The following is a 115,343-nucleotide window of genomic DNA, read 5'->3' on the forward strand; positions in this document are numbered from 1 at the left end:
CCCATGAGTAGCATTACTGGCAGAGCCAAAAAGCCGATAACCACGTCCATAGGACGTGGTATTCAGTTAGAAATAAATAAGGCGGCCAATTGGCCGCCTCGGTAACGTTTATCGCTGAAGGGTTATTTGCATTCGGCCTGCGCGATACCGTCGAGATAGCGTTCGGCATCCAGTGCGGCCATACAGCCTGTTCCGGCTGAGGTGATTGCCTGGCGGTAAATATGATCCATGACGTCGCCTGCGGCAAATACGCCGGGGATGGAAGTCTGGGTCGCGTTACCGTGAATACCGGACTGCACCTTGATGTAGCCGTTTTCCAGCTCAAGCTGCCCGCCAAAGATCGCGGTGTTCGGGCTGTGACCGATCGCGATAAAGACGCCAGCGAGTTCTAACACTTTGGTCTGCTCAGCGTCTTTGGTGCTACGCAAACGCATCCCGGTGACGCCCATCTGATCGCCCAACACTTCGTCCAGCGTGCTGTCTGTATGCAGGATGATGTTGCCGTTTTTCACTTTTTCCATCAGGCGATTGATCAGGATCTTTTCGCTGCGGAAAGTGTCACGGCGGTGCACCAGGTGAACTTCAGAGGCGATGTTCGACAGATACAGTGCTTCTTCCACGGCGGTGTTACCACCACCGACCACTGCGACCTTCTGGTTGCGATAGAAGAAGCCATCACAGGTGGCACAGGCTGAAACCCCTTTGCCTTTGAACGCTTCTTCCGATGGCAGGCCTAAATAACGGGCCGATGCGCCGGTAGCGATAATCAAGGCATCGCAGGTATATTCCCCGCTATCACCGAACAGGCGGAAAGGGCGGTTCTGCAGATCGACGCTGTTGATATGATCAAACACGATCTTGGTGTCGAACTTTTCTGCGTGCTCACGCATCCGCTCCATCAGCGCCGGGCCGGTCAAGCCTTCGGCATCGCCTGGCCAGTTCTCGACTTCAGTAGTGGTGGTCAGCTGACCACCTTGCTCCATACCGGTGATCAATACCGGATTCAGGTTCGCGCGTGCTGCATAAACCGCTGCGGTGTAGCCAGCCGGGCCAGAGCCCAGGATCAATAATTTGCTATGTTTAGCCGTGCCCATGAATAACCTCGTTTCCCACAATGGCGGACAATAGAACCGATTGTAGGGAAAATGCGGCAGTAAAAAAAGCGCCAGGGGATGTTGTTACCGATTTGTTTGATAACCAGCACCTATTAGCCGATATTTTATCAACGGGGAGGGGGGGTAACGACAGCAATAATTTTGTACAGCAATAGGTTAAAAATGCGGTTCTTGTCGGGTTTATGTGGGTAACTGCCCGGTTTTGAATGGGGGGAATTCCTAACAAAAAATCAGGTACTCACTTTTGCTGGCGGTACGTTCTACTGATTTTACTTCTTTTACTTTGACAATCCGCTGCGCATTTGCGAAAACATCATAGGAAGAAGAAATTAACCCCGTGCCAGTAGCAAACTGTAGGCATTTTCGCCACCGAGGCAGAGCATTGTCGGGTCGCGATGGGTGAGGGAGAGTTTGCCCTGGCGGTGGTTGATGGATTTCTGAACGTAAATCATTTGAATTCGTTGCCCTGAGGTGACAGACAGGCTGGGCAACGGCGGAAGATGGTAGGGACGAATAGTGACGAAGCACAAGGGCGGTGGGTATTACGTATCTTGTTCCCCTCTGGGGAGTGAACCGCTTAACATAGGCATCGAGTCTTCGCTTGGAACAAATCCTTGCACATTGACGTTGGCTAGGGTGTGGCAAGTGCAGGGAAGAACATAAGAGAGACAATAATAATGGTAGATACTAAAAAACGCCCGGGTAAAGATCTCGACCGTATTGATCGCAACATCCTTAATGAGTTGCAGAAGGATGGGCGCATTTCGAACGTCGAACTTTCGAAGCGCGTGGGGTTATCCCCAACTCCTTGTTTGGAGCGTGTACGTCGTCTTGAGCGTCAAGGCTTTATTCATGGGTACACCGCATTGCTTAACCCGCATTATCTGGATGCTTCCCTGCTGGTCTTCGTGGAAATCACGTTGAACCGCGGTGCGCCGGATGTGTTTGAGCAATTCAACTCTGCGGTGCAAAAACTTGAAGAAATTCAGGAGTGTCATCTGGTTTCCGGTGATTTCGACTATCTGTTGAAAACCCGTGTGCCAGATATGTCAGCTTACCGTAAGCTGTTGGGCGAAACTCTGTTGCGTTTACCGGGGGTTAATGACACCCGTACTTACGTCGTGATGGAAGAAGTCAAACAGAGTAACCGTCTGGTTATCAAAACACGGTAAGGTGCAGGTGCAAAACCTGATTAAATTCGTTACACTCCTGTTTATTCATACAGTTTTGGCGCCGAGGAAACTTCTCGGCGCTGTTACTCTATCCGTCAACAGGAACCTGGAGTGCCTTTCTTGAGCCAGGAATACACAGAAGATAAAGAAGTTACCCTGAAAAAACTCAGCAGTGGGCGGCGTTTGCTCGAGGCTGTGTTGATCGTGGTGGCAATTTTTGCCGTTTACCTCATGGCTGCGTTGGTCAGTTTCAATCCTTCTGATCCTAGTTGGTCGCAAACAGCCTGGCATGAGCCTATCCACAATCTGGGCGGCGGAGTAGGCGCATGGTTGGCCGATACGTTGTTCTTCACCTTTGGGGTCCTTGCCTATGCGATCCCACCGATTATGCTGGTGTTGTGCCTGTCGGGTTACCGTCGGCGCGATAACGGCGATTACGTCGATTTCTTTGGACTCTCGTTGCGTTTGATCGGCACATTGGCGCTGGTGCTTACCTCGTGTGGCCTGGCGGCGCTTAACGTTGACGACCTCTATTACTTCGCTTCTGGCGGGGTGATTGGCAGCCTGTTAAGCAATGCCATGTTGCCGTGGTTTAACGGTATTGGTGCCACTTTGGCGCTGCTCGGCATTTGGGCGGTGGGGCTGACCCTGTTCACCGGTTGGTCGTGGCTGGTCATTGCGGAAAAAATTGGTGGTGTGGTGCTGGGAGCCGCTACCTTTATGACTAACCGTTCACGCCGTGAAGACCGCTATCACGACGATGACGATGTCGTGTTCGATGAGCGCGAGGAAAGCGGTCAAAATGTGGCCCCGACTGCCGCCATGGCAGATGAGGATGACGTGTTGTTCTCTGCGCCTTCCGTGACCGAAACCGCGGAAGAAGAAGCGCAAGATGCCGCCGATCCTTTATTGAGTGGTTTGCGCGCCAGCGATGATGACCTCGTACCTGCCGAGCCAGCGCTGGTCGTTACCGATATCCCGGTAATGCCAAACGCGGCAGTTCAGGCTCCGGTCACCGTAGCCCCGGTAGCGCCCGCTACTGTTAGTCAGCATTCATTAACCCCTGCGCAGCCACAAGACACGCCGCCGCTGTATTCGTTTGAATTGCCTGAAGAGACACCGGCACCGAGAACGACGCGCGTAGCGGAGCCTTATCGTGAAGAATATGAGCCGCGCCTAGGTGACTGGCAGGCCCCAGTTACGCCAAAACCAGAGCCGTCACCGTTTGATTTCTCTGCGGCCCAGCGGGATAGCGACGATGTCATTGGCTCAACGGGCTTCAGCGTCAGAGAAGTAGCGAAGCCAGCGGCAGTTGCCGCAGCGACAGCGACTGCTAGCGCGGTGAATAATACCTTCATGCCTGCGTTTACTGCTACCAGCGATGCGAGCTCGCAGGTCAAGCAGGGCATCGGCCCGGAACTGCCGCGGCCAAATCCAGTGCGTATTCCAACCCGGCGTGAGCTGGCCTCCTACGGCATTAAGCTGCCTTCGCAGCGGATAGCGGAGCAGGAGCAGCGCAACCGAGGGGATGAGCCTCAGCCAGAGCCGGTCAGCAATCCGCAGGAAGAAGACGAAGTCTTGCAGGAGGCTGCATTGCGTCAGGCCTTTGCCGAACAGCAAAGCCAGCGCTATGGCGAAGAGTATTCGCAAGAAGAGCACCAACAAGATGACGAAGATGCGTTGCGTGAGGCTGAACTTGGCCAGGCATTTGCCGCGCAGCAACAGGCACGCTATGGCGTAGAAGAACCGCAGCCAGAATCAGTACCGGCCCCGGTGACTCGCCCGGTGGATACTCGCCAGGCCTATAGCTTCTCACCGATGGCGGATCTGGTGGATGACGGCCCAACCGAGCCGCTGTTCACCCTCTCGCCACAGCTTGAGGACAGCATCGAGCTGGAAAGCGAACTGGAAGATGACGTGCCTTTCGGTCAGTTTGAGCCTGAGGTGCCCGCTTATCAGGCACCGCGTCCGCAAACTTCCCCTGCGCCTGGTTACCAGCCGCAACAGGCTTATCAGCCACCCGCTCAACAGCAACCGTCAGCGCCTGCGATGGACAGCCTGATCCATCCGTTCCTGATGCGTAATGATATGCCGCTGCAGAAGCCGACTACGCCACTACCAACGCTGGATCTGTTGACCGAGGCCCCGAAAGAGGTCGAACCGGTCGATACCTTTGCGCTGGAACAGAAAGCGCGGCTGGTGGAAGCCAGCCTGGCGGATTATCGCGTCAAGGCCGACGTGGTCGATATTCTGCCTGGCCCGGTCATTACCCGCTTCGAACTGGATTTGGCTCCTGGCGTCAAAGCTGCGCGCATCTCCAACCTGTCGCGCGATCTGGCACGTTCATTGTCAACTTCCGCCGTGCGTGTGGTAGAGGTGATCCCGGGTAAGCCTTACGTCGGGCTGGAACTGCCGAACGTCAAACGGCAAACCGTGTATCTGCGTGAAGTGCTGGATTGCCCAGCTTTCCGCGACAATCCATCACCTCTGGCGATCGTATTGGGTAAAGATATCGCGGGGCAGCCGGTGGTCGCCGATCTGGGTAAAATGCCGCATCTGCTGGTGGCTGGTACCACCGGTTCCGGTAAGTCGGTCGGGGTCAACGCCATGATCCTCAGTATCCTGTATAAGGCCACGCCGAAAGAGGTGCGCTTTATCATGATCGACCCGAAAATGCTGGAACTGTCGGTCTATGAAGGCATCCCACACCTGCTGACCGATGTGGTTACCGATATGAAAGACGCCGCCAATGCCTTGCGTTGGTGCGTGGCCGAGATGGAGCGCCGCTATAAGCTGATGTCTGCCTTGGGGGTTCGTAACCTGGCAGGCTACAACGAGCGGGTCGATCAGGCTGAGGCAATGGGGCGGCCAATCCCGGATCCATTCTGGAAGCCAAGCGACAGCATGGATATCACGCCGCCGGTGTTGGAAAAAGAGCCGTACATCGTGGTGATGGTGGATGAATTTGCCGATCTGATCATGACGGTGGGTAAAAAGGTTGAAGAGCTGATCGCTCGCCTGGCACAGAAAGCGCGTGCTGCGGGGATCCACTTGGTGCTGGCAACTCAGCGGCCTTCGGTGGACGTGATCACCGGCCTGATCAAGGCCAACATCCCGACGCGTATTGCCTTTACCGTATCCAGCAAGATCGACTCCCGCACCATTCTCGACCAGGGGGGAGCGGAATCCTTGCTGGGGATGGGTGACATGCTGTATCTGGCACCGAACTCCTCAATACCGGTGCGTGTGCACGGCGCGTTTGTCCGCGATCAGGAAGTTCATGCCGTGGTCAAAGACTGGAAAGCGCGTGAGCGGCCGCAGTATAAAGAGGGCATTCTCAGCGCCAGTGAAGACGGTGAGGGGGGGGCAGGCGGTGGTCTGGATGGTGATGAAGAGCTGGATCCGTTGTTCGATCAGGCGGTCGAGTTTGTGGTGGATAAACGCCGCGCCTCGATTTCTGGCGTACAGCGTCAGTTCCGCATCGGCTACAACCGTGCCGCGCGGATCATCGAACAGATGGAAGCGCAGGGCATTGTCAGCGAGCAGGGGCATAATGGTAACCGTGAGGTACTCGCTCCGCCACGGCATGATTGATTGCCACCAGGCACTGTAACCATAATAAAAGGGCCGCTTTGCGGCCCTTGTGCAAAGAAGCGTAAACCCCTGCTTTATCGGAATAGTGCTCTGGCTGTCGGCCGAGTGCTTCGGGTAGAGTGGAGGTGTTCAGGGTTATATTGACCCAGCTTGCGGTAAACGCATTTCATAAGGTATCTGGAATAATGAAAAAACTGTTGATTGCCTGTTGTCTGCTTTCGGGATTCGCGTCTACTTCCGTGTTGGCGGATGCGGCGCAAGATTTGCAAAGTCGTCTGGCGAAAGTAAACAGTTTCCATGCCAGCTTCTCCCAATCTGTCACCAGTAGTGACGGCGCTGCTGTGCAGCAAGGGGAAGGCGAATTATGGGTAAAACGCCCCAATCTGTTTAACTGGCACATGACCTCGCCTGATGAAAGCATACTGGTTTCGGACGGTGAGACCCTGTGGTTCTACAACCCGTTCGTTGAGCAGGTGACGGCTACCTGGTTGAAAAATGCCACCGGCAATACGCCTTTTATGCTGATCACTCGTAACGATGCTAACGACTGGAAACAGTACAACGTGAAGCAGAAAGGCGATGATTTCGAACTGACGCCAAAGGCCAGCAGCGGTAATTTGAAGCAGTTTGCCATCACCGTGACCAATAGCGGCACCATCAAGAGCTTTGCCGCGGTTGAGCAGGATGGCCAGCGCAGCGCTTATCAGTTGAAGAGCCAGCAGAGCAGCAGCGTTGATGCGGCCAAATTCAAATTTACCCCACCGAAGGGGGTGACGCTGGACGACCAGCGCCAGTGAGGTCTACGTGAGCAACATGTCACTCGATTTTTCCCACAATGAGTTCCAGCCACTGGCCGCGCGTATGCGGCCAACCACGTTGGCGCAATACATTGGCCAGCAGCATTTGCTGGCCCCGGGCAAGCCGTTGCCACGCGCCATCGAGGCGGGGCAGTTGCACTCGATGATCCTGTGGGGGCCACCGGGAACCGGGAAAACGACGCTGGCAGAGTTGATTGGCCGCTATGGCCGGGCCGATGTTGAGCGTATCTCAGCGGTGACCTCCGGCATTAAGGAGATCCGTGAAGCCATCGAGCGCGCCCGGCAAAATCGCGATGCTGGCCGTCGCACCATCCTGTTTGTTGACGAAGTCCACCGCTTCAATAAAAGCCAGCAGGATGCTTTCCTACCACACATTGAAGACGGCACCATTACCTTCATCGGTGCCACTACGGAAAACCCTTCCTTTGAACTGAACTCGGCGTTGCTGTCCCGTGCGCGGGTGTATCTGCTCAAAGCGCTGACGGCGGACGACATCGGCCAGGTGCTGGATCAGGCTATGGAAGACCGGGCGCGTGGTTTTGGCGATCAAAACATCGAGCTGCCGCCAGAAACCAGACGTATGCTGTCGGAACTGGTAGGTGGCGATGCCCGCCGCGCTTTGAACAGCCTGGAGATGATGGCCGATATGGCTGAAATCGACGGCAAAGGCATGCGGGTATTAACCCCGGAGTTGCTCAAAGAGGTTTCCGGTGAACGCAGTGCGCGCTTCGATAACAAAGGCGATCGCTATTACGATCTGATTTCTGCGCTGCATAAATCCGTGCGTGGTTCGGCACCGGATGCCGCCTTGTACTGGTATGCGCGTATTATTACCGCCGGTGGCGATCCGCTGTATGTGGCGCGCCGCCTGCTGGCCATTGCCTCTGAGGACGTTGGCAATGCCGATCCACGTGGAATGCAAGTGGCCATTGCTGCCTGGGATTGCTTCACTCGCGTGGGCCCTGCGGAAGGCGAACGCGCTATTGCTCAGGCGATCGTCTATCTGGCCTGCGCGCCAAAAAGTAACGCCGTCTATACGGCCTTTAAAGCGGCTATGCGTGATGCCAAGGAGATGGCGGACTATGACGTGCCAGAGCATCTGCGTAACGCACCGACCAAGCTGATGAAAGAAATGGGGCTGGGCGCAGAATACCGCTATGCCCATGACGAACCCAACGCCTACGCGGCCGGAGAGAGCTATTTCCCGGCGGAAATGGCCACGACGCGCTACTATCATCCAACCTCGCGTGGGCTGGAAGGTAAAATCGGTGAAAAGTTGGCATGGCTGGCTGAGCAGGATCAAAATAGCCAGACAAAACGCTACCGCTAGCGTTGCCGTTGCGGTAAGGTTAGCGGGTATCACACTTCTTTTATGCGGCTATACCATTGCGGCATAAAACACAATTTCTCTTTCAATAACAACAAGCACAGGATTAGCATGCTCGATCCCAATCTGCTGCGTAATGAGCTAGACGCAGTCGCCGTAAAACTGGCTCGCAGAGGCTTTAAACTCGATCTGGATCTGCTGCGTTCGCAAGAAGAGCGCCGTAAGGTTCTGCAGGTAGAAACTGAAACACTGCAGGCAGAACGTAACTCCCGATCGAAATCCATCGGCGCGGCCAAAGCGCGCGGTGAAGATATCGAGCCACTGCGTCGCGAAGTGAACGAACTGGGTGACAAGCTGGATGCTGCCAAGGCCGCACTGGATAAGCTACAGAACGAGATCCGTGATTATGCGCTGGTGATGCCGAACGTACCGGACGATGCGGTGCCGGATGGCAAAGACGATAGTGAAAACCTGGAAATCTGCCGCTGGGGCGAACCGCGTCAGTACGATTTCCCGGTGCGCGATCACGTTGAGCTGGGCGAAATGGCCGGTGGGCTGGATTTCGCCGCTGCGGTGAAACTGACCGGTGCGCGCTTTGTGGTGATGAAAGGCCAAATTGCCCGTATGCACCGTGCGCTGGCCCAGTTCATGCTGGATCTGCACACAGAACAGCACGGCTATCTGGAAACCTATGTGCCTTATCTGGTAAACCATGCCACGTTATACGGCACAGGTCAGTTGCCAAAGTTTGGTGAAGATCTGTTCCACACCAAACCGCTGGAAGAAGAATCTGAAAGCAGCAACTATGCGCTGATCCCGACGGCAGAAGTGCCTGTTACCAATCTGGTGCGTGACGAGATCCTCAATGAAGAAGATCTGCCGCTGAAAATGACCGCGCATACGCCATGCTTCCGTTCAGAAGCGGGTTCTTATGGTCGTGACACCCGTGGTTTGATCCGTATGCACCAGTTCGATAAGGTTGAAATGGTGCAGATAGTACGCCCGGAAGACTCGATGGATGCGCTGGAAGAATTGACCGGCCATGCGGAGAAAGTGCTGCAACTGCTTAACCTGCCGTACCGTAAAGTGCTGCTGTGTACCGGTGATATCGGCTTTGGTGCTTGCAAAACCTACGATCTGGAAGTGTGGCTGCCTGCGCAGAACACCTATCGCGAGATCTCTTCCTGCTCCAACATGGGAGATTTCCAGGCGCGCCGTATGCAGGCTCGTTGCCGCAGCAAGATCGAGAAGAAGCCACGTCTGGTACACACGCTGAACGGTTCTGGTTTGGCCGTAGGCCGTACTTTGGTCGCAGTGTTGGAAAACTACCAGCAGGCCGATGGTCGTATTCAGGTGCCAGAAGCATTGCTTCCTTACATGGGCGGCCTGGAATATATCGGTTAATCCGTTTCACTGTGGTAGCAAAATAGTGTATCGAAAGCGCCTACGGGCGCTTTTTTCGTATGAATAATTTTCATTTACGAATGAAAGCCATATTTATTGATAGCAGACAAAGTTTACTACCCCCTAATGAGTAATATCCTCACTTATGGAGGGGTATTATTTTCCACATCAAATCACCCAGCGCTAATTCAGCTCCCTCCTGTCTCTGCCTACCAAGGCATGACTTTTCCCGTTATTGGGGCAAAACCAGGAGTGAGCTATGTCGAAGCAAAAATCCGCAACATCATCATCCACTGGTATCAGCCGCCGTACGCTGATGAAATCTGGCACGGTAGCGGGGTTGACCCTGGCCGCTGGCGGTTTTTCGTTGCCTTTTAGCCGCCATGCAGTAGCAGAAACGGTCGGCACCGCAGTGCAACCTGTGCCGCAGGACAAAGTGGTGTGGGGCGCTTGCTCGGTTAACTGTGGCAGCCGCTGCGCCTTGCGGCTACACGTGCGCGATGACGAAGTTTACTGGGTTGAAACCGACAATACGGGCGACGATGTCTATGGCAACCATCAGGTGCGCGCCTGCCTGCGTGGCCGCTCCATGCGCCGGCGAATGAACCACCCGGAACGTCTGAATTACCCAATGAAGCGCGTCGGCAAACGTGGCGAAGGTAAATTCAAACGCATCAGTTGGGAAGAGGCTTACAGCGAAATTGCCGCCAGCCTGCAACGTATCGTCGCCAAGTACGGCAATGAAGCGGTTTACATCAACTATACCTCCGGCATTGTCGGCGGCAATATCACCCGCTCTTCGCCTTATGCCTCGTTGGTTGCCCGCCTGATGAACTGTTACGGCGGTTTTCTCAGCCACTATGGCACTTACAGCACTGCTCAGATCGCCTGCGCCATGCCTTATACCTACGGCAGCAATGAGGGCAATAGCACCTCTGATATCGAAAACAGCAAACTGGTCGTACTGTTCGGCAACAATCCGGCAGAAACCCGCATGAGTGGCGGTGGCATCACCTACTTCCTGGAGCAGGCGCGGGAACGTTCAAACGCGCGCATGATTGTCATCGATCCGCGTTATACGGATACGGCAGCCGGGCGAGAAGATGAGTGGATCCCGATCCGGCCAGGTACCGATGCGGCATTGGTCGCTGGCTTGGCACACGTGCTGATCAGCGAGAACCTGGTCGACCAACCGTTCCTGGATAACTACTGCGTGGGTTACGATGAGAAAACCTTACCCGCAGGTGCGCCTGCTAATGGCCACTACAAGGCCTATATCTTGGGGCAGGGGCCGGACGGCGTTGAAAAGACCCCTCTGTGGGCATCACAGATCACCGGCATTCCGGCCGACCGTATCATCAAGCTGGCGCGTGAAATCGGCAGTGCCAAACCTGCTTATATTTCGCAAGGTTGGGGGCCACAGCGCCAGGCGAATGGTGAGCTGACTTCGCGGGCCATTGCCATGCTACCGATCCTGACCGGCAATGTTGGGATCAGCGGCGGTAACAGCGGCGCGCGTGAGTCAACCTACACCATCACCATTGAACGGATGCCGGTGCTGGAAAACCCGGTAAAAACGCAGATTTCCTGCTTCAGCTGGACCGATGCCATCGCTCGTGGCCCGGAAATGACCGCCAAACGTGATGGAGTACGCGGTAAAGACAAGCTGGACGTGCCGATCAAGTTCATCTGGAACTATGCCGGTAACACCATCACCAACCAGCACTCCGATATCAACAAAACCCACGACATTCTGCAGGATGACTCGCAGTGTGAAATGATCGTGGTGCTGGAAAACTTTATGACCTCCTCGGCGAAATATGCCGATATTCTGCTGCCGGATCTGATGACGGTCGAACAGGAGGACATCATCCCGAATGACTATGCCGGCAATATGGGCTACCTGATCTTTATCCAGCCGGCCACCTCTGCCAAGTTTGAGCGCAAACCCATCTATGAAGTGATGAGCGAGGTAGCGCGTCGCCTTGGGCCTGAGGTACACCAAAAATTCACCGAAGGGCGCACTCAGGAGCAGTGGCTGCAATACCTTTACGCCAAGATGCTGGAGAAGGACCCGCAGTTGCCGTCGTATGAAGCCTTGCGCAGCATGGGTATTTACAAGCGTAAAGATCCCAATGGGCACTTTGTGGCCTATAAAAAATTCCGTGACGATCCCACGGCCAACCCGCTGAAAACCCCCTCGGGCAAGATCGAAATCTATTCCGCCAAGCTGGCAGAGATCACCAGCAGTTGGGAGCTGGAGAAAGACGAAACCATCAGCCCGCTGCCGGTCTATGCCTCAACCTTTGAAGGTTGGGATGACCCGTTGCGTAACACCTATCCGCTGCAAATGTTCGGTTTCCACTATAAGGCCCGGACTCACTCCAGCTACGGCAATATTGACGTATTGCAGGCGGCTTGCCCGCAGGAAGTGTGGATCAACCCGCTTGATGCCAGCCAACGCGGCATTGCCAGTGGTGAAACGGTGCGGGTATTCAATGGCCGTGGCGAAGTTCGCGTGGCCGCCAAGGTGACGCCGCGCATCATGCCGGGCGTGGTAGCAATGGGGCAGGGAGCCTGGCATCAGGCCAACATGAACGGCGATCGTATCGATTACGGAGCCTGCATGAATACGCTCACCACCCACCGGCCATCGCCGTTGGCGAAAGGTAACCCGCAGCATACCAATCTGATCGAGATCGAAAAGATATGAAATAACAATCATTATCAATAAATGCCGAAATATCAGCGATTTATTGATTGTGAACAAGGTGGGGCTACCTCTTTTGGAGGATAGTTTCACCTAACGCGGGTCAAAATAAAAAAACCATTACCTGCCATTTTAAAACCGATCTGCGTAGTTGATTGCAGATTTTTGTAGCCATACCCCTGGCTGATTGAAGCAACCCAGAGCGAAAATATTATGAGCGAGTCCCCCAAAAAACCTCTAGCTGGTTTCGCCTGCTCCAGGCGAAAGCTGGTTAAAAACAGTGCTATTGGCGGGCTTGCGCTCGCCGTTGGTGGCGTTTCCTTACCTTTTAGCCGTCGTGCCAGCGCCGAAAGTTCTCCCGCACCAGCCCTTGCCAAACCCGAAGAAAAAGTGGTGTGGAGTGCCTGTACCGTCAACTGCGGTAGCCGTTGCCCGCTGCGGATGCATGTGGTCGACGGTATGATCAAATATGTCGAAACTGATAATACTGGCAACGACGAGTACCAAGAGTTGCATCAGGTTCGTGCCTGCCTGCGTGGGCGCTCAATGCGCCGCCGCGTGTATAACCCGGACCGCCTGAAGTACCCCATGCTGCGCGTGGGCAAGCGGGGCGAAGGAAAATTCAAGCAGATAAGCTGGGATGAAGCCTACACGCTGATCGCCGACAACATGAAGCGCATCATCAAAGACTATGGCAATGAAGCCATCTATTTGAACTACGGCACCGGCACCTTGGGGGGCACGGTCACCCGTTCCTGGCCACCGGGGTCTACGCTGATCGCTCGCCTGATGAACTGCTGCGGTGGCTATCTGAACCACTACGGTGACTACAGCACTGCGCAGATCGCCATGGGGCTGAATTATACCTACGGTGGTTGGGCCGACGGTAACAGCCCGACGGATATTGAAAACAGCAAGCTGGTGGTGCTGTTCGGCAATAACCCAGGTGAAACCCGCATGAGCGGCGGTGGGGTAACTTACCTGCTGGAGCAGGCACGTGAGCGTTCGAATGCGCGCATGATTGTGATCGATCCGCGCTATACCGATACCGCCGCGGGCAGAGAAGACGAGTGGATCCCAATCCGTCCTGGCACCGATGCGGCACTGGTTGCCGGGTTGGCGCATGTGTTGATCCGCGAGAATTTGGTCGACCAGCCGTTCCTGGATAAATACTGCGTCGGTTATGACGAGAAAACGTTACCTACCGGGGCACCGGCCAATGGGCACTATAAAGCCTACATCCTGGGCCTGGGTGATGATGGCATTGAGAAAACGCCTGCCTGGGCCTCAAAAATTACCGGCATCCCGGTCGAACGCATCGTTAAACTGGCACGCGAAATTGGCAGTACCAAACCGGCATTTATTTCCCAAGGCTGGGGGCCGCAGCGCCATGCCAACGGTGAGTTGACCTCACGCGCCATCGCCATGTTGCCGATCCTCACCGGTAATGTCGGGATCCATGGCGGTAACACGGGGGCGCGTGAAGGATCCTACAGCCTGCCGTTTGTTCGGATGCCGACGTTGGAGAATCCGGTTAAAACCAGCATCTCCATGTTCATGTGGACTGATGCCATTCTGCGCGGGCCGGAAATGACCGCCAAGCGTGATGGTGTGCAGGGCAAGGACAAGCTGGACGTGCCGATCAAGTTTATCTGGAACTACGCCAGTAACTGCCTGATTAACCAGCACTCAGAAATCAACCGTACCCATGACATTCTGCAAGACGAGAAGAAGTGCGAGATGATTGTGGTGATTGATAATCACATGACCTCGTCGGCGAAATATGCCGATCTGGTGTTGCCAGATTGCACCGCCTCTGAGCAGATGGATTTTTGTCTGGATGCCTCCAGCGGCAATATGGGCTACGTCATCTTCGCCGATCAGGCGATCAAACCGCAGTTTGAATGTAAGAACATTTATGACATGACCAGCGAGATTGCCCGGCGTATGGGGGTTGAGCAGGCTTTCACCGAGGGGCGGACTCAGGAAGAGTGGCTGCGTCACCTTTATCAGCAATCCCGGGAAGCCATTCCGGCGCTACCGGAGTTTGAACAGTTCCTCAAGCAAGGCATTTTCAAGCAGCGCGATCCTGATGGCCACCATGTGGCTTACAAAGCATTCCGGGCCGATCCGCTGTCTAATCCGCTGAAAACGCCTTCAGGCAAGATCGAGATTTATTCTGCCCAACTGGCGGAGCTGGCAGCGACTTGGGAATTATCTAAGGATGACGTTATCGATCCGTTGCCAGTGTATGCGGCCGGTTTTGAAAGCCTGGACGATCCATTGAGTAGCAAGTACCCGTTACAGATGACCGGATTCCACTACAAAGCTAGAACCCACTCCACTTACGGTAACGTCGACGTGCTGAAGGCCGCTTGCCGCCAGGAGATGTGGATCAACCCGATCGATGCACAATCTCGCGGGATAGCCAACGGCGACCTGATCCGCATTTATAACGAGCGGGGTGAGGTACGCATCAATGCCAAGGTGACGCCGCGTATGTTGCCGGGCGTGGTAGCTATGGGCGAAGGAGCCTGGTATGCGCCAGACGGTAGCCGCATCGATCATGCTGGCAGTATCAACGTGCTGACTACCCAGCGTCCGTCGCCGCTGGCCAAGGGCAATCCTTCTCACACTAATCTGGTCCAGGTCGCCAAACTTTAAGGAGTAGCTGATGACTACGCAATATGGATTCTACATTGATTCAAGTCGTTGCACCGGCTGCAAAACCTGCGAGTTGGCCTGCAAAGACTATAAAAACCTGACGCCGGACGTCAGTTTCCGTCGCATCTATGAGTATGCCGGGGGCGATTGGCAGCAGGACGGCGATAGCTGGCACCAGAATGTATTTGCCTATTACCTGTCTATCGCCTGTAACCATTGCGAAGATCCCGCCTGCACCAAAGTGTGCCCAAGCGGTGCCATGCATAAGCGGGAAGACGGCTTTGTGGTGGTGAACGAAGAGGTGTGTATCGGCTGCCGTTACTGCCATATGGCTTGTCCATACGGCGCACCGCAGTACAACGAAGCGAAGGGGCATATGACCAAGTGCGATGGTTGTTATGAGCGCGTCGCCGTTGGCCAAAAGCCGATTTGTGTCGAATCCTGCCCGCTGCGAGCCCTGGATTTTGGCCCGATAGACGAACTGCGTAAACAACATGGCACCCTGGCGCAAGTGGCACCGTTACCGGCCGCGCATTTCACCAAACCGTGCATTGTACTGAAACCTAACGCCAACAGCCGCCCGAGTGGTGACACTACCGGCCATCTGGCTAATCCGAAGGAGGTTTAAAATGGGAACGGGATGGCATGAATGGCCGCTGATGGTATTCACCGTATTAGGGCAGTTTGTGGTGGGTGGCATCATCGTAATGGGGTTGGCGTTGATCGCCGGTAATCTGACCGATCGCCAGAGCAAGGCGGTACACGGTTCTATGTTTTTCCTGTGGTTGCTGATGGGGATCGCCTTTATCGCCTCCGTGATGCACCTGGGGACGCCGATCAGGGCCTTTAACTCGCTCAATCGCATCGGTGAGTCGGCGTTGAGTAACGAGATCGCCAGCGGTTCGGTATTTTTTGCGGTAGGTGGCCTCTATTGGCTGCTGGCCATGTTGAAAAAAATGCCGCAGGCGCTGGGTAAAGTCTGGCTGGTGGTCACCATGGTGCTGGGCCTGCTGTTTGTCTACGCCATGACGCGTGTCTATCAGATCGATACCGTACCGACCTGGCATAACGGTTACACCACACTGAACTTCTTCCTGTCGGTGTTTATCGGCGGCCCGTTGTTGGGTGTATTGCTGCTGCGGGCGGCCGGTTTGCAAGTGGCTGGCCGTGGTCAACTGATGATGATCAGCGTGCTGGCGCTGCTGCTTAGCCTGTGTTCGGCGCTGTTGCAGGGCAGTGAGTTGGCCACCATCAGCAGCTCGGTACAGCAGGCGTCGGCGCTGATCCCGGAATATGGCCAGCTTATGGTATGGCGGCTGGTATTGCTGGTTCTCGGCCTGGGTTGCTGGATTTGCCCGCAGTTGCGCCGTGGTAACGCCAGTGTGATGGGGTTGACCTTGGGCTTTGTGTTAGTCTTTGCCGGTGAGTTGATTGGCCGTGGCGTATTCTACGGCCTGCATATGACCGTTGGCATGGCCGTGGCTGGCTAACGTTAATCTGGGCGCGGCCTGGCTGCGCCCCTGGAGAAGCCCCAAGTTATGATGCTTGAAAAAATTGCCCTGACTGGCCGTGTGCTAGGTGTTTTATTGTATGCCCCACCGGAGAGCAAAGAGTGCCAGCCTTTACTGGATTCTCTGGCCGATCCGCAGTGGCTGACCGAATGGCCTTATGAAGGCGCTCAAGAGGCCGCAGCCCTGATTGCTGAGGGTTTGGCTGGAAACCAGTCGGAAACGCTGTCAGAGGCTTATCAACGCCTGTTTGTTGGCCCTCATACGCTAGTTGCTCCTCCTTGGGGGTCAGTCTATCTGGATAGAGAAAGCGTGCTGTTTGGTGATTCGACGCTGCGCCTGCGCCAATGGCTGCGGGTGAACGGTATCGAAGCCCAGCGCGACCAGAATGAACCAGAAGACCATATTGGCACCTTGCTGATGATGGTGGCTTGGCTGGCCGAAGAGAAGCAGCACAAAATGATTTCCGGGCTGATTGCGCTGCACATTCTTCCGTGGGCACCGCGTTATCTGGAGCTGCTGCAGCAACATGCTGGACATCCGTTCTACCAAGGCGTGGCGCAGTTGGCACAAATCACGCTGGCAGCCTGGGCGGAAGAGTGCCCGACACCGGTGCCGAGCCTGGAACTGTATTTCTGATGAACAACGACCAGCAGTTATCTGCGCAAGGCAATAGCCGACGCCGGTTGCTGACTGGTTGGCTTGATCGTAATAAAGCCTTGCCGGAGCGGGGGGCGTCCTCTGTGACATTGCCTGTGGTGGCTCGTCCACCTCAGGCTTTGCCGGAGGCGTTGTTCAGTACGTTGTGCAACGGCTGCGGCAGCTGCGTAAGCAGCTGCCCGTACGGTTTATTGAGCATCGATCAAGGCAAGGCGGTATTGAGCATCGATTTCACCGAGTGTGATGTCTGCCGCAAATGCACCACCGCCTGCCAAACAGGGGCGCTGCGTGACAAAATGCCCTGCGACACGCTGCTGCGCCCGCAAATCAGCCATAGCTGCCTGGGGCGGCAAGACAGCTGCCGGATGTGTACCATCAACTGCCCACAACAGGCTTTATCCTTCCAGCTTTCTGAAAGTGGTGCCCGCCAATTACAGTGTGACGATATGCTGTGCAATGGCTGCGGGTTGTGCAAGCTATCCTGCTTTCATGGACATATTTCCTTGGCTGCCTCGGGTGAAAAATCGTTGCCGGAACAGCTATAAAACCCGTTTTACCCCATTGCTAAACATATTGTGCGATCGCCCATTAACCGCCGATTGACTTTTTTATCGCCAGTGGCATGATGCGCGCACTCTAGTCTGTCTGTTCGGTTTCAATTTCACTATGTCCGCATATTCTCGCCCAGTGCTAATGTTGCTCTGCGGCCTATTGCTGCTTACGGTTTCCATCGCCGTTTTGAACACTTTGGTTCCTCTCTGGTTAACGCATGCCCAATTGCCAACCTGGCAAGTAGGGATTGTCAGTTCGTCTTACTTTACCGGTAACCTGCTGGGAACGCTGGTGGCGGGCAAACTGATCAAGCGGATTGGTTTTACCCGCAGCTATCATCTTGCCTGTCTGGTCTTTGCCCTCGCAACCGTGGGGATGGTGCTGTCGCTGGATTTCTGGAGCTGGGTCGGCTGGCGCTTTTTTGCCGGGGTAGGGTGTGCCTGGATTTGGGTGATCGTCGAAAGCGCGCTGTTGCGCAGCGGTAATTTGAGTAACCGTGGCCAACTGCTGGCGGCGTATATGATGGTTTACTATCTCGGTACGGTTGCGGGGCAGTTGTTACTAAGCAGTGTTTCAACCCAGTTGTTGGATGTGGTGCCATGGGTGACCGCTGTTGTAATGGCTGCCATGCTGCCGATGCTGTTTGCTCGGGTGAATCACCAGGATGACGAGCCGCAGCAGGCCTCTATCTGGCAGATGTTTAAACGTCGTGATGCTCGGTTGGGCATTAACGGCTGTATTATCTCGGGGATAGTGCTGGGCTCGCTGTACGGCCTGATGCCGTTGTATTTAAACCATCAGGGGATGAGTGATGCCAGCGTGGGGTACTGGATGGCGCTGTTGGTCAGTTCCGGCATCGTGGGTCAGTGGCCAATAGGGCGCTTGGCCGATCGCTATGGTCGCCTGCTGGTGCTGCGCATTCAGGTGTTCGTGGTGATCCTTGCCAGTATCGCGATGCTGGGTAACTATGCGATGGCTCCTGCGTTGTTTATTCTGGGGTGCTCGGGCTTTACCCTGTACCCGGTGGCGATGTCCTGGGCCTGCGAAAAGGTGCTGCCGCATCAGTTGGTGGCGATGAACCAGACATTGTTAATGAGCTATACCGTCGGCAGCTTGCTAGGCCCATCGATGACGTCGATGCTGATGCAGAGCTACTCCGATCGGCTGCTGTTTGTGATGATTGCGGTGGTGGCGCTGGTTTATCTGGTGATGCTGCTGAAGAAACCCGGCCATCATCACACTCCGTTGGCCGCAGCGTGAAATACAAAACCCGGCAGATGCGCCGGGTTTTTTGTGCGAGCCGGGAGAGGCTTAATAGATCACTTTGTGGCCGTAGCTTTCCAGGATCCCCTTAACGCGATCCATCGTGTCGGCCTTCGGCGGATGAACGCCGTCCAGCTTGTACTCTTCACCCATCGCGATCCATTTGTGTTTACCTAGCTCGTGGTAAGGCAACAGCTCAATCTTCTCGATATTGGTCATATCCTTGGTGAATTCACCGAGCAGATGCGTCGATTTATCATCATCAGACCAGCCCGGCACCACTACGTAGCGGATCCAGGTACGTTGATTACGTTTGGCCAGATAACGAGCAAACTCCAGCGTGCGATGGTTGGAAACTCCCACCAGATTCTGGTGAATATCGTCATTCATCTGTTTCAGATCGAGCATCACCAGGTCGGTGGTATCCAGCAGCTCATCGATCACCGGGTCGTAACGGCGGACAAAACCGTTGGTGTCCAGACAGGTGCTGATCCCTTCCTTGTGACAGGCGCGGAACCAGTCGCGGACAAATTCGGCCTGCAGGATCGCTTCACCACCGGACGCCGTTACGCCGCCGCCGGAAGCGTTCATAAAGTGGCGGTAGGCTACGGTATCGGTCATTAGCTCTTCAACCGTGACCTCTTTACCTCCGTGAGTGTCCCAGGTATCACGGTTATGGCAGTACAGGCAGCGCATCAGGCAACCCTGGAAGAACACGATAAAGCGGATACCAGGGCCATCAACGGTGCCACAGGATTCGAAAGAGTGGATGCGGCCTTTCAAGGACATTGCGGGTTTCTCCAAAATTGACTGTCAAACGCAGTCTAAAATAGGCTGGTAACCGCCAGGCAGGGATCAACGATGTGGCGAAAAAAAGCGCCAGGTAAAACGATTCCTGTTGGCCGGTTACTTACCGGATCACTGTTTTGCCAGCTATCCATGCATTATATACCCTTCGCAGAGTAAGCAGCAGCGTAGATATCTGGCAAAACAGACTCAAGACCAGAGTCAGGGATTACTTAGTAAAAAGGCCGGAATATCCGGCCTTGGTAAGACTTGTTTTGCGGGGCAGAGCGATCCGCCCCGGCGAAACATTGATTAGATTGACTGGGTGAAAGTACGAGTAATCACGTCTTGTTGCTGTTCTTTAGTCAACGAGTTGAAACGTACTGCGTAACCCGATACGCGGATGGTCAGCTGAGGATATTTCTCAGGGTTTTCCATCGCGTCCAGCAGCATTTCACGGTTCATCACGTTCACGTTCAGGTGTTGACCACCTTCGATTGACGCTTCGTGATGGAAGTAACCATCCATCAGACCTGCCAGGTTGGCTTTACGCACGTCGTCGTCTTTACCCAACGCGTTAGGCACGATAGAGAAGGTGTAAGAGATACCATCTTTCGCATAGGCAAACGGCAGTTTGGCTACGGAGGTCAGAGAGGCTACAGCACCTTTCTGATCGCGGCCGTGCATTGGGTTGGCACCAGGACCAAATGGAGCGCCAGCACGACGGCCATCTGGGGTGTTACCGGTTTTCTTACCATAAACCACGTTAGAGGTGATGGTCAGCACGGACTGAGTTGGTACCGCATTACGGTAGGTACGCAGTTTCTGAATTTTCTTCATGAAACGTTCTACCAGGTCACAAGCGATGTCATCTACGCGCGAATCGTTGTTACCGAACTGCGGATATTCACCTTCGACTTTGAAGTCGATAGCCAGGCCGTCTTCGTCACGGATGGTGGATACTTTGGCGTACTTGATGGCAGACAGGGAGTCGGCTGCTACGGACAGACCCGCGATACCACAAGCCATAGTGCGATAAACATCACGGTCATGCAGAGCCATCAGTGCAGCTTCATAGCTGTACTTGTCGTGCATGTAGTGGATGATGTTCAACGAGGTCACATACTGCTTGGCCAGCCAGTCCATGAAGTGGTCCATACGTTCCATGACTTTGTCATAGTCCAGTACGGTGTCCATCATTGGTGCTTCTTTCGGGCCAACCTGCATTTTCAGTTTTTCATCAACGCCGCCGTTGATAGCGTACAACATGGTTTTCGCCAGGTTGGCACGCGCACCGAAGAACTGCATTTGCTTACCGACAATCATCGGGCTGACGCAACAGGCGATGGCATAGTCATCGTTGTTGAAGTCTGGGCGCATCAGATCGTCGTTTTCATACTGTACGGAGGAGGTGTCGATAGACACTTTCGCGGCGTATTTTTTGAAGTTCAACGGCAGTTTTTCAGACCACAGGATGGTCATGTTTGGCTCTGGAGATGGCCCCATGGTGTACAGCGTGTTCAGGAAGCGGAAGCTGTTTTTGGTTACCAGCGTACGACCATCAACACCCATACCTGCCAGGGATTCAGTTGCCCAGATTGGGTCACCAGAGAACAGCTCATCATATTCAGGAGTACGCAGGAAGCGAACCATACGCAGTTTCATGACCAGATGGTCGATCAGTTCTTGCGCCTGCAGTTCGGTCAGTTTACCGGCCTTGATATCGCGCTCAATGAACACGTCCAGGAAGGTAGATACGCGGCCAAAGGACATGGCTGCACCGTTCTGGGATTTCACTGCGGCCAGGTAGCCGAAGTAGGTCCACTGTACGGCTTCTTGAGCAGTGATAGCTGGGCCAGAAATATCGTAGCCGTATTTGGCGGCCATTTCTTTAATCTGACCTAGGGCACGGTGCTGTTCAGCAATTTCTTCACGCAGCTGGATGGTCATTTCCAAGTCTTCGCCGTTTTCCAGGCGGGTCTGCAGAGATTTGAACTGGTTCAGCTTGTCGGCCATCAGGAAGTCGATACCGTACAAGGCAACGCGACGGTAGTCACCGATGATACGGCCACGGCCATACGCATCTGGCAGACCGGTCAGTACGCCAGATTTACGGCAGTTCAGGATGTCTTTGGTGTAAACGTCGAATACGCCCTGGTTGTGGGTTTTACGGTATTCGGTGAACACTTTCTTCACTTGTGGATCCAGTTCACGGCCATAAACCTTGCATGAACCTTCAACCATCTTGATGCCGCCGAATGGGATCAGCGCGCGTTTCAGAGGAGCATCGGTCTGCAAACCAACGATAGTTTCCAGATCTTTGTTGATATAGCCCGCATCATGAGAAGTCACGGTAGAAACGACGTTGGTATCGAAATCAACTGGCGCATGGGTGCGGTTTTCCAGTTTGATCCCTTCCATAACCTTATCCCACAGAGTGGTAGTGGCTTGACTTGCGCCAGCCAGGAAGGATTCATCACCCTCGTAAGGAGTGTAGTTTTTCTGGATGAAGTCACGTACGTTGACTTCTTTCTGCCAGTCACCTTCGCTGAAACCTTGCCAAGCGGTCGCTAACTTCTCGTTAAGTTCGGTCATTATACACCTACCTTCTAATGTGGATTTCTTTGTAAACCCGGCGCCGTGCCAGCCAACAGATTAGTGCTTCTGTTCGCCGCCACGCAGATAAATTACCCAGTAAGTCAACCCAACCAGCAAACCACCACCAATAATGTTGCCAATGGTGACGGGGATCAGGTTGTCGATGATAAAGTTGCTTACGGTCAGATGAGCGAATTGCTCGGGTGCTGCCCCCACGGCTTGCCAAAACTCTGGCGTGGCAAAGTGTTTAACCACAATACCCATAGGGATCATAAACATATTGGCGATACTGTGCTCAAAGCCACTGGCAACAAACATGGCCACCGGCAGGATCATGGCGAACATCTTGTCCATCAGGCTGCGGCCGGAGTAACTCATCCATACGGCCAGGCAAACCATCAGGTTAGCCAGGATACCCAGACAGACGGCTTCGATGAAGGTGTGATGCAGTTTATGGTTGGCGGTTTGCAATACATTCAAACCCCACTGGCCATTAGCCGCCATATACTCACCAGAGAACCAGATCAGAGCGACGAAGAACAGGGCGCCAATCAGGTTGCCGATATAGACGTTTAACCAGTTAAGAGCCAGTTGCCCCCAGGTAATACGCCCGCTGGCTTTGGCAATCACGGTCAGTACGGTGGAGGTAAACAGGTCCGCCCCGCAGACGACGACCAGCATTAACCCCATGGAGAAGCAGATACCACCCACCAGTTTGGCGAGGCCGAAAGGAATGGCGGCGGTGCCGGTGGTCGCTGTGATATAAAAAACAAAGGCGATAGAAATGAACACACCTGCAGTGATCGCTAAATAAAAAGTCGTTAGCGGACGCTTGGTGGCTTTATAAACCCCCGCATCTTCGGCAACTTTCGCCATCGCGGCAGGTAACAGCATATCGAAGGGGTTGTCAGCTCTCACACTAACTCTCGCTCTTAAGGGTTATTACAACACACCGAGATACTAGCAAAGCAGTATAGGGTAAAAATTGACTTGGATCATAACGCGCAGAAGTAAAACGGCTTAAAACCGCAAAATAAGTAAGGGGAATTGACTTATCTTATTGATTTTTGTGCAAAAAATATTTTTTAATGTTTGCAAAAAATTTTGAAGTCAGTGCCGTTTTGGACTGGGAAGGGTTAAATTTTTGTACTTATTGTCGCTTTTTGATGAATAAGCATTAATTGATGGTTAATTAATATTTCACGCCGGCGTAACAATTGGTGATTTAATTACCCTGTTGGCCGATAAGTGCGCTTTTTTAAAAAAACTTCTACGCCATGATTAGCCCGTTTTATGATCTGCGACCGACTCAAGACTGCTTCTTTGGGAGTAACGCCGGTAAAATTCTACCGGCGTATCAATCAGGCTTATGCCTGCGCCCAATGACGGCGTTTGGCGGTTTGCAGTTTTTCGTAAGCCGCCAACAGCGCTTGATGCGCTGGCAGGGCTTTCAATTCACTGTCGATGGCAAACAGGCCGTTGAAGCGCTCTTCGCCGCTCATGGCCGCAGAGGCCGCGTCAACCGCATCCTGACCATACATCTTCACGAAGGCCGTGTGATATTGGGTTGGGTCGCGTTCTGGCTCCAACGCCAACAGCAGCAGCGTCTGCAAGCAACGGTAGTAGTTGCTGCGCTCCGGGGTAAACAGCGAGGCGTTGAACTCCTGCGTCCACTCGGCCCAGATCAGTGCCTGCTCGAGATCGCCGCCGGCCAATGCCAGCATGGATTTCAGTTCGCCAACGCGCAGGGTGTACCAGGCGTTGTCTTTACCAGAGGCAATGCCCAGTAATTCACGTACGCGGGTGAAATCGTCCAGCCCTTCATCATCCAACTGCTGGATCAGCGCCAGATACTCTTCTGGTTCCCATTCGCTGCCCGGCAATTGCAGCAGGGTTTCACGCAGGTGTGCGCCCATGCTGTTGTTTGCCAGCAGCAGATCCTCTGCCGGATAGATGTCGGACATCCCCGGTACGATGATGCGGCAGGCGTAAACGTCCAGGTGCTCGTAATCGGCGATATACACTTCGGCATCTTCTTTATTAAAGATGCTCATCAGGGTGGCGAACTCTTCCTGCGTGCTGCCGCTGAAACGCCAGTCGACAAACGGATAGTCGGCATCCTGTTTGAACAGATCCCAGGAGATCAAACCGCTGGAATCGATGAAGTGAGTTTCCAGGTTGGCGTGCTCGGCTACTTCTTCGTCATCGAAGGTCGGGGCGGTGAACACATCCAGATCTTTCAAGCCGCGGCCTTGCAACAGCTCGGTAACGGTACGCTCCAGTGCGACACCGAAATCGGGGTGAGCACCAAAGGAGGCAAAGCAGGTGCCGTTGGCGGGGTTAAACAACACCACGCAGATCACCGGGTAGTTGCCGCCTAATGAGGCATCATAAGAGAGGATCGGGAAGCCTTCGGCCTCCAGCTTGGCGATCGCCTCAACCACGTCAGGATAGCGGTTCAGCACTTCGCTCGGGATTTCCGGCAGGCTGATGGACTCGGCGATGATGCGGTTTTTTACATAGCGCTCGAACACCTCGGAGAGGCCCTGAACCCGCGCTTCGTTGGCGGTATTGCCAGCGGACATGCCGTTGGACACATACAGGTTGCCGATGATGTTCATCGGAATATAGACGGTCTGCTGATCCGACTGCCGGGTGAAAGGCAGGGCGCAGATGCCACGATCGCTATTGCCAGACTGCAGATCGATCAGATCGCTGGCAGTCAGTTCCTGCTCCGGATCGTAGAAGGCGTGAGTGCGCTCATCCAGGATGCCTTGTGGCAGCGAGTTGTCGGCCGGAACCGGGAACCATTTTTCATTGGGATAGTGAACAAAATCGCCTTCGGCAATCTGTTGGCCCAAATAGAAATCGGCGAAGAAATAGTTGGTCGACAGGCGTTCGAAGTACTCGCCCAGCGCGGAAGCTAGTGCGGCCTTTTTGCTGGCACCCTTACCGTTGGTGAAGCACAGCGGGCAATCGCGATCGCGGATATGCACTGACCAGACGTGTGGCACCGGATTCAGCCAGGAGGCTTCTTCGATATTGAAACCCAGATCGGTTAGTTTCTGCTGAAAACGGGCGATGGAGTCTTCTAGCGCAGCGTCTTTGCCAGGAATAAAAGTTTGCGTCATTGTGTTCACTTATATGGCGTACTAAAAACGCGCAATGATACGAGGTTTTGTTCCCAAGCTCCACGTATTCCGAAAGCCGATCAGAAGTCACAGTTTTTATGGGGATAAAGACGATAATTCAGCGGGTTAACAATAATGGAGAAACGTAATGAAATCAGTGAAACTCAGCGTATTGGCACTGCTGTTGGCCGGGGCTTGCGGCTCGGCACTGGCGTTACCTAATATCACCTTGCTGGCCACTGGCGGCACTATCGCTGGCGGCGGTGACTCTGCCACCAAGTCCAATTACACTGCGGGTAAACTAGGTGTTGAGGCGTTAGTGGATGCCGTGCCGGAGTTGAAAAAGGTGGCCAACGTGCAGGGTGAGCAGGTGGTTAATATCGGTTCCCAGGATATGAATGACGAGGTCTGGCTCAAGCTGGTCAAGAAGATTAACGCGGACTGCGCCAAAACCGATGGCTTCGTGATCACTCACGGTACCGACACGCTGGAGGAGACCGCCTATTTCCTGGATCTCACCGTCAAGTGCGAAAAACCGGTGGTCATTGTCGGGGCGATGCGTCCGGCAACGGCCATGAGTGCCGATGGCCCATTTAACCTGTATAACGCGGTTGTCACGGCTGCCGACCCTCAATCGGCCAAGCGGGGCGTGCTGGTGGTGATGAATGATACGGTGCTTGATGGCCGCGACGTGACCAAAACCAATACCACCGGCGTACAGACTTTCCAATCGCCTAATTTTGGCCCGCTGGGGTACATCCACAACGGCAAAATCGACTACCAACGTTCGCCACAGCGCAAGCACACCAGCGAAACGCCGTTTAACGTCGACCAGATGAGTACGCTGCCGAAGGTCGGTATTATCTATAATTATGCCAACGCGTCCGATGCTCCGGCCAAGGCGCTGATCGCCGAAGGTTATCAAGGGATCGTCAGCGCCGGGGTGGGGAATGGCAACCTGTATAAAACCGTGTTTGATACGCTGGCCACCGCGGCCCATAACGGCGTGGCGGTCGTGCGTTCTTCCCGTGTGCCTACCGGTTCCACCACCGAAGATGCGGAAGTGGATGATACCAAACTCGGTTTTGTGGCTGCTGGCACGCTGAATCCGCAAAAAGCGAGAATTCTGCTGCAGCTGGCATTGACCCAGACCAAAGACGCCAAACAGATCCAGGCGATGTTTAATCAGTATTGATTCCTGACTCAAGTGGGGGCGTAATGTCCCCATTTTCCCCGTCCCGACTAAGCTGTAGGAAATCCCCATTACGCAGGAACGATTTCATGCAGGCATTTGATATCCAAAGAATGGCATTCGACGAGACCACGCCAGAGTTCTTGGCCGAGGTGGCGTTACGCTGCCTGTTCACTTTTTTGCTGGTATTTATCTTTTTAAAAATGACCGGGCGGCGTGGGGTACGCCAAATGTCGCTGTTTGAGGTACTAATCATCCTGACTCTGGGTTCCGCAGCCGGTGACGTCGCGTTTTATCACGATGTTCCTTTGCTACCGGTGCTGATGGTGTTTGTTTCTATCATGGTGATGTATCGCTTTTCCACCTGGCTGATGGATCGTTTTCAAAAACTCCAGACCTGGATGGAGGGCGAGCCGTTGATTCTGGTCAGTGAAGGGCTGTTCGATTGGGACATTCTGTGCCGGGAAAATATCACCCACGATGAGTTCTTTATGGAACTCCGTCAGGCCGGTGTTGAGCACTTAGGGCAGGTGAGATTGGCCATCCTTGAGGTGAACGGCACCATATCGGTGTATTTCTACCCGGATGAGCAGGTACGGCCCGGGTTACCGGTATTACCGGCAAAATGCGTTAAAAGCGTGGTTGAGATTGATGTGGAGGGTGATTATGCCTGCGGGATGTGTAGCCTGATCTCCACCTTGACGCCATCACCGGAACACGACTGCCCACGCTGTGGCAACCGTAAATGGATCGCAGCCCTGTCCCATAGCCGGGTAAGCTGAATACAGCACAAAAAACCGCGTTAACCCGCTGAATACGCCAGTGTCACAGCGTTTTATGGCACAAATAAACCCTGAGGCCGCAGAGCCTGTTATTTGCGGTCTCGTCAGTTTCCCACCCTTGGAACAATAAGCATTGCAGCCGGGTTACGTGAGTGATAAAACCGATAGAGTTGGTTAACATCAGCGTTAACTTCGGGCATATGTCGAAAGCCGGTTTTTACGGCGCACAGTGAATGTGGTGAGGGGAAATGACTCAGGTTTATAATTTTAGCTCAGGCCCGGCGATGCTGCCGGTTGAAGTGTTGCGTCGTGCGGAACAAGAGCTGTGCAACTGGCACGGTCTTGGCACTTCGGTGATGGAAATCAGCCATCGCAGTAAAGAATTCATCGCCGTCGCCGAACAGTCCGAACAGGATCTACGCGATCTGCTGAAAGTCCCCGCCAACTATAAAGTGCTGTTCTGCCACGGTGGTGCCCGCGCGCAATTCGCCGCGTTACCACTGAACCTGTTGGGCGATAACACCACTGCCGACTATATCGATGGCGGCTACTGGGCGCACAGTGCGATCACTGAAGCGGAAAAATACTGCCAGCCGAAGGTGATTGACGTTAAAACCACCGTTGATGGCTTAAGCGGCATCAAGCCGATGAAAGAGTGGCAACTGAGCGATAACGCGGCTTACGTGCACTATTGCCCGAACGAAACCATCGACGGCGTGGCGATTGATGAAACGCCAGACTTTGGCGATAAAGTGGTGATTGGCGATTACTCTTCGACCATCCTTTCCCGTCCGTTGGACGTCAGCCGTTTCGGTGTTATCTATGCGGGCGCACAGAAAAACATTGGTCCTGCTGGCCTGACGCTGGTGATCGTGCGTGAAGATCTACTGGGTAAAGCGCGCCGCGAAGTCCCATCGATCCTGGACTACACCGTGCTGGCAGAAAACGACTCGATGTTCAACACGCCGCCAACCTTCGCCTGGTATCTGTCTGGCCTGGTGTTCAAATGGCTGAAAGAGCAGGGCGGCCTGGTGGAAATGCAAAAGCGCAACCAAGCCAAGGCCGAGTTGCTGTATAGCACCATCGATCAGTCGGACTTCTATCGTAGCCGCGTGGCTGTTGCCAACCGCTCCTGGATGAACGTGCCGTTCCAGCTTGCCGATCCCGCACTGGACAAAGTGTTCCTGAGCGAAGCAGAAGCCATTGGCCTGCAGGCACTGAAGGGCCACCGCGTAGTAGGCGGCATGCGTGCTTCCATCTATAATGCGATGCCGTTGGCGGGCGTGAAGACCCTGACTGACTTTATGGTCGACTTCGAACGCCGCCATGGTTGATGGCCACCGCCCGTACTGAACGGGCGGTCGTACCGCTGTTGTCCTTTTGCATTAAAGCGGCTCCGGCATTATCCCGGGGCCGTTTCGTTTATCAGATTCTGGAGAGTTTTGTTCACATGGTGGATTCCCTGACGTTACAACCGGTTGCTTTGGTCGATGGCACCGTCAACTTACCCGGCTCCAAGAGCGTATCCAATCGGGCTTTGCTACTGGCTGCGCTGGCGCGGGGAACGACCCGGCTGACCAACCTGCTGGACAGTGACGATGTGCGTCATATGCTGAATGCCTTGCAGACACTAGGGGTGAGTTACCAGCTCTCTGACGATCGCACCACCTGTTCCGTTGAGGGCAACGCGGGTCCGTTGGTTGCCACGCAGCCGTTGGAGCTGTTTCTCGGTAATGCCGGTACGGCAATGCGTCCGTTAGCGGCGGCACTGTGCCTGGGAGAGGGCGATGTGGTGTTGACCGGCGAACCACGCATGAAAGAGCGCCCGATTGGCCATCTGGTGGATGCACTACGCCAGGGCGGGGCGCAAATCGATTACCTTGAACAAACCGATTACCCACCTGTGCGCCTGCGTGGTGGCTTCCGCGGCGGTGACGTCAGCGTTGATGGCAGTGTTTCCAGCCAGTTCCTGACCGCCTTGCTGATGATGGCACCGTTGGCGGCCCAAGACACCGCTATCCATATCAAAGGTGAGTTAGTTTCCAAACCTTATATCGATATTACCCTGCACCTGATGAGTACTTTCGGCGTTGAAGTCACGCACGACAACTATCGCGTGTTCCATATCCGTGGGCAGCAGATTTACCGTTCGCCAGGCGACTATCTGGTGGAAGGCGATGCCTCTTCGGCATCCTATTTCCTGGCCGCGGCGGCGATTAAGGGCGGCACCGTGCGCGTTACCGGTATCGGTAAGAAAAGCGTGCAAGGCGATACCAAATTTGCCGACGTGCTGGAAAAAATGGGCGCGCGCATCACCTGGGGCGATGATTTTATCGAGTGCAGCCGCGGCGAGCTAAAAGGCATCGATATGGATATGAACCATATTCCAGATGCGGCGATGACCATTGCCACTACCGCACTGTTCGCGACTGGGCCGACCACCATCCGCAATATCTACAACTGGCGGGTAAAGGAAACCGACCGTCTGGCGGCGATGGCAACAGAACTGCGCAAAGTCGGTGCAGAGGTCGATGAAGGCGAGGATTACATTCATGTCGTACCGCCAAGCCAGCTGCAGTTTGCCGAGATTGGTACCTACAACGATCACCGTATGGCGATGTGTTTCTCGCTGGTGGCACTCTCCGATACGCCAGTGACCATTCTTGATCCGAAGTGCACCGCCAAGACCTTCCCGGACTATTTTGAGCAGCTGGCGCGTATCAGCCAGTTGGCCTAATCTTCTCGATATCCGTTATCAATGGGCCTCGTTTGAGGCCTTTTTTGCGCATTGGTGCCCATCTTTTCGGCAATCAGACAGTTCGCGGTAACAGTAAACTCCACAGGCGCGTATAATACGCCCCCGAATCTGCTCCTACTTGGGCAGACAGCAGGCGTGTTCCTGTGAGGTTTCTACCTGAAGGAGAGAGAAATGACGGCTACAGTTCCGGTGATAACCGTTGATGGGCCAAGTGGTGCAGGCAAAGGCACGCTGTGCAAAGCGCTGGCAGAATCCCTTGGTTGGCGTTTGCTGGATTCCGGCGCGATTTATCGCGTCCTGGCCCTGGCAGCGTTGCACCATCAGGTGGATATCACCTCTGAAGAGGCGTTAGTCCCCTTGGCCGCCCATCTCGACGTCCGCTTTGTTGCTCAGGACGGCAAGCTGCAGGTTATTTTGGAAGGTGAGGACGTCAGTAATGAGATCCGCACCGAAACCGTTGGCAATACGGCTTCGCAAACGGCCGCATTCCCACGAGTTCGTGAGGCGCTGCTGCGCCGCCAACGCGCATTTCGCGAGGCACCGGGCCTGATCGCCGATGGCCGTGACATGGGCACGGTGGTGTTCCCGGATGCGCCGGTTAAAATTTTCCTTGACGCCAGTTCCGAAGAGCGTGCGCATCGTCGCATGCTACAGTTGCAGGAAAAGGGCTTTAATGTTAACTTTGAACGTCTTTTAGCCGAGATAAAGGAACGGGATGACCGTGACCGTAATCGGGCTATTGCGCCACTGGTGCCGGCTCTCGATGCCCTCGTGTTGGATTCTACCAGCATGTCGATCGAGGAAGTGATCCAGCGGGCGTTGGCATATGCACATGAAGTTTTGGCGTTGCCGCAGCAATAAGCGCGGCGGCGTTTTTAGCTTTTTGTTATATTTGTCATCGTACTGCATAGCAGTAACTGAATATATCGGGTAAAATTTTACCCCTGTAACCTAAACCTTGTCGGCAGGAAGCCAATGGCGAGGTATGTGAAACAACCCCATTCGGCGGGATGCTAAATGGACGTTAAACTATAGAACCCTGAAGATTAAACATGACTGAATCTTTCGCTCAACTCTTTGAAGAATCCCTGAAAACAATCGAAACCCGTCCGGGTTCCATCGTTCGTGGTGTTGTTGTTGCTATCGATAAAGATGTCGTACTGGTTGATGCCGGTCTGAAATCTGAATCTGCCATCCCGGCTGAGCAATTCAAAAACGCCCAGGGCGAGCTGGAAATCCAGGTTGGTGACGAAGTTGACGTTGCGCTGGACGCTGTTGAAGATGGCTTCGGTGAAACTCTGCTGTCCCGTGAGAAAGCTAAGCGTCACGAAGCTTGGATCACGCTGGAAAAAGCTTACGAAGAAGCTGAAACTGTCGTCGGTGTTATCAACGGCAAAGTTAAGGGTGGCTTCACTGTAGAGCTGAACGGTATTCGTGCGTTCCTGCCAGGTTCCCTGGTTGACGTGCGTCCAGTTCGCGACACTCTGCACCTGGAAGGCAAAGAGCTTGAGTTCAAAGTCATCAAGCTGGATCAGAAGCGCAACAACGTTGTTGTTTCTCGTCGTGCAGTAATCGAATCCGAAAACAGCGCAGAGCGCGATCAACTGCTGGAAAACCTGCAGGAAGGCATGGAAGTTAAAGGTATCGTTAAGAACCTCACTGACTACGGTGCATTCGTGGATCTGGGCGGCGTTGACGGCCTGCTGCACATCACTGACATGGCTTGGAAACGCGTTAAGCACCCAAGCGAAATTGTCAACGTGGGCGACGAAATCACTGTTAAGGTGCTGAAGTTCGACCGCGAGCGTACTCGTGTATCTCTGGGCCTGAAGCAACTGGGCGAAGATCCATGGGTTGCTATCGCTAAACGCTACCCAGAAGGCACCAAGCTGACTGGTCGTGTAACCAACCTGACTGATTACGGCTGCTTCGTGGAAATCGAAGAAGGCGTTGAAGGTCTGGTACACGTTTCTGAAATGGATTGGACCAACAAAAACATCCATCCGTCCAAAGTTGTTAACGTGGGCGATGTAGTGGAAGTGATGGTTCTGGACATCGATGAAGAGCGTCGTCGTATCTCCCTGGGCCTGAAGCAGTGCAAAAACAACCCATGGCAGCAGTTTGCAGAAACCCACAACAAGGGCGACCGTGTTGAAGGTAAAATCAAGTCTATCACTGACTTCGGTATCTTCATCGGCCTGGACGGCGGCATCGACGGCCTGGTTCACCTGTCTGACATCTCCTGGAACGTTGCAGGCGAAGAAGCAGTTCGTGAATACAAGAAAGGCGACGAAATCGCAGCTGTGGTTCTGCAAGTTGACGCAGAGCGCGAGCGTATCTCCCTGGGCGTGAAGCAACTGGCTGAAGATCCGTTCAATAACTACCTGTCTATGAACAAGAAAGGTACTATTGTTACTGGTAAAGTCACTGCAGTTGACGCCAAAGGTGCTACAGTTGAATTAGCAGGCGGCGTAGAAGGTTACCTGCGTGCTTCTGAAGCCTCTCGCGACCGTATTGAAGACGCAACTCTGGTTCTGAACGTTGGTGACGAAGTTGAAGCTAAATTCACTGGCGTTGACCGTAAGAACCGCGTTGTAAGCCTGTCCGTCCGTGCGAAGGACGAAGCTGACGAGAAAGATGCAATTGCTACGGTTAACAACAGCAAACCGGAAGAAAGCAACTTCTCTAACGCTATGGCTGAAGCCTTCAAAGCGGCTAAAGGCGAGTAATGACGGGGGGCGGTTTCTGACCGCCCCGATACGGTAGTTTAGCTGCAAAGCTTGGAGGAACTATGACCAAGTCTGAACTTATTGAAAGACTTGCTGGCCAGCAATCTCATATTCCGGCGAAGGCCGTTGAGGATGCAGTGAAAGAGATGCTCGAACACATGGCAGCTACGCTAGCCGAGGGTGAGCGCATTGAGATCCGCGGATTCGGCAGTTTTTCTCTTCACTACCGTGCTCCGCGCGTCGGCCGTAACCCTAAAACGGGTGATAAAGTTGAGTTGGACGGCAAGTACGTTCCTCACTTCAAGCCAGGTAAAGAGTTGCGTGACCGTGCCAATATCTATGGCTAGTCGCTGACCACCCATAGTGTTGTTGCTTGTAAAGAATATAAAACGGTGCCTTAGGGTGCCGTTTTTTTTCGGCTGTAAAATCGTCCATACCTGCCAAAATTTGCGATCCAGTACGCAACCTTTCCTGCAAATACCAAATAGCCAACCGATTGTTTTCGAGATACTTTCCTGGATAGCAAACTGCAACTGGCAGTTACCCGCCTGAGAAGTAACATTGGTTGCAGGATAAACTTGGCAAGGAGCGCGGAAATCAGGATTTCGCTGGATAGGGCCGCCATCGCTTTGGTGATGGGGATGCTGCCAATACTGTTTTTGCCCCAATTACCGCCGTGGCCTTTATTGTTGGGGCTAACCGTTGTGGCTCTGCGGTTGTGGCGACATAAACCTAACCCATGGAGTCAGGCATTGTGCTGCTGCCTGCTGGGTTTTATCTACGCCACTGGCAGTGCCAGCCTAGTGATGCAGCAAGTCGCAACGTTGACGACCAGCGGTGATAAAGCCGTGATTGCTTCCGTGCGTAGCATTTTGCTGGACGGGGGGGAAACGCCACAGGTTCAACTGCGTATTGAGCAGGTTAGCGGGCGCTGGCTGGTTCCTGCGTTGTCCTTTTCGGCAAACTGGCGCGGCGGAAAGCCCTGTGCCGGGCAACGTTGGGCAATGAAGGTTCGTTTCCGCCCGGTACACAGCAGCCTGAATGAAGGGGGTTTCGACGGGCAGCGTTGGGCTATTGCTAATCGGCAACCGCTGCGTGGCTTTATACGTTCCGCCACGGTACTGGATAAGGGTTGTAACTGGCGCCAGCAGATCGTCACGCAGATGGATCAATCGCTCATGCCGCTGACGCAACGCCCAGTGTTGCTGGCGCTGGCGTTTGGTGAGCGGGCTCTGATGGCTAATGATCTGCGTGGGCAACTGATGAAAACCGGCGTGGCTCACCTGATGGCCATTTCTGGCCTGCATATTTCCCTTGCCGCCGCCTTTGCCTGGGGGTTGGCGCGTGGCATACAGTATTTATTGCCCGCGCGTTACATCGGCTACCGTTTGCCGCTGGTCGTCAGTTGGTTGATGGCGCTATGCTATGTGTGGCTGGCGGGTGGGCAACCTCCAGCAATGCGAGCCTTTATTGCCTTGTCGCTGTGGTTCTGGTTGCGCCTCAACGGCGTTTCCTGCACTTCCTGGCAAATCTGGTTGTGGTGTATCAGCCTGCTGTTGCTTTGCGATCCGATGTCGGTGCTTTCGGACAGTTTTTGGCTCTCCGCCCTGGCGGTTGCGGCCTTAATCTTTTGGTTTGAATGGGCACCGTTGCCAAGGCGTTTTAGCGCAGCTTGGGGCTGGGCCCCTTTGCGTTGGCTACACATTCAACTGGGGATGACGCTGTTGTTGATGCCGTTACAATTTGGTCTGTTTCAAGGAGTAAGTTGGACATCGCTACCCGCCAACCTTTGGGCGGTACCCATCGTTTCTCTGCTGTCGGTTCCGTTGATATTGTTGGCATTGATGTTGTTTTTTGTTCCGCCGGTAAGCTATTGGTGTTGGCAATTGGCCGATCTTACCGTTAGTTGGGCCCTATGGCCGCTACCCTGGCTGGAACAAGGGTGGCTACAGGTTGGGGCTGCCTTGCTGCAATTTAGCGCCCTTGGCTGGTTAGCCGTGGTCTGCTGGCGGTTTCGTTGGTGGTTTCACTTTCCCGTTGGCTGCGCCGTAGTGGTGTTAGGTTGCCTGCTTTGGCGGGAAAGGTCGCCAGATTATCGCTGGCGGGTCGATATGATCGATGTGGGGCACGGCCTGGCGGTGGTAATAGAGCGGCAAGGCAAGGCCGTTATCTTTGATACGGGCAACCGCTGGCAGACCTCCAGCGCGGCAGAGCGGATGATTTTGCCCTTATTACGCTGGCGGCAGATCTCGCTGGAGCAAATCGTCATCAGCCATAGCCATCTGGATCATATCGGCGGGTTACAAGTGCTAACAGCGGCGTTTCCACAGGCCAGCGTGCGTACGCCGATCGTCAACGTAGGTCACCTGCCTTGCGTACAAGGGCAACGGTGGGTTTGGCAAGAGCTAAACTTTCAGGTGCTGTGGCCGCCGGAGCGGAAAGAACAAGCGGGTAACGATGATTCCTGCGTAGTGCGCGTCGATGATGGCAGGTTCAGCCTGTTGCTGACGGGTGATATTGAACGTCGGGCCGAGCAGGCTTTGCTGAAACAACGTGCGAATTTACCCAGCACTATCCTTCAAGTACCTCATCACGGCAGCAAGACCTCTTCAACGCCGCCATTTTTGCGTGCCGTTGCCCCTGAACTGGCATTGGCTTCAGCTTCTCGCTACAACGTCTGGCGATTACCGGCAGCAAAAGTAGTCAAACGCTATCGGGAAAACGCGATTAGCTGGCGTGATACGGCCCGCTCAGGGCAGCTCAGCGTGTTTTTTTATCGCAATGATTGGCAAGTTAAAGGCTTTCGCGAACAACTAAATCCGCGTTGGTATCATCAGTGGTTTGGCGTTGAGGGGGATAATGAGTAGAATGGGCCGCTATTTCTTCCGATGCTGGTATTTGCATGATGAATGATAAAGATCTCTCCACCTGGCAGACATTCCGTCGCCTCTGGCCGATGATCACTCCTTTTAAAACCGGTTTGGTGGTAGCTGCCGTAGCGCTGGTTTTAAACGCCGCGGGTGACACGTTAATGCTGTCCCTGCTCAAACCGTTATTAGATGACTTTGGTAAAGTCGATAGCCGAGTCTTGCATTGGATGCCGCTGGTCGTAATTGGCCTGATGCTGATGCGTGGCATCACCAGCTATGTCTCCAGCTATTGTATTTCCTGGGTATCAGGCATGGTAGTGATGCAGATGCGCCGTCGTCTGTTCGGCCATATGATGAGAATGCCGGTCGCCTTTTTTGACCAGCAATCAACAGGAACCCTGCTTTCACGTATTACCTACGACTCTGAACAGGTAGCTTCATCCTCTTCCAGCGCGTTGGTTACCGTAGTGCGTGAAGGGGCCTCGATCATCGGCCTGTTCATCATGATGTTTTATTACAGCTGGCAGCTTTCGCTGATCCTGATCGTGTTGGCACCTATTGTCTCCTTCGCGATCCGCCTGGTCTCCAAGCGTTTCCGCAATATCAGTAAAAATATGCAAAACACCATGGGGCAGGTGACGACCAGTGCAGAGCAGATGCTGAAAGGGCATAAAGAAGTGCTGATTTTTGGTGGCCAACAGGTGGAAACCGATCGCTTCAACACCGTCAGTAACCGCATGCGTCAGCAGGGGATGAAGCTGGTTTCGGCTTCTTCTATTGCCGATCCGATTATTCAGTTGATCGCCTCATTGGCATTGGCGTTTGTGCTGTTTGCAGCAAGCTTCCCTAGCGTTATGGATACGCTGACAGCCGGTACCATTACCGTGGTGTTCTCCTCCATGATTGCCTTGATGCGCCCACTGAAATCCTTGACCAACGTGAATGCCCAGTTCCAGCGTGGGATGGCGGCCTGCCAGACGTTGTTCTCTATCCTGGATCTGGAACAGGAAAAGGATACCGGTACCCGTCAGGTTGAGCGTGCCAAAGGAGATATTGAATTCCGTCATGTGACCTTTGCTTATCCTGGGCGTGAGATCCCGGCGCTGCGTGATATCAATCTGAGCATTTCAGAAGGTAAAACGGTGGCGTTGGTTGGCCGTTCTGGTTCGGGCAAATCGACGATTGCTAACCTGTTGACGCGCTTCTACGACGTGCAGGAAGGGCAGATCCTGATGGATGGCCACGATCTGCGGGAATATACCCTGGCCTCGCTGCGCGATCAGGTTGCCCTGGTTTCACAGAACGTACACCTGTTCAATGACACCATTGCCAACAACATTGCCTATGCTCGTGAAGAGCGCTACAGCCGTGAAGAGATTGAGAAAGCGGCGCGTATGGCCTATGCCACCGACTTCATTGATAAAATGGAGCATGGTCTGGATACGGTGATAGGCGAAAACGGCGTGATGCTTTCCGGTGGGCAGCGTCAGCGTATTGCCATCGCTCGTGCCTTGCTGCGAGATTGCCCAATCCTGATCCTGGATGAGGCCACCTCCGCGCTGGATACCGAATCCGAACGTGCGATCCAGGCAGCTTTGGACGAACTGCAAAAAAACCGTACCTCATTGGTGATTGCCCACCGCCTGTCGACCATCGAGAAAGCTGATGAGATCCTGGTGGTTGAAGATGGGCGTATCGTTGAACGTGGCCAGCATGCCGAGTTGATCGAGCATAAAGGGGCCTACGCACAACTTCACCGCATGCAGTTTGGTCAGTAATGATAGAGCGCATCTGGTCCGGTAGTTCACTGGTTTACCTGCTGCTGTTGCCGCTCTCCTGGCTGTATGGCCTGGTGAGCGGCCTGATCCGCCTTAGCTACCGCTGTGGTCTGCGCAAGAGTTGGCGTGCGCCAGTGCCGGTGGTTATCGTGGGGAATCTCACGGCGGGTGGCAACGGTAAAACACCGATGGTGATCTGGCTGGTTGAGCAACTGCAACAGCGTGGCTACCGGGTCGGCGTGGTTTCCAGAGGCTATGGCGGCAAGTCGGCAGTCTATCCGCTAGTGCTGGATGCTCAGACTACGACCCGGCAGGCCGGTGATGAACCCGTGCTGATTTATCAACGCACCGGGGCGCCGGTGGCTATTTCGCCAAAGCGTGCCGAAGCGGTGCAAGCCTTATTGAACCAAGGTGAGCTGGATTTGATCATCACCGACGATGGCCTTCAGCACTATGCTTTACAGCGTGATTTTGAGCTGGTGGTGATCGATGGCGTTCGTCGCTTCGGCAATGGCTGGTGGCTACCTGCTGGCCCGATGCGTGAGCGTGTGGCCCGCTTAAAAACGGTGGATGCCTGTGTGGCAAATGGCGGTGTTGCCCAGCCGGGGGAGATCGCCATGAAACTCCAGGCACAGGATGCGGTAAATATCGCCAGCGGTGAACGCCGCCCGGCGATCGCATTGCCCCATGTAGTGGCGATGGCAGGGATCGGTCATCCCCCAAGGTTTTTCGCCACGCTAGAAAAGTTGGGGGTTGAGGCCGATCGTGAGATTGCCTTTGCCGATCACCAGGAATACAACCACGGGCAGTTAGCCGCACTGGTGAGTCAGGGCCAAACGCTGCTGATGACCGAGAAGGATGCGGTGAAATGCCGTGCCTTTGCCCAGCCTGATTGGTGGTATCTGCCGGTTGAAGCGGTACTTCCCACCGAGCAGGCCGAGCAACTGTTGCAAGGGATCCAGAAGTTAATCAAATAACCTAAGCTTCCAAAGCGCGCAACCCCAAGGCTTGCGCACAAGCTTGCAGTGAGCGCTGCTGCGTTTGCTGATAAAGCTTCAATTCATCAATGACGTCTGCCCCTAATGCCTGTTCAAACACCGCACGGCTTGATGCCGTCGCGTATTGCACATGGCGGCTATCCCCCAGATTAGACTGAAAAATGCCGGCGGCGCTGACCGGCAGGAAATCCTCATACACCAGCGGCTGGAAGCGGATGTAGTCCAGAGCGATGAGCTGTTCGAGCGTACTGTGCTGCTCAACGGTGTCTTTAGCCGCCAGCCCGCATTCGGTAGGGAAATAGCGGAACCAGGCTAGTTGTTGCACGCGTAGTGCGTTGTAATCATCCGGGAAGGCCCGGAAATGTTCTGCCAGCAGTTGGTAATAACGCGGAGCGTTATCTTCCGTGGCCGGAACTTGTAATGCATCCTGGGTGGTCTGCAGCAGGCGATCGTAAAGCGCTCGCCCTTTGGCGGTCAGGGCTACGCCCCGTTGCTCAATCTCACCGAAACGCGCGGTGTGATGCCCCACAACCTGATGACCGTCAGGTTCAATAAACAGGACTTGTTCCTCTAACGCTTTGAAACTGGTCTGGCGTAACAGAATTGGGCAGTGGCGCGTAGGCGGGCCTTCGATCACCGCTTTGGGCGGGATCCCGCGTTCCGGCATTGCCGCCTGTACCCGATCAATATCCAGCGTTCTTGGTGTCAAGTGGTTGATATGTGGCCCTTTGAAGGCGACGATATCGGCGATCAGGCGATGTTGATTGTGCAACTGTTGATACTCGCTGGCGCTGACGGTGGACAAACGGTGCCAACGGAAGGTTTCGAGCGCCTGGGCAACGAATTCTTGCGCTTGCTCGGTATCCAGCCCGCCCTGAGCTTCATGTAACGCCATTAGTTCCAAAGCCCGCTTGGTAAAAATGCAGCGGCGATCCAGTAGCCGTTGTACCAGCTCGCGCAGCGCCACATTCTCAATCAGTTCCAGTCGTAGCAACGAGGTGAAGATGCGAAATGGGCTGACTTGCAGATCGGCTTCATGTACGGCACGAAAGGCGGTGGAATGGACAGGGACGCCGGCAGCGGTCAGATCGTAATAACCCACCGGCGACATCCCCATTACGGCAAACAGCCGCCGTAAAGTTTGCAATTCGGCCGCCGTACCGACACGGATAGCGCCGTGGCGCTCCATCGATAATCGACCGATTTCGCCGGTAATCTGTAACCCATGGGCCAAGGTTGAGTCTTCACTTAGCACCTGCCGGTTGGTTTCTGCGACCAGGTCGATTAATTCACCGTAAAGTGGCACCTCTTGTTGATACATGGCCGACATTGCCAGGGAAAATTTGGCGCGAATTTCATTCGGCGAGACGAAGTGCTGGTCGATCATACTGCTAGCTCCTTAGCTCAATAAAACTGAAAAGTGTGGTTTAGGCCGCCAATAGTGCTGGCTAGATGACCACTCACCGTGTTTTTGACTCAAGTCTAGTCAGTTGGTTCGTGATTTGTTATCGATTGACTAACGATATTAGTGTTTTATGCGTTAGCTCTCATTTGCAGGCATAACCCCAAGTGGTGAGTGATGAGCGAAATACTCCATCAATGAGTTTAAAATAAGAGAAATTTAAATTATTAAAATCAGCAAGATGGGAATCTTCTGGGCGGATGTAGTTAAAAAGTGTGATAAACCTCTTGTCTTGATGATGAGTTTATGAGTAAATGCATATCGGCCTGTGATGCAGAGCTATTTATGTACGAGTATAGAGTAAGTAGTTTCTCCCAAGACGTTATCATCTGATTCCGCTTCAAAGACGAACCTCCTAAGTACCTCCCATAAGTAATGATTCTGAAAAACGGCCACATTGCCATAGGGCAGGTTTTGTAAATATTTAAAAGGTAATAGTAATGTCTAAGAAGACTGGTCAGGTTAAGTGGTTCAACGAAAGTAAAGGTTTTGGTTTCATTGAACAACAAGATGGCGGCAAAGATGTATTCGTACACTTCTCTGCAATCATGACCGAAGGTTTCAAGACTCTGGCAGAAGGCCAGCGTGTTGAGTATACCATTCAGGACAGCCCGCGCGGGCCGGCTGCCGCCAACGTTGTTGCTCTGTAAGTTTACAGGGAATAGCGTATAGAGAGCTTAATACAACCATAATGACGCGTTTATGCTGAGTTATGCGGAAGATATTGAGTTCAACCAGCCCGCCGTAGTGCGGGTTTTTTAATTTTTGCTCACGAGAGGTTTGTTACGAAAAACTTTAGGATGGGCTGGTAGCGTCCCAACAATAACAAAAATAACGTTGTTAAGGATGCTCAAGTGAAAGGATATAAAAATATGTTTAAGAATACAGTACTAAAAATGGGCCACGTGAAATGGTTTGATCAGGCTCAAGGCTATGGTTTTATTTCACCGGTCGATGGTAGTGACGAAATTTATGTTAGCCGCCGTGCTATCGCCAATACCAAGAACAAGTCATTAAACGAAGGTCAGAACGTCGAGTTCTCGATCTATCGTAGCTCTCACGGGCTGTCAGCGGCAGACGTTATCGCGTTCTGACCCAAACTTTCCTCGCCAGTGCCGGTGCCGCCACCCCACGCACTGGCGAAGAAAACTTCCCCAGGATCCTCTATCATCAGGCCATTGCTCAATGACCTTGGATATCAGGATGCCAATCCCCGTTATTTCGCTTTCCTCTGCCCGCGCGCTTCATCTTGCCGCTCAAGGGCTGCTATCCCCAATCAAACGCCAGGCTCGCCCCGATGATATGGTTACCGCCATCGATCGTATGGGGTTGCTGCAAATTGACACCATCAGTGTGGTGGCCCGCAGTCCTTACCTGGTGCTATTCAGCCGCCTGGGCGATTATCGGCCAGAATGGCTGGAACAGGCTTTGGCTAGCCGCAAACTGTTCGAGTACTGGGCGCACGAAGCCTGTTTTCTCCCCATCGATGACTTTGGTTTGTTACGCCACCGCATGCTGCAACCGCAGGGGATGGGGTGGAAATACTCGCAGGAATGGGTGCAACAGCACCAGCAGGCTATCGATGAACTGCTACAGCATATCGCGGTGCAGGGGCCGGTGCGTTCGGCCGATTTCAGCGCCGAAAAGAAAGGCGCTAACGGCTGGTGGGATTGGAAGCCGGAAAAGCGTCATCTGGAAATTCTGTTTACCTCTGGCAAGTTGATGGTGGCTGAACGCCGTAATTTTCACCGTGTCTACGATCTTACCGAACGTTTATTGCCGCAGTGGGATGATGATGTGCATGCCTTATCTCAGGCGACAGCGCAGCTACAGATGCTCACCCGCAGTTGCCGCTATCTCGGCGTGTTTAAAGCCGAATGGCTGGCGGATTATTACCGCTTAAAACGTGTTGCCCCCAAACCGTTGCTGGCAACGTTATTACAGCAGGGGGAGATCTCCCAGGTTGCTATCAACGGATTGGCAGGCGAATTTTATGTCCACCGGTCGCTGGCGGTCGAGTTGGCGCTGGCGGAACAAGGGAAGTTGAAATCCACGGTAACCTGTCTGCTGTCTCCTTTTGATCCGGTGGTGTGGGATCGGCGGCGTGCGCTGGAACTGTTCAACTTTGACTATCGGCTGGAATGCTACACGCCAAAAGAAAAACGCCAGTACGGCTATTTCACCTTGCCGCTGTTGCAGCGGGGCGAACTGATTGGCCGGGTGGATGCGAAAATGCACCGCAAGCTGGGCGTGTTTGAAGTAATCAGTTTCCATCTTGAATCTGGGGTCAAGCTGGGCAAGCAGCGTTGTCAGGATATTCGTCAGGCAATCACCCGTACGGCGAAATGGCACGGGGCGCAGCAGATTTCGCTGGGCGATGTTCCGGCGCTGCTGGCCTCAGAGTGGGGGCAGGGCTGGGAAGTAGAATAACTAACGCCCCTCGCCCTAAGCTTTGTTAGTTGCTGTAGTTGGCAAACAGCGCGATGATTTTATGAAGACGTTTGATCATTTGCATATTCTCATTTTTTTGTGATGTAAATCACAAAAAATTCTACGCTGGCTGATAGGTCGATTCAACCCCCGCAGAAAAATTTACCGCTCGGCAACCGTCTGAGCAAATCAGGCGGTGATTAACCGGCCTCATGGCGTTATGCTATCCTCACGCACTTTCCCTGTTAGCATATCTTCCCCTGGAGGAAGCATGGATCACCGTTTACTCGAAATCATTGCCTGCCCTGTTTGCAACGGTAAGCTCTATTTCAACAAAGAACATCAGGAATTGGTCTGCAAACTGGACGGCCTGGCCTACCCACTGCGTGATGGCATTCCGGTATTGCTGGAAAACGAAGCGCGCACCATCCCATTGGACGAGAAACACGCATGAGTTTTATCGCTATCATCCCGGCGCGTTACGCGTCCACCCGCTTGCCGGGTAAACCGTTGGCGGATATCCACGGTAAGCCGATGGTGGTACATGTGATGGAACGCGCCCGTGAATCAGGGGCTTCCCGCGTGATTGTCGCCACCGACCACCCTGAAGTGGCCAAAGCGGTCGAGGCTGCCGGCGGAGAAGTTTGCATGACCAGCCCGGATCACCATTCCGGCACCGAACGCCTGGCGGAAGTGATCGAGAAATGTGGCTTTGCCGATGATGAAATCATTGTCAATGTGCAAGGTGATGAGCCGATGATCCCGCCGGTTATCGTACGTCAGGTGGCAGAAAACCTGGCGGCCAGCAGTGCAGGAATGGCCACGCTGGCGGTGCCGATCGAAACCGCAGAAGAAGCCTTCAACCCGAATGCGGTCAAGGTGGTGATGGATGCGCAAGGCTATGCGCTCTATTTCTCACGCGCTACCATCCCTTGGGATCGTGAGCGTTTTGCTCAGTCAAAAGAGAGTATTGGCAATAGTCTGCTGCGGCATATCGGGATTTATGCCTACCGTGCCGGTTTTGTCCGCCGCTACGTCAGTTGGCAGCCAAGCCAGCTGGAACAGATTGAACTGCTGGAGCAGCTGCGTGTGCTGTGGTACGGCGAAAAGATCCACGTCGCGGTGGCGCAGGCCATTCCGAGCGTCGGTGTTGATACCCCAGAAGACCTGCAACGAGTGCGGGACAGCATCAAGCGTTGAGTCATCTATTGGCCGGAGACTCCGGCCATCTCAATTCCTGATTTACCCCCTTTTATTGATCTGCATTGAAGAATTTCTCCGCTCACCGTTCAATGATGACAGGTGCTTTTCCTTAATCTGGAGGGTTTCGTCCCATGGAGCAGCTGCGCGCCGAATTGAGTATTGTGCTGGGGGAGTCCGTCGGTCGTCTGGAACGCGTCAGCGAACAACCTTATGCCCATCTGTATTCACTGTACGATCACCAGGATCATGCGATCCCGTTGATGGCGAAAAGCTTTGTCTGTGAGGGCATTGCCCAGCAGGAAGCTTACAAGCTATCCATGCTGGCGCGTGAAGGGGATATTCGTCTGCCAACGGTATTTGGCGTGGTCTACACCCGGCAAGCGCCATACAAAGAGATTTTGCTGATCGAACGCCTGCGTGGAGTGTCGGTAGAGGCTCCAACGCGGACTTTGGCCCGTTGGGAAGCTTTGATGGACCAGATTGTCGACGGCATACTGGCCTGGCACCGTATCGACAGCCACGGCTGCGTGGGCTCGGTAGACAGCACGCAGGAGAATGATTGGTTCAGCTGGTATCAGCAGCGTATCGAGGTGCTTTGGTCAACTCTGAATAATCTTAACTCGCCGCTGTTAAGCATGGCAGATCGTCGTCTGCTGTACCGCACGCGCGAAATGCGGGTCGGCTTTTTTGCCGGTTTTGACGACCCTTGCGTGCTGGTTCACGGTAATTTGGGTTTATGCAGCATGCTGAAAGATGCCAAAACCGACCAGTTGCTGGCGGTGTTAAACCCAGGCATGATACTGTGGGCGCCTCGGGAATATGAGCTGTTCAGACTCTGCGAGGCGGGTATGCCGGATCAGTTGCTGTTCCACTATCTACAGCGTGCGCCGGTGGCGGAGTCCTTCCTGGCTCGCCGTTGGCTCTATGTGGTGTGGGAAGCGGTGGCCAGGATGATCCATACCGGCAAGCTGGATCGCCCGGCGTTTGATCAGGCCGCGCAACAGCTACGGCCCTGGCTGGCTCACTAATCGCCGCTGGTCTCACCGTCCCCTTTTAGCCGTTGCCACAGGCTGCCCAGCGTTTCGTATGCCGCCCGTTCGCTGTGTCCAAGGAACATGGCAGAAGGCATCACCCGATCCCAGATATTCAGCGGTGAAGTAATAGCCAGTTGATTGGCCGGAGCCGGCATTGGGTGCAGGCCCTGGGCCTCAAAGAAGCGCATGGCACGCGGCAAGTGATTGGCGGATGTCACCAGCACAAACGGCTGTTGCCCCACCAATTTGGCGACCTCTGCGGCTTCCTGCTCGGTATCTCGCGGGCGATCTACCAGTACGATGTCGCTGGCAGGCACGCCCAGGCTTTCCGCCACCAGTGCTGCGGTGGCCGCGCTGCTTCGCGTTTTCGCGCCTTTTCCACCGGTAAAGACCATCTTGCTACCTGGGTGTGACAGGTACAACCTGACGCCTTCTGTCACCCGTGGCAGGCTGTTGTTGAGCAGATTAGAGCTGGGTGCCCAGTCCGGGTTATAGGTGTAACCGCCACCCAGCACCACGATATAGTCAATCGGGCCGTTACCCCTATAGGTCGGGTAGTTGGACTCAAGCGGCCGCAACAGGCGATCGGCGACCGGTTGCAGGCTGAGCAACAGCAACAGCAGCCAGCTCAGGCTTAATATGACTTTGCCGCTTTTCTGCCAACGGGTAAACCACAGCAGCAATAATGCCAGCCCCATTAACAACAGCAGGGCAGGTAGCGGCATCATCAGGCCGCCAATAAACTTTTTTAAGTGAAATAACATCAAAAATCAGGTCCTTTTGGGCGAAAAAACGGCATCTGGCCGCATTCATGCTGCAAGAAGATCTATTCTAATCCAGTCTGTGCCAAAATAGCAGGTTTGAATGGGCAGGCGCTTTGCCGTCGGCCAAGATAAAATCAGCGGAGCCGTTGTCCATGCAGGATCGCAATTTTGACGATATTGCCGAGAAGTTTGCGCGTAATATTTACGGCACCACCAAGGGGAAAATCCGTCAGGCGGTGGTCTGGCAGGATTTGACCACGTTGCTGGCCCAGTTGCCACAGCGGCCGCTGCGCATTCTGGATGCCGGAGGAGGCGAAGGCCATATGGCCTGCCAACTGGCAGAATTAGGACATCAGGTCTTGTTGTGCGATCTTTCTGGTGAGATGATCCAACGCGCTGCGCTGCTGGCCGAGCAGAAAGGTGTGAGCCAGAACATGCAATTTATACAAAGTTCGGCGCAAGAGATTGGCCAGCATTTGGCACAACCGGTCGATCTGATATTGTTCCATGCTGTTTTGGAGTGGATCGCCGAACCGCAGGCGGCCTTACAGGCGTTATTTGACTGCCTGGTGCCCGGCGGCGCACTGTCACTGATGTTCTTTAATGCCAACGGGTTGTTGATGCGCAATGTGGTGTTGGGCAATTTCCAACTGGTGGATCCCGAAGTCAGGCGGCGGCGCAAGCGTTCGCTGTCGCCGCAGTATCCCCACAGCCCACCGCTGGTCTACGGCTGGTTGGAGCAGATGGGCATGCAGATTTCAGGGAAAACCGGCGTGAGGGTTTTCCATGATTATCTGCAAAGCAGGCAGCTACAGACCCAAAAATTTGAAGAGTTACTGGCGCTTGAACAGCTCTATTGTCGGCAAGAGCCGTACGTGAGTTTGGGGCGCTATATTCACGTCTCGGCGCATAAACCGAACCTGAAGGACGAACTATGAGTGAATTTTCCCAGACAGTACCCGAACTGGTCGCCTGGGCACGGAAAAATGATTTCTCTATTTCGCTCCCCACCGAGCGTCTTGCATTTTTGCTGGCTATCGCCACGTTAAATGGTGAGCGGTTGGACGGCGAGATGAGCGAAGGTGAGCTGGTTGATGCATTTCGCCATGTCAGCAAAGGGTTTGAACAGACGCATGAAACGGTGGCGATGCGCGCCAATAATGCGATTAACGACATGGTGCGCCAGCGCCTGTTGAACCGTTTTACCAGCGAGTTGGCCGATGGTAATGCCATCTATCGTCTGACGCCGCTGGGCATTGGGATTACCGATTACTACATCCGCCAGCGTGAGTTTTCGACTCTGCGCCTTTCCATGCAGCTGTCGATCGTGGCGGAAGAATTGAAGCGTGCTGCAGACGCTGCCGAAGAGGGCGGCGATGATTTCCATTGGCACCGCAACGTCTTTGCTCCGCTGAAATACTCGGTAGCGGAGATTTTCGACAGTATCGACCTGACCCAGCGCCTGATGGATGAACAGCAGCAGAGCGTGAAAGAAGATATCGCGGCGCTGCTCAACCAGGATTGGCGTGCGGCGATCTCTAGCTGTGAGATGCTGTTGTCGGAAACTTCTGGTACCTTGCGTGAACTACAGGATACGTTGGAGGCCGCAGGTGATAAACTCCAGGCCAACCTGCTGCGTATTCAGGACGCCACGTTGGGTGAGATGGAGCTGGGCTTTGTCGATAAGCTGGTGTTTGATTTGCAAAGCAAGCTGGATCGCATCATCAGTTGGGGCCAACAGGCGATTGACCTGTGGATCGGCTATGACCGCCACGTGCACAAATTTATCCGTACCGCGATTGATATGGATAAAAACCGCGTGTTCGCCCAACGCCTGCGCCAATCGGTACAAAACTACTTCGATAACCCTTGGACGCTGACCCATGCCTCAGCCTCTCGTCTGCTCGATATGCGAGACGAAGAGCTGGCGTTACGCAGTGAAGAGGTCACCGGGGAGCTGCCGCCAGATCTGGAATATGAAGAGTTCAGCGAAATTCGCGAACAGCTGGCAGCGATGATCGAACAGGCACTGAAGGTTTACCAGGAACAAAAAATGCCGCTCGATTTAGGGGCAGTGATGCGCGATTATCTGGCGCAATATCCGCGTGTGCGTCACTTTGACGTTGCCCGCATAGTGGTCGACCAGGCAGTGCGCCTTGGTGTGGCTGAAGCTGATTTTTCAGGGTTGCCCGCGCAGTGGCAGGCAATCAATGATTACGGAGCCAAGGTACAGGCCCATGTCATCGACAAATATTGAACAAGTAATGCCAGTCAAGCTGGCCAAGGCATTGTCTAATACGCTGTTTCCGGCGTTGGACAGCCAATTGCGCGCAGGGCGTCACATCGGTATCGATGAGTTGGACAACCACGCATTCCTCATGGATTTTCAAGACGAGCTGGAAGAGTTTTATACCCGTTACAGCGTCGAGCTGATCCGGGCGCCGGAAGGGTTCTTCTATTTGCGCCCGCGCTCGACCACGCTCATTCCACGTTCGGTGCTTTCCGAGTTGGACATGATGGTCGGCAAGATCCTGTGCTACCTCTACCTGAGCCCCGAACGCCTGGCGCATGAAGGTATTTTCAGCCAACAGGAGCTGTACGATGAGCTGCTGAGCCTGGCGGATGAGAGCAAGCTGCTGAAGTTCGTCAACCAGCGCTCCACCGGTTCGGATCTTGATCGTCAGAAGCTGCATGAAAAAGTGCGCTCTTCGCTCAATCGCCTGCGCCGTTTAGGCATGGTGTATTTCATGGGCAATGACAACAGCAAATTCCGCATTACCGAGGCGGTGTTCCGCTTTGGTGCCGATGTGCGTAGCGGTGACGACCCGCGCGAAGCCCAGTTGCGGATGATCCGCGACGGTGAGGCAATGCCGGTTGAAAACAGCCTGTCACTGAACGATGAAATTGATGCGGAAGATGCGCAGGCAGAGACCACCCCGGACAGTGCAGAGGATGAACAGGAATGATTGAACGCGGTAAATTTCGCTCACTGACGCTGGTTAACTGGAACGGTTTCTTTGCCCGAACCTTTGATCTCGATGAGCTGGTCACCACGCTTTCGGGCGGTAACGGGGCCGGTAAGTCCACCACCATGGCGGCGTTTGTCACGGCGCTGATCCCGGATCTGACGCTGCTGCACTTTCGTAACACTACCGAAGCCGGTGCCACCAGCGGTTCACGCGATAAAGGCCTGCACGGTAAATTGCGTGCCGGTGTCTGCTACTCAACGCTGGACGTAGTCAACTCACGCCACCAGCGTGTGGTGGTCGGGGTTCGTCTGCAACAGGTTGCGGGGCGCGATCGTAAGGTCGATATCAAACCTTTCACCATTCAGGGCCTGCCAACGGCGGTGCAACCGACTGAACTGCTGACCGAGACCGTGGGTGAGCGTCAGGCGCGAGTCCTTTCGTTGCAGGAACTGAAAGAGCGTGTTGAAGAGATGGAAGGGGTGCAGTTCAAGCAGTTCAACTCTATCACCGATTATCATGCCCTGATGTTTGATCTGGGGGTGCTGCCCAAGCGCCTACGCACTTCTTCCGACCGTAGCAAGTTCTATCGCCTGATCGAAGCCTCGCTGTATGGCGGGATTTCCAGTGCCATCACCCGTTCTCTGCGTGATTACCTGCTGCCGGAAAACGGCGGCGTGCGTAAAGCGTTCCAGGATATGGAAGCCGCACTGCGCGAGAACCGCATGACGCTGGAAGCGATCCGCGTCACCCAGTCGGACCGCGATCTGTTCAAGCATCTGATCTCTGAAGCGACCTCGTATGTTGCCGCAGACTACATGCGCCACGCCAATGAACGGCGTATCCATCTGGATGGGGCACTGGCATTACGCAACGAGTTGCTGAGTAGCCGCAAACAGCTGGCTGCCGAGCAGTTCCGCCACGTTGAAATGGCGCGTGAGTTGGCAGAGCAAAGCGGTGCCGAATCCGATCTGGAAACCGATTATCAGGCCGCCAGCGATCACCTCAATCTGGTGCAGACCGCGATGCGCCAGCAGGAAAAGATCGAACGCTATGAAGGCGATCTGGAAGAGCTGACCTACCGTCTGGAAGAGCAGAATGAGGTTGTCGCCGAAGCGAGCGAGCAGCAGGCGGAAAACGAAGCGCGTGCCGAAGCCGCAGAACTGGAAGTGGATGAGCTGAAAAGCCAGCTCGCCGATTACCAGCAGGCGCTGGATGTGCAGCAAACCCGTGCCATTCAATATCAACAGGCACTCCAGGCGCTTGAGCGTGCCCGAGCGCTGTGCCAGGTGCCGGAACTCACCGCCGAAAATGCGGAAGAGTGGTTGGATACCTTCCAGGCGCGTGAGCAAGAAGCGACCGAATCCCTGTTGCAGCTGGAACAAAAGTTAAGCGTTGCGGATGCCGCTCACAGCCAGTTCGAGCAGGCCTACCAGTTGGTGGGTAAAATTGCGGGCGAAGTCAGCCGCAGTGAAGCCTGGCAAACTGCACGTGAGCTATTGCGTGACTGGCCTTCGCAGCAGCATCAGGCCGAGCGTGTGCAACCGTTGCGGATGCGTTTGAGCGAACTGGAGCAACGTCTGCGCTCGCAGCAGGATGCTGAACGTCTGTTGCAGGAGTTCTGTAAACGCCACGGGCAGAGTTATCAACCGGATGAGCTCGATGCCTTGCAGCAAGAGCTGGAAGAGCGTTTGGAATCGCTGTCGCAAAGCGTCAGCGAAGCCGGTGAGCGCCGGATGGAAATGCGCCAGGAGCTGGAGCAGATCCAGCAGCGCATCAAAGAGCTGACCGCCAGGGCACCGATTTGGCTGGCCGCACAGGATTCACTGACCCAACTCAGCGAGCAGAGTGGTGAAGCCTTCGAAGATAGCCAGCAAGTTACCGAATACATGCAGCAACTGCTGGAGCGCGAACGTGAAACTACCGTTGAGCGCGACGAAGTAGCCAGCCGCAAACGTGAAATCGAAGCGCAGGTTGAACGTCTCAGCCAGCCGAGCGGGGCAGAAGATCAGCGTCTGGTGACGCTGGCGGAGCGCTTTGGCGGCGTGCTGTTGTCAGAAATCTATGACGATGTCACCATTGACGATGCCCCGTACTTCTCCGCGCTGTATGGCCCATCGCGCCACGCCATTGTGGTGCCGGATCTGTCGCTGGTGCGTGAGATGTTGGAAGGGTTGGAAGATTGCCCGGAAGATCTCTACCTGATCGAAGGGGATCCGCAGTCGTTTGACGACAGCGTATTTGCCGTCGAAGAACAAGAAAAAGCGGTGGTGGTGAAAATCGCCGATCGCCAGTGGCGTTACTCGCGCTACCCTGAGGTGCCGCTGTTTGGCCGTGCTGCCCGGGAAAATCGCCTGGAAGTGTTGTACGCGGAACGTGACTCATTGGCCGAGCGCTACGCCACCTTGTCATTTGACGTACAGAAAACCCAGCGTTCTCATCAAGCGTTCAGCCGCTTTATCGGTTCGCACCTTGCCGTGGCGTTTGACGCAGATCCTGAAGCGGATATCCGTGCTCTGAACAGCCGCCGTGGTGAAATTGAGCGTGCGCTCAATAACCACGAAACGCAGAACCAACAGCAGCGTCAGCAACACGATCAGGCCAAAGAGGGCATTTCCGCACTCAACCGCCTGATGCCGCTGGTCTCACTGCTGAATGATGAAACCTTGCAGGATCGTGTCGAAGAGATCCGCGAGGAAATGGAAGAGGCGCAGGATGCTGCGCGCTATATCCAACAGCACGGCATCTCCTTGGCCAAGCTCGAGCCGATGTTGTCGGTGCTGCAAAGCGATCCGGAGCAGCATGAGCAGTTGCAGCAGGACTATACACAGGCCCAGGCCACCCAACGCCAGGCCAAGCAGCAAGCCTTTTCCCTGACGGAAGTGGTGCAGCGCCGCGCACACTTCAGCTATACCGACTCTGCCGGTATGCAGAATGCTGATAACGATCTCAACGATAAACTGCGTCAACGCCTGGAACATGCTGAAGCGGAACGTACACGGGCCCGCGAGCAACTGCGCCAGTACCAGACTCAGTTTACGCAATACAGCCAGGTGTTGGCCTCGCTGAAAAGCTCTTATGACGCCAAACGCGACATGCTTAAAGAGCTGAGCCAGGAGCTGGTGGACATTGGCGTGCAGGCTGATTCCAATGCCGAAGCCCGTGCGCGGCAGCGTCGGGATGAACTACATACCTCGCTGAGTAATAATCGTAACCGCCGCAACCAGTTGGAGAAACAGCTGACCTTCTGCGAAGCGGAAATGGACAGCCTGCAAAAGAAACTGCGCAAGCTGGAGCGTGATTATTACCAACTGCGTGAGCAGGTGGTGACCGCTAAGGCGGGCTGGTGTGCCGTGATGCGTTTGGTGAAAGACAATGGGGTTGAACGCCGTCTGCACCGTCGTGAACTGGCCTATATGGACGGTGACGAGCTGCGTTCGATGTCGGATAAGGCACTGGGTGCGCTGCGTCTGGCGGTGGCGGATAACGAACATTTACGTGACGTGCTGCGCCTGTCAGAAGATCCGAAACGCCCTGAGCGCAAGATCCAGTTCTTTATCGCGGTCTATCAGCATCTGCGCGAGCGTATCCGCCAGGATATTATCCGCACCGACGATCCGGTCGAAGCTATCGAACAGATGGAGATCGAACTGGGCCGTCTGACCGAAGAATTGACCGCGCGCGAACAGAAACTGGCGATCAGCTCGAAGAGTGTGGCGAACATTATCCGCAAGACTATTCAACGCGAACAGAACCGTATTCGGATGCTCAACCAGGGGCTGCAAGCGGTTTCCTTCGGTCAGGTGAAGAGCGTGCGCCTGAACGTCAATGTACGGGAAGCACATGCCACCTTGCTGGATGTGCTCTCCGAGCAGCAGGAACAGCATCAGGATCTGTTCAACAGCAACCGTCTGACCTTCTCTGAAGCGTTGGCCAAGCTGTATCAGCGCCTGAACCCGCAGATCGATATGGGCCAGCGCACGCCGCAAACCATCGGTGAAGAGCTGCTGGATTACCGTAACTACCTGGAGCTGGAAGTTGAAGTCTTCCGTGGTTCTGACGGCTGGCTGCGTGCGGAAAGTGGTGCACTGTCTACCGGGGAAGCGATCGGTACCGGTATGTCAATTCTGGTCATGGTGGTGCAGAGCTGGGAAGAGGAATCACGTCGCCTGCGGGGTAAAGATATTTCACCTTGCCGCCTGTTGTTCCTTGATGAAGCCGCGCGTCTGGATGCCAAATCCATCGCTACGCTGTTTGAGCTGTGCGATCGTCTGGAGATGCAGTTGATTATCGCTGCGCCAGAAAACATCAGCCCGGAAAAAGGCACCACTTATAAACTGGTGCGTAAGGTGTTCCAGAACCATGAGCATGTGCACGTGGTTGGCCTGCGCGGGTTTGCCAGCGAACAACCGGCTTTAAGCTCGGTGGCGGAAGAATCGCCACAAAGCTAAAATAAATGCCCTATAAATCTGAAAATAGCCGCCTGAAGGTGGCTATTTTTTTGCATGACGAGGATGATAGGTCTGTTTTTTTTGCCAGTGGTAAACTGGGATGAAACAGTAAATTACGGTGCTGAGAGCAAAAGCGCGGTTCTGTTTGTATACTGAAACTAATAATAGTCTGTGCGGTATTTTTGTGAGCCTACAGGGGGCAAGGGATGTTGCTTAAAAATGGAAACTCAGTACGACGTCTGGCATTGAGTTGCGCAATCGCGTGTGGTTTTGCCGTGTCGTTTTCCGCATGGGCAACTGTACCGGCGTTACCGGTGACGTCATCGTCGGCGGGGATGTCCGTGGCACAAAGTCGTGCCGAGCTGCTTGCGGCGCTGCCGAAAAGCGTTGTGCCGTATTATCTTTCCACCTTGGCGCCGTTGTATGCAGCCAACCAGATGCAGCCTATGTGGCAAGATCGGGAAGCGGTATTGCAATTTCAACAGCAACTGGCTGAGTTGGCTATTTCTGGCGTACAGCCGCAGTTTACCCAATGGGTAAAACTGCTGACCGATCCGGTCATCACCGATATGGCGCGTGATATTGTGCTGTCGGATGCAATGCTGGGTTATTTGCAGTTTGTCTCCTCGATCGGGGCCAACGGCAACAACTGGCTTTACAGCAATGTTCCTTACAAGTTGAAGGTGCCAGCGAATACGGTGATCAACCAGTGGCAACTCTCGATGCATCAGGGCGAAACGCTGGCTTATATTAATTCGTTGGCCCCGCAGCATCCTCAGTACGCAAAAATGCATTTGGCGCTGCGCGGGATGCTGGCGGATGGGCGCCCGTGGCCCCAAATGACCAATGGTTCAAGCCTGAGACCAGGTCAGCTCAGCGACGATATTCCTGCGCTGCGCGATATCTTGGCGCGTACCGGAATGCTCATTGCCACTCCGGCGGTAGCACCTGCTTCACCTGAGCTTGAAGTCACCAACGCCAGCGCGACGATCCCGGCGGCGGATGATGACCTGTCGGTAGATGAAGAGAAAACTCGTAATACCACAGCGGCTGTCGTTAGCCCTGGAGCGGCATCGATCAAAGATCTTGCTCCCTCTCCAGAGGCGACCTCGCAGGTACAACCTGCCAGTACAGTTTCGGTAACGGATAATCGTTATACAGAAGATCTGGTGGAAGGGGTCAAACGTTTCCAGACCTGGCAAGGGCTGACGCCTGATGGCGTTATTGGTGTCCGAACGCGTGAATGGCTGAACGTTTCACCGCAAACTCGTGCTTCACTGTTGGCGCTGAACATCCAGCGCCTGCGCATTCTGCCAGGACACGTTGATACCGGCATTATGGTCAACATCCCGAACTACTCGCTCACCTACTATCTGAATGGTAATGAAGTGTTATCTTCGCGGGTGATTGTCGGCCGCCCGAGCCGCAAGACACCGTTGATGAGCAGCGCGTTGAATAACGTGGTGGTCAACCCGCCGTGGAACGTGCCTACCAAGCTGATCCGTGAAGATATCGTGCCCAAGGCCATGCATGATGCCAGCTACTTCCAAAAACACGGCTACCGGGTGTTCTCTGGTTGGAGTAACGATGCGGAAGTGATCGATCCGGCCATGATTGACTGGACCGTGGTTTCCCCACGCAATTTCCCGTACCGCATCCAGCAGGCACCGGGGACCAGCAACTCGTTAGGGCGTTTCAAATTCAACATGCCAAGCTCGGATGCTATCTATCTGCATGACACCCCGAACCACGGCCTGTTCCAGAAAGATATCCGGGCGTTAAGCTCTGGCTGTGTGCGCGTCAACAAGGCCTCCGATCTGGCCAACATGCTGTTGCAGGATGCCGGTTGGAACAACACCCGCGTTTCTTCAACGCTGAAACAGGGCAACACTACGTATGTGAACATCCGCCAGCATATTCCAGTTCAGCTGTATTACCTGACGGCCTGGATCTCGGATGACGGCAAGCCACAGTTCCGCACAGATATTTACAATTATGATGCGACAGTGAGATCGGGTGCACAAATTTTGGCTCAGGCCGAAAAATTGATGCAATAAATGCAGTAATTCTAGATAAATAACGGTCTGAATGTCTGGCCAGTAACGGGCACTGTTTTTTGTGAGTGCAGGTAAACCACAGCGTATCGCGGGTTGACTCCGCATACGCTGGCGGTTATGGTTCGGGCAGTGCGCAGTTTTGTGCATATATTTTGACATTCTTGCCGGGTTTAAAGAGTCATGGACAAAATTGATCATCATCGCCGTAAATGGCTGGCGTTAGGTAGCGCCGCCGTGGGTATCGCGCTGCTTCCAGGGCAGGCGTTTGCCAGTATTTCTACCTCTCGCCCACGTATTTTGTTGTTGAACAACCTCAATACCGGCGAATCCATCAAGGCCGAGTTCTTCAACGGTAAAGGTTACAATAAAGAAGAGTTGGCACGTCTGAACCATATCTTTCGTGATTATCGGGCCAATAAGGTCAAGAGCATCGATCCGGCTCTGTTTGATCATCTCTATCGCCTACAGGTGATGCTGGGTACCAGCAAACCGGTACAGCTGATTTCTGGCTACCGTTCAATGGCGACCAACACCGAAATGCGTGCGCACAGCCGTGGCGTGGCTAAGCAGAGCTACCACACCAAAGGGCAGGCGATGGATTTCCATATCGAAGGGATCCAACTGAGTAATATCCGTAAGGCCGCGTTAAAAATGCGTGCCGGTGGGGTAGGCTATTATCCACGTAGTAACTTTGTGCACATCGATACCGGCCCGGTGCGGACCTGGTAATCATTGTGCATCATGATCGGTGAATGACACCCGCCCCCTGGGCGTGGTGCTGTTGTCGTTGGAGTTTTATGAAATACCATATTATCCCCGTAACGGCGTTCAGCCAGAACTGTACGCTCATCTGGTGCGACGTGACCAAACAGGCGGCGCTGGTCGATCCTGGCGGTGATCCGGAAAAACTGAAGGCGGCCATTGCCGAAAAGGGTGTGCAGGTCAGCCAGATCCTGCTGACGCACGGCCATCTCGATCACGTAGGCGCGGCGGCAGAAATGGCTGAGCATTATCAAGTGCCAATCTATGGGCCGGATAAGGAAGATGCTTTCTGGCTTGAAGGTTTGCCAGCTCAGAGTCGCATGTTTGGCCTGGATGAATGCGCCGCTCTGACACCGACCAAATGGTTGGAAGAGGGGGATAAAGTTCAGATAGGTGAGATGTCACTGAACGTACTGCATTGCCCTGGGCATACGCCCGGCCATATCGTTTTTATCAACGAACAGGCGCGCCTGGCATTGGTGGGTGACGTGTTGTTCAACGGTGGCGTTGGCCGCAGCGATTTCCCACGCGGTGATCATCAGGCGCTGATTGCGTCGATCCGCAACAAGTTACTGCCTCAGGGCGACGACATGGCGTTTATTCCAGGACATGGCCCAATGTCTACCTTTGGCCAAGAACGTCAAACCAACCCCTTCCTGCGCGAAGAACCTGCCATCTGGTAAGGGCCTTCCTGCAAAATAACAAAGGGGCGCAAATGCGCCCCTTTTCAATGCTAAATCTGCTTACAGCACGGCAACGATGGCTTCGCACAGCGGCGCCATATTGTCCGGCGTCATACCTGCCACGTTAACGCGGCCGGAGTTAACGGCATACACGCCAAATTCATCACGCAGACGCAGAACCTGCTCTTTGGTCAGGCCACTGAAAGAGAACATACCGTTCTGGTTGATGATGAAGCTGAAATCTTGCTCCGCCCCTTTCTCCTGTAGGGTATTGACGAACAGTTGGCGCATACGGTGAATGCGCTGGCGCATGTCGGTCAGCTCTTGTTCCCAAATAGCGCGTAGCGCTGGGTTGCCCAAGATGGTGGCAACGACGGCTGCACCATGGGACGGCGGGTTCGAGTAGTTGGCACGGATCGCGGCTTTCACCTGGCTGAAGGCACGCTCGGCGGTTTCTGCATCGCCAGCCACCACGGTGCAGGCACCGACACGCTCGTTATACAGGCCAAAGTTCTTCGAGTAGGAGCTGGCAACGATCAGTTCCTGATGTTTGGCAGCAAAGATACGCAGACCCTGTGCATCTTCTTCCAGGCCCTTGGCGAAGCCCTGGTAAGCAAAGTCGAACAGCGGCAACCAACCTTTGGACACGGACAGTTCAGCCAACTGAGTCCATTGCGCTTCGGTTGGATCGATGCCGGTCGGGTTATGGCAGCAGCCGTGGAACAGCACCACGTCACCGGACTGAGCCTGGTTAAGACTGGTGAGCAGGCCGTCGAAGTCCAGCGCATGGTTGGTTGCGTCGTAATAGTTATATTCCAATACTTCCAAGCCAACGGCACCAAAGACGTTTTTATGGTTTGGCCAGCTTGGGTTGCTGACCCAGATACGCTTGGCGCTGGTCTGGTTGGCAATAAAGTCGGCCGCGACACGCAGGGCACCGGTGCCACCAGGCGTTTGTGCGGTACGGGCACGCTTGTCGGCAATGATTGGGCTCTGCTTGCCGAACAGCAACTCTTGCGTGCAGCTGGCAAATTCAGGAATACCTTCAATACCCAGGTAGTTTTTGGTGGTCTCATTTTCCAGCAGATACTGTTCAGCTTTTTTAACGCTGGTCAGCACCGGCGTTTTGCCAGTTTCGTCTTTATAGACGCCAATGCCCAGATTGATTTTATTCGGGCGAGCGTCGGCGCGGAAAATGTCAGTCAGACCCAGAATTGGATCGGCAGGTGCAGCGGTGATTTTTTCAAACATGTCAGATGCTTCCATGGCCTAGAGTTAAGCAGACAGAAACATCAGGGTAGCGCCAGTTATCGCCTTTGCCAACCGTTTGCGAGAAAAACACCTCGATCTTGTGACGGCGGTAGGTTCAGCACAAAAAATGACGGGGAAGGGCGGATTGGCAGAATAAAAAATGGTACAAAGCGCTACAAACAAAAACAGGGCCGAAGCCCTGTTTTTAACTTAGCTGACGGCGAGCCGTCATCAAGTGCAATAACTTAGAACTGGTAAACCAGACCAACAGCAACGGTGTCGTCAGTGTTCAGACCCAGTGCGTTGTTGTCATCCAACTGGTTGATCTGATAGTCAACATAGGTAGACATGTTTTTGTTGAAGTAGTAAGTCGCACCCACTTCTACATATTTGATCAGATCAACGTCACCGATACCATCGATTTTCTTGCCTTTAGACTGTACATAAGCAATAGAAGGACGCAGGCCGAAATCGAATTGATACTGGGCTACCAATTCAATGTTCTGTGCTTTGTTAGCAAAACCGGTGGTGCCATTCTGTGGGCTGTTAGTATTTTGGTTTTCAATGTAGGTGGCGTTACGGGTTTCACCGTACATTGCTGCCAGATAGACGTTGTTCGCGTCATATTTCAGAGCAGTTGCCCATTGCTCGGCACGAGAATCACCTTTGCTAGAGTGGCCATAAGTTGCGGCATCCTGACGATCGGTACGGTCAGAAGAAGCATACGCGGCAGACACGCCAACGCCGATTGCTGATTCATAGGTGCTGGAGATACCCCAACCGTCGCCATTCGCGCGGCTGATATCGCTACGTTCGTTTTTACCTTGGTACTGCAGACCAAAGTTCAGGCCGTCAACCAAGCCAAAGAAGTCTTTGTTACGATAGGTCAGCAGACCGGTAGAACGACCAACCATAAAGTTGTCATTGTAAGCTGAGTCGCCGCCGAATTCTGGCAACATATCTGTCCAGGACATTGGGTCATAAACGATACCGTAGTTACGACCATAATCCAGTGAGCCGTAGTCAGCAAACTTCAGACCGGCGAAGCCCAGACGGGTTTTGGTGCCGTCAGTAGCATCGCTGCCACCTTCGGTTTTGTTGGCTTGAACGTTGTATTCCCACTGGCCGTAACCGGTCAGTTGGTCAGCGATCTGAGTTTCACCTTTGAAGCCGAAACGAACGTAAGATTTATCACCATCATTACCGTCGTTGTCAGAGAAGTAGTGCAGGCCGTCAACTTTACCGTACAGATCCAGTTTGTTGCCGTCTTTGTTGTAGATCTCAGCTGCGTTGGCTGCACCAGCTGCTAACAGAGCTGGGATCACTACTGCAAGAATGTTGCGCTTCATCATCATTATTACCCTCATTGGTTTTATTCGGACACCTTGCCACTGCCGCCAATAATTCTTTTGGAACTATTGTAGATAGATTGGTGTCGTCCTGTGTCTGCACGCAGTGTTCCATTCACGGGCAGGTTTATCTAGAACGAAAATGCTACCAATGTCGCAATCTGGTTTCAGAAAGCAACGATGTGTAACATTTTGTGTATTTTAGGGAACTTTGTGATGCAGGTCAATAATCAAAAATGCGAAAGGCCAGCTAAGCTGGCCTTTATTATGTAAGGAAATAGTTTAAATTATGTTTGGTTTTATGATTTAGAAGCTTGCGTTACGCGGTGTTCTCGGGAACGGAATCACGTCGCGGACGTTCTGCACCCCGGTTACATAGGCGATTAAACGCTCAAAACCTAAACCAAAACCTGAATGTGGCACGGTACCATAGCGGCGCAGGTCACGGTACCACCAATAATCTTCCTTATTGAGGCCCATCTCTGCCAGGCGCTGATCCAGCACATCCAGACGCTCTTCACGCTGTGAACCACCGATGATTTCACCAATGCCCGGCGCTAATACGTCCATCGCCGCTACGGTTTTGCCATCTTCGTTCATGCGCATATAGAAGGCTTTGATATCTTTCGGGTAGTTTTTCACCACTACCGGAGCTTTGAAGTGTTGCTCTGCCAGATAGCGTTCGTGTTCAGACGACAGATCGATACCCCAGGAAACCGGGTTCTCAAAGGTCTGGCCGGAAGCGATCAGGATCTCTACCGCTTCGGTGTAATCCACTTGGGCGAAATCGGAAGAGACAAAGCGCTTCAGACGGTCGATGGCGTCTTTATCTACCCGCTCAGCAAAGAATTGCAGATCGTCGGCACGTTCATCCAGCACCGCCTGGAAGACATACTTCAGCATGCTTTCGGCCAGCCCGGCAACGTCGTCGAGGGTGGCAAAGGCGACTTCCGGTTCGATCATCCAGAATTCCGCCAGATGACGGCTGGTGTTCGAGTTCTCGGCACGGAAGGTGGGGCCAAAGGTGTACACTTTTGACAGTGCACAGGCGTAGGTTTCGCCGTTCAACTGGCCGGATACGGTCAGGAAGGCCTCTTTACCGAAGAAATCCTGGTTGAAATCGACAGCGCCTTTATCGGTGCGCGGCAGGTTTTCCATATCCAGTGTGGAAACGCGGAACATTTCACCGGCGCCTTCGGTGTCTGAAGCGGTGATCAGCGGGGTGGAAACCCAGAAATAACCGTTCTCGTGGAAGTAGCGGTGGATCGCCTGTGCCAATGTGTGGCGAACGCGAGCAACAGCGCCAATCAGATTGGTGCGTGGGCGCAGGTGGGCAACTTCGCGCAAGTATTCAATGCTGTGGCGTTTGGCAGCCATTGGGTACGTGTCTGGATCGTCAACCCAACCTACCACCTTGATGGCCGTGGCTTGCAGCTCGAAGCTCTGGCCTTCACCCGGCGATGGTACCACGGTACCGGTCACTTCAACGGAACAGCCGGTGGTCAGGTGTAACACTTCGTCCTGATAATTCGGCAGAGAATCATTAACAACGGCCTGTAACGGATTAAAGCAGGAGCCGTCATAAACGGCGAGGAAGGAGATACCAGCTTTAGAATCTCTCCGGGTACGTACCCAACCGCGCACGGTGACTTCACTGTCAACCGCAGCACGACCTTGCAGTACGTCGACTACAGGCACTACGCTCATAGATTTCTCTCTTATAAGTTTTGTTTCAGAAATAGGCTAACAACCCAAGAATTTGGGGATATTGCTATGTTACTTGCCGCGTTGCAGAGCACAAGTAGAAATCATCAGAATGGGACAACATTTATTGAAGTGGGGTAAAAAACAGGAGGTATATAAAGGAAGAAAGGAACAGCCGACGAGAAATGCCCACACGGTTTGTATCACCGGTTGGCTCCTGTACCTCACCCCTGCACCGTAACAGCCCTTCTCCTTTTTGGGGAGAGGGCTGGGGGAAGGGAGCCTTAACTGGCTTTTTTAACCAGCGGCAGATCGAAGGCTTTGCGCAGCGCTTTGACGAATGCGGGGTCCTGGCAGATGGTTTTGCCAGGGCTATCGGACAGTTTGGCCACTGGTTTGCCTTTGCACTCGACCAGCTTGATCACGATATTTAACGGTTTGACGCCGGGGATATTACAGGTCAGACGCGTGCCGATGCCGAACACCAGGTTGATGCGCCGATCAAAGTGGCGATACAGCGCCAATGCCTTATCCAGATCCAGATTGTCTGAAAACACCAGCGTCTTGCTCATGGGATCGATACCTAATTGCTGGTAATGGGCAATGGCTTTTTCACCCCATTCGATCGGATCGCCAGAGTCGTGGCGCAGCCCTTGATAACGTTGGGCAAACTGCTTACCGAAATCACGCAGGAACGCATCCATAGTGATGCAGTCGGTAAGTGCAATACCGAGATGATCGGGATATTCATCCAGCCAGGCCTGCAAGGCGGCACGTTGGCTGTTGGCCAGCACCGGGCTAATCTGTTGATGTGCCTGGAACCATTCATGGGCTTGCGTGCCGACCGGTGCCAGATCCAGCCGATGCGCCAAATCATAGTTACTGGTGCCGACCAGATAGGGGAATTCGTTTTTCAACGTGCTGACAATGGCCTGTTGCACATCGTGGGAAAAACGGCGACGGCTGCCAAAGTCCATCAGCTTGAAGCGTGAGATATCAATATCCCCGCTCAGTTGCTTGAACTGCGCCAGGTTCTGGCGCAACTGGCTTATTGCCATCTCTGGTGTAGCCTGTGGCGAACGGTGGCGGTGCACCACTTCGCTGATCACCGCCAACAATGGCACTTCCCACATAATCACTTCGCGCCAGGGGCCAGCGATACGGATATGCAATTTGCCGTCGTGATTGTCAATGGTGACCTGCTGCGGATCGTAGCGAAACTCCCGCAGCCAGCTCAGGTAATCCTGATGGAAGAATGGCAGGCTGGAGAGATAGCGGTATTCGGCTTCGGTTAGCGCCAACTCGCTCATCATGGCAACCTGCGCGCGGATCTCATCGGCATATTCGCCCAGCAGCTCGTCGCCACGGCAACGAAACTCCGCCGCAACGGTAATTGCGGGGTAGCGATGGAACACTGCTTGCTGCATATGAAGCTTGTAGGCATCAGTATCAAGCAGTGAAGTCAAAATCGGGGAAGCGTATAGAGTCATATCGCGTTACAGCATCCTCGTCAGGCGCGTGTCCAAATCCGGATAATCATAAAAGTGGGGGGAGTATACCCGGATTATCCTGTTATTGAAGCCTCATCACACCACAAATGGCCGGAATGGGTCGAGGATTAAACGTGCCTTTATTTTACCGGAGGCGCAACGTCAGACGGAAAATGCCAGATAATCCAATAAACTGAATAACTTAGTCGATTTACTGATAAAAATTATGAGGTTAATTATTTTAAACACAGATTCAGATAAAGCCGGTTGGGGTATAAATACTGACCCGATTGCGCCCGCTCTTCTTACAAAAATAGAGCGCTTCGTCGGCCTGTTTGATGGCCGGATGCAGTCCTGCCAGATCGCCTACGGCGGCGATGCCACAGCTGATGGTAAAGCGCACCCGTTTACCGTTGAGTAACTCCAGGCACATCTGTTGGGTTTGTTCACGCAGCACATCCATCATGCTGCGTGCATTTTCCAGGGAACAGTGACCGAGCAGCAGGGCAAATTCCTCACCGCCATAGCGACAAAAGATATCGCTGGAACGAAAGGAGTTACTTAACGACTGTGCGAACATCACCAGTACTCGGTCGCCGATATCGTGGCCATAGGTATCATTGAGACGTTTGAAGTTATCGATATCGATCAAACAGAACGCCTGCGGGTAGTTACTCTGGGTGAGCATTTCGCACTCGAGGAAAAATTTGCGGCGGTTATAAATGTTGGTCAACGGATCGAAGAACGACGAGACTTCCAGTTCTTTGATGAGCTGCTGCTTTTCGTTTTCCAGTGCGAGCTTGACCTGATTGTATTGTTTGAGCTGGGTGATGGCATCACTGATGGCGATCAGCTCTTTGCTGTAAAAAGGTTCGTTGTCATCAATTTTCATATCGCCTTTTGACAGGCGCAGAATATTGTTATGCGTCTTGGTCAGCCAGCGGCTGATGTTGGAACAGAAGATCAGAGACGGCAACAAAATGAACAGGGTAATAAGCCCGCCCAGGGAGATCATGGAGTAGATGGCCGTCTGGCTATCATACATTTTGGCTTGGGATGCGGCTATTTCCAGCTCAAAACTGCGTTCATAAAGCTTCTGGAAAAGCCGGTCCATCTCCTCAATATAGCCAGCGATCAAGTCGATGTCGTAGACGTTATTATGGTTGATGGCTTGATATAACTCGTCGGAAATGTTGATGATCCGATCGTTTGAGATACTATGCAGTATCTTATCCACCAATTCGGAAATCTGTGGGTCGGTATAAGCCTGTTTCATAAAGCCTAAGCGGTCACCGAGCATGTTGATAACGCCAGTCAACTGAATAGCCTTCAGGTAAGCATTCTTACGTTCCTGGCTGTTGAGGTTGACGTCGATAATCTGATCGATCAACTCGGTCAGGGACATATTCAGGCGGTTATTCAGGCGGATGCCTTCCAAAAACATGAAGGAGTCTGCTTTGATCAGCCGGGTGTCGTAGGTATAGCGGTAGAAGGCTTTGGAAGTCTGGGCGATATAGTAGGCACTGTTGATATTGAACAGATTGCTGTTGGTGCCGTTGATGTGGGAAACCTGACGCGAATCGTTATCCAGCAGCCTTTCCATCCAATCGAGCATAGAAAGTATGGCAACCTTTTGCCGAATGCCCAAGCGCAGGGTAAGCTCGCCGTCGATATGGGATTTAGCCACCGCGATTTTTTCACGCGCCTGTTTATCGGCCTGTTGCCATTGAGCCTTGGTCACAGATTGATCAACCAGGCCTAATCTTTTTAACCGATGTGTCATCAGCGTAGCCTGAAAAGCTTCGGCAACTTCTTTGGTTCTGCTGATTTTATACAGGTTATCCAGACTTTGGTCATAACTGGCTTGAGCCTTTATCAGCCCATTGGCAATAAAAACCGCAAAGGACAGCATGATGGTTAAGGTGAAGAAATAGATCAGGTATTTTACTTTCATGCCAATCCGTTTCTCCTGTTGGCTCTAAGATAATTATATCATTGCCACCGCTGGCTTTCCTCCGCAATTCGGTTGCCAAGGGTACGATACTGCGCTTGTTTAAGAATAAAATGCTGATTTTTACGTTAAGCAAAGCGCTATGGTAGCAGGAGCATAGCAAACAACAGCGAATGTCTGCGTTAGTCATGTGATTTCTTGGTGCGACTTGCTGCCATCTCTGGGTTTTTTTTATAGCTGTGATACAGTTTATTCACAATCAGGCCATTGAGGTACGGCGTCGTCCTGTGCGGCGGTACGCTCCGAGCCTGGAACTTGTAACTCACTGAGACGTCAAAGGGTTTTTATGACACAACAGCCACAGGCGAAGTATCGCCACGATTACCGCGCCCCAGATTATACCATCACCGATATCGACCTGGATTTTGAACTGGATGCAGATACCACGCGCGTTACCGCCGTCAGCCAGATCAAACGGCAGGGTGCCGCCGGTGCCGCGCTAACGCTGAATGGCGAAGATCTGACGCTGGTGAGTATTCAGGTGGATGGGCAACCGTGGAGCGCCTATCGCCAGCAGGAAAACCAACTGGTGATTGAACAGTTACCGGCCCAGTTTACCCTGACCATCGTGAACGACATCCATCCGGCCAAAAATAGCGCGCTGGAAGGGTTATACCTGTCTGGCGAAGCGCTGTGCACCCAATGCGAGGCCGAGGGCTTCCGTCATATCACCTTCTATCTGGATCGCCCAGATGTACTGGCCCGTTTCACCACCCGCATCGTTGCCGATAAAGCACGTTATCCGTTCCTGTTGTCGAACGGCAACCGGGTGGCTGAAGGTGACCTGGCAGACGGCCGTCACTGGGTGCAATGGCAGGATCCGTTCCCGAAACCTAGCTATCTGTTTGCGCTGGTCGCGGGTGATTTCGACGTGCTGCGCGATAGCTTCACCACTCGCTCAGGTCGTAATGTGGCATTAGAGCTGTTTGTCGATCGTGGCAACCTGGATCGTGCCGATTGGGCCATGACCTCACTGAAAAATTCGATGAAGTGGGACGAAACCCGCTTTGGCCTGGAATACGATCTGGATATCTACATGATCGTCGCCGTGGATTTCTTCAACATGGGGGCGATGGAGAACAAAGGGTTAAATATCTTTAACTCGAAGTATGTGTTGGCAAAAGCCGAAACCGCCACGGACAAGGATTACCTGAATATTGAAGCGGTGATTGGCCACGAATATTTCCATAACTGGACCGGCAACCGAGTGACCTGCCGCGACTGGTTCCAGCTTAGCCTGAAAGAAGGGCTGACGGTGTTCCGCGATCAAGAGTTCAGTTCAGACCTGGGTTCCCGTTCGGTCAACCGCATCGATAACGTGCGGGTGATGCGTGGGGCGCAGTTCGCCGAAGATGCCAGCCCGATGGCGCACGCGATCCGGCCAGATAAAGTGATCGAGATGAACAACTTCTACACTCTGACGGTGTATGAGAAAGGTTCCGAAGTGATCCGCATGTTGCACACGCTGCTGGGGGAACAACAGTTCCAGGTGGGGATGCAGCTCTATTTCGAACGTCACGACGGCAGTGCGGCCACCTGCGATGATTTTGTGCAGGCCATGGAAGACGCTTCCAACGTTGATCTGTCGCTGTTCCGCCGCTGGTACAGCCAGTCTGGCACGCCGCTGCTGACGGTGCGTGATGACTATAGCGCCGAGCATCAGCAGTACCGCCTGCACGTCAGTCAGAAAACCGCGCCAACGGCCGATCAGCCAGAAAAACTGCCGTTGCATATCCCGCTGGATATTGAGCTTTACGACAGCGAAGGCAATGTCGTTGCCTTGCAGAAAGACGGCTCCCCGGTCAATAACGTGTTGAACGTCACCGCCGCCGAACAGACTTTTGTGTTTGATGGCGTTGCACATAAACCGGTTCCTTCGCTGTTGCGTGAGTTCTCGGCACCGGTCAAGCTGGATTATCCGTATAGCGATCAGCAACTGACTTTCCTGATGCAACATGCACGCAATGAGTTTGCTCGCTGGGATGCTGCGCAGAGCCTGCTGGCCATCTATATCAAACTGAACGTCGCCAAATATCAGCAGAAGCAGCCATTGTCGCTGCCGCTGCATGTGGCCGATGCCTTCCGTGCGGTGCTGCTGGATGAGAAGCTGGATCCGGCCTTGGCAGCGCAGATCCTCACGCTGCCATCGGAAAACGAAATTGCCGAGCTGTTCGCTACCATCGATCCGGAAGCGATCTCTGCGGTGCATGAAGCGATCACCCGTTGCCTGGCTAAAGAGTTGGCCGATGAGTGGCTGGCGGTATATCACGCTAACAAAACCGAAGGGTACCGGGTTGAACACGGCGATATTGCCAAGCGTTCGCTGCGTAATACCTGCCTGCATTATCTGGCTTTCGGCGATGCAGAGCAGGCAGACAAGCTGGTGGTGCAACAGTTCCAGCAGGCCGACAACATGACCGATTCGCTGGCGGCACTGGCTGCGGCGATGGGGGCGCAGTTGCCTTGCCGCGATGCACTGATGGCCGAGTTTGATGAGCGCTGGCATCAGGACGGTCTGGTGATGGACAAGTGGTTCATACTCCAGGCCACCAGCCCGGCGGCAGACGTGCTCAGTAAGGTGCGTTCGCTGCTGCAGCACCGTTCATTCAGCCTGAGTAATCCAAACCGCACCCGCTCGCTGATTGGTGGGTTCGCCTCGGCCAACCCGGCGGCATTCCATGCGGCAGATGGCAGCGGCTATCAGTTCCTGGTGGAGATCCTCAGCGATCTGAATAAGCGTAACCCACAGGTTGCCGCGCGGCTGATTGAACCACTGATCCGCCTGAAGCGTTACGATGCCTCTCGTCAGGCATTGATGCGTCAGGCGTTGGAGCAGTTGAAAGGGTTGGAAAACTTGTCTGGCGATCTGTTTGAGAAGATCACCAAGGCGTTGGACGCGTAAAATAGCAGGGGGCGGCATTTGCCGTCCCCTGATGGCGCGAAGTCTCAATGGCTTGCGGTAGTATCAACACTCTCGCCAATATCTCTGCACCACTCAGCAGTGTCCCGCTGTTGGCGATTTCCAGCCCTGCAAACAGACGTAATAAGGTGCTTTTACCACAGCCGCTGCGGCCAACCACGGCCACAAACTGGTCTGTGGTAATGCGTAGTTGCAAATAGCCGTGCGCTGGCATCGGCCAGTTTGCCAAGCAGGGCATACAGAATGATGGCGACCACGACCACGTTGGTTTGCAGGAATTCGCGGGCGTTCATCGCCAGATAAGCGATGCCAGAGTTGGCTGACATGGTTTCGGCGACGATCAGCGTCAGCCACATAAACCCAAGGGCAAAACCCACGCCGACCATGATCGAAGGCAGCGCGCCGGGTAGCACCACCTGCGTGAACAGGCTAAAGCCGTAGCTGTGCGCCATTTCCAGCAGACCACGATCGATATTCTTGACGCTGGTGTATCGTACCAAGAGCCACCAGGAAGAAAGGTTGATTTTGCTAAATTAATGTTCGCAAAGTGTTTTAAAACTAACAGCAAAAGGAGGCGATTTTTAAATCTCATTTTTTGATTTTGGTATGCGTAATGGGGAAAAACGGGGAAATGGCGGCGAGTAAGGAAAACGATTGCGCTAAACGCGTTTTTTTTGCCTTTAATCAATTCCAATTGAGGAGGGGATACCGGATAATACGCCCCCGGTCGACAGACCTACCCAAATTCGTTGAAGTTGCTGCAGGTGATGCTGTTACAGATGGGCATTATGCAGCTTAACCGACCGTTGAGCGCATGAATGCGCGATTCGAGCCCCCAGGGATGGGTTTACGGCGTGTCGGTGTTCTGCAAAATGCCCACCAGTCTTAGGCTCCAGTGGTGCGGTATGAAGTGCATTAGCACCGTAGCGACTTCAAGTAAATAGGGTATAACCGGGAAATCAGGAGAGTACATGTACTACCCCATCGTCAGGAAAGCCTTGTTCCAGCTCGATCCCGAGCGCGCACACGAGTTGACCTTCAGTCAACTGCGCCGTATTACCGGCACCCCGCTAGAGTTTCTTATCCGTCAGTCGGTACCGAGCAAGCCGGTGAGCTGCATGGGGCTCTCTTTTAACAACCCGTTAGGCTTGGCTGCCGGTCTGGACAAAGACGGCGAGTGTATTGATGCCTTTGGCGCGATGGGCTTTGGCTTTGTTGAGGTCGGTACCGTTACTCCGCGTCCGCAAGCGGGCAATGATAAACCGCGTCTGTTCCGCCTGGTCCCAGCCGAAGGGCTGATCAACCGCATGGGGTTCAATAACCGCGGCGTAGACAATCTGGTTGAAAACGTTAAGAAATCCCATTTTGGCGGCGTGCTGGGGATTAATATCGGCAAGAATAAAGACACGCCGGTCGAGCAGGGCAAAGACGATTATCTGATCTGTATGGATAAGGTTTATCCGTATGCTGGCTATATCGCGATTAATATCTCATCACCTAATACCCCAGGATTACGATCTCTACAGTATGGTGAAGCACTGGACGATCTGCTAGCGGCGATAAAAAATAAGCAGGCCCAATTACAGGCTCGCCATCACAAATATGTGCCGGTTGCAGTAAAGATCGCACCGGATCTTTCAGAGGAAGAACTGATCCAAATAGCGGACAGTTTGGTGCGTCATAATATAGATGGGGTTATTGCCACCAATACCACCCTCGATCGTAAACTGGTTCAGGGACTGAATTACTGCGATCAGGCCGGGGGATTAAGTGGTCGCCCGGTACAGTTACGCAGCACCGAAGTGATCCGTCGTCTATCGCAAGAGTTGCAAGGGCGCTTGCCAATTATCGGCGTTGGCGGAATTGATTCCCTGACGGCGGCGCGGGAAAAAATGGAGGCCGGGGCAACTTTGGTACAAATTTATTCCGGATTTATCTTCCACGGGCCGCGTTTGATTAAAGATATCGTTACCCATATCTAATATTTTGCCTTTCATTTTCGACCGGGGGTTTATTTCTGCCCCCGGCTCGACTATATTTTGTTCGGTAGCGGAATTATCCGATGTTTAAGCAACTTTTCTGGTGATAAAATCGCCTTTTGCGTAATACTGCGTTGGCATGTGGTGAGAAGGATAAACGATGAAGATAAAACCTGACGACAATTGGCGTTGGTATTTTGACGCTGAGCACGATCGACTGATGCTCGATTTAGCCAATGGTATGATCTTCCGTTCGCGCTTCCCGGCAAAAATGCTAACGCCGGACGCCTTCGCTGAATGTGCGTTTTGCGTCGATGATGCGGCGCTTTATTTTGATTATGAAGAACAGTGCAAACAGATAAAACTCAGCCATGAACAACGTGCCGAGCTGGTATTAAATGCGCTGGTGGCCTTTCGTTTTCTCAAGCCCCTGATGCCCAAGAGCTGGCATTTTGCTCAGCAGCACTACCCGCTACGCCCTAAAAATGGCGAGTTGGCGGCGGTAAAGGTGATGGAGAGCGGAGATGAGGCGCGTCTGTTGGTGGTAGAGGCAGGGGATAATGCCAGCCTGTGCCTGCTGGCACAAAATCAGCTGGTGCTGGCTGGGCGCACCATGGTGCTGGGGGATGCGATCAAAGTGATGCACGATCGTCTGAAACCTTGCGTGCCGGATGAACAGTCTGCCCCGGCTTACGACAGGGCAGTGTAATCAGCACTACATCAACTTCACATCGCTTTTAGGAATACAGCTGCAACAGAGGATGGTGCCGTTGGCGGCCACTGCGCTTTTCTTTAGCGGTGCAACTTCGCCCTCGACCAACGTTATCTTGCAACTACCGCATAGGCCAGCCCGGCAGGAGTAAGGGATACGAATGCCTTGCTGCTCCAACTGTTCCAACAAAATCTGCTGGTTATTACCGGCAAACACCTTTCCTTGATACTCAATGGTCACGCTGGTGGTGCCATCCTGCGGTGCCTGCAAACTTTCGACGACCTTGCCTGCCCCATAAGGCCGCGGCGGTTTGGTTGCCAGCACTTCAACGCTATCGCCGACGCGGATAATACCGCTGTTACGGGCAATCATGTTTTGACCAAAGTCGACGTCGCCATTATCGGCAGTGCGGAACTGTTGCAGCGTACTCAACGGTTCGCCGCTCGGGTGTTTGCGACCACGCTCGATGCTGACCGTGGTCAATACGCAGCGGCTGCAAGGTTTTACCAGATCGAACATCACGTCGCCGACGCGGATCACCTGCCAACCATCTTCTGCCCAGGCTGAAACGCCAGTCACCACAAGATTCGGGCGGAATTGCTCTAGCCTGATACTGCTTGGGCAGCGTTGCTGCAGATCCTGAAACGAGGCTTCATTAATCAGCAGATAAGGGTAACCGTCGGCAAAGGAGAGTGGAATTTCCGGGTGCTTTTTTACCCGACGGGTTAATTCAGACCCAACCCAGCGCAGCTGCACCTCACGCTGAAAATAGCCGCTCAGCCAGCTGTTGATTTCCACTGGTGCAATCAACGCAGTGAAATGGTTGCCCCACACCTCGGTTGGCTGCGCATCGGGTGCGAAGTCAATGAAGCGGATCGCCGCGCTTTCTCCATCCGGAGCGGTCAGAAACAGGCCATCGGCCAACAACGCCGGTGTAAACAACACCATCTGCGGGTATTGGCGTGCGGTGATGAAAGTACCGTTTGGCTCGGTGATCATAAAAGAGCGATCAAAAGCCAGGCCGTTGCTGGCCACCTGGGCGTGAGAAAGCTGCAAACCCCGTAGTGATTTGACCGGATGAACGTAAAGTCGGGAGAGCGTGATCACCCCTGCCTCCGTGCGATAAATGAAATAGAAGGGAGCAACTTTATGACAAGCGGTCTGGATTAGCTATAATGCGCAACAATTTTCTTTTTGGTGATAAGCACGATATGAACACTCTGTTTGCCAGCACGGCGCGTGGACTGGAAGAACTGTTAAAAAGCGAACTGGAGCGGCTTGGCGCTCACTCCTGCAAAGTGGTGCAGGGGGGAGTACATTTTCAGGGTGACGATCGTCTTCTGTACCAAAGCCTGCTCTGGAGCCGCCTGGCTTCGCGTATTCTGTTGCCGCTGAATGAATTTCGCGTGCACAGTGATTTGGATCTGTACCTCGGTGTGCAGGCCATTGACTGGCCATCGATATTTGGCCTGGATAAAACCTTTGCCGTGCACTTCAGCGGCCTCAATGAAGAGATCCGCAATAGCCAATATGGCGCGTTGAAGGTCAAAGACGCCATTGTGGACAGCTTTACCCGCAAGCTCAACGATCGGCCAATGGTAGAGAAACAGCAGCCGGACATTCGCGTGAACGTTTTCCTACAGCGTGATATGGCCAGCGTAGCGCTCGATCTGAGCGGCGAAGGTTTGCACCAGCGTGGTTATCGCGATCTTACCGGCCAGGCTCCGCTGAAGGAAAACCTGGCGGCGGCGATTGTCCAACGTTCCGGTTGGCAACCAGGGGCGCCGATGTTAGACCCGATGTGCGGCTCCGGCACGCTGTTGATCGAGGCGGCGATGATTGCCTCTGATCGTGCGCCAGGCCTGCATCGTCAACATTGGGGCTTTACCGCCTGGAGTGGCCACAATGCCGAACTGTGGCGTGAAGTGATCACCGAAGCGCAGGTGCGGGCGAAACGTGGTCTGCAAGAAACCCCGTCACGCTTCTTCGGTTCGGATATTGATCGTCGCGTCATCGAAATGGCGAAGGGCAACGCCCGCCGCGCTGGCGTGGCCGAATTGATCACCTTTAACGTTAATGACGTCAGCAAACTGACCAACCCGCTGCCGGAAGGCCCGGTAGGCACGGTGGTCAGCAACCCGCCATACGGTGAACGCCTTGAGAGCGAACCGGCCCTGATTGCGCTGCACAATATGTTGGGGCGCATCATGAAGAGCCACTTTGGTGGCTGGCAGCTTTCGTTGTTCAGCGCTTCACCGGAATTGCTCAGTTGCCTGCAACTGCGCGCCGAGCGCCAGTTCAAAGCGAAAAACGGCCCGTTGGACTGCGTACAGAAAAACTACCAGCTGGCAGAAAATCCGCAGGGTGCGGGTGGCGTGCAGGTGGCGGAAGACTTTGCCAACCGCCTGCGCAAGAATCTGAAGAAGTTGGACAAATGGGCGAAGCAGCAGGGGATCGAATGCTATCGCCTGTATGATGCCGATCTGCCAGACTATAATGTGGCGGTGGATCGCTATGGCAGTAAGGTGGTGGTGCAGGAATACGCGCCGCCGAAAACCATCGACGCGCAGAAAGCCCGCCAGCGTCTGTTTGACGTGATTAACGCCACGTTGGCGGTGTTGGAGCTGCCTTCGAATCAGCTGATCCTGAAAACCCGCGAGCGCCAGAAGGGCAAGAATCAGTATGAGAAACTGGCACAGAAGGGCGAGTTCCTGCTGGTAGAAGAGTTCAATGCCAAGCTGTGGGTCAACCTGACGGATTATCTCGATACCGGGTTGTTCCTCGATCACCGCATCGCTCGCCGTATGCTGGGTGAGATGAGCAAAGGTAAAGACTTCCTCAACCTGTTTGCCTACACCGGCACCGCAAGCGTACATGCCGGATTGGGGGGCGCACGTAGCACCACTACGGTGGATATGTCGCGCACCTATCTGGAATGGGCAGAGAAGAACCTGCGGGTTAACGGCCTGACCGGTAGACAGCACCGTTTGATCCAGGCAGATTGCCTGTCCTGGCTGCACAATGCCGACGAACAGTTCGATGTGATCTTTATCGATCCGCCGACGTTCTCCAACTCCAAGCGGATGGAGAACACCTTTGACGTACAGCGCGACCATCTGGCGCTGATGAAAGATTTACAACGGATACTGCGCCGTAACGGGACCATCATGTTCTCCAACAACAAACGCGGTTTCCAGATGGATCTGGCAGGTCTGAACGCACTGGGTCTGGAGGCGAAAGAAATTACCGCCAAGACGCAGTCAGAAGACTTTGCCCGTAACCGTCAGATCCACAACTGCTGGCTGGTCACCCACGCCGGCGAAGGAAAATAATTACTATGTCGTTAATCAGCATGTCCGGTGCTTGGCTCTCTTTCAGCGATGCACCTTTGTTAGACAACACCGAAATTCATATTGAAGATAATGAACGCGTCTGCCTGGTTGGGCGCAACGGGGCCGGAAAATCGACCCTGCTGAAGATCCTCGGTAAAGAGATCCCATTGGACGATGGGCGCATCATTTACGAGCAGGATCTGATTGTGGCGCGTTTGCAGCAGGATCCTCCGCGCAATATCGGCGGTACGGTGTTCGACTTTGTGGCCGAAGGCGTGGCCGAGCAGGCGGAACACCTGAAGGCGTATCACGCCATCTCGCATCTGGTGGAGCTGGATCCAAGTGAAAAGAACCTGACGCGTATGGCGCAGGTCATGGAGATCCTCGATCACCAGGGTCTGTGGCAGCTGGACAGCCGTATCAGTGAAGTCCTGTTGCAACTGGGGCTGAACGGTGATGCGGAACTTTCCTCCCTATCCGGTGGGTGGCTGCGCAAAGCGGCACTGGGCCGGGCGTTGGTCAGTTCACCGCGCGTGTTGCTACTTGATGAACCTACCAACCACCTGGATATCACCACCATCGACTGGCTGGAAGGGTTCCTGAAAGAGTTCCAGGGCAGCATTGTCTTCATCTCGCACGACCGTTCGTTTATCCGCAATATGGCCACGCGCATTGTCGATCTCGATCGCGGCAAGCTGGTGTCATGGCCAGGCAACTACGAGCTGTATCTGGAAAGTAAAGAAGAAGCGCTGCGGGTCGAAGAACTGCAAAACGCCGAATTTGACCGCAAACTGGCACAGGAAGAGGTTTGGATCCGTCAGGGCATCAAGGCACGTCGTACGCGTAACGAAGGCCGGGTGCGCGCTTTGAAAGCGTTACGTAACGAGCGTTCACAGCGTCGTGAAGTGATGGGCACCGCCAAGATGCAAGTGGAAGAGGCCGTGCGTTCGGGCAAAATTGTGTTCGAAATGGAAGACGTCAATTATCAGGTCGCCGACAAAGTGCTGGTGCAGGGCTTCAGCGCCCAGGTGCAGCGCGGTGACAAAATCGCGCTGGTGGGGCCAAACGGCTGTGGTAAAACTACCTTGCTGAAATTGATGCTCGGTCAACTGAAAGCCGACAGCGGGCGAGTGCACTGCGGCACCAAGCTTGAAGTGGCTTACTTTGACCAGCACCGCGCTGAGCTGGATCCAGAACGCACGGTGATGGACAATCTGGCGGAAGGTAAGCAGGAAGTGATGGTCAATGGCCGTTCGCGCCATGTACTGGGTTATTTGCAGGACTTCCTGTTCCATCCTAAACGGGCAATGACACCGGTCAAAGCGTTGTCGGGCGGGGAGCGTAACCGCCTACTGCTGGCTAAATTATTCCTTAAACCGAGTAATTTGCTGATCCTCGATGAACCAACCAACGATCTGGACGTCGAAACGTTGGAACTGTTGGAAGAGATGATCGATAACTATCAGGGCACTGTATTGCTGGTGAGTCACGATCGTCAGTTTGTTGATAACTCCGTGACCGAATGCTGGATTTTTGAAGGCAATGGCGTGATAGATACGTACGTCGGGGGCTACTACGATGCGCACCATCAACGTGCTACCGCCAAGCCGATCCGCACGGTAGCCACCAGCCAAACCAAGGCGGCGGTGGAGAAAAAAAACGAGCAGCCTAAGAAATCAGCGGCCAAACTGAGTTATAACCTGCTGCGTGAACTGGAGCAGTTGCCGCAGCGCCTTGAACAGCTGGAAATGGATATTGAAGCCTTGCAGGCACAGGTGAGCGACGCAGGGTTCTTCTCCCGCCCGCATAGCGAAACCCAGCAGGTGTTGGCCGATCTTGCCACTACAGAGCAGGCGTTGGAACAAGCTTTTGCTCGTTGGGAAGAGCTGGAAGCAATGAAAAACGGCTGATCGATAATGCGTTGCCCGTACGCTGCTGCGGGCAACTCACGCAGTACCGATCTGCGACGCGCTTAAGGAGGAAAATGGTGTGTTCTCACGAAAGTCATAAGCAGCAGAGTCATGCAATGCATGGCGAGCGTCAACAGGATAACCTGATACTGTGCCCACAATGCGATATGCTGGTGGCGCTGCCGCCTTTGCAATCAGGTTCCAAAGCCGTTTGTCCCCGTTGTAAAACGACACTCAGCGCCCGCTGGTCAGAACCGCGTAAACAGCCGATTGGCTTTGCCCTCAGCGCGTTATTCATGCTGGTGTTAGCCAATATCTTCCCGTTTATCAATATGCGCGTTGCCGGTCTGGGTAATGAAATCAAACTGATCCAAATTCCTCAGGTGATGGTGGCAGAAGACTATGCCAGCATGGCCACCCTGTTTATGGTGTTTGTGCAACTGATCCCGGCGTTTTGCATGTTGGCGATCATTCTGTTGTGTGCCAGGGTGCGGTTGCCACGAGAATGGAAGGTCTGGATGGCCAAGGTGCTGTTCCAGTTGAAGACTTGGTGCATGGTCGAGATCTTCCTGGCTGGCGTGCTGGTCAGCTTCGTCAAGCTGATGGCTTATGGTGATATCGGCATTGGTGCCAGTTTCATCCCTTACTGTCTGTTTTGCCTGTTGCAGGTGCGAGCCTTTCAATGTGTTGATCGTCGCTGGTTGTGGCAGGATATTGAACCGGCCCCCGTGATTGAACAACCGTTGCAGACTGGGCGTACCGGCTTGCTTCAAGGAGTACGTTCCTGCTCTTGCTGTACGGCCATCCTGCCCGCCCAGGAGTCCAAATGTCCACGTTGTCACACAGTGGGCTATGTACGCCGACGTCACAGCCTGCAATGGACTATGGCGCTATTGGTCACCTCGATCATATTGTATATTCCGGCGATGTCGATGCCGATTATGATCACCGAGGCGTTGGGAAATAAAATGCCATCAACGGTCATGGCCGGGGTGGTGTTGCTATGGGGCGAAGGATCCTATCCGGTGGCGATGGTGATTTTCATTGCCAGTATTATGGTGCCGTCGCTCAAAATGTTGGCGATTGGCTGGTTATGCCTGGATGCCAATGGCAAAGGTAAGGCCAACGCCGATAGCGAACGTATGCATCTGATTTATGAAGTGGTGGAGTTTGTTGGCCGTTGGTCAATGATCGACGTATTTGTTATCGCCGTGCTTTCGGCGCTGGTACGTATGGGACAGCTGATGAGTATTTATCCAGACATTGGTGCACTACTGTTTGCCATGGTGGTTATTCTCACCATGTTTGCTGCTATGGCGTTTGATCCCCGTCTAACCTGGGATCGCGCAAATGAAACAATAAAGAAGGAGCCGCAAGGTGATGGAAAGTAATCATGGCGTCGCGGATGTTGAGAAGATCAAGCGCTGGTCGCCGGTGTGGATCATTCCCATTGTCACGGCGTTGATTGGTGCGTGGATCCTGTTTTATCACTTCAGCCACCAAGGGCCGCAGGTGACGTTGGTCACGACCTCCGCCGAAGGGTTGGAGGCAGGAAAAACCAAGATAAAAAGCCGCAGTGTGGATGTTGGCACGGTGGAAAGCGTCACCTTAAGTAATGACTTGAGTAAAGTGCTGGTGCAGGCTCGCCTGAATTCCGGAATGGGAAAGCTGCTGCGCGATGATTCCGCCTTTTGGGTCGTGAAACCGCAGATTGGCCGTGAGGGCGTCTCCGGGCTGGGAACCTTGTTCTCCGGTGCCTATATTGAATTGCAGCCGGGTAGCAAGGGCAAGGTAGGGAAAGAAGATTATCAACTGCTGGATTCTCCGCCGCTTGCCTCTCCTGATGCCAAAGGGTTACGCGTCATACTCGACAGTGACAAGTCCGGTCAGTTGAACTCTGGCGATCCGGTGCTGTTCCGTGGTTACCGCGTCGGTTCGGTGGAAACCAGCTATTTCGATCCCAAGCTGCGATCCATGCGCTATCAGCTGTTTATTACCGCGCCTTACGATCAGTTGATCACTAGCAACGTCCGGTTCTGGAAAGACAGCGGTGTTACCTTCGATATGTCCGCACAAGGTATGCGTCTGGAAATGGGATCCTTGGCGACGCTGTTTAGCGGTGGCGTGAGCTTTGACGTGCCAGAAGGTTGGGAGCGTGGCCCAGCGGTGAGAGAAAAGGCCGAGTTTGCCCTGTTCGATAACCAGCGTAATATTCAGGATTCGCTGTATACCGAGCATGTCGATTATCTGGTGTTCTTCTCCGAATCGATCCGTGGCTTGCAGCCGGGGGCGCCAGTCGAGTTCCGTGGTATTCGCCTGGGTACCGTGGGGCAAGTGCCGTTCTACAAAGAAGGCATGCGCCAGCAACTGGATAATGACTATCGCATACCGGTACTGATCCGTATTGAGCCAGAGCGCTTTAACCAAGAGATAGGCAAGGGTTTCGATGTAGCACAGCATTTGAAAGAGGCAGAAGCACGGGGTATACGCGCCTCGCTGAAGTCCGCTAACCTGCTGACCGGAGCGTTATATATCGATCTGGACTTCTATCCAAATGAGAAGCCGTGGAAGGGGCCGCGCGAGCTGTTCGGTTATCCGCTGTTGCCAACTACCGGCAGTGGCCTGGCGCAGATCCAGCATAAACTGGTACAGACGCTGGATAAGATCAATTCGATGCCGATCAATCCAATGATCAACGAAGCGACCAAAACGCTGGCCGAAAGCCAGAAGACCATGAAAGAAACGCAGAAAACCATGCAGTCGCTCAATGACATCATCAGCAGTAAAGAGATGAAGGCATTACCGGAAGATATGCAGAAGACCCTGCAAGAACTCAATCGCAGCATGAAAGGGTTCCAGCCAGGTTCTCCGGCCTACAACAAAATGGTTGGCGATATGCAACGCCTCGATCAGGTGCTGCGTGAGCTGCAACCGGTGCTGCGAACCCTGAACGATAAGAGCAACGCCCTGGTATTTGAAGCCGCGGGCAGTAATGACCCTCAGCCGAAGAAGGCCAAAAAATGAAAAAATGGATCCCGGTAGTTCTGGCGCTGTTGCTGAGTGCCTGTAGCAGTACGCCGAGCAAGACTTACTATCAGTTACCGGCGTTGGGTACGCCGGTTCAGGTGACTGGCACCCCGGCATCACGCCAGCTGTGGCTGGAGCATGTCAGTGTGGCGGATTTCCTGGCCCAGAGTGGGGTGGTGTATCAGACCAACGATGTGCAGTTTGTGATCGGGCAAAACAACCTGTGGGCCAGCCCGTTGGATCAGCAGCTGCAACAAACGCTGGTGACCAACCTGGGCAGCGCCTTGCCGGGTTGGGTGGTGTCATCACAGCCGATGAGCAGCGAACAGGATGTGCTCAATGTCACCATTAGCGGCTTTCATGGCCGCTACGATGGCAAAGCGATCATTCGTGGTGAATGGGTACTGAGTCATCAAGGTAGGCTTATCAAGCGGCCATTCAACCTGGAATTGAAACAGGGTGAAGATGGCTATGACGCCTTAGTCCGCACCTTGGCCCAGGGCTGGTTGCAGCAAGCTCAGGAGATTGCCGCACAGGCGGCTCGTCTTTAATCATCGTTTGTAATAATACGGTCTAAAGCAATCCCGGAGAGGCAAACTCAAAGCCTTTCCGGGATTTTTTCTTTTATTATCATGTGAATATATCGAGATTAGCAATATCAGCCACTTAGCATTTTCGCCGTGCATAGCTCACAAATATGGCAGCCGTATGAAATTTGAACATTGATCTTCCCGCCATTTAGCGCTATCTCTTAAAGGTGGCTGTATTTCGTGCGGCCATTGTTTTCTTTCCACCAAAGTAACAATGAGGGAAACGAGGCATGAAGAGACAGAAAAGAGATCGTTTGGAACGGGCTGAATCACGTGGTTACCAAGCAGGTATTGCTGGGCGTTCAAGGGAACTTTGTCCCTACCAATCTTTAGACGCCCGGGCTAACTGGCTGGGAGGTTGGCGACAAGCCATGGAGGACAGGGCTGTGACCGCTTAAGCGGCTCTCTGTCATGAATTAAGGAACGACCTCCGCCAAACAAGCGGAGGTTTTTTGTGCACAATAAACGGCGACCGAGAATGGCCGCCGCAGTAGGGCATTAGAACGCCGCGGCGTCCTTGAACAGGCCTACTTTCAGATCGCTGGCAGTATAGATAACTTTACCATCGCACAGCACTTCACCATCGGCAACGCCCATTATCAGCTTGCGGATGATCACGCGTTTGAAGTTGATGCGGTAGGTAACCTTCTTGGCTGTTGGCAACACCTGACCAGTGAACTTCACCTCGCCAACGCCCAACGCGCGGCCTTTGCCTTCGCCGCCCATCCAGCCGAGGTAGAACCCTACCAACTGCCACATGGCATCCAGACCCAGGCAGCCTGGCATCACCGGATCGCCAATAAAGTGGCAATCGAAGAACCACAGGTCCGGATTGATATCGAGCTCAGCTTCTACGTAGCCTTTATTGTGGCTACCACCGTCTTCGGTCATTTTGACCACGCGGTCCATCATTAACATGTTACCTGATGGCAACGGAGGGCCACCGGCGCCAAACAGTTCGCCACGGCCCGATGCTTCGAGATCTTGTTTTGTATAGGATTCGCGTTTATCTACCATGTTCTCAGTAAACCTTTTTTTGATGAAGGACGCAGCTTAACTTACACGTGTACGCTGAACAAGTCCGATCAGCCACGGCTGAACCAGTTAAGCCAGCGCAATGGCCACGGCAACGGACGCCGTTCTGGCAACATGGCCTGCGCAATCCGCTCCTGGATGGCGGTCAGCAAGCTAGGCTGCTGCTCATCGGCGTACGGATAACCGGTCAATAACGGCAAGGCTTCCGCAACGCTATCCACCGCCCACAAATGGAATTGCCCTTCACGTACCGCTTCGACGACGTCTGGGCGCAGGCAAAGGTGCCGCACGTTGCTTGCTGGCAGGATCACGCCCTGTTTGCCCGTTAGGCCACGGCGCAGACAGACTTCGAAGAAACCTTCGATTTTTTCGTTTGCGCCGCCGATCGGTTGCACATTACCAAACTGGTCAACGGAACCGGTCACGGCGATCTGCTGGGTGATCGGCTGCTGTGACAATGCGCTGATCAAGGCGCAGAGTTCGGCCAGCGAGGCGCTGTCCCCGTCAACTTCGCCGTAGGATTGCTCAAAGACGATCGAGGCGGAGAAGGGGAGTTGCTGATCGAGATCCAGTTCGGAGATCAGGAACGCTTGCATGATCATCATTCCTTTGGCGTGCAGATTGCCTCCCAGCTCGGCTTTACGCTCCACATCGGTGAATTCGCCATCGCCCAGGTGGACCACACAGCTGATGCGTGAAGGTTCGCCAAAGCTGCGCGGATGCCCTGGATAATCCAGCACCGACAGGCCGTTAATCTGACCAATCACCTCACCTTCGGTTTCGATCATGATCTGGCCCAGCTCAATCTCGTCCTGCATGCGTTCTGCAAGATAGCTTTCACGCCATTCACGGGCATTCAGCGCCGCTTCTAACGCTTTAGCGGTGATCTGCTCCTCTTCGGCATACAGAGCGGCCTCAGAAAGCTGCTGGCTGACCCACAGTGGCGATAGCGGTAGGTTACCCTGGTCACCGGTATGGCGCACAGCCTGAACCATCAGAGGCTGCCAGGCGTCGGCTGCCAGCGGCGGTAATTGCTGCTCGGCGACCACGCTATTGATATAGCCACACCATTGCACCATATTGTCTGGCTCGGTGAGCTGCAGGTCGTCTTCATATTCACCGTAGACGGCCTGCCCGCAGACTTCCGGCTCCATATCGTGGAAATCAGCCAGGCCATGGCGATCTCCCACTACAATCAGGCGTAACTCCAGCGGCATTGGGGGGATGGAAAGCGGCAGTGGCCGGGTTTCATCTGGCGTCAACCACTGGAATTGGCGCTGGGTAATCATCTGCTTGAGACGCAGCCACAGTAGCGGCTGTGCCAATAGGGCACGCGCCGATAGGATCAGCACGCCGCCGTTAGCCTGATGGACCAGACCCGGCTGCAAGGTGATAGCACCATTGTGCATTCTGACACAGCCAAATAACTGTTCTGGCTCAACCCATTCCTGGTAAACGCAAGCACCGCCGGCGGCAAAAGGTTCATCGCCGTGAATGGCATCTTTAATGCTGATGATGTCGCCTTCAATCACATAGTGACTGCCTTTAACGGTATTACGCGGTTGCAACTCTTCTGCCGCTCGGGCGATCAACGCCAGATACTCACGTGTTTCCTGTGCTTTCAACAGCATAAAACGTGGCAGAGACAGCGGATGCAAAAACAGCGTCAGCGCATTCTCCAAACGGGGCTGGATTGCAGAAAAGGCCACGGGTGCCAATTGAGCAGCGGAATCGAAAATCGCCTGATAAGGCGTAGCAGCAGGCAACAGAGATTGCCATTCAAGTCGGTTATTGGTCAAAGTGTTAGATGCAATCGTCAAAAAGGGAAAGCGCGATTATACAAGAATAACGCCAGCTTGATAGATCCAGAGTCATTGTTGAGCATTGGAGTTTGACATAGCCCGATCTTTGTGCAAAAAACAGTCAAAAACGGCAGGTAATTGGCGAGGAAAAGTTGGCTAAAGCTGTTATGATTATTAAAGTTACACGGTCACAGCAGAGTTCACGATGAAATATCAGCAACTGGAAAATCTGGAGAGCGGTTGGAAATGGAAGTACCTGGTCAAAAAGCACCGGGAAGGTGAGGCCATCACCCGCTACATTGAAAACAGCCTTGCTCAGGAGGTCATTGACGAACTGCTGAAGCTGGAAAATGAACCGGTAAAAGTGCTGGCGTGGGTCGATGAGCATATGAATCCGACGTTGGATAACCGGATGAAGCAAACCATACGCGCCCGGCGTAAGCGTCATTTTAACTCAGAACATCAGCATACGCGCAAGAAATCGATCGATCTGGAGTTCCTGGTCTGGCAACGTTTGGCTGCGCTGGCGCATCGCCGTGGCGTCACTCTGTCGGAAACCGTCGTGCAACTGATCGAAGATGCCGAGCGCAAAGAGAAGTATGCCACCCAGATGTCGTCGCTGAAACAGGATCTACAGGCGATCCTGGGTAAGAATGATAAATAGCTTACCGAATGTTTAGGTCGAAAAAAAACCCCGCAATGCGGGGTTTTTTACTAAGAAGCGCTTACTTAGCCCTGAGGCTGAGAAACAACTTCTTTGATACCTTTAACTTCGATCTCTACGCGACGATCTGGAGCCAGACATGCGATCTGAGCTGCAGTTGCGCGGCCTGAACGGTAGCCACAGGTGTCACCAGTGATTGGGTTAGCTTCGCCCATGCCACGTGCAGAAATCTTGTCTGAAGGGATACCTTTAGACACGAGGTAATCTACAACGCTTTGTGCGCGGCGCTCAGACAGACGTTGGTTAGATTCAGCTGAACCTACTGCGTCGGTGAAGCCCAGAACTACAACAGAACCGTCTTTCGGATCCAGTGAGCTCAGTTGGGTGTACAGCTGATCCAGAGCTTGTTGGCCTTCTGGTTTCAGGGTTGCTTTACCGAATGAGAACAGAACGTCAGAAGTCAGAGTGAACTTCTTGGTCTCAACAACTGGAGCTGGTGCCGGAGCTGGAGCAACGACTGGAGCTGCGTCTTCCTGACCAAAGCGGTAGGAAACACCTACGCTCAGCATGCCGTTGTCTGGACGTGCGCCAACGGTACCTGCGTCACCGATGTTGTTAACCCACTGGTAGTCCAGGCGGGTAGCCCAGTCACGAGTCAGTGCGTATTCAACACCCACTGCTGCCAATGGAGAAACGCCAGTGTCATGGTTGCCACCGTTAGAGCCAGCACCATCACTGTCTGCACGCCATACCATGCCGCCCAGACGGGTGTAGATGTCCAGATCGTCAACGATTGGGTAGCTCAGTTTAGCTGCCAGTTGAACGCCTTGAGCTTTGAAAGAACCGGTGTTAGCGCCGGTATATTTCATACGACCTAACCAGTCGTAGCCCATTTCGAAGCCCAGGTATTGGTTTGCCTGATAGCCAACGAACGCACCAGCACCAAGCTGGTCTTTGCGTGCGTCGTTATCAACGGTGTAACCGTTACCGTAGAAACCGGTGTCATGGAACTGGGACCAACCCAGTTTAGCACCAGTGTACCAAGTGTCGTCTTTTGGTGCGGCTTGCGCTACTGTAGCGAAACCTGCCAGTGCCACTGCTAATGCGATAGCTGTCTTTTTCATTTTGCGCCTCGTTATCATCCAAATAGGCAATGAGCTTTAAAGCTGCTTTAAGCCCTTGGTTTAAATTCCTTCGCCAAGGTTTGAGCCCTCGTTTGTTACTCTGCCAGTTTTTCTGGCGTTATAGAGCAACCTTGGCGATGTAAAGTCTACAACGTGGCGCGAAAGTTACAAGTGTGATGTGATAAAGCTCTAAAAAAAAACATGGAATTAGACATATCCTCTAACATATCGGGGGGGTAAACGAGGTATTTTCTTTCCATGGAAAATGGCGCTGAACCGCAGCCAACCTCGCTTTTCGCTTGATCCCTCTGGAGTTGCCAGACCAACCGATAAAATTGATGGGAAAAGTCCTAAATTTACTTAATGATACAAAGGAGAGTGAATTTTTAAGGTTGAACAGTGTCTGTCGGCAGCAACGATGTCACGTTGTGGCCGCATAATGAACCCATAGGCATTGCCTAACTCAGCCGCTCGACTTAGCCTTAAACGATCCTCTTGCGTCAATTCTGGTAACCAGCCTAGTACTACACTGTAATTTCCTGTCAGTAAAGCCTTCTCCATGGCGTCTACGGTAGCCAGTGGATTGATCTGATTAAGCTGTATGACCTTATCAACCGGTAGCTTGGCCTGTTGCAGCCAGGTTTTGCTCAGTTTCTGCTGCGGGGTCAACCACAGTAACCAACGTGATTGCCTGCCCAACTGCTGTAACAGAGGCACCAATAACTGGGCTACGGCGGGTTGCCGCTCATTGTAAACAAGCTCACTGATTAGGCCATTTTCGTTGCCCTCTTGCGCAGGGATCATTGCTTGCTCCGCAGGCATTGAGGATTGGCTAAAATGAGGTTGATAAAGTGATTGAGTACGCATGTCGTCTCCCGCCCGTAGTGTTACTGTATGTATATACAGTATAGCCATCGAAACAGAAGATCAACCCAAATTTTCGTAACGCTTCGCATAATTGAGATTATCTTTTGTACGTCCTAAATTTATGATTGGCACGGCTGGGCATAATGCGTATTTTTTTTAATTAGTTGTTCCGGTTACGTTTATTTCAACCAAAAATGCCCGATGGCTGTGATTTATATAAGGAGATATAAATGAATGGAGGTTCGCTAATGAGGATCGAACAGGCAAAGGCCTGCTTTGCCGCCCTGGGAAATATTGCCATACGCTCGCAGTTTGGTGGCTATGGCCTGCTGGCTGACGGCACAATGTTTGCGGTCATTGCCGAAGGTGAGTTGTATTTACGTGCAACAGAAAGCCTGGAGACCGCGTTCCGTGAGCTTGGTATGGTGAATATGACCTATTTAAAGCGGGGGGTCCCTATGGTCATGCGCTATTACTGGGTAAATGACGGGCTGTGGCGGCGGCGTCGTGAACTGTGTGAGCTTGCCAGGCAGTCTCTCTGTGAGACGCGTAAAGAGATTAAGGTGAAAAAACGCTGTAATGGCAGATTGAAAGATTTACCGAATATAGATGCCTCATTAGAGCGGCAGTTGTGGCGAGCAGGCATATGCAATATTTATGATTTTCGCCTGTTGGGTGCCAGAGATAGCTATCTGAAACTGCTGCAACAGCAAAAAAATCTGGGCATGAAAGTGCTGATATCACTGGCGGGTGCCATGGCGGGCTATCATCATGCCGCTCTACCGAACCTTCAAAGGGAAGCGTTGGCTGAATGGTTCGAAAACAACGCGCTACTTCCCTGTTTTGAGGGGCGGTCGGAAGACCGCGCCTGCGGCCCACCCCCTTAAACTATCAACCCGCTTTGGCAATTTGTGTGTTAAGTGCCGTCAGCTCTGGTAGCAACTCGAGCACCAGACCAATTTGCTGCAACACCAGCTGTTCTTTACTTTCCGGCTCCGGAACTAGCGCAGTAATACGCTCGGAGAGGGCCTCCAGTGCCTGCGTGAAACGTTGATAGTCATGAGCGTCGTGGTGTAATGCGTCATCAACATAGCAAACCGCATCGTTGAGCAAGTCAAGCACGGCAGCATTTTCCAGGCGCTCACGGTGGGCACCCAGAGCGGAAATATAACTCAGCAAGGTATGGTTAAGGCACAGCAGGCGGAATGCCGCTTCCTGAATGGTTTTATCAGCCTTGGGGTCGACAGACATGTTAGAGATCACCGACGCCAATTCGGCATCGCTATTGTGGGCATCGCGGCGGGCAATACGATAAGGCAGGCCGTTATCCTTGCCCTGATGGTACTGCACCATAATGGCATCCAGATAGCGGCAGTCGGCATTCAGTGTCTTACGCACCATGGCCGGTAACTGACGGAACTTCCAGTCCGGCCAGATAAAACTCACCGCTGCCCAGGCAATGGCACAACCCAGAAGGGTATCGTAGACGCGCGGGGCAGCCACTTCGAACCCTTCGCCCAACAGGTTAAAGCATAGCAAGACCAACAGGGTGATAAACATCGTGGCTTGGGCATATTGCACGGTTCGGAAGGCGAAGAACAACACTCCAGAGATAACGATCAGGATCAACTGCCCTTCCATTGAGGGCACAAAATACAGTATTGGCAGGCCGATCAAAATGCCTGCCAGAGTGCCGATGATCCGTAATGCCAGACGCCTGCGGGTGGCATTGTAATTGGGCTGGCAGACAAACAGGCTGGTCAGCAGGATCCAATAACCGTGCTGCATTCCGGTCAGTTGAATAAACGCATAGCCCGCGCACAACACAACGGACATACGGATGGCGTGGCGGAATAGGGCGGATTGTGGCGTCAGGTGGCGGCTGATACGCAAGCGAATATCGCTCCAACCAGTGAGTCGATCGTCTGACAGACTGTTTTCCTCGGTCTGGTCACTCGCCAAGGACTGTTCAGACTCGATATTGGCCAACTGGGCGTCAATCGCCCGTAAATTCTTCAGCAGGTGGGATAGCGCTCTGGTCAGCTCGCGATTTTCTGGGGTAACGGTAATCCGGGTTAGCGCCTCTTCCAGGCGCGAAAAAGCGGGTTCAAAACGCGGGTTATGCAGATATTTTTGCCGAAGTAGTATCGACTGTGCCAGTTGCTGACAGGCACGAGCCTGCTTGGTCAGCAGCCGCTGGAAGCGGAACAGAATATCGCTGTGGCGAAACTGTTGGCTTAGGGCCTGATACTGTACGTGAGAAGAACTGGCACGTTCATGGATATCCTGTGCAACAAAATAGTAGTGCAGCGTTCTGCGAGTGCCGCGTTGGCCGCGGTCGCCTTTCAAGCGGGTCAGCAGTGAAGTCTTGGTCAGATTTAGCGTGGTCACCAGCGTGCTGTTGGCCATTGCCACGTCCACCCACGGCAGATCGGCGTCCGATTCGGCATCCGGATCGAACAGGTTGGCCTTGGCATCCAGATAGTTGGCCAACTGTTCATAGCAGCGGGCCAGGTTTTCCTGCAGGGGCTTGATAGGAAATAGCAGATGACCGATCAGCGTCAGCAGGTTATACCAAACGGCACCGATAATCAGCAGGGCAGGTTGCTGGTACCAGGCGTCGTACATGGAGGTGCCAAGCATGGTGTAGACGGCGATCAGCAAGGCACCAAAGGCGATGGTGGCGTAACGCTGACCCAATGCTCCCAGCAGGATAAAGCCGCAGGTTGAGGTCGTTAGACCGACGGCAAACAGCCAAGGGTAAGGAAACAGGAGTTCAATTGATGCCGAGGCCACAAAAAAGCACACTAGCGTAATGAGCAGGTTACGCAACCTTCCTGCTAGCCGGTCGTCCAGATCCGTTAGCGCGGCAGCAACGACCCCCAGCGTTAACGGAATGGTCAGTTTAGGGATATCCAACCACCATGGCACCGCAGAAGCCCCGGCCAGAGCGATAAAAATACGCAGGTTATAAAGCAGGTTGCTGTTATAGGTATAACGCCGAATTTTGGGTGCAAAAGAGAGCACGACAAGCTCCTAAATGGGCGAAAAGTTAACGCGATTAAAATCGGCGGCGGGCGTTCTCGATCCGCGCCTGTTGGGCCACCTCAACGGGAACGACGCGGCGGCCGACTGGCCACAGGGCGATAGCGGCTATCTTGAAATTGGCAATGCCTACCGGAATACCAATAATAGTGATGCACTGGGCGATACCCGCAACAATATGTGACAGGCACAGCCACCAGCCGAACAGGATCAGCCAGACGATATTCAGCAAAGAACCGCCGGCAGCCAGCAGGGCATTGCTTTTCTCTGGGTATAATTCATCGATATGGATCGCTTCGTTGCCAAATGGCAGCAGGGATATTTTGGTAATTTCCCAGCAGGAGCGGGTCAATGGCAGGGTGAAAATCAGCACGACGCTGAAGAAGGTGGCAATCAACCAGCCAAGCGTGGTGAAAAAACCACCCAACACGAAATTAAGAACGTTCAATACAGTACGCATAGTCGTCATTCTGCTCTAATGATGGCCAAACGGCACGGGGAAGTATTCACAAGCTTAACGCAAAAACTATTCTACCCTTTTTTTAACGCTAGAGTGCCATTGCTTAACGCGGGTAAACTGATAGCAATTCTACCCTATGGATTTCAAGCAGCTTGAAAAACGACGGGTATATCTCAACATGATTATGGCGTGGGTATATGGAACTAAAGGCGACATCGCTGGGGAAGCACCTGGCACAGCATCCTTACAACCGCGTACGGTTATTGCATGCCGGCGTTGAGGTGAGCGGCGAAAAGCATGAATACCTTATTCCTTTCAACCAGTTGATCCAGGTGCGTTGTAAACGTGGGATCGTCTGGGGGGAGCTCGAGTTCGAACTGCCGGATGAAAAAGTCGTGCGCCTGCACGGTACCGAATGGCAGGAAACACAGCGCTTTTACCACTATCTGCAGCAGTCATGGCAGCAGTGGAGCAGCGAGATGAGTGAAGTGAGCGCCGAGGTACTGCAACAGCAGGTTGATCGTATCCGCCAAATCGAGCAACAGGACAAGTGGTTCAAGCGTGCTGAATTGAGCAATTTGCAGCAGCAGATCCGTCAGTCGTTTAGCGCATTGCCAATGCCGGTGGCACGGATGGATGAGTTTGAAAACTGCCGCGAAAGTTATCACTTGTGTCTGCAGTGGCTCAAGTCTGGTCTGCGCAGCGTGGCGCAACGCAATCAACGGTGGTGCGACCGGATGTTGGAAACCCATCAGGATTTCTTCCAGACCGTTGAAACTTCACCGTTGAATGAATCGCAAAGCAGGGCCGTGGTAAACGGCGAGGATGCCGTGCTGGTACTTGCGGGAGCTGGCAGTGGCAAAACCTCGGTGCTGGTAGCGCGAGCGGGCTGGTTACTGCTGCGTCAAGAGGCCGAACCTGAGCAGATCCTGTTGTTGGCATTCGGGCGTAAAGCCGCCGAAGAGATGAACGAACGTATTCAGGAACGCTTGGGCAGCGTGGCGATCCAAGCTAAAACGTTCCATGCGCTGGCGCTGCAGATTATCCAGCAGGGTAGCCGCAAGGCACCGGCGATCAGCAAGCTGGAAACCGATAGCAAAGCGCGCCGGGCGTTGCTGATCACCCACTGGCAAAAACAGTGCAGCGAGAAAAAGGCGCAGGCCAAAGGCTGGCGGCAATGGTTAACGGAAGAGCTGGAGTGGGAATTACCCGATGGCGACTTCTGGCATGACTTGCGTCTGGCGGAGCGTTTGAGCGGGCGCCTGGAGCGCTGGCTTGGCTTGATGCGCACCCACGGAAGTAGTCAGGCAGAAATGATAGAGCAGGCCGACGAAGAGATCCGCGATCTGTTCAGCAAACGCATTCGCCTGATGGCCCCGCTGCTGAAAGCCTGGAAAACCGCCTTGAAGGACGAAGGGGCAGTCGATTTTGCCGGGCTGATACATCAAGCCGTCAATCTGTTGGAAAAGGGGCGCTTTATTAGCCCGTGGAAGCATATTCTGGTGGATGAATTCCAGGATATCTCACCGCAGCGTGCGCAGTTGCTGGCGGCACTGCGTAAGCAGAACAAGCAGACCAGCCTGTTTGCCGTTGGTGATGATTGGCAGGCTATTTACCGTTTCAGTGGGGCAGAGCTGTCGCTGACCACTGCTTTTGCCGAGAATTTTGGCGCAGGCGATCAGTGTGCGCTTGATACTACCTACCGCTTTAACGATCGGATCGGTGAAGTGGCCAACGGTTTTGTGCAGCAGAACCCGCATCAGTTGAAAAAGCCGCTCAATAGCTTGACCAAGGGCAACAAGAAGTCGGTGGTTATCCTGCCGCAGGAACAGTTGGAGGCGTTGTTGGACAAGCTGAGTGGCTATGCGAAGCCGCAGGAACGTATCCTGGTGCTGGCGCGCTACCATCATCTCAAGCCGGAGGTGCTGCAAAAGGCGGCAACGCGTTGGCCAAAGCTGAACATCGAGTTTATGACGATCCATGCCAGCAAAGGCCAACAGGCAGACTACGTGATCATTGCTGGGCTGTATGAAGGCAAGGATGGATTCCCGGCGGAAGTCCGTGAATCCGTACTCGAAGAGGTGTTGTTGCCTCAGCCAGAGGATTTCCCGGATGCGGAGGAGCGGCGTTTGCTCTATGTCGCCCTCACTCGGGCCAGGCATCAGGTTTGGTTATTACAAGATCGTGAACGGCCGTCGGTATTTATCGAGCAGTTGCAAGAGATTGGCGTGCCGTCGCAGAGAAAGCCGTAAATCACAGGCCTGGCACTACACCAGGCCTTGGGCATTATTTCAAGCGTTCGGCAAGGTACTTTTCGTAATCAGGAATAGCAATCACCACTTCGCTCTTGAACAGCGATGAGTCGATCAGGAAATCGGCGGTGGAGCGGTTGGTCGCTACTGGGATGTTCCAGACCGTGGCTAGGCGCAGCAAGGCTTTGACATCGGGATCGTGGGGTACGGCGTTTAGCGGATCCCAGAAGAAGATCAGCATATCAATCTTGCCTTCGGCGATCAGTGCACCCACTTGCTGATCGCCGCCCATTGGGCCACTCAGCATGCTCTGCACCGGAATACCGCTGGCCCGCTGGATCAAATTGCCGGTGGTACCCGTGGCATACAGCTGATGCTGGGCAAGTATCTCTTTATTGTCTTCAACCCATTTCAGCAAGGCCTGCTTGCGGTGGTCGTGAGCAACGAGCGCAATATGCTTGCGTGCTGCGATGGTGCGGGTGGTTTGTTCCATGTCGCTATCCTTGGAAAATCGAATGATTCGCCACAGATTACTGAAACTGTATTTCACTGCCTAGTCTTAACGCGGGAAATTGCGAACAAAACACGCCTTTACGGGATAAAAGCGTGGTTGGCAGTATTTAACGGTTGCGGGATTGGCCAGCCCAGGCGATAAACCGTTTTTGCGTCTTGTGATCGGTGTACAGGAACCCGTATTGCAGCATTTTCTCGGTAACGTTGTCACCGCTCAGGGGGTAACCGTTGGGCTACCCGGCGCCGCTGCGATTACACTGGCACGCAGATGTGCTAACGCCGGGACGGAGGCCTGGTGATTTTGAACGTTATAATCGGCAACGATCTTTTCCAGGTTATGCTCATTGGGTGAAGTTGCTAGCGGTAATACATCGTGTTTGATCGCCAACGGCTTACCGTGGTTACCCAGAATTTTATAATTCGGTGCTTTATCAAACCGCTGGGCATCCTGCTCATTCTCGATACGCGGTAGCTCAATGGTAACGGCGCTGACGTTTTGACTGTTAAACACCACAATCTGTACGGATGAAGTGTAAAGTACCTGAGAGCGTTGTTCTTTAGGTATGGATTTGGTGACTTTGAACAGCAGTTGATGCTGCCCGTCATTCAATTCCAGACTATCGGCCCCTTTTAACAACGAGCCCGTCATTTGCTTGCCGTCGACCACCATAAGCTCGATGTCCGGGGAAAGCTTCAGGGTCGTAGCTGCGGCCGAAACGCTCAGCGATATTCCAAGCAGCCCCGCAACCACCAGACCAAATTTCATCGTTACTTCCTTTTCGTGGAACAGGATGACTAGTGTTGGATACGCCACTAGTTATGTCAAATCTTTTCAAAACGTCGTTTAATTTACATTTATACATACTTGGATAATATTTGAAATAATGCGCTGGACCAAACCAGCCTGCGAACAGTATAGCCGCGAACTGATAACAAGTTTTAACCGATATTGGCGTTTCGGTTACACTGATGAAAGGGCATTTCTGGCAAAATATCAGGAGCAAAAAATGCAAGACCTAGCAATTGCAGAGGTATTGAAACAAGTCAAGACCATTGCGCTGGTGGGCGCCAGTGATAAACCGGCTCGAGCCAGCTATGGCGTCATGGCTTATTTATTGGCGCAAGGCTATCAGGTCATTCCGGTGAGCCCGAAGCTGGCCGGGCAGACGCTGCTTGGGCAGGAGGTTTATGCCACATTGGAGGCTATTCCTCACCCTGTTGATATGGTGGATGTGTTCCGTAACTCGGAGGCGGCCTACGGGGTGGCGCAGGAGGCCATTGCGATAGGTGCCAAGGTGCTGTGGTTACAAATCGGGGTGATCAACGAACAGGCGGAAGCATTGGCCAAACAGGCCGGGTTAACGGTGATTATGGATCGTTGCCCGAAGATTGAGATCCCGCGCCTGGGGCTGGCAAGCTGATTGAGCGAAAACGCCAGGGTTGGCCCTGGCGTTTTGATAGACTTAAACCCGTTATGCTAAGTGGGGCGCTACACGCCGCGCCCGCTCGGTGTTGGTTTCTCAGGCTTGACGCTTAGTTACGCAGCCGGGGGGCCTGCAACTGGCTGCGAATGGATTCTGCCAGCTCATCCAGAGAAGGCTGTTCTGGGTGCGCATCCTGTGCTTCCCCCGCCAATTGCGCTTCGGCCAGATAAGTGTGAACCGGCTGGCCTTCATCGTCTTCCATCACCACGTGATACCACGGGGCGAGGCGCAACTCGTCGTTGGCTGCAATCTCGTCTGCTTTTGGGTGCTCCAGAGAGTATTCTGGATCGACATCAATCACCACCCCCAAATACCCCAGCAGCCGGTGACGAACCTGCTGACCGATACCGAATTTGCTGGCTATCATATGACCTCCTGAGAAACAGTGCATTGAACTCTATATGAGGACAAAAACAGCGCATTTCAAGTTACATCACCCGGCAGGCAAACCCTTTCAGATACAGGCCTTCAGGGTAAGTCGCAATCACCGGGTGATCGGCAGCCTGTCGGAACTGCTCTATAAATTGTACATCACGCCCGGCATCTATAGCAGCATCGGCCAAAATTTTCTGGAACAGATCGGTCGGCATCAGGCCAGAGCAGGAGAAGCTGAGCAGAATACCGCCTGGGTTCAGCAACTGGAAGGCTAACATATTGATGTCTTTATAACCGCGACAGGCGCTGGCCAACTGATTTTTGTTTTCGACAAACTTCGGTGGATCCATGATGATCAGATCGAATTTCTCACCCTGCGTGCGGTAGTTGCGCAGCAGTTGGAATACGTCATCACGCACAAACTCGGCCTTGCTCAAATCCAGCTGGTTCAGCTCGACGTTCTGCTTGGCGATGTCCAGCGCGGCCTGCGATGTATCTACGCTAATGACCTGTTCACACCCACCCATCAAGGCAGACACCGCGAAAGCACCGGTGTACGAGAAGCAGTTGAGCACGCGACAGCCTGCGGAATAGTTACGCGCTGCCAGGCGGCTGTCACGCTGATCGAGATAAAAACCGGTCTTGTGGCCCTGTTGAATGTCCACCAGCAGTTTCATACCATGCTCGGTGATCGGTAGCAGGGCCGGAGGAAGATCGCCCAGCACCGGGCCTTGGGTGAGCGGTAAACCCTCTTTTTTACGTACGGCAACGTCTGAACGATCGTAGATCGCGCAATCTGGATAGCAGTGCTGGAGAGCAGAAAGCAGCGGGGCGCGCTGATATTCGGCACCGGCGGAAAGTAACTGTAAAACCAGGAAGTTCTGGAAGCGATCGATGGTGATCCCCGGCATACCGTCAGACTCACCGGCGATCAGGCGATAACCGTCCAGCCCATCACGTTTTGCGACCCAATCACGCCAGCTTTGTGCCTGCTGCAATCGGCTGATAAAGAAAGCGATATCAATTTCTTCATCCTGCTTGAAGGTCCAGACGCGTGCGCGAATTTGCGATTCTGGTGAATAGGCACCGCGTGCCAGCCATTTACCGTGGCTGTCATGGATATCGACGGTTTCGCCGGACTGGGCTTTACCTTCGACACGGAGAACAGCGCCAGAGAAAATCCACGGATGGCGACGGAGTAAGGACTTTTCACGTCCTTTTGCAAGGATCAAGCGTGCGGTCATAATTAAGTATGCTGCCAGATAGAGAAAAAAGAGTGACACACTCTGGGCATCAGCGCAGAGAATGCCTGTAATGAAATCGATCAGGAGCCGATTATGACACAAGTTTGTATTACCGCGTATGTCTATGGTGTGGTGCAAGGGGTCGGGTTTCGCTATAACACCCAACGCCAGGCTATGGTTTTGGGGTTAACCGGCTATGCTCGTAATCTGGATGATGGCAGCGTGGAAGTGCTGGCCTGTGGCGAACAACAGGCGGTTGACCAACTGATGGCGTGGCTGAAAAGCGGCGGCCCACGCAGCGCCCGCGTTGACCGCGTGCTGGTGGAACCGCGTGGAGTTGCCGAGTATAAGGGCTTTAGTATTCGCTATTAAACAGGGGCTAGATACACTTCACCGGCTTTGGCAACCCTGCGATCTTGGTCGCCTGTTTGGCCGGGCCTTTCGGGAACAGGCGATACAGGTAGCGGCTGCTGCCTTTCTCTTCGCCATATTTTTGCGCCATCGCCTTTACCAGCATGCGAATAGCCGGTGAGGTATTAAATTCCTGATAGAAGCTACGCACAAAGCGTACGACTTCCCAATGCGCTTCGCTCAGTTCAATCTCTTCCTGTGCCGCTAACAGCGGGGCCAGCCCTTCGTGCCAGTCGGCGCTGTTTTTCAGATAGCCCTGGGCGTCAGTTTCAATCGTCTGACCTTCAAACTCCAACATACAGCCTCGGTAATCGGTAATTCATTGCGGGCCACAGTCTAGCAAACTTTTGCCCTGGCAAAAATAAAGCCCCGCATTGCGGGGCTCTGGCCAAAACAAAAGCGCTGTATCAGTTGCTGCGGGCGAAGCCCAGGATGCTCAGCAGGCTGATAAACATGTTGTACAGCGAGACATACAGGCTGACGGTGGCACGGATATAGTTGGTTTCGCCGCCATGAATGATGTTGCTGGTTTCCCACAGCATGGCACCGGCAGAGAACAGAATAAACAATGCGCTAATGGCCAGGTGCAGAGCAGGGATCTGCAAGAACAGGTTAGCGATAACCGCCACCAACAGCACCACGAAGCCCGCCATCATCATGCCAGACAGGAACGACATGTCTTTACGGGTGGTCAGCACATAAGCCGAGCAGCAGAAGAACACCACTGCGGTACCGCCCAGCGCCAGCATGATCAAATCACCTGCGCCAGCGTTCAGGAACGAGCTCAGGATCGGGCCAAGGGCGTAGCCCATAAAGCCGGTGAAGGCGAAGGCCGCCAGAATACCGGCAGGGCTATTGGCCAGCTTATGGGTCAGGAACATCAAACCATAAAAACCGACCAGCATTAACAGCAGCCCAGGAGCCGGTAAACCCAGCATGGTGCTGGCGGTTGCGGTCAGTGCTGAAAAGGCCAGCGTTAACGACAGCAGAAAATAGGTGTTACGCAGGACTTTATGCGTGCTTAGCAAAGAGTCGCGCGAGGAGGATGAGACGACAATGCGGTCCATATGATCTCTCTTATCAGGTCATCACAAAATTGATCATGATGATAGTGCAGTGCAAGCCATTGATTAAAGATTGTTTACCATTCTTTACCCTACGTGACTATTGGGGTATTGCCGAACCCTGATTGCTGATTTCTTCATCGGTCAGATTGCCATTGCCGTTTTTTCGTCCGGTTGAGCGGTTTCAGGCTTTACAACAGGATCGGCTGTGTTTATAGTGCGCTGCATTACGGAGGGGTGGCCGAGTGGCTGAAGGCAACGGTCTTGAAAACCGTCGACGGGAAACCGTTCCAGAGTTCGAATCTCTGCTCCTCCGCCATATTATGAATGACCCCAAGCTCAAAAGGCTTGGGGTTTTTCGTTTTGGGTGTTGAGGTTGTTTGATGTTGGCCGCAGTCCTTTCAGTGCATTCCAAGAACTCGTGACTCCTTTGATATAGCTTCTACGCCATCTCATCCTGTTAACTCCAGACCCTATCCCCGAATCGGTAATAAATCCTTTTTGGAAATACCGTAATGCTCCCCTGTGTCGGGTCAGCATCTTGCCTTCATCTTTGTCATTACCAGACCGCATTTTTCTTCTCCAGTAGAAAAAATATCCCTATGACCTGGTGTCAAAAGCCAGTGTATCGAACAACGAGAGGCCAAAAGTGGCGGTTTGTGACCCGAATCACTGCCCGTGTAAGCGCAGCGAGTGTTTTCTTTCAATTCTGCATGTTAATGTCATGATAACAAAACGTTACATTCTAGGTGGGTGGTAAAACACTGTGCTAGGATGGCTGACCACCACATCGGGCACTGACTCTAACCTGAAAGGACATTATTATGCCTTTGAATAATAAAAATATTTTTGTAGCCCTCGCCGCCGCCTTGTTTGCAGTAAGCAGTTACGCGGCTACGCCGAAATCCGTGGCGATCCTCTCTATCGTTGACCATCCGGCACTGGATGCCACCCGTGATGGGGTGATTGATGAGCTAAAAGCAGCGGGGTATGACAAGGATAAGGTCAAGATTCAGTTCCAAAGCGCGCAGGGAAATACGGCTACTGCTGGGCAGATTGCGCGTAAATTTATCGGTGACAAGCCCGATGCGATAGTGGCAATTTCAACGCCTGCGGCCCAGTCGGTGGTGGCGGCCACCAAGACCATTCCGGTGGTGTTTACTACGGTAACCGATCCGGTGGCGGCCAAGCTGGTCAGTACCTGGCAGCCGAGTGGCACTAACGTTACCGGTGTATCAGACAGCGTTGCCATCGGCCCGCAGGTCGATCTGATCTTGAAGGTTAAGTCCGATGCCAAGCGAGTCGGCATGGTCTACAGCCCAGGGGAAGTCAACTCGACGGTGGTAGTCAAAGAGCTGAAAGATGAATTAACCAAACGTGGGATGACGTTGGTTGAGGTTCCTGCCGCACGTACCATCGACGTAGCCCCAGCGGCGAAAAGCCTGGTAGGCAAAGTCGACGTGATCTACACCAATACCGATAACAATGTTATCTCCACCTACGAGTCGCTGGTTGGCATTGCCAATCAGGCTAAAATCCCGTTGATCGCCGGTGACAATAGCGTTGCCAAACGTGGCGCGGCTGCGGCATTGGGGATGAGCTATTACGATCTGGGCCGCCAGACCGGTAAAATTGTCGTCCGTCTGTTAGAGGGTGAAAAACCCGGTACTATCGCTCCTGAGGTAGGTAACAAGCTCAGCCTGAGCGTGAACCCTGCAGCTGCCCAGAAGCAGGGTGTCACTCTGCCGGCGGAATTGGTGCAATCAGCACAAGAAGTCATCAAATAACGATCTGCGTTGAATGATGGTTTACATCGGGTGTAAATGGCCTGCCGCAGGTGGCGGGCCAAGATGTTTATGAGGTTCGCATGTCGTTAATTTCCCTGATGGGCGCTTTGGAGATCGGCCTGATCTTTGCGCTGGTCGCGTTGGGCGTATTGATTTCCTTTCGTTTACTCAATTTTCCCGATCTGACGGCCGATGGCAGCTTCCCTTTAGGGGGCGCGGTTGCCGCGGTGATGATTGTCAGCGGTTATAACCCTTGGCTGGCGTGTTTGCTGGCGGCTATCGCGGGTGCTGGTGCTGGCTGTTTGACGGCCTGGCTGCATGTGCGGCTCGGTATTTTGCAACTGCTAGCCAGCATTTTGGTAATGATTGCCCTGTATTCCATCAACCTGCGCATTATGGGGGCGCCAAATCTGGCCCTGATCGGCTTACCTAGCGTTTTCACTCCTTTCATCAGTCAGGTTGAGGACAACGCCTGGCTGATCCAACCATTATTGCTGCTGGTGGTGGTGGTGGTCGTCAAACTGGCGCTCGACGCGTTCTTGACCTCCGAAATCGGCCTTGCGCTGCGGGCTACCGGAGCGAATCCGCGCATGGCGCGCGCTCAGGGGATTGCGACCAGTCGTCTGACGGTGATCGGCATGGCGGTCTCCAATGCGCTGATAGCGCTGGCGGGGGCGCTGTACGTTCAGACTCAGGGGGGCGCCGATATCTCCATGGGGATCGGTACCATCGTCGTCGGGCTGGCGGCGGTGATCATCGGTGAGACACTGTTGCCTGCCCGTAGCCTGTTCCTGATCACAATGGCGACCCTGTTAGGGGCATTGCTGTACCGCCTGATGATCGCTCTGGCCCTGAATGCAGACTTTATCGGCCTGCAGGCGCAGGATCTGAATCTGATCACGGCGCTACTGGTGACGTTGGCGCTGGTCCTGCCGAAGTTGAAACAAAAATTGAAAAGCAAGCGGGGGAGGCAGCCATCATGATGCGTGCCGAGCAGCTGTTTAAAACCTTTAACCCTGGAACTCCGCTGGAAAACCCGGTATTACGTGGCCTGTCTTTGAACATCGAGGCAGGGCAGTTTGTGACGGTCATTGGCAGTAATGGGGCAGGGAAGTCTACCTTGCTCAATGCGGTCAGCGGTGATATTACGCCCGATCGTGGCCAGTTGTTTATTGGAGAACAGGACGTTACCCTGATGCCCGCCTGGCGCCGTGCCGGCATGGTCGCCCGTGTATTCCAGGATCCGTTGGCGGGAACCTGCGAGGGGCTGAGCATTGAGGAGAATCTGGCCCTGGCTCTGCAGCGCGGTCAAACCCGAGGATTTCAGCGTGCCGTCAAGAGCAAACAGCGGCAGCTGTTCCGCGATAAGTTGGCCACGTTGGAACTAGGGTTGGAAAATCGTTTAGGGGATCACATGGGCCTGCTGTCTGGCGGGCAGCGTCAGGCGGTCAGCCTGCTGATGGCTTCGCTGCAGCCTTCTCGTTTACTCTTGCTGGATGAGCATACTGCCGCGCTCGATCCTAAAACGGCGGCTTTTGTGCTGGCATTGACCGATCGTATTGTCGCCGAGCAGCAGTTGACCGTACTGATGGTGACGCACTCCATGCGCCAGGCTCTGGATCATGGTCATAGAACCGTGATGTTGCACCAGGGACGGGTGGTGCTGGATGTTGTCGGTGAGCAACGGGCGAACATGCAGGTAACCGACCTGCTGGCGATGTTTGAGAAAACACGTGGCGAAAAGCTGGATGATGATGGGCTACTGCTGAGCTGAGGTTGCTCACTTTGTAGGGCGCACACATTGTGGCGCCCCAACAAAACACAGAGAATCGGTTGAGGTTATTTAGGCCGCCGGGCTACCCGATAGCCCGCAAGTACGGCGGCCAACACCATAAACAGATGCCCCTCGGCGGAGTCCAGCAGGAACGAGTTGAACAGGTGGCAGGCCAGATAACTACCTAGCACTGCAACCAGCAGATTGCGGCAGGCTGTTGGTTGCCGCCAGGTTGCTCGGAAACAACACCACATCCAACCCAAAAACAGAGCCAGCCCCAGCAAGCCATTTTGCACCGTTTCCAGCAGATACTCATTGTGCGGATTATGCACGCCGTAACCGGTCTGCGCGTTGCCATACCAGAAGCTCCCGGCCCCGTTACCCAGCAGCGGAGCCTGCTTAATCAGGCGCAGTGATTCGCGGGCAAAGGCGGTGCGTTGCCCCATCGAGTTATCGCAAGCCTGATAGGCCTGTTCTGCTGGAGCCAACACGCAATTGCGCACTTCAGCAAGGCCGAGCGTCAGGCGCTCCGTCGCTCTATTGGGGATAAAAATCAGCATAATGGCCAGCAGCAAGCCACAGGTTAGAACGCCCAACCGCTGCCAGTGGGGCAGCGTCAGCAGCAACCAAAGCCCCACGCTGACTAATAGCGCCACATAGCCGGTACGCCCTTGTACCATCAGCAGCACGTTCGCCGTTGCCAGTAGAACCAACGCCCCATAGCACCAACGGTGCGCGCCTGATTGCGCAAAAGCGCGGGTTAGCCATATCAACGCAGCAAACGCCATAAACACGTTCTGGGTTATCTGCAGTTTAAACACCGTTGGATTCTGCGGGTCGAGGCCACCCAGCGTCACATGCCCGATGCCCGCCGTTAGGCTGATCGCCAGAATCACGGCATTGGCCAGCAAAAAGCCGCTGATAAAGCGTGTGATAAGCTTGGAGTCGGCAAGAAAGAACAGCGCCAGAGGCAGTACATACAGCAGCTTTTGATATTTGCCGACCATCTTCGGGCCGTACTCGTGGTGCTGGGTCAATAACGAGACTGCCAGCAGTGCAAACATCAATGCGGGTAGCCATACCAGCGGTTGTTTGAGCAAAGGTATCAGGTAGCGAAAGTCACGCTGCCACAGCAGACAGATCGCCGCCAATACTAGTGAGGTATTCATCAGCGCGTTGGAAGTCGGGAGAGATGCGCCGAGCAAAAACGCGGTGAAGCCAAACAGCCGAAAGCGGGCAGGGGAAAGTAACGAAACAGAACACAGGTCGGTGGATGGCATGGGGTAGCTCATATCAGGATTAATTAAATACGGTGTCAGCCACCGTCCGGTAAGCTGAGCTTTGCAGGCCGATAAGTTGGCGATTTACGGCCCGGATAACCTCACTGGTGGGAATGGCGTCCAGATAACGTTCTGGAGTGGCGGTATCCACGGCGTCGGGTTGCGGTAGCGAACGGTAGTTACCTGCCCATAACAGAACGTGCGGAGCCTGCCAGGGCGACCACTGTTGCAGATTGCTGGGGCCGAACAGCACGACGGAAGGTGTTTGCAAAGCGGCGGCCATATGCATCGCTACCGAATCCACACCGATAAACAGTTTCGCCCGATCGATCAATACGGCAAGCTCCGGCAGATCCAGGCGACCAGCCAGATTGACCACTCGTTGTGGCATGGCGCAGTGGGCTAAAATGGTGGCTATCATGGCGATCTCATTGGCAGAGCGTCCCCCGGTAAGCACCACGGTTTCTCCGCTGGCGGTGAGATGGTCGATAACTCGTGTGAATCCTGCCACTGACCAGGTTTTGAATGCCCAGCGTGCGGTAGGCTGGATCAGCACGAAATCTGTCAGGTGATGAAGTTGGCTGAGGCGGTCAATTTCATCGATATCGCACTGCCGGTAAGCCTGGGTCACCTTGGTCACCAAGGTAGGTAAGGCCAACGGGGCGAGAATAGCGAGATTATTGAGCACGGTGTGCCGTTGGTCATGCCCATCCACCGGCACCAGCAACGAATGGCAAGCCCGCCACAGCCGATTATTACGCTTAGGGTAAGCAAACCCCAGGCTGAACGTCGGTTTGAGAAAGCGGCAATACAGTGCCGCTCGCCACTGATCGGACAGATTGATTACCAGATCGTAGTGGCCGGTGCGCAGGCTGTTCCATAGGGCCTGTTCACCGCGATACTGCGCCTTGTAGCCCTGCCGTTTTAGATTGCGATCGACGGTAAAGGCCAGATAGACATCCCTATTACCCGCCAACATCGCCTCAGTGCCGTCATACACCAGCACGTCAATCAGGGCGTTGGGATAATTGGCGCGTAGCGTACCGATCAGCGGGGTGGTCAGCAGGACGTCACCAAAGTGGCGCAGCTTGATAACCAGGATGCGCTGCATCCGTTCGCGGTGCAGTAACCGGTTGGGCAAGTGGCGATCAGGTAACCCGGCCTTGCCAGTACTCGTCACGAACGTCATATTTTGCTGATGTATCCCATAGTTCGATAACCTATCGAGTAGACCTTTCCATCTGCCATCTTCACCTTTCCTACTCATTGAAAACCCGTTGTTTCTATGCTTGTGGTCGACGTGTTAAAGCATGGGTTTCAAGATGCAGAAAGTCCCACGATACCCAAGACGATCTTATAGGTAGCGGAGGGACAAAGATAATTGGTTGTACAGATCAATAAGATCAAACTGATCGTTGAAAACGATCAATCCGTTGCAAGTGAAAGGGGTTTCTGTGGGCTTGTTCGCCACGGGATAAATTGCCTGTTGGGAATTTTAGTATGGTTGTCGCAGCTGGAAGTGGAGGGATAAATAGCGGGTGGTGAGAGAGGCGTGGAAAACCGAACCTCGTCCCTGAGGTTCGGTTTTTACAGGTTAGCCCGCAGCGGCCTCGCGTTGGCGATCCTGACTCTCTCTCAAAGGGAGTGGGAACCGATAGAGTTCGTTGATTTTTCTGCGTAACCACTTTCTGCTGATTGATTCTTGTGGTGAATGCTTAGCGAGCTGACGCTCACCGATCTAGATGGTGCCACTGTTGTCGGCATGTTGAATGCCAAAGATCAGATCGAGGAGCTCGCTGCACCCGGTGCCCACCGACCCGTATCCTCAGGATCTCGGACAGGCGGTGCGAGACATAAATGATGTCTTTGCCCTTGGCAGCCAGCCGGGTGATTGCCTGGAAAATTTTCTGCACGTCCTCCACGCCGATGGGTCAATAGGGGCATATTGCAGCGGCGTGTATATCGACAATCTTGACTGCGGTTAAGGCTGGGCGTACGAATCTGATACTGGAATTGGGAAGGGATGGCGATGACGAGGCTGAATAAAAACAGCCAATCTTTCGATTGGCTGCTGAGTGAAGCTAAGGCTGAGCTTAGGCTTCGATTGGGGCACGCCAGTCGTCAGAACCAGAAGTCCCGGCGGTGGTGTGTTCCCAAGTAATTTTACGGTATGCCAGTGAAACGCGAACCAACTGAGTGAACTCAGCCTTGGTAGGATCCTGGCAGTGTGGCATTTTGCAGTCGATATCGATGATGGTGGCATCTTCCAGTTTGGTGGTAAAGAAGTGCTCTTGTTTACCTTCGATCGAGGTGCGGTACCATTTCAATTCAACCGTTGGCAGCATTTCGCCTGAAGCCAATGCGTTATACAGCAATGGAACGGCTTTGTTATAAGCCACGGTGAAACGGAATGGCTTATGCGCACGCTGCCCTGACGGCTGGCCAGACTGCGGATCGGTTGGTACGGTAACGATATGTTCAAATTCCTGAACCAGCATCTGGTCTTCGTGGCCTTGAACAAAGATGTTACCGACAGATTCAGCAGTAAATGCGCTGGCGGTAATATTACCTTGGGTTTTCCCTGTGATAGAGATATAAGCTGGAGTTGGCATCTTAAAGATCCTTGTCAGTTTGCTTGGAATTAACTCAATGCTAGTCACACATATAGGCGGCCGATAATAAACGGCCTAATGTCACTTGCCCCACTTCTCACTTCGGCCATCACTATAATCAGGTCTTTCCTTAGTGCCAAGCCATCCACAAATTTACAAAATTTATTCCCTGCGTTAATGGTATAAATGATTATAATATTTGTAATATTGGAGTTTTATGCTGGCTTAAGTATTGATATGGGTTATGTATTTGTGGTTAATCATAACCGCAATGATTGGTTTATTTTTTAAGTTGTTGTTTTTATTCTATTGATTATTTTTTTTAAAATTATTTTTTATGATCATAAGCAGAATGCTGCTCTCACCAGGTGATAAATCCCTAGGAAGCTTAGTAAAGAAAAATTTATGGACTTTTGCACGTCAGATCGGGGACGATACATTCAGTGAAGCTATGCTAATGCAGGATCTGTCCGGCTTTACCGTGGGCCATAAGCTATTTTGTCGGGTTTTTTGTATTATTTAGGATGATTCTCAGGCTTCAGTGCGTAATAGGAAAATTCCCGCTTTTGTGTGCTGTTTGGGATTATTCCCAAACTTCGGTGCGACATAAATGAAGGTGTTTAGGCTTGCGGTGATAGATTTACTATCTGAGTAGATGGCGCTAGCGCTATTAGCATGGATGATATCTGAATGTCATTTTCCGGTGTTCATTCAACAAACATTAGCTGGTATTCCTTATTGTGACTAAAAGGACGAGTGATGAGTAAGAATAATCAAAGCAGTGTTGCCCCCAAGGAAAGGATCAACATCAAGTACGTTCCTAACACGGGCGATCAAACCGCAGAAATTGAATTGCCTCTGAACCTGATGGTCGTTGGCGATCTCAAAGGAGTTCGTGAAGATACCCCGATTGAAGAACGTCAGGTTGTTTCCGTCAGCAAGAACAACTTCAACTCGGTGATGAACGAAGCCAATATCAACCTTTCGTTCAGTGTACCCAATCACCTGGAAGGTGAGGGGAAAGAAGAGATGCCGGTGACATTGGCCATCAATTCCCTCGACGATTTCTCACCTGACAACGTGGCGAAAAACGTCCCCGAACTGAAAAAAATTCTGGAACTGCGGGAAGCGCTGGTCGCCCTGAAAGGGCCTCTGGGCAACATTCCTGCCTTCCGTTCTCGTCTGCAAGATCTCCTTGGCAATGAAGAAATGCGTGAGCAGTTGCTAAAGGAACTGGACATTCTTAATCAGAAATAATTGAGACGGAAAGAGGGAATCTTACGTATGTCTTTACATGAAGAAAATGCGGTTTTAGCTGCCGAGCCTACCAGTGCGACTTTCCTGCTAGACGAAATCATGTCTCAGACCCGCATGATGCCGGGGAATGATGGCTATGATGTCGCCAAACAGGGCGTTGCCGCATTTATAAGCAGCATTCTGGACACCGGTACCAACGAAGAGCCGATCAACAAGCTGTTGGTTGACAGAATGATCATTGAGCTGGATAAAAAGCTCAGTGCCCAGATGGACGAAATTCTGCATGCCAAAGAGTTCCGCGAAATCGAATCCTCTTGGCGTTCACTGAAGTTGCTGGTGGATCGCACCGATTTCCGTGAAAACATCAAAATCAACATCATGCACGCGACGAAAGAAGAGCTGCTGGAAGATTTTGAGTTCTCGCCGGAGATTATCCAGTCTGGTTTCTACAAGCACGTGTATTCATCCGGTTACGGCCAGTTTGGCGGCGAACCTACCGCAGCGGTCATTGGTAACTATGCGTTCAGCAATAGCACGCCGGATATGAAGCTGCTGCAATACGTCAGCGCCGTTGGGGCAATGGCCCATGCGCCGTTCCTTTCCAGCGTTGCGCCTGACTTCTTTGGTATCAGCAGCTTTACCGAGTTGCCGGCCATCAAAGACATGAAGTCGGTGTTCGAAGGGCCAGCACACACCAAATGGCGTGCGCTGCGCGAGTCGGAAGACTCCCGCTATCTGGGTCTGACCACCCCACGTTTCCTTCTGCGTTTGCCGTATTCCACCGTTGAGAATCCGATCAAGAATTTCAACTACTACGAAGACGTCAGCAAGGATCACGAACACTTCCTGTGGGGCAATACCGCATTCCTGCTGGCAGCCTGCCTGACAGACAGCTTCGCCAAGTATCGCTGGTGCCCGAACATTATCGGGCCACAAAGCGGTGGTGCGGTGCACAACCTGCCGGTTCACCTCTATGAGGCGATGGGCCAGGTACAGGCGAAGATCCCGACTGAAGTGCTGATCACCGATCGTCGTGAATTTGAGCTGGCTGAAGAGGGCTTTATTACCCTGACCATGCGCAAAGGAACCGACAACGCCGCCTTCTTCTCGGCCAACTCGGTACAAAAGCCGAAGGTGTTCCCGAATACCCATGAAGGGCGGATGGCGGAAACCAACTACAAGTTGGGTACCCAACTGCCGTACATGTTCATCATCAACCGTCTGGCTCACTACATCAAAGTGCTGCAACGTGAGCAGATTGGTTCGTGGAAAGAGCGCCAGGATCTGGAGCGTGAGCTGAACATTTGGCTCAAGCAATACATTGCCGATCAGGAAAATCCACCGACCGATGTTCGCAGCCGCCGCCCTCTGCGCTCTGCTCAGATCCAGGTGCTGGATGTCGAAGGCGATCCGGGCTGGTATCAGGTGGCGATGCAGGTGCGTCCACACTTCAAATACATGGGAGCCAGTTTCGAGCTCTCGCTGGTTGGTCGTTTGGATAAGGAATAACGGGCTATGGCTGCGCTTCTTAATTGGGAGCGGGGAAGTTCTGCCAGCTTGTTTGAGCGTATCCAGGGGAAGGGCTTTGGCCCTTCCTCTCATAGCCGTGTTCAAGAGCTATTAATCTCAATCAAGCAGCATTTGAACGAAGTCCTCAATTCGCGCCCCGGAGCCTGCCAAAGTGCCGCAGACCTGGGGGTTATTGATCTCAATGATGCCACGGCAACCACGTCTGATTTCCGAAAGAATATTGAGCAGGCCATCAAGGAGTGTATTGAGCGTTACGAGCCAAGAATTTCTCAGGTCGCCGTTCAATCCCTGGTGGATCAGGGGGACCCACTGTTATTGAGTTTCCATATCAGTGCTCACGTTGATTTCGACAATATCGGCGATGTGGTTGAGTTCAATATTCAATTGGACAGTAACCGCCGTTACTGCCTAAACCAGGAAGCATAATGTCGTTCGAAAAGTACTTCAGGGATGAGCTGGATTACCTCCGGCAACTAGGGCGGGATGCCGCAATCGAACGGCCGCATCTTGCCGCATTTCTATCTGAACAGGGTTCCGATCCAGACGTTGAGCGCCTGTTGGAAGGCTTTGCCTTTCTGACCGGCAACCTGCGTGAAAAGATCGACGACCAGTTTCCAGAGTTGACACACGGCTTGCTCAATATGCTGTGGCCGAACTATTTGCGGCCAGTGCCCAGCATGACGATTATCGAATACACGCCGAACAGCAGCGCGCTTACTGAAGCGACGTTGATCGAGCGCGGTAGCCAGATCGAGAGCCTGCCGATTGTGCAAAGGGCGGAACGTGGCTCGTTGCATAAAGATCAAGAATTACACGGTCCCCAATGTAGCTTCACGCTGTGCCGGGATGTCTGGCTGTTCCCGATGGGCATCCAGGATATCGCCGTCAACAACAGCAACGAACAGGGGATTTTGAGCATTCACTTCGGTGCCAAGGCGGAGTTGAATGTGCAGGAAATGCGGCTCGATAAACTGCGTTTCTATCTGGGTGAGGACGGTTACACCAGCAGCCAGCTCTATTTCTGGATCAGTCACTATTTCGAACGGGCCGACCTGGTGGTCAACGGTATCACCATTCCGATGCCGGACTTTGACTTCAACCCGGTGGGCTTTGAGCGTGAAGATGCGCTGTTGCCCTATCCGAAAAATGCCTATGTCGGCTATCGTATCCTGCAGGAGTATTTCTGCTTCCCAGAAGGCTTCCTGTTCTTTGACGTGGCTGGTGTGGTGGATTTCCCCGCGCATCTGAAAGCCAGCGAATTCACCCTCAATCTGCATTTCTCCCAGCCATTGCCGCCTGAGGTCAAGATACGGCCAACCACTTTGCGCCTGAACTGCACCCCTGCGGTGAACCTGTTCAAACGTGACAGCGAGGCGATAGCGCTGGATGGCACACAAACCGAATATCCGCTGTGCGTTAGTTTCCATGATCCTGAGCGTTACGAGATTTTCTCGGTCGACCGCGTGGAAAGTTGGTTAAGCAAGGATCCCAAGGGCAGCGGGCGAGGGCAGGCCAGAAGCTACCCGGCGTTTGAGAGTTTCCATCATCAGGTGGAGCCTGCGCAGGAACGCAATATGCTCTATTACCGCCTGCGAGTGAAGAACTCCTTGTTCCGTAAGGGTTTTGAGCATTACATCTCCTTTGTGCGCAGCGATGAGTCGAAGGTGGCGCTGTCTCAAGAAAACGTGTCGGTCAGCCTGACCTGTACCAACCGCGAATTACCGCTGGCGCTGCGTGTGGGTGATATCTGCCAACGGACGGAGAACGGCCCTTCATACGCCACCTTCCGTAATATTACCCGGCCCTCGGTACCGCTGTATCCGGTGTTGGATGGCAGCCTGCAATGGTCGTTACTGTCTAATATGTCATTGAACTACATGTCATTATTGGACAAGGACTCGTTAAAGCAGATCCTGCAGACCTATGATTTCCCCAGCGTGCACAACCGGCAATCCGCCCGGTCATCGCAAAAAAAGCTGGACGCTATTTCACGTATCGAGACCCAGCCGATCGACAGGCTGTTCCGTGGTTTGCCGGTTAGAGGTCTGCAAACCATCCTCTGGCTGGAGCAAAGTGCTTTTGGTTCTGAAGGTGAGCTTTACCTGTTTGGTACGGTGTTGGCACGCTTCTTCTCCCTGTATGCCAGCGTCAACTCGTTCCACCTTTTGAAAGTCATCAATCTTGATAATCAGGAATGTTACCAATGGCCGGTACAGACGGGTCAACATGCATTGATGTAAGCGCGGGTGAAGGCGCACCGCCTGAGCCAGTGCTGGATGTTTCACGCTATAACTTTTACCAATTGGTCGAGTTACTCAACCAAATGGCGGTAGCGTGGCAAAAATCTCCCGGTTCAGCCAGGCCCGCCGATGAGGCGATCCGCTTTAAATCGACCGCCAGCCTGGCTTTTCCAACCCGTGACGTGATCGCGTTGGAGACTTCTGCTCGCGGCCAGTATGAGCTGGAGGTCTCTTTTCTTGGTCTGCATGGCAGCCAGTCGCCGTTGCCCGGTTATTACCTGGACTCGTTGGCCTGGGAAGATGCCCAGAATGAAAACCGCCTGACGGATTTTCTCAACGTGTTCAATCACCGATTGTTAACGTTGCTGCATCAGATTTGGCGCAAATACCGCTACTACATCTGCTTTGACGAGGGCGGTAATGATGATGTCTCGCAGCGCATGTTTGCGTTAGTGGGATTAAGTAACGAGGCGACCCGCAATAAATTGCGCATCCACCACGGCAAAATGTTGGCTTATGCCGGCTTGCTGGCCAGCCCTGGGCGCGCCCCGGAAGTGATTTGCAGCCTGGTGGCGCACTGTTTCAATCTGGCGGATGTGACGCTGCAAAGTTGGCAGTTGCGCAAGGTCAAGATCGCCCCGGAACAGCAGAATCGCCTGGGCGGCAGGGTGAAGGTCAGCGGCCAGAAATACCAGGGGAAATCGGTGCTTGGCGTCAATTTCTCTTTGGGTTCGCAGGTGGCGGATCGCAGCGGCAAGTATCAGTTGTGCCTCAACCAACTGACGCGTGAACAGTTCTTGTCATTTTTACCTAACGGGGAGAATTACCAACCGTTAGAGATGTTTGTGGCCTTCATTATGCGCGACCAGTTTTCGTGGGATTTACGCCTGGGGCTGGCAGAGCAGCAGGTGGGCGGCATGATCCTGGGGACCGAACAAAACAACCTGCTGGGCTGGACCAGCTTCCTCGGAGATCCCGAGCAACAGCCCCACGTAACCATCAGCGTTATGGAATGATAATCAAGATTCAGGAAGAGAGATCATGGATAAACAGCAACCGACGCTATCATTGCGAGTCGTCAATAGCGACAGATTGGAAAGTGGCAAACCGGCCAGTAGCCTATTTAATACACAGGGTGGGGTAGTTGGCAGTGACGGCAGCCATCATTGGTCTATTCAGGATCAGGGCGGTAATATCAGTCCTTCACAGTTTGCCATTGAATGGCGCGACGGTTCCTTTTGCCTGCGGGTGCTCAACGGTGCGGTGAGTATTAACCAGTCGATGCTGACGGCAAACTCCGGTTTGGTGCGCATCCAGCAAGGTGATGAGATCAGCGTGGGCAATCTGGCCATCAAGAGCCATATCAGCCGCTCGAACGCCGATATGATCGATCCGCTGATGGTTTCACCGGAATCCCTGGTCTCCAGCTACAGCAACCCGCTGGAAGCGATGATGGAAGGGGGGAATGCACAGGCTTCCCACTATGAACAGGACAACCGCCTGGCCACCACGGTCGCCAACGGTTTCAGCCACGATCCGCTGCGGGTATTGGAAACCGAAAGCCTGACGATGCACGAACCTCTGAGCACCCTTACCGGTGCCGATCAATCGTTACAACAGGATCGCTACCGCGATCCGCTGTTCTCTTCCCCACTTTCTGATATCACCAAGGACAGCGCCATGGATCAGGAGTTTATCGATCTGCCGCAAATCAGCAGTTTTCTTTCCGGCCAGCAGGCACCGTCAGACAACAATATGGAACAGCAGCACGTGGCGATCACGCCGCTGATGAGAGGTTTTGGTGCGCAGTTGCCGATCCGCAACAGCCAGGAAGCCAATGACTTCCTTGAGGAAGCCGGTAAAACGCTCAGGGCCGCCATTGAAGGGTTATTGGCCTTGCAGCGCAGCCAACACGGCTTGCGGGACAAGCATCTGCGGCCAATCGAAGATAACCCGCTGCGCCTGAATATGGATTATGACACCACGCTCAGCCTGCTGTTTGCCGATCAAAAAAGCCCGGTACACCTTTCCGCCCCGGCGGCGGTGGCCGAGAGCCTGCATAACCTGCGCTTGCACCATCAGGCTAATCAACAGGCGATCGCCCAGGCGTTGAACACCATGTTGGAAGCTTTCTCCCCGGAACGCCTGCTGACGCGTTTTAGCCATTATATGCGCAGCAACGAACGTCAGGATCAAGACTCTGCCTGGGCCTGGGAAATGTACAAAAACTACTACCAGGAATTAGCCTCCAGCCGCCAGCAGGGTTTCGAAAAGCTGTTTGGCGAAGTGTATGAACAGGCTTACGACCAGGCGCTGCGTCAAGGGATGAAGGACAGCGAACGATGAAAGGTGGCAGAGGTTACTTTCTGACGACTGCGCTATGCCTGGTGCTGATGTTGTCAGGATGCACGATATGGAAAAACAAGAAACCAGAGCGTGTTACCGAGCAGCCTTCTACGCTGCGGCTAACGCTGCTGGCAGACGCGAATATCAACCCCAATGAGAAAGGCGAGGCCGCACCGACCGAGATTGCGGTGGTGTACCTGAGCGATGATTCCAAACTGCTGGCGGCTGACTACGACCAGCTAGACACGGAACTGTTGAAGAAAACGCTCAGCAAGAACTACATCGACCACCAGGAATACACCCTGCTGCCGAGCCAATATAAACCGTTACCGTCCATTGAGCTGGAAGAGAAGACCCACTATCTGGGAGTGATTGCCTACTATGCCGACGTTGATCGCGCTGAATGGAAAAAAATCATCAAGATCAAAGATGTTGGTCATAACTATGGCGTGCTGATCCACGTTAAAGCGGATGAAATTGACTTAAGGAAAGAGGAAGAATAACCATGCCGACCAAGAATCGAGTGATCTGGCGCGAAGGCTTGTTCATTAAGCCCCAACACTTTCAACAGCAACAAAGACATAACGATTACCAGCTGCAGCGTCGTATCACCGCGCTGACCAATTACACCTATGGCTTCCACTCGCTGCTGATCAATCAGGAACTGCTGAAGCTGGGGCGTATCGGTTTGACCAACGCCAGCGGCAGCATGGCAGATGGCACGGTGTTTGATATCCCTTATCAGGATCGTTCGCCTAAGCCGCTGGACGTACTGAACTGCAACGATGCCGCCAGCCGCGATATCTATCTGGCGTTACCGATGCTCAACGACGCTATCAATGAGGTTGCCAGCCCGCACAGCCAGATGCCTGGCGCGATCCGCTACGCCGAACATACCGATGACGTGCGCGATTTACACACCGACGGTGGCGATGTCAGCCAACTGCTGTTAGCCCAGTTGGCACCGCGTTTGATGCAGGGCTCCGAAGATCTCAGCGCCTATTCCGTGCTGCCGGTATGCCGCATCAAAGAGAAACACCCGGATGGCTCGCTGATCCTGGATGAAGAATTTATTCCTACCTGCACCACTCTGCACGCTTCCGTACAGTTGAAAGACTTCATGGATGAAGTGGAGGGCACCTTGGTGGAGCGCGCCCGGCTGTTAGCCAAACGCATTGGTTCGCCGGGCCAGCAGGGGATCGCCGACGTAGCTGAATTTATGATGCTGCAAGTGTTTAACCGCATGCAGCCCTTGTTCACCCATCTGTCCCATCAGGCGGTGCTGCACCCGCAGGATTTTTATAGCCATCTGGTGCAAACCTGCGGCGAGTTGCGCACTTTTACCGACGAGTCACGTCTGGCAGGCTCTTTCATCGTTTATAACCACGACAATCTGACCGACTGCTTCCAGCCGCTCTTCCTGGCGATGCGCCAAACGCTCAGCACGGTGCTAACACCGCGTGCTATCTCGGTACAGCTGCAACCACAGCCTAATGGCATTCGTGTGGGAACGATCAACGACAGCGATCTGTTGCGCAGCGCCGACTTTGTGTTGGCTGTTCGGGCGCAGATCCCGCAGGAAGAGCTACGGCGGAAATTCGTGCAGCAGACCAAGATCACCTCGCTGGAGAAAATCCGTGAGCTGGTTAGCCTGCAACTGCCTGGTGTACCGCTGGTGGCGCTCTCTGCCGCACCGCGTCAGCTGCCTTACCATTCCGGCTATACCTACTTCATGTTGGATCGACAAAGCCCGACCTGGAAAGAGGTTCTGCAAAGCAACGCGATTGCCTTCCACGTTTCGGGTGACTTCCCTGAGCTGGATATGCAGTTCTGGGCGATTAGGAGCAGCTAATGAAAATGCATGCCGTCACGGATAACCCAGCGCTTCCCGAAACGGAAACCGTCACCGCATATCGGCAGTATCAGCTCCCGCTGCGCGGTGAGAGCCTGAATGCGATGGTGGATGCCGCCACGCCGTTACTCGGCATGGTGCTGCGCTTGAAGGACATGGAAAACCAGCCGCTGCCAGACCAGCTTTATCAGCAGGTGGTGACGGATATCCGCGCCATTGAGCAGTTCCTGCAAACCAAAGGCTACGAGCCTGGGGCGATCGTTTCGTTCCGCTACGTGCTTTGTACCTTTATCGATGAGACGGCGTTAGGGCACGGCTGGAATACGCAAAACGGCTGGTTACAGCAGTCCTTGCTGGTGCATTTCCATAACGAAACCTGGGGCGGTGAGAAGGTGTACGTCCTGCTGGAACGCCTGATGGGAGAACCCAAACGCTATCAAGATCTGTTGGAGTTCATCTACCTGTGTTTCTGCCTGGGTTATCGTGGCCGCTACAAGGTGACATTGCAAAACAGCGATGATTTTGAACGGCTGTTCCGCCGGCTGCATCACCAACTGCACCAGTTGCGCGGTGAAGCACCAGCGACCGTCTTGCACCAGAAACAAAGCCGCCTCGGTGGGCGTTATTACCTGAGTAAACGGTTGACCATCAAGCATCTGTTATGGGGTGGTTTAGGCCTGTTGGCGGTGATTTACCTGTTTTATGCCATCCACCTGCATAACCAGACTCAGGATATTTTGCAGCAGCTAAACAATTTATTGAGCTAGGAAGCACAGATGATTCAAATTGACTTGCCCACGCTGGTAAACCGCCTTAATCCCATCGCCCGCCATGCCCTGGAGGCCGCTGCAGCGCACTGCGTCAGCCTGCAGGAATCGGAGGTAACGGTCTCGCAGGTATTAATGCAGATGATCGCCAGCCCCTTAAGTGATGTCAGGGTAATCCTTAATCATGCTGGCGTAGACACTGACGCATTGCGTGAGTTGCTCGATCAACGTATTTCCGGCTATCAGACGATCACTCAGGCTTATCCCAGCTTCTCCCCTTTACTGGTGGAGTGGTTGCAGGACAGTTGGTTATTAGCCTCGGCCGAAATGGATCACAGCCAGTTGCGCGGTGGGGTGATGTTGTTGACCCTACTGCTGAGCCCGATGCGTTATCTCACGCCGGCGGCCAGCCGGTTGTTATCCCCGGTGAATCGCGAGCTATTGCGCCAGAACTTTGCTGACTGGACCGCAGACTCCGCAGAAGCCCCTCGGGTCGCGAAAGCGGGTGATAAAACCACTGCCGCCGCCAATGGTGAAAGCCTGTTGGCTCGCTATGCCAGCAACATGACCGAACAGGCCCGTAAAGGCACGCTGGATCCGGTGCTGTGCCGCGATGAGGAAATCGACCTGATGATCGATATCCTGTGCCGCCGCCGCAAGAACAACCCGATCGTAGTGGGTGAGGCAGGCGTGGGGAAAAGCGCGCTGATCGAAGGCCTGGCGCTGCGCATCGTAGACGGCCAGGTGCCGGAAAAGCTGCGCAACAGCGAACTGATGACGTTGGATCTCGGCGCGTTGCAGGCTGGTGCTGCGGTAAAAGGTGAGTTCGAAAAGCGCTTCAAGGGGATCATGGCGGAAGTTGCCCAGTCGGCCACGCCGATCATCCTGTTTATTGATGAAGCCCATACGTTGATCGGCGCGGGCAATCAGCAGGGTGGCCTGGATATCTCGAACCTGCTGAAACCTGCGTTAGCGCGCGGTGAGCTGAAAACCATCGCCGCCACCACCTGGAGCGAATACAAAAAGTATTTCGAGAAAGACGCCGCGCTGTCGCGCCGTTTCCAACTGGTGAAGGTCTCTGAGCCGAGTGCCGAAGAGGCTACGGTGATCATGCGTGGTCTGCGCACTATCTATGAAAAGGCGCATGGCGTGCTGATCGACGACGAGGCGTTACAGGCGTCGGCGGTGCTCAGCGATCGCTATCTCTCGGGCCGTCAACTGCCGGACAAGGCCATCGACGTGCTCGACACCGCCGCCGCGCGAGTGGCGATCAACCTGACTTCGGCACCGCGCCAGGTATCGGCACTGAAAACGCAGTTGCATCAACAGGCGATGGAAATCCAGATGTTGGAGCGTGAACAGCGCCTCAACCTGAGCCAGCCGGATGAGCGTTTATCCGTGTTGCAGCAACAGCGCACTGAGATCGAACAGCAACTGGAGGATCTGAACGCCAGTTGGCAAACCCAGCAGCAGTTGGTGCAGCAGATCATTGCCCTGCGGGCGGAACTACTGACGCAGGAAGAGAATGCCACGGAAGAGCAGGTCATCAACCTGGCTGCGCTGGGTGCCGAGCTGGAACAGTTGCAGCAGCATCAAACCCTGGTTTCTCCACACGTGGATAAACATCAGATCGCGGCGGTGATCGCCGAGTGGACCGGCGTGCCGTTAAACCGCCTGTCGCAGAGCGAACTGTCGGTGGTCACCGAGCTGCCCACGTATCTTGGCGAACAGATCAAAGGCCAGGAAACCGCGATCCACTGCCTGCATCAGCATCTGCTGACCGCCAGAGCCGATCTGCGTCGTCCGGGCCGCCCAATGGGGGCCTTCCTGCTGGTGGGGCCAAGTGGCGTCGGTAAAACCGAGACCGTATTGCAGATCTCTGAGCTGCTGTACGGCGGCCGCCACTATCTCACCACCATCAACATGTCCGAGTTCCAGGAGAAACACACCGTTTCGCGCCTGATCGGTTCACCGCCGGGCTATGTGGGCTATGGCGAAGGCGGCGTGCTGACAGAGGCCATCCGCCAGAAACCTTATTCGGTAGTGCTGCTCGACGAAGTCGAAAAAGCCCATCCCGACGTGCTCAACCTGTTCTACCAGGCATTTGACAAGGGTGAACTGGCCGACGGTGAAGGCCGCATCATTGACTGCAAGAACGTCGTGTTCTTCCTGACCTCCAACCTGGGCTATCAGACCATTGTCGATCACGCCGAACAGCCGGAACTGCTGGGCGAATTGCTGTACCCCGAGCTGGCGGCTTTCTTCAAACCGGCCCTGTTGGCGCGTATGGAAGTGGTGCCTTATCTGCCACTGGGCAAGGACACGCTGCAAACTATCATCCACGGCAAGCTCAAACGCCTGGATAACCTGCTGCGCCAGCGCTTCAACGCCGAAGTGGTGATCGAGCCTGAGGTGATTGAAGAGATCTTGCTGCGCGCCACCCGCGCCGAGAACGGGGCGCGCATGCTGGAGTCGATTATCGACGGGGCGTTGCTGCCACCGGTTTCCCTACTGTTATTGCAAAAAATGGCAGCAGGTACGGCGATTAGCCATATCCGTATCGCCACGGAGGGAAATGCGTTTACCGCAGAGGTCGAGGAGGCGCTATGAGGCAACGGCTGAAATGCTTACTGGCACTGCTGGAAAACGATTCGGTCGAACAATTGGTTCATGGCTTTCTGATGCTGGATCACCACCGTCACGGGTTCGATGGCTTGATGGTGGCGATGTTCAACGCCAGCGAGGGGCAGCTGGAGTGTCTCCGTCTGTCTGATGCCAACCGGCGCGCCATGGTGAAGCTGGAAGCCGATATTGAAGACACCAATCACCCTTTGGTGCGGGTGCTGCGCAACGGCGCGCCCGACGTCTGGTACGCGCTCAATCGCGGGGTGCGCATCGAAGATGACGGCTTTCGCGGCTTTATTGAGGCGTTGCCCAACGGTTGCAGCATGTATGGCGTACCGCTATTTGATTTTCAGGAGCGGGCCTGCGGGGTGATTGCGGTGTTTGCTGAAGATATCGAGCGATTTGTGGACAGCCGCGGCATGTTCGCCATCTATTGC

91 protein-coding genes, 1 tRNA gene and 3 pseudogenes (1 of these 95 running past the window's edge) are annotated in these 115,343 nt (G+C 53.7%); 64 read left to right on the forward strand and 31 right to left on the reverse strand.

Annotated features, from left to right (window positions below; all coding sequences use genetic code 11):
• Positions 1-122: 122 nt before the first annotated feature.
• Both trxB and KAJ71_RS23465 read right to left on the reverse strand, forming a co-directional pair.
• Positions 123-1,094, reverse strand: coding sequence for a thioredoxin-disulfide reductase (gene trxB / locus KAJ71_RS15595; protein WP_248946584.1), 972 nt, complete (start codon positions 1,092-1,094; stop codon positions 123-125).
• 350 nt (positions 1,095-1,444) lie between these two features.
• A complete protein-coding gene (locus KAJ71_RS23465; RefSeq protein ID WP_283106793.1) occupies positions 1,445-1,567 on the reverse strand; it encodes a hypothetical protein in 123 nt (40 codons plus the stop codon).
• Between the two features lie 225 nt (positions 1,568-1,792).
• Between KAJ71_RS23465 and lrp the strand changes: the two genes are divergently transcribed.
• From lrp to KAJ71_RS15655, 12 genes are all read left to right on the forward strand, one after another.
• A complete protein-coding gene (lrp, locus tag KAJ71_RS15600) occupies positions 1,793-2,287 on the forward strand; it encodes a leucine-responsive transcriptional regulator Lrp (RefSeq protein WP_021804943.1) in 495 nt (164 codons plus the stop codon).
• A 120-nt stretch (positions 2,288-2,407) separates the two neighbouring features.
• A complete protein-coding gene (locus KAJ71_RS15605) occupies positions 2,408-5,881 on the forward strand; it encodes a DNA translocase FtsK 4TM domain-containing protein (RefSeq protein ID WP_248946585.1) in 3,474 nt (1,157 codons plus the stop codon).
• A gap of 185 nt (positions 5,882-6,066) precedes the next feature.
• Positions 6,067-6,678: an outer membrane lipoprotein periplasmic chaperone LolA gene (lolA, locus tag KAJ71_RS15610; protein ID WP_248946586.1), complete on the forward strand. Its 612-nt coding sequence runs from the start codon at positions 6,067-6,069 to the stop codon at positions 6,676-6,678.
• A gap of 7 nt (positions 6,679-6,685) precedes the next feature.
• The gene (locus tag KAJ71_RS15615; RefSeq protein WP_248946587.1) at positions 6,686-8,029 is read left to right on the forward strand and encodes a replication-associated recombination protein A; all 1,344 of its coding nucleotides are present in this window, start codon (positions 6,686-6,688) and stop codon (positions 8,027-8,029) included.
• A gap of 108 nt (positions 8,030-8,137) precedes the next feature.
• Complete coding sequence (gene serS / locus KAJ71_RS15620) at positions 8,138-9,430, forward strand: serine--tRNA ligase (protein WP_248946588.1); 1,293 nt, start codon at positions 8,138-8,140, stop codon at positions 9,428-9,430.
• 259 nt (positions 9,431-9,689) lie between these two features.
• The gene (ynfE, locus tag KAJ71_RS15625; RefSeq protein ID WP_248946589.1) at positions 9,690-12,143 is read left to right on the forward strand and encodes a selenate/tellurate reductase subunit YnfE; all 2,454 of its coding nucleotides are present in this window, start codon (positions 9,690-9,692) and stop codon (positions 12,141-12,143) included.
• A 210-nt stretch (positions 12,144-12,353) separates the two neighbouring features.
• Positions 12,354-14,804, forward strand: coding sequence for a dimethylsulfoxide reductase subunit A (gene dmsA, locus KAJ71_RS15630; RefSeq protein WP_248946590.1), 2,451 nt, complete (start codon positions 12,354-12,356; stop codon positions 14,802-14,804).
• A 10-nt stretch (positions 14,805-14,814) separates the two neighbouring features.
• Positions 14,815-15,432 carry a DMSO/selenate family reductase complex B subunit gene (locus tag KAJ71_RS15635; protein ID WP_024529862.1) on the forward strand — a complete coding sequence of 206 codons (618 nt, stop codon included), beginning with the start codon at positions 14,815-14,817 and terminating at the stop codon, positions 15,430-15,432.
• A gap of 1 nt (position 15,433) precedes the next feature.
• The gene (locus KAJ71_RS15640; RefSeq protein ID WP_248946591.1) at positions 15,434-16,294 is read left to right on the forward strand and encodes a dimethyl sulfoxide reductase anchor subunit family protein; all 861 of its coding nucleotides are present in this window, start codon (positions 15,434-15,436) and stop codon (positions 16,292-16,294) included.
• 48 nt (positions 16,295-16,342) lie between these two features.
• Entirely contained in the window at positions 16,343-16,951 is a 609-nt protein-coding gene (gene dmsD, locus KAJ71_RS15645; protein ID WP_248946592.1) for a Tat proofreading chaperone DmsD, read from the forward strand.
• Positions 16,951-17,517, forward strand: coding sequence for a ferredoxin-type protein NapF (gene napF / locus KAJ71_RS15650; RefSeq protein ID WP_248946593.1), 567 nt, complete (start codon positions 16,951-16,953; stop codon positions 17,515-17,517). Before dmsD ends, napF begins: the two co-directional genes overlap by 1 nt.
• Before the next feature lie 121 nt (positions 17,518-17,638).
• Positions 17,639-18,784, forward strand: a complete 1,146-nt coding sequence (locus KAJ71_RS15655) for an MFS transporter (protein ID WP_248946594.1) — start codon at positions 17,639-17,641, stop codon at positions 18,782-18,784.
• A gap of 51 nt (positions 18,785-18,835) precedes the next feature.
• Here KAJ71_RS15655 and pflA read toward each other — a convergent pair whose 3' ends face one another.
• The 4 genes from pflA to ycaO form a co-directional block, all read right to left on the reverse strand.
• Complete coding sequence (gene pflA / locus KAJ71_RS15660; RefSeq protein ID WP_024484611.1) at positions 18,836-19,576, reverse strand: pyruvate formate lyase 1-activating protein; 741 nt, start codon at positions 19,574-19,576, stop codon at positions 18,836-18,838.
• Positions 19,577-19,885: 309 nt separating this feature from the next.
• Positions 19,886-22,168 (reverse strand): formate C-acetyltransferase, encoded by a 2,283-nt coding sequence (pflB, locus tag KAJ71_RS15665; protein ID WP_248946595.1) that lies wholly within the window; start codon positions 22,166-22,168, stop codon positions 19,886-19,888.
• 60 nt (positions 22,169-22,228) lie between these two features.
• On the reverse strand, positions 22,229-23,089 hold the full coding sequence (gene focA / locus KAJ71_RS15670; RefSeq protein WP_248946596.1) for a formate transporter FocA: 861 nt from the start codon (positions 23,087-23,089) through the stop codon (positions 22,229-22,231).
• A 449-nt stretch (positions 23,090-23,538) separates the two neighbouring features.
• Positions 23,539-25,302, reverse strand: a complete 1,764-nt coding sequence (gene ycaO / locus KAJ71_RS15675) for a 30S ribosomal protein S12 methylthiotransferase accessory factor YcaO (RefSeq protein WP_248946597.1) — start codon at positions 25,300-25,302, stop codon at positions 23,539-23,541.
• Positions 25,303-25,450: 148 nt separating this feature from the next.
• On the opposite strand from ycaO, the gene ansB reads away from it, so the two are divergent.
• The 10 genes from ansB to lpxK all read left to right on the forward strand — a co-directional run bounded on the left by ansB (position 25,451) and on the right by lpxK (position 38,388).
• Positions 25,451-26,497 carry an L-asparaginase 2 gene (gene ansB / locus KAJ71_RS15680; protein WP_248946598.1) on the forward strand — a complete coding sequence of 349 codons (1,047 nt, stop codon included), beginning with the start codon at positions 25,451-25,453 and terminating at the stop codon, positions 26,495-26,497.
• 86 nt (positions 26,498-26,583) lie between these two features.
• Positions 26,584-27,276, forward strand: coding sequence for a DUF421 domain-containing protein (locus KAJ71_RS15685; RefSeq protein WP_248946599.1), 693 nt, complete (start codon positions 26,584-26,586; stop codon positions 27,274-27,276).
• Positions 27,277-27,524: 248 nt separating this feature from the next.
• Complete coding sequence (gene serC / locus KAJ71_RS15690; protein WP_248946600.1) at positions 27,525-28,610, forward strand: 3-phosphoserine/phosphohydroxythreonine transaminase; 1,086 nt, start codon at positions 27,525-27,527, stop codon at positions 28,608-28,610.
• A 116-nt stretch (positions 28,611-28,726) separates the two neighbouring features.
• A complete protein-coding gene (gene aroA / locus KAJ71_RS15695; RefSeq protein ID WP_248946601.1) occupies positions 28,727-30,013 on the forward strand; it encodes a 3-phosphoshikimate 1-carboxyvinyltransferase in 1,287 nt (428 codons plus the stop codon).
• A 192-nt stretch (positions 30,014-30,205) separates the two neighbouring features.
• On the forward strand, positions 30,206-30,895 hold the full coding sequence (cmk, locus tag KAJ71_RS15700; RefSeq protein WP_021804920.1) for a (d)CMP kinase: 690 nt from the start codon (positions 30,206-30,208) through the stop codon (positions 30,893-30,895).
• Positions 30,896-31,086: 191 nt separating this feature from the next.
• Entirely contained in the window at positions 31,087-32,763 is a 1,677-nt protein-coding gene (rpsA, locus tag KAJ71_RS15705; RefSeq protein WP_248946602.1) for a 30S ribosomal protein S1, read from the forward strand.
• Between the two features lie 62 nt (positions 32,764-32,825).
• On the forward strand, positions 32,826-33,110 hold the full coding sequence (gene ihfB, locus KAJ71_RS15710; RefSeq protein WP_004928264.1) for an integration host factor subunit beta: 285 nt from the start codon (positions 32,826-32,828) through the stop codon (positions 33,108-33,110).
• A gap of 231 nt (positions 33,111-33,341) precedes the next feature.
• Complete coding sequence (locus KAJ71_RS15715; RefSeq protein WP_283106794.1) at positions 33,342-35,630, forward strand: ComEC family protein; 2,289 nt, start codon at positions 33,342-33,344, stop codon at positions 35,628-35,630.
• A gap of 35 nt (positions 35,631-35,665) precedes the next feature.
• Positions 35,666-37,411, forward strand: a complete 1,746-nt coding sequence (gene msbA, locus KAJ71_RS15720; RefSeq protein ID WP_248946603.1) for a lipid A ABC transporter ATP-binding protein/permease MsbA — start codon at positions 35,666-35,668, stop codon at positions 37,409-37,411.
• Positions 37,411-38,388 carry a tetraacyldisaccharide 4'-kinase gene (gene lpxK, locus KAJ71_RS15725; protein WP_248946604.1) on the forward strand — a complete coding sequence of 326 codons (978 nt, stop codon included), beginning with the start codon at positions 37,411-37,413 and terminating at the stop codon, positions 38,386-38,388. Before msbA ends, lpxK begins: the two co-directional genes overlap by 1 nt.
• A 1-nt stretch (position 38,389) precedes the next feature.
• On the opposite strand, the gene hglS is transcribed toward lpxK, so the two are convergent.
• The gene (hglS, locus tag KAJ71_RS15730) at positions 38,390-39,796 is read right to left on the reverse strand and encodes a 2-oxoadipate dioxygenase/decarboxylase HglS (RefSeq protein WP_248946605.1); all 1,407 of its coding nucleotides are present in this window, start codon (positions 39,794-39,796) and stop codon (positions 38,390-38,392) included.
• Between the two features lie 515 nt (positions 39,797-40,311).
• Here hglS and cspE point away from each other — a divergent pair.
• The 6 genes from cspE to KAJ71_RS15760 all read left to right on the forward strand — a co-directional run bounded on the left by cspE (position 40,312) and on the right by KAJ71_RS15760 (position 44,532).
• Complete coding sequence (gene cspE, locus KAJ71_RS15735) at positions 40,312-40,521, forward strand: transcription antiterminator/RNA stability regulator CspE (protein WP_021804914.1); 210 nt, start codon at positions 40,312-40,314, stop codon at positions 40,519-40,521.
• A gap of 222 nt (positions 40,522-40,743) precedes the next feature.
• The gene (locus KAJ71_RS15740) at positions 40,744-40,965 is read left to right on the forward strand and encodes a cold-shock protein (RefSeq protein WP_025119391.1); all 222 of its coding nucleotides are present in this window, start codon (positions 40,744-40,746) and stop codon (positions 40,963-40,965) included.
• 109 nt (positions 40,966-41,074) lie between these two features.
• Complete coding sequence (locus KAJ71_RS15745; RefSeq protein ID WP_248946606.1) at positions 41,075-42,301, forward strand: winged helix-turn-helix domain-containing protein; 1,227 nt, start codon at positions 41,075-41,077, stop codon at positions 42,299-42,301.
• A gap of 271 nt (positions 42,302-42,572) precedes the next feature.
• On the forward strand, positions 42,573-42,755 hold the full coding sequence (locus KAJ71_RS15750; RefSeq protein WP_021804911.1) for a Trm112 family protein: 183 nt from the start codon (positions 42,573-42,575) through the stop codon (positions 42,753-42,755).
• Positions 42,752-43,501 carry a 3-deoxy-manno-octulosonate cytidylyltransferase gene (kdsB, locus tag KAJ71_RS15755; RefSeq protein ID WP_024530368.1) on the forward strand — a complete coding sequence of 250 codons (750 nt, stop codon included), beginning with the start codon at positions 42,752-42,754 and terminating at the stop codon, positions 43,499-43,501. Before KAJ71_RS15750 ends, kdsB begins: the two co-directional genes overlap by 4 nt.
• Before the next feature lie 134 nt (positions 43,502-43,635).
• On the forward strand, positions 43,636-44,532 hold the full coding sequence (locus tag KAJ71_RS15760; protein WP_248946607.1) for a YcbJ family phosphotransferase: 897 nt from the start codon (positions 43,636-43,638) through the stop codon (positions 44,530-44,532).
• Here the strand turns inward: KAJ71_RS15760 and elyC are convergent.
• A complete protein-coding gene (elyC, locus tag KAJ71_RS15765) occupies positions 44,529-45,302 on the reverse strand; it encodes an envelope biogenesis factor ElyC (protein WP_248946608.1) in 774 nt (257 codons plus the stop codon). The two genes, KAJ71_RS15760 and elyC, sit on opposite strands and share 4 nt — an antisense overlap.
• A 152-nt stretch (positions 45,303-45,454) precedes the next feature.
• On the opposite strand from elyC, the gene cmoM reads away from it, so the two are divergent.
• The 7 genes from cmoM (at position 45,455) to KAJ71_RS15800 (ending at position 56,221) form a co-directional block, all read left to right on the forward strand.
• The gene (cmoM, locus tag KAJ71_RS15770; protein WP_248946609.1) at positions 45,455-46,240 is read left to right on the forward strand and encodes a tRNA uridine 5-oxyacetic acid(34) methyltransferase CmoM; all 786 of its coding nucleotides are present in this window, start codon (positions 45,455-45,457) and stop codon (positions 46,238-46,240) included.
• Positions 46,237-47,559, forward strand: coding sequence for a chromosome partition protein MukF (gene mukF, locus KAJ71_RS15775; protein WP_248946610.1), 1,323 nt, complete (start codon positions 46,237-46,239; stop codon positions 47,557-47,559). The genes cmoM and mukF overlap by 4 nt, the downstream gene beginning before the upstream one ends.
• Complete coding sequence (gene mukE, locus KAJ71_RS15780; RefSeq protein WP_248946611.1) at positions 47,540-48,268, forward strand: chromosome partition protein MukE; 729 nt, start codon at positions 47,540-47,542, stop codon at positions 48,266-48,268. The genes mukF and mukE overlap by 20 nt, the downstream gene beginning before the upstream one ends.
• The gene (gene mukB / locus KAJ71_RS15785) at positions 48,265-52,719 is read left to right on the forward strand and encodes a chromosome partition protein MukB (protein WP_248946612.1); all 4,455 of its coding nucleotides are present in this window, start codon (positions 48,265-48,267) and stop codon (positions 52,717-52,719) included. The genes mukE and mukB overlap by 4 nt, the downstream gene beginning before the upstream one ends.
• A gap of 206 nt (positions 52,720-52,925) precedes the next feature.
• Positions 52,926-54,776: a L,D-transpeptidase LdtD gene (locus KAJ71_RS15790; protein WP_248946613.1), complete on the forward strand. Its 1,851-nt coding sequence runs from the start codon at positions 52,926-52,928 to the stop codon at positions 54,774-54,776.
• A 180-nt stretch (positions 54,777-54,956) separates the two neighbouring features.
• A complete protein-coding gene (gene mepK / locus KAJ71_RS15795) occupies positions 54,957-55,505 on the forward strand; it encodes a peptidoglycan L,D-endopeptidase MepK (RefSeq protein ID WP_248946614.1) in 549 nt (182 codons plus the stop codon).
• A gap of 68 nt (positions 55,506-55,573) precedes the next feature.
• Positions 55,574-56,221 (forward strand): MBL fold metallo-hydrolase, encoded by a 648-nt coding sequence (locus KAJ71_RS15800; RefSeq protein WP_248946615.1) that lies wholly within the window; start codon positions 55,574-55,576, stop codon positions 56,219-56,221.
• A 60-nt stretch (positions 56,222-56,281) separates the two neighbouring features.
• On the opposite strand, the gene KAJ71_RS15805 is transcribed toward KAJ71_RS15800, so the two are convergent.
• The 5 genes from KAJ71_RS15805 to KAJ71_RS15825 form a co-directional block, all read right to left on the reverse strand.
• Entirely contained in the window at positions 56,282-57,472 is a 1,191-nt protein-coding gene (locus KAJ71_RS15805) for an amino acid aminotransferase (protein WP_248946616.1), read from the reverse strand.
• 245 nt (positions 57,473-57,717) lie between these two features.
• Positions 57,718-58,824 (reverse strand): porin OmpF, encoded by a 1,107-nt coding sequence (gene ompF, locus KAJ71_RS15810; protein WP_283106799.1) that lies wholly within the window; start codon positions 58,822-58,824, stop codon positions 57,718-57,720.
• A 303-nt stretch (positions 58,825-59,127) separates the two neighbouring features.
• Entirely contained in the window at positions 59,128-60,528 is a 1,401-nt protein-coding gene (gene asnS / locus KAJ71_RS15815) for an asparagine--tRNA ligase (RefSeq protein WP_248946617.1), read from the reverse strand.
• Positions 60,529-60,809: 281 nt separating this feature from the next.
• Entirely contained in the window at positions 60,810-62,015 is a 1,206-nt protein-coding gene (pncB, locus tag KAJ71_RS15820; protein WP_248946618.1) for a nicotinate phosphoribosyltransferase, read from the reverse strand.
• A gap of 253 nt (positions 62,016-62,268) precedes the next feature.
• The gene (locus tag KAJ71_RS15825) at positions 62,269-63,969 is read right to left on the reverse strand and encodes a GGDEF domain-containing protein (RefSeq protein ID WP_248946619.1); all 1,701 of its coding nucleotides are present in this window, start codon (positions 63,967-63,969) and stop codon (positions 62,269-62,271) included.
• A 343-nt stretch (positions 63,970-64,312) separates the two neighbouring features.
• Here KAJ71_RS15825 and pepN point away from each other — a divergent pair, with 343 nt between their 5' ends.
• A complete protein-coding gene (gene pepN, locus KAJ71_RS15830; protein WP_248946620.1) occupies positions 64,313-66,928 on the forward strand; it encodes an aminopeptidase N in 2,616 nt (871 codons plus the stop codon).
• 73 nt (positions 66,929-67,001) lie between these two features.
• On the opposite strand, the pseudogene KAJ71_RS15835 reads toward pepN, so the two are convergent.
• Both KAJ71_RS15835 and KAJ71_RS15840 read right to left on the reverse strand, forming a co-directional pair.
• A pseudogene (locus KAJ71_RS15835) lies at positions 67,002-67,142 on the reverse strand (ATP-binding cassette domain-containing protein); the annotation flags it as partial.
• Positions 67,081-67,437, reverse strand: a pseudogene (locus KAJ71_RS15840) (ABC transporter permease subunit); the annotation flags it as partial. The pseudogenes KAJ71_RS15835 and KAJ71_RS15840, both read right to left, overlap by 62 nt.
• Before the next feature lie 480 nt (positions 67,438-67,917).
• Between KAJ71_RS15840 and pyrD the strand changes: the two are divergent.
• Both pyrD and KAJ71_RS15850 read left to right on the forward strand, forming a co-directional pair.
• Positions 67,918-68,928: a quinone-dependent dihydroorotate dehydrogenase gene (pyrD, locus tag KAJ71_RS15845; RefSeq protein ID WP_248946621.1), complete on the forward strand. Its 1,011-nt coding sequence runs from the start codon at positions 67,918-67,920 to the stop codon at positions 68,926-68,928.
• 157 nt (positions 68,929-69,085) lie between these two features.
• Positions 69,086-69,634 (forward strand): cell division protein ZapC, encoded by a 549-nt coding sequence (locus tag KAJ71_RS15850; RefSeq protein ID WP_248946622.1) that lies wholly within the window; start codon positions 69,086-69,088, stop codon positions 69,632-69,634.
• 6 nt (positions 69,635-69,640) lie between these two features.
• Here the strand turns inward: KAJ71_RS15850 and KAJ71_RS15855 are convergent, their stop codons facing one another.
• Positions 69,641-70,744, reverse strand: a complete 1,104-nt coding sequence (locus KAJ71_RS15855; protein ID WP_248946623.1) for a YcbX family protein — start codon at positions 70,742-70,744, stop codon at positions 69,641-69,643.
• A gap of 104 nt (positions 70,745-70,848) precedes the next feature.
• Between KAJ71_RS15855 and rlmKL the strand changes: the two genes are divergently transcribed.
• From rlmKL to rmf, 6 genes are all read left to right on the forward strand, one after another.
• On the forward strand, positions 70,849-72,969 hold the full coding sequence (gene rlmKL, locus KAJ71_RS15860) for a bifunctional 23S rRNA (guanine(2069)-N(7))-methyltransferase RlmK/23S rRNA (guanine(2445)-N(2))-methyltransferase RlmL (protein WP_223665640.1): 2,121 nt from the start codon (positions 70,849-70,851) through the stop codon (positions 72,967-72,969).
• A 5-nt stretch (positions 72,970-72,974) separates the two neighbouring features.
• Positions 72,975-74,879 (forward strand): ABC transporter ATP-binding protein, encoded by a 1,905-nt coding sequence (locus KAJ71_RS15865; protein ID WP_248946624.1) that lies wholly within the window; start codon positions 72,975-72,977, stop codon positions 74,877-74,879.
• A gap of 116 nt (positions 74,880-74,995) precedes the next feature.
• Complete coding sequence (gene pqiA / locus KAJ71_RS15870; RefSeq protein WP_248946685.1) at positions 74,996-76,270, forward strand: membrane integrity-associated transporter subunit PqiA; 1,275 nt, start codon at positions 74,996-74,998, stop codon at positions 76,268-76,270.
• Positions 76,260-77,903: an intermembrane transport protein PqiB gene (gene pqiB / locus KAJ71_RS15875; RefSeq protein WP_248946686.1), complete on the forward strand. Its 1,644-nt coding sequence runs from the start codon at positions 76,260-76,262 to the stop codon at positions 77,901-77,903. Before pqiA ends, pqiB begins: the two co-directional genes overlap by 11 nt.
• Complete coding sequence (gene pqiC, locus KAJ71_RS15880) at positions 77,900-78,457, forward strand: membrane integrity-associated transporter subunit PqiC (RefSeq protein WP_248946625.1); 558 nt, start codon at positions 77,900-77,902, stop codon at positions 78,455-78,457. Before pqiB ends, pqiC begins: the two co-directional genes overlap by 4 nt.
• 269 nt (positions 78,458-78,726) lie before the next feature.
• The gene (gene rmf / locus KAJ71_RS15885; RefSeq protein ID WP_071784464.1) at positions 78,727-78,894 is read left to right on the forward strand and encodes a ribosome modulation factor; all 168 of its coding nucleotides are present in this window, start codon (positions 78,727-78,729) and stop codon (positions 78,892-78,894) included.
• Between the two features lie 100 nt (positions 78,895-78,994).
• Here the strand turns inward: rmf and fabA are convergent, their stop codons facing one another.
• Positions 78,995-79,513, reverse strand: a complete 519-nt coding sequence (fabA, locus tag KAJ71_RS15890; RefSeq protein ID WP_024485665.1) for a bifunctional 3-hydroxydecanoyl-ACP dehydratase/trans-2-decenoyl-ACP isomerase — start codon at positions 79,511-79,513, stop codon at positions 78,995-78,997.
• A gap of 68 nt (positions 79,514-79,581) precedes the next feature.
• Positions 79,582-81,330 carry an AAA family ATPase gene (locus KAJ71_RS15895; protein WP_248946626.1) on the reverse strand — a complete coding sequence of 583 codons (1,749 nt, stop codon included), beginning with the start codon at positions 81,328-81,330 and terminating at the stop codon, positions 79,582-79,584.
• Between the two features lie 208 nt (positions 81,331-81,538).
• On the opposite strand from KAJ71_RS15895, the gene matP reads away from it, so the two are divergent.
• Positions 81,539-81,997 (forward strand): macrodomain Ter protein MatP, encoded by a 459-nt coding sequence (gene matP / locus KAJ71_RS15900; RefSeq protein ID WP_248946627.1) that lies wholly within the window; start codon positions 81,539-81,541, stop codon positions 81,995-81,997.
• 65 nt (positions 81,998-82,062) lie between these two features.
• On the opposite strand, the gene ompA is transcribed toward matP, so the two are convergent.
• Together ompA and sulA are read right to left on the reverse strand one after the other, a co-directional pair.
• The gene (gene ompA / locus KAJ71_RS15905) at positions 82,063-83,121 is read right to left on the reverse strand and encodes a porin OmpA (RefSeq protein WP_248946628.1); all 1,059 of its coding nucleotides are present in this window, start codon (positions 83,119-83,121) and stop codon (positions 82,063-82,065) included.
• A gap of 360 nt (positions 83,122-83,481) precedes the next feature.
• On the reverse strand, positions 83,482-83,988 hold the full coding sequence (gene sulA / locus KAJ71_RS15910; protein ID WP_283106796.1) for an SOS-induced cell division inhibitor SulA: 507 nt from the start codon (positions 83,986-83,988) through the stop codon (positions 83,482-83,484).
• Between the two features lie 230 nt (positions 83,989-84,218).
• Between sulA and KAJ71_RS15915 the strand changes: the two genes are divergently transcribed.
• On the forward strand, positions 84,219-84,875 hold the full coding sequence (locus KAJ71_RS15915) for a TfoX/Sxy family DNA transformation protein (protein WP_248946629.1): 657 nt from the start codon (positions 84,219-84,221) through the stop codon (positions 84,873-84,875).
• 4 nt (positions 84,876-84,879) lie between these two features.
• Here KAJ71_RS15915 and yccS read toward each other — a convergent pair whose 3' ends face one another.
• A complete protein-coding gene (gene yccS / locus KAJ71_RS15920) occupies positions 84,880-87,015 on the reverse strand; it encodes a YccS family putative transporter (RefSeq protein ID WP_248946630.1) in 2,136 nt (711 codons plus the stop codon).
• Between the two features lie 34 nt (positions 87,016-87,049).
• Positions 87,050-87,493 (reverse strand): YccF domain-containing protein, encoded by a 444-nt coding sequence (locus KAJ71_RS15925; protein WP_248946631.1) that lies wholly within the window; start codon positions 87,491-87,493, stop codon positions 87,050-87,052.
• 197 nt (positions 87,494-87,690) lie between these two features.
• Here KAJ71_RS15925 and helD point away from each other — a divergent pair, with 197 nt between their 5' ends.
• Positions 87,691-89,745 (forward strand): DNA helicase IV, encoded by a 2,055-nt coding sequence (gene helD / locus KAJ71_RS15930; RefSeq protein WP_248946632.1) that lies wholly within the window; start codon positions 87,691-87,693, stop codon positions 89,743-89,745.
• Between the two features lie 34 nt (positions 89,746-89,779).
• Here the strand turns inward: helD and KAJ71_RS15935 are convergent, their stop codons facing one another.
• Complete coding sequence (locus KAJ71_RS15935) at positions 89,780-90,238, reverse strand: methylglyoxal synthase (RefSeq protein ID WP_248946633.1); 459 nt, start codon at positions 90,236-90,238, stop codon at positions 89,780-89,782.
• Positions 90,239-90,365: 127 nt separating this feature from the next.
• Positions 90,366-91,024 (reverse strand): annotated as a pseudogene (locus tag KAJ71_RS15940) (DUF2057 family protein).
• A 241-nt stretch (positions 91,025-91,265) separates the two neighbouring features.
• On the opposite strand from KAJ71_RS15940, the gene KAJ71_RS15945 reads away from it, so the two are divergent.
• Positions 91,266-91,679: a CoA-binding protein gene (locus KAJ71_RS15945; RefSeq protein ID WP_248946634.1), complete on the forward strand. Its 414-nt coding sequence runs from the start codon at positions 91,266-91,268 to the stop codon at positions 91,677-91,679.
• A 112-nt stretch (positions 91,680-91,791) separates the two neighbouring features.
• On the opposite strand, the gene hspQ is transcribed toward KAJ71_RS15945, so the two are convergent.
• Positions 91,792-92,109, reverse strand: a complete 318-nt coding sequence (gene hspQ, locus KAJ71_RS15950) for a heat shock protein HspQ (protein ID WP_021182046.1) — start codon at positions 92,107-92,109, stop codon at positions 91,792-91,794.
• Positions 92,110-92,170: 61 nt separating this feature from the next.
• Positions 92,171-93,361: a 23S rRNA (cytosine(1962)-C(5))-methyltransferase RlmI gene (rlmI, locus tag KAJ71_RS15955; protein ID WP_248946635.1), complete on the reverse strand. Its 1,191-nt coding sequence runs from the start codon at positions 93,359-93,361 to the stop codon at positions 92,171-92,173.
• 93 nt (positions 93,362-93,454) lie between these two features.
• Here rlmI and yccX point away from each other — a divergent pair, with 93 nt between their 5' ends.
• Positions 93,455-93,733, forward strand: coding sequence for an acylphosphatase (gene yccX / locus KAJ71_RS15960; RefSeq protein WP_248946636.1), 279 nt, complete (start codon positions 93,455-93,457; stop codon positions 93,731-93,733).
• A gap of 7 nt (positions 93,734-93,740) precedes the next feature.
• Here yccX and tusE read toward each other — a convergent pair whose 3' ends face one another.
• Both tusE and yccA read right to left on the reverse strand, forming a co-directional pair.
• Positions 93,741-94,070 (reverse strand): sulfurtransferase TusE, encoded by a 330-nt coding sequence (gene tusE, locus KAJ71_RS15965; protein WP_024485653.1) that lies wholly within the window; start codon positions 94,068-94,070, stop codon positions 93,741-93,743.
• 109 nt (positions 94,071-94,179) lie between these two features.
• Positions 94,180-94,839 carry an FtsH protease modulator YccA gene (yccA, locus tag KAJ71_RS15970; RefSeq protein ID WP_021181987.1) on the reverse strand — a complete coding sequence of 220 codons (660 nt, stop codon included), beginning with the start codon at positions 94,837-94,839 and terminating at the stop codon, positions 94,180-94,182.
• A 228-nt stretch (positions 94,840-95,067) separates the two neighbouring features.
• Here yccA and KAJ71_RS15975 point away from each other — a divergent pair.
• The 4 genes from KAJ71_RS15975 (at position 95,068) to KAJ71_RS15990 (ending at position 98,397) form a co-directional block, all read left to right on the forward strand.
• Positions 95,068-95,155, forward strand: a tRNA-Ser gene (locus KAJ71_RS15975).
• 505 nt (positions 95,156-95,660) lie between these two features.
• Entirely contained in the window at positions 95,661-96,623 is a 963-nt protein-coding gene (locus KAJ71_RS15980) for an ABC transporter substrate-binding protein (RefSeq protein WP_248946637.1), read from the forward strand.
• A gap of 80 nt (positions 96,624-96,703) precedes the next feature.
• A complete protein-coding gene (locus KAJ71_RS15985) occupies positions 96,704-97,606 on the forward strand; it encodes an ABC transporter permease (protein ID WP_248946638.1) in 903 nt (300 codons plus the stop codon).
• The gene (locus tag KAJ71_RS15990) at positions 97,603-98,397 is read left to right on the forward strand and encodes an ABC transporter ATP-binding protein (RefSeq protein WP_248946639.1); all 795 of its coding nucleotides are present in this window, start codon (positions 97,603-97,605) and stop codon (positions 98,395-98,397) included. Before KAJ71_RS15985 ends, KAJ71_RS15990 begins: the two co-directional genes overlap by 4 nt.
• Positions 98,398-98,462: 65 nt before the next feature.
• Here the strand turns inward: KAJ71_RS15990 and KAJ71_RS15995 are convergent, their stop codons facing one another.
• The 3 genes from KAJ71_RS15995 to KAJ71_RS16005 form a co-directional block, all read right to left on the reverse strand.
• Positions 98,463-99,677, reverse strand: a complete 1,215-nt coding sequence (locus tag KAJ71_RS15995; RefSeq protein ID WP_248946640.1) for an O-antigen ligase family protein — start codon at positions 99,675-99,677, stop codon at positions 98,463-98,465.
• A gap of 19 nt (positions 99,678-99,696) precedes the next feature.
• Complete coding sequence (rfaQ, locus tag KAJ71_RS16000; RefSeq protein WP_248946641.1) at positions 99,697-100,866, reverse strand: putative lipopolysaccharide heptosyltransferase III; 1,170 nt, start codon at positions 100,864-100,866, stop codon at positions 99,697-99,699.
• 904 nt (positions 100,867-101,770) lie between these two features.
• Positions 101,771-102,289, reverse strand: coding sequence for an Hcp family type VI secretion system effector (locus KAJ71_RS16005; RefSeq protein WP_021178406.1), 519 nt, complete (start codon positions 102,287-102,289; stop codon positions 101,771-101,773).
• Between the two features lie 759 nt (positions 102,290-103,048).
• Between KAJ71_RS16005 and tssB the strand changes: the two genes are divergently transcribed.
• The 11 genes in view from tssB to KAJ71_RS16060 are tightly spaced (at most 27 nt apart) and all read left to right on the forward strand, a layout consistent with a single transcriptional unit that may run on beyond the window.
• The gene (tssB, locus tag KAJ71_RS16010) at positions 103,049-103,546 is read left to right on the forward strand and encodes a type VI secretion system contractile sheath small subunit (protein WP_248946642.1); all 498 of its coding nucleotides are present in this window, start codon (positions 103,049-103,051) and stop codon (positions 103,544-103,546) included.
• 27 nt (positions 103,547-103,573) lie between these two features.
• Positions 103,574-105,055, forward strand: coding sequence for a type VI secretion system contractile sheath large subunit (gene tssC, locus KAJ71_RS16015; protein ID WP_248946643.1), 1,482 nt, complete (start codon positions 103,574-103,576; stop codon positions 105,053-105,055).
• A gap of 6 nt (positions 105,056-105,061) precedes the next feature.
• Complete coding sequence (gene tssE, locus KAJ71_RS16020; protein WP_248946644.1) at positions 105,062-105,502, forward strand: type VI secretion system baseplate subunit TssE; 441 nt, start codon at positions 105,062-105,064, stop codon at positions 105,500-105,502.
• Positions 105,502-107,316 (forward strand): type VI secretion system baseplate subunit TssF, encoded by a 1,815-nt coding sequence (tssF, locus tag KAJ71_RS16025; RefSeq protein WP_248946645.1) that lies wholly within the window; start codon positions 105,502-105,504, stop codon positions 107,314-107,316. Before tssE ends, tssF begins: the two co-directional genes overlap by 1 nt.
• Complete coding sequence (gene tssG / locus KAJ71_RS16030; RefSeq protein ID WP_248946646.1) at positions 107,280-108,332, forward strand: type VI secretion system baseplate subunit TssG; 1,053 nt, start codon at positions 107,280-107,282, stop codon at positions 108,330-108,332. Before tssF ends, tssG begins: the two co-directional genes overlap by 37 nt.
• Positions 108,333-108,357: 25 nt before the next feature.
• Positions 108,358-109,662, forward strand: coding sequence for a type VI secretion system-associated FHA domain protein TagH (tagH, locus tag KAJ71_RS16035; protein ID WP_248946647.1), 1,305 nt, complete (start codon positions 108,358-108,360; stop codon positions 109,660-109,662).
• Positions 109,659-110,165 (forward strand): type VI secretion system lipoprotein TssJ, encoded by a 507-nt coding sequence (gene tssJ, locus KAJ71_RS16040; protein WP_248946648.1) that lies wholly within the window; start codon positions 109,659-109,661, stop codon positions 110,163-110,165. The genes tagH and tssJ overlap by 4 nt, the downstream gene beginning before the upstream one ends.
• Positions 110,166-110,167: 2 nt before the next feature.
• Positions 110,168-111,514 carry a type VI secretion system baseplate subunit TssK gene (gene tssK / locus KAJ71_RS16045; RefSeq protein ID WP_248946649.1) on the forward strand — a complete coding sequence of 449 codons (1,347 nt, stop codon included), beginning with the start codon at positions 110,168-110,170 and terminating at the stop codon, positions 111,512-111,514.
• Positions 111,514-112,281: a type IVB secretion system protein IcmH/DotU gene (gene icmH, locus KAJ71_RS16050; protein ID WP_375540740.1), complete on the forward strand. Its 768-nt coding sequence runs from the start codon at positions 111,514-111,516 to the stop codon at positions 112,279-112,281. Before tssK ends, icmH begins: the two co-directional genes overlap by 1 nt.
• A gap of 9 nt (positions 112,282-112,290) precedes the next feature.
• Positions 112,291-114,891 carry a type VI secretion system ATPase TssH gene (tssH, locus tag KAJ71_RS16055; RefSeq protein ID WP_248946650.1) on the forward strand — a complete coding sequence of 867 codons (2,601 nt, stop codon included), beginning with the start codon at positions 112,291-112,293 and terminating at the stop codon, positions 114,889-114,891.
• A protein-coding gene (locus KAJ71_RS16060) for a helix-turn-helix domain-containing protein (RefSeq protein WP_248946651.1) crosses the window boundary here: on the forward strand, positions 114,888-115,343 show its 5' portion. The gene runs 327 nt beyond the window's last position; only the first 456 of its 783 coding nucleotides appear in the window; its start codon is at positions 114,888-114,890; the stop codon falls past the right edge of the window. The genes tssH and KAJ71_RS16060 overlap by 4 nt, the downstream gene beginning before the upstream one ends.

The organism is Serratia silvae (genome assembly GCF_023282985.1).
Lineage (GTDB): Bacteria > Pseudomonadota > Gammaproteobacteria > Enterobacterales > Enterobacteriaceae > Chania > Chania silvae.

What these genes read in the sequence shown, in the direction of transcription:
- trxB (WP_248946584.1), bottom strand. Translation starts at nt 1,094, where the DNA reads ATGGGCACGGCTAAACATAGCAAATTATTGATCCTGGGCTCTGGCCCG.
- KAJ71_RS23465 (WP_283106793.1), bottom strand. Translation starts at nt 1,567, where the DNA reads ATGATTTACGTTCAGAAATCCATCAACCACCGCCAGGGCAAACTCTCC.
- lrp (WP_021804943.1), top strand. Translation starts at nt 1,793, where the DNA reads ATGGTAGATACTAAAAAACGCCCGGGTAAAGATCTCGACCGTATTGAT.
- lolA (WP_248946586.1), top strand. Translation starts at nt 6,067, where the DNA reads ATGAAAAAACTGTTGATTGCCTGTTGTCTGCTTTCGGGATTCGCGTCT.
- serS (WP_248946588.1), top strand. Translation starts at nt 8,138, where the DNA reads ATGCTCGATCCCAATCTGCTGCGTAATGAGCTAGACGCAGTCGCCGTA.
- ynfE (WP_248946589.1), top strand. Translation starts at nt 9,690, where the DNA reads ATGTCGAAGCAAAAATCCGCAACATCATCATCCACTGGTATCAGCCGC.
- dmsA (WP_248946590.1), top strand. Translation starts at nt 12,354, where the DNA reads ATGAGCGAGTCCCCCAAAAAACCTCTAGCTGGTTTCGCCTGCTCCAGG.
- KAJ71_RS15635 (WP_024529862.1), top strand. Translation starts at nt 14,815, where the DNA reads ATGACTACGCAATATGGATTCTACATTGATTCAAGTCGTTGCACCGGC.
- KAJ71_RS15640 (WP_248946591.1), top strand. Translation starts at nt 15,434, where the DNA reads ATGGGAACGGGATGGCATGAATGGCCGCTGATGGTATTCACCGTATTA.
- dmsD (WP_248946592.1), top strand. Translation starts at nt 16,343, where the DNA reads ATGATGCTTGAAAAAATTGCCCTGACTGGCCGTGTGCTAGGTGTTTTA.
- napF (WP_248946593.1), top strand. Translation starts at nt 16,951, where the DNA reads ATGAACAACGACCAGCAGTTATCTGCGCAAGGCAATAGCCGACGCCGG.
- KAJ71_RS15655 (WP_248946594.1), top strand. Translation starts at nt 17,639, where the DNA reads ATGTCCGCATATTCTCGCCCAGTGCTAATGTTGCTCTGCGGCCTATTG.
- pflA (WP_024484611.1), bottom strand. Translation starts at nt 19,576, where the DNA reads ATGTCCTTGAAAGGCCGCATCCACTCTTTCGAATCCTGTGGCACCGTT.
- pflB (WP_248946595.1), bottom strand. Translation starts at nt 22,168, where the DNA reads ATGACCGAACTTAACGAGAAGTTAGCGACCGCTTGGCAAGGTTTCAGC.
- ycaO (WP_248946597.1), bottom strand. Translation starts at nt 25,302, where the DNA reads ATGACGCAAACTTTTATTCCTGGCAAAGACGCTGCGCTAGAAGACTCC.
- ansB (WP_248946598.1), top strand. Translation starts at nt 25,451, where the DNA reads ATGAAATCAGTGAAACTCAGCGTATTGGCACTGCTGTTGGCCGGGGCT.
- KAJ71_RS15685 (WP_248946599.1), top strand. Translation starts at nt 26,584, where the DNA reads ATGCAGGCATTTGATATCCAAAGAATGGCATTCGACGAGACCACGCCA.
- serC (WP_248946600.1), top strand. Translation starts at nt 27,525, where the DNA reads ATGACTCAGGTTTATAATTTTAGCTCAGGCCCGGCGATGCTGCCGGTT.
- aroA (WP_248946601.1), top strand. Translation starts at nt 28,727, where the DNA reads ATGGTGGATTCCCTGACGTTACAACCGGTTGCTTTGGTCGATGGCACC.
- cmk (WP_021804920.1), top strand. Translation starts at nt 30,206, where the DNA reads ATGACGGCTACAGTTCCGGTGATAACCGTTGATGGGCCAAGTGGTGCA.
- rpsA (WP_248946602.1), top strand. Translation starts at nt 31,087, where the DNA reads ATGACTGAATCTTTCGCTCAACTCTTTGAAGAATCCCTGAAAACAATC.
- ihfB (WP_004928264.1), top strand. Translation starts at nt 32,826, where the DNA reads ATGACCAAGTCTGAACTTATTGAAAGACTTGCTGGCCAGCAATCTCAT.
- msbA (WP_248946603.1), top strand. Translation starts at nt 35,666, where the DNA reads ATGATGAATGATAAAGATCTCTCCACCTGGCAGACATTCCGTCGCCTC.
- lpxK (WP_248946604.1), top strand. Translation starts at nt 37,411, where the DNA reads ATGATAGAGCGCATCTGGTCCGGTAGTTCACTGGTTTACCTGCTGCTG.
- hglS (WP_248946605.1), bottom strand. Translation starts at nt 39,796, where the DNA reads ATGATCGACCAGCACTTCGTCTCGCCGAATGAAATTCGCGCCAAATTT.
- cspE (WP_021804914.1), top strand. Translation starts at nt 40,312, where the DNA reads ATGTCTAAGAAGACTGGTCAGGTTAAGTGGTTCAACGAAAGTAAAGGT.
- KAJ71_RS15740 (WP_025119391.1), top strand. Translation starts at nt 40,744, where the DNA reads ATGTTTAAGAATACAGTACTAAAAATGGGCCACGTGAAATGGTTTGAT.
- KAJ71_RS15745 (WP_248946606.1), top strand. Translation starts at nt 41,075, where the DNA reads ATGCCAATCCCCGTTATTTCGCTTTCCTCTGCCCGCGCGCTTCATCTT.
- KAJ71_RS15750 (WP_021804911.1), top strand. Translation starts at nt 42,573, where the DNA reads ATGGATCACCGTTTACTCGAAATCATTGCCTGCCCTGTTTGCAACGGT.
- kdsB (WP_024530368.1), top strand. Translation starts at nt 42,752, where the DNA reads ATGAGTTTTATCGCTATCATCCCGGCGCGTTACGCGTCCACCCGCTTG.
- KAJ71_RS15760 (WP_248946607.1), top strand. Translation starts at nt 43,636, where the DNA reads ATGGAGCAGCTGCGCGCCGAATTGAGTATTGTGCTGGGGGAGTCCGTC.
- elyC (WP_248946608.1), bottom strand. Translation starts at nt 45,302, where the DNA reads ATGTTATTTCACTTAAAAAAGTTTATTGGCGGCCTGATGATGCCGCTA.
- cmoM (WP_248946609.1), top strand. Translation starts at nt 45,455, where the DNA reads ATGCAGGATCGCAATTTTGACGATATTGCCGAGAAGTTTGCGCGTAAT.
- mukF (WP_248946610.1), top strand. Translation starts at nt 46,237, where the DNA reads ATGAGTGAATTTTCCCAGACAGTACCCGAACTGGTCGCCTGGGCACGG.
- mukE (WP_248946611.1), top strand. Translation starts at nt 47,540, where the DNA reads ATGTCATCGACAAATATTGAACAAGTAATGCCAGTCAAGCTGGCCAAG.
- mukB (WP_248946612.1), top strand. Translation starts at nt 48,265, where the DNA reads ATGATTGAACGCGGTAAATTTCGCTCACTGACGCTGGTTAACTGGAAC.
- KAJ71_RS15790 (WP_248946613.1), top strand. Translation starts at nt 52,926, where the DNA reads ATGTTGCTTAAAAATGGAAACTCAGTACGACGTCTGGCATTGAGTTGC.
- mepK (WP_248946614.1), top strand. Translation starts at nt 54,957, where the DNA reads ATGGACAAAATTGATCATCATCGCCGTAAATGGCTGGCGTTAGGTAGC.
- KAJ71_RS15800 (WP_248946615.1), top strand. Translation starts at nt 55,574, where the DNA reads ATGAAATACCATATTATCCCCGTAACGGCGTTCAGCCAGAACTGTACG.
- KAJ71_RS15805 (WP_248946616.1), bottom strand. Translation starts at nt 57,472, where the DNA reads ATGTTTGAAAAAATCACCGCTGCACCTGCCGATCCAATTCTGGGTCTG.
- ompF (WP_283106799.1), bottom strand. Translation starts at nt 58,824, where the DNA reads ATGATGAAGCGCAACATTCTTGCAGTAGTGATCCCAGCTCTGTTAGCA.
- asnS (WP_248946617.1), bottom strand. Translation starts at nt 60,528, where the DNA reads ATGAGCGTAGTGCCTGTAGTCGACGTACTGCAAGGTCGTGCTGCGGTT.
- pncB (WP_248946618.1), bottom strand. Translation starts at nt 62,015, where the DNA reads ATGACTCTATACGCTTCCCCGATTTTGACTTCACTGCTTGATACTGAT.
- KAJ71_RS15825 (WP_248946619.1), bottom strand. Translation starts at nt 63,969, where the DNA reads ATGAAAGTAAAATACCTGATCTATTTCTTCACCTTAACCATCATGCTG.
- pepN (WP_248946620.1), top strand. Translation starts at nt 64,313, where the DNA reads ATGACACAACAGCCACAGGCGAAGTATCGCCACGATTACCGCGCCCCA.
- pyrD (WP_248946621.1), top strand. Translation starts at nt 67,918, where the DNA reads ATGTACTACCCCATCGTCAGGAAAGCCTTGTTCCAGCTCGATCCCGAG.
- KAJ71_RS15850 (WP_248946622.1), top strand. Translation starts at nt 69,086, where the DNA reads ATGAAGATAAAACCTGACGACAATTGGCGTTGGTATTTTGACGCTGAG.
- rlmKL (WP_223665640.1), top strand. Translation starts at nt 70,849, where the DNA reads ATGAACACTCTGTTTGCCAGCACGGCGCGTGGACTGGAAGAACTGTTA.
- KAJ71_RS15865 (WP_248946624.1), top strand. Translation starts at nt 72,975, where the DNA reads ATGTCGTTAATCAGCATGTCCGGTGCTTGGCTCTCTTTCAGCGATGCA.
- pqiA (WP_248946685.1), top strand. Translation starts at nt 74,996, where the DNA reads ATGCATGGCGAGCGTCAACAGGATAACCTGATACTGTGCCCACAATGC.
- pqiB (WP_248946686.1), top strand. Translation starts at nt 76,260, where the DNA reads ATGGAAAGTAATCATGGCGTCGCGGATGTTGAGAAGATCAAGCGCTGG.
- pqiC (WP_248946625.1), top strand. Translation starts at nt 77,900, where the DNA reads ATGAAAAAATGGATCCCGGTAGTTCTGGCGCTGTTGCTGAGTGCCTGT.
- rmf (WP_071784464.1), top strand. Translation starts at nt 78,727, where the DNA reads ATGAAGAGACAGAAAAGAGATCGTTTGGAACGGGCTGAATCACGTGGT.
- fabA (WP_024485665.1), bottom strand. Translation starts at nt 79,513, where the DNA reads ATGGTAGATAAACGCGAATCCTATACAAAACAAGATCTCGAAGCATCG.
- matP (WP_248946627.1), top strand. Translation starts at nt 81,539, where the DNA reads ATGAAATATCAGCAACTGGAAAATCTGGAGAGCGGTTGGAAATGGAAG.
- ompA (WP_248946628.1), bottom strand. Translation starts at nt 83,121, where the DNA reads ATGAAAAAGACAGCTATCGCATTAGCAGTGGCACTGGCAGGTTTCGCT.
- sulA (WP_283106796.1), bottom strand. Translation starts at nt 83,988, where the DNA reads ATGCGTACTCAATCACTTTATCAACCTCATTTTAGCCAATCCTCAATG.
- KAJ71_RS15915 (WP_248946629.1), top strand. Translation starts at nt 84,219, where the DNA reads ATGAATGGAGGTTCGCTAATGAGGATCGAACAGGCAAAGGCCTGCTTT.
- KAJ71_RS15925 (WP_248946631.1), bottom strand. Translation starts at nt 87,493, where the DNA reads ATGCGTACTGTATTGAACGTTCTTAATTTCGTGTTGGGTGGTTTTTTC.
- helD (WP_248946632.1), top strand. Translation starts at nt 87,691, where the DNA reads ATGGAACTAAAGGCGACATCGCTGGGGAAGCACCTGGCACAGCATCCT.
- KAJ71_RS15935 (WP_248946633.1), bottom strand. Translation starts at nt 90,238, where the DNA reads ATGGAACAAACCACCCGCACCATCGCAGCACGCAAGCATATTGCGCTC.
- KAJ71_RS15945 (WP_248946634.1), top strand. Translation starts at nt 91,266, where the DNA reads ATGCAAGACCTAGCAATTGCAGAGGTATTGAAACAAGTCAAGACCATT.
- hspQ (WP_021182046.1), bottom strand. Translation starts at nt 92,109, where the DNA reads ATGATAGCCAGCAAATTCGGTATCGGTCAGCAGGTTCGTCACCGGCTG.
- rlmI (WP_248946635.1), bottom strand. Translation starts at nt 93,361, where the DNA reads ATGACCGCACGCTTGATCCTTGCAAAAGGACGTGAAAAGTCCTTACTC.
- yccX (WP_248946636.1), top strand. Translation starts at nt 93,455, where the DNA reads ATGACACAAGTTTGTATTACCGCGTATGTCTATGGTGTGGTGCAAGGG.
- tusE (WP_024485653.1), bottom strand. Translation starts at nt 94,070, where the DNA reads ATGTTGGAGTTTGAAGGTCAGACGATTGAAACTGACGCCCAGGGCTAT.
- yccA (WP_021181987.1), bottom strand. Translation starts at nt 94,839, where the DNA reads ATGGACCGCATTGTCGTCTCATCCTCCTCGCGCGACTCTTTGCTAAGC.
- KAJ71_RS15980 (WP_248946637.1), top strand. Translation starts at nt 95,661, where the DNA reads ATGCCTTTGAATAATAAAAATATTTTTGTAGCCCTCGCCGCCGCCTTG.
- KAJ71_RS15985 (WP_248946638.1), top strand. Translation starts at nt 96,704, where the DNA reads ATGTCGTTAATTTCCCTGATGGGCGCTTTGGAGATCGGCCTGATCTTT.
- KAJ71_RS15990 (WP_248946639.1), top strand. Translation starts at nt 97,603, where the DNA reads ATGATGCGTGCCGAGCAGCTGTTTAAAACCTTTAACCCTGGAACTCCG.
- KAJ71_RS15995 (WP_248946640.1), bottom strand. Translation starts at nt 99,677, where the DNA reads ATGCCATCCACCGACCTGTGTTCTGTTTCGTTACTTTCCCCTGCCCGC.
- rfaQ (WP_248946641.1), bottom strand. Translation starts at nt 100,866, where the DNA reads ATGACGTTCGTGACGAGTACTGGCAAGGCCGGGTTACCTGATCGCCAC.
- KAJ71_RS16005 (WP_021178406.1), bottom strand. Translation starts at nt 102,289, where the DNA reads ATGCCAACTCCAGCTTATATCTCTATCACAGGGAAAACCCAAGGTAAT.
- tssB (WP_248946642.1), top strand. Translation starts at nt 103,049, where the DNA reads ATGAGTAAGAATAATCAAAGCAGTGTTGCCCCCAAGGAAAGGATCAAC.
- tssC (WP_248946643.1), top strand. Translation starts at nt 103,574, where the DNA reads ATGTCTTTACATGAAGAAAATGCGGTTTTAGCTGCCGAGCCTACCAGT.
- tssE (WP_248946644.1), top strand. Translation starts at nt 105,062, where the DNA reads ATGGCTGCGCTTCTTAATTGGGAGCGGGGAAGTTCTGCCAGCTTGTTT.
- tssF (WP_248946645.1), top strand. Translation starts at nt 105,502, where the DNA reads ATGTCGTTCGAAAAGTACTTCAGGGATGAGCTGGATTACCTCCGGCAA.
- tssG (WP_248946646.1), top strand. Translation starts at nt 107,280, where the DNA reads ATGGCCGGTACAGACGGGTCAACATGCATTGATGTAAGCGCGGGTGAA.
- tagH (WP_248946647.1), top strand. Translation starts at nt 108,358, where the DNA reads ATGGATAAACAGCAACCGACGCTATCATTGCGAGTCGTCAATAGCGAC.
- tssJ (WP_248946648.1), top strand. Translation starts at nt 109,659, where the DNA reads ATGAAAGGTGGCAGAGGTTACTTTCTGACGACTGCGCTATGCCTGGTG.
- tssK (WP_248946649.1), top strand. Translation starts at nt 110,168, where the DNA reads ATGCCGACCAAGAATCGAGTGATCTGGCGCGAAGGCTTGTTCATTAAG.
- icmH (WP_375540740.1), top strand. Translation starts at nt 111,514, where the DNA reads ATGAAAATGCATGCCGTCACGGATAACCCAGCGCTTCCCGAAACGGAA.
- tssH (WP_248946650.1), top strand. Translation starts at nt 112,291, where the DNA reads ATGATTCAAATTGACTTGCCCACGCTGGTAAACCGCCTTAATCCCATC.